This is a genomic window from Paenibacillus sp. 2TAB19 (assembly GCF_052115185.1).
GTDB lineage: Bacteria > Bacillota > Bacilli > Paenibacillales > Paenibacillaceae > Pristimantibacillus.
In genome coordinates, this window is sequence record NZ_JBFRGE010000024.1 from 1 (window position 1) to 88541 (window position 88541).

Below are 88541 nucleotides of genomic sequence, written 5' to 3' on the forward strand. Positions count from 1 at the left end.
CACCGCACACCGCACACCGCACACCGCACACCGCACACCGCACACCGCACACCGCACACCGCACACCGCACACCGCACACCGCAYACCGCACACCAAAACTACTTGCAAGCCCCCCTGTCTCTCAGAGCTTTTCAAAACTACCCACGGTTAATAGCTCCGTTTTCTCCCGTTATTTCAGCACTTATTAGCATTTTATCGCGATTAACGGGAATTTCTCCTGTTAATATTAACCTTTTTAGAGTGCTTGTCAGTTCGCGGCCAAATTAACAGGAGAAATTCCAGTTATTTGTATTGGGCACTCGAAAGTTAAATAAATAACAGGAGAAACTCCAGTTAAATTATAGTAAGTCGCTAACGGCGTCTTTCGTCAGTGAATAACGAACGACTCTTTCTTGCTTGGCACCATAGGTAGGTTGCAACCAACCTTTTTCAGTTAACCTTTGTAACATTAGAATAGCGGTTTTATGATCAATCTCGAAATGTTTTTCAACGTCTTTGGGTCTGATAGAGCGTGCGTTCTGTATGGTGAGAAGTACGAGCTCTTTCTCCGAAAGCATGACTCGGCTTGCGCTGCTGCTGCGCGTTTGGAATCTGCTCAAGCACATTCTAAGCATGGATATACATAGTTCAGGCCGCTGCTCAACATCGTCATAGGCGAAGGAGAGCACATGATAACCCATAGCAAACAGGAACATCTCACGATTGAGCTCGCTGCAGTATTTGTGCCTATCCATGTCTCTAACATGAGTAGCATACCCCTTGATTTCGAATAGAAGTTTTACGTGACCGGGAAGCCAGGCAAAGTCGGCAAAGTAGGAACGGCCGCGCCAATCAGGTACTTCATATTCGGGATGCAGATGATCGAAGCTGCCTTGGAGCGGCCACCAGACGTTGCGAAGGAACAATAGCTCAGCGTGATTATGTCCTCTTTCCAAGCGGCCTTTTCGTTCGCCTCTGCGTTGATTAAGATGATGCATAATAAAATGGTGATGTGCAGCTTCAAAATTCATATCTATCATCCTCTCCATAAAAAAACGCCCCGCTATAGCCGTAATTCGGCTGATAAACGGGACGTTCTTCGTCTCTTGCTTATGATTATAGAGGATATGACAAATGAAGCATAGTCCAGCAACAAAAAAAACCGCCTTCGCGGTTTTTTTGTTACATCCATTCTTCTCCCCATTTTTGAATCGATTCAATAACAGGTTGAAGTTTACGACCTTTATCCGTTAAATCATACTCGATACGAACGGGCATTTCCGGATATACGTTCCGGTTAATGATGTTCTGTGTCTCGAGCTCCTTCATTCGGTCCGTTAGCATCTTGTCGCTCATCTCGGGAATTTGCTCTTTTATTTCTTTGAACCGTTTAGGCCCGCCAAGCAAAACCCGAATAATTCTGCCAGTCCATTTTTTACCTAATATGTCGGCCGCGGCTTCATACTTTGGGCACATTGTCGAATAATCCAACCGTATCACCCCGCTTTTTGTATTTCTATTGTAGCATATGTACGAACAAAAAGTAAGTGCAATTCAAGGTTACAGACAAAAAAACTTTATATAGGTTATATGCTTGACAAAAGTAAGTAACAATAATAATATAAGTGTCATAGCATAACACATGCGATACAAACAAAACAGGATGAAGGGTGAGATTGAAATGTTGGATACGGGGTTATTAATTATTAGGGTTATTATTGGTTTGTTGATGGTAGGTCATGGCGCACAGAAGCTGTTTGGGATGTTCGGAGGTTATGGAATTAAAGGGACGGCAGGTTGGCTCGAATCGATTRGCATGAAACCAGGCGTGTTGATGGCAGTAGGCGCAGGGGCGGCGGAATTAATTGGCGGGTTGTTGTTTGCAACAGGACTTGTTACGTGGCTGGGAGCGGCGCTCCTTATCGGAACGATGCTGGTTGCTATCATCAAAGTACATGCTGCTAACGGTCTGTGGTCGACCAGCAACGGATACGAGTACAACTTGGTATTGATCGCAGTGCTGCTAGGCGTTGCGCTCACAGGGGCTGGGGACTACTCGATCGACGCTTTGATACAATAATAAGATAGCAAGGAAGGAAGGGATTGATATGTTGCACATTCATCGTGCGGAAGATAGACATCAGTCGGATCACGGGTGGCTGCGTACCAGCTTTAGCTTCTCATTCGCAGATTATTATGATCCGAACAATATGCAGTTCGGCCCGATGCGTGTTTTAAATGACGACTGGATCGCTCCTTCCAAAGGGTTCGGGATGCATCCCCATCAAGAGATGGAGATCGTAACGATTGTGTTGAAAGGACATTTGGAGCATAAAGACAGCATCGGCAACACGGCAAAGACGACATGGGGCGGCATACAGCGCATGTCAGCGGGTACAGGCTTGTTTCATTCGGAATATAATCGTTCGGAGAATGAATCACTTGAATTGTTGCAAATGTGGTTTTTGCCGAAAATATCCGGTCTGAAGCCTTCTTATGAAACAACGTCGTTCGATACGGAGGGGCTGAAGGAGGGACTGACTCTTGTCGTGAGCGGGGATGAGACGAAGCAGCAGCTGGGCAGTATTGCCCGGATTCATCAGGACATGTCCATCTACCTCGCTGAGCCGCAGGAAGGCAGCAGTCATACCTATTCGCTTGAGCAAGGGAGAAAAGGATTACTGTTCGTATTAGAAGGTTCCATTCTACTGAATGGGGATACCGTGCTCGGAAGAAGAGATTCAGCGAGGATCACGGATGAGCAGGAGCTTGTCCTGACTGCATCCGAGAACAGCAGAATCATGTTGATTGATCTGCCTTAACCTTATGTCATAAACGAATAACGATTAAACCGAGCAACGTAAGTACGAAGGCTGTCCATTGCATAATGGATAGCCTTTCTTTGTATACGAGAATAGCTCCTGCTGCTACAACAAGGCTATTGGTGGCAAAGATGGGAGCTGCCAGATTAGCTTGCCCCGTCGATAATGCGACTGCATAAAGCTGAAGGCCGCCATAGGAGAAGAGGCCTGCGATTAAACCGAACCATAAACCCGTGCGAACGGATTCGCGTGAAATGTTTTTGCCAACCGGTCGAATGAACCATAGCATCGACAAGATATAAGCAATGAACAGAATGGGAGCGCTTGGCAATCCGAGCTCCTCGGTCACCTTCAGACCGCCGTTGCGTATAGCAAACATGACGATCGCGATGCCGACGAGCCAAAACCAACGCTTTTCCGATATCGTTAACGGTTCTTTGCGCTTATGGGCGATGAAGAAGACTGCGAGCAGCAGCAGCGTTATACCGATGGCTTCGGTTGATGACAGAGGTTCGCTGTACCACCAGGTTCCAAGCGCAACGACCAAAATAATGTTCATATTCGTTAATGGCGATGTAAGGCTGGCCGGTCCGAACTCGAGCGCTTTCATAAATAGAGAGTTGCCAAGTGCTGATCCGATGCCGATTACGATTCCGGGGATCCATACTTTAGGGTTGCCAAGCATCGATATATTGCCTTCGATCGCTGAATGGATGCCGAAGCCGAGGGAGCCTGCTGCATACAAGCCGAGCAACAGCATACCAGTTGAACCGCCGCGCATTTGGGATACCTTCATCCACCAGCCGGCTAGTCCAAACAATATGGCGCTGCTGATGGCCGTGATGAGCCACATGATGTTCCAACTCCCCTAAATTTGTTACACAATTGAAATGGTTCTGTTATGAACGTATTACATTAAGGGGCTATTATAATAAACAAGACCCCCTTTTTTAATATATCTCTTGGGACCTGCGACGTGCAGGTCCACTTTTTTTGTCCAGATTGTTTATAGAGGCACGATAACCTGCTCGCGCTTCCGATAGAACACCCAATGCTTGAAGCCGATTTCCTTCAGCCTGGCACGCACGAGCTCAAGTTCGTCTCCTACCCGGCTGGGGATGTGGGCATCCGATCCGAATGTGACATTAACGCCGAAGTGGAGCGCCCTCTCTAATATCGCATCCGAAGGATACCATCCGCCAACATCTTTGGTGCTACCGGACGTATTGATTTCAATGGATACGCCGCATTCTCCGATCGTACGGAGGGTATCATCGATCGCAGCTGCCGCCGGAATATCCGAGAAGGCCGGATAATAACCCTTCATCGCATCGATATGGCCCAATATATCGAACATGCCGCTAAGCGCAGAGTGCTTAATAAGATCGTAATAGGCTTCCTTCGACTCCACATGCTGCCGTTCGTCCAGTCCCTTCCACCGATTGCGGTTGAAAATGCTGACACCTCCGACCTGATGCACTGACCCGATTAAATAATCGAACGGTACTTTAGCAAATGCTTGCCGATAGACGTCCGCATGTTCGGGATAGAAATCGGATTCCATCCCGAGCAACACTTCGATTTTACCCTCATATTTGCGCTTCAAGCGAAGCACTTCTTCTATGTAGTTGGCAAAATCGCTCCGAGCCATTGCGATTCCCGGCGATGGTTGATCCTGCTCGTGATAAAAGTAAGGGGAGTGATCGGAAATTCCGATCGCCTGAAGCCCAGCTTCCATGCCGGCAATAATGTAGTCTTCGATCGTGCCATTCGCATGGCCGCATCTAACATGATGCGTGTGAAGGTCAAATTTCATCTAGTATCGCTCCTAACTGGCGAGATAAATAAAACTATACATACGAGTGCAATTCGTTCGAATGTTATTCGGAGCTGATGAAATGGTGCTCCGGCATTCCTTTTAAGTCGCTAATGAACTGGCGCATCGCCGTATTCAAGTAACGTCCTGATTTGTAGACGACGCCTACGGGATGGCTTGTTTCGAGCTCAGTAACCTTTATCATCTTTAGTGTGCCCAGTCGAAGCTCATTGGCGATGGAAAGCTTTGACACGACGGCCGCCCCTAGATTGATCTCGACCATTCTTTTGATTTCCTCGCTGCTCGATACTTCCATGACGATATTCGGCTGAATGTTGTATTTGCGGAAAATTTGATCCACGAATCGGCGTCCAAGCGTATCCGGCGCGAGCATAATCATCGGTATGTCCTTTAATTTATCGACAGTTGTATGCGTGAGACTGCTCATGGGATGCGAGGGCGGCACAACAAGCTCGAACGTATCGTAATAAAGAACGGAGGAATGGATGTTCGGATTTTTCTCGAATAAGTACGAAATGCCGATATCGACCGAGCCGTTCTCGACACTGGCCATGACTTGCGTTGAGGACATCGTATGAATAGTCGTCTTAATTAATGGAAACTGGTTTTGAAAATAAGATAATACCCGCGGCAATATTTGAATCGCGATAGATGATGTTGTTCCGAGCACGATATGACCTTGCGGGGTTGCATGCAGATCGGAGAGCTTCTGTTTCAATTCCTCTACAATCGACAAAATTTGCTCGGCATGCTCCAAAAAAACTTGACCGTGGTCAGTCAAGGTAACGGGCTGGTTACGATCGATTAGAACGGTTTTGAATTCATCCTCAAGGGTCTTGATCTGTGCGGATACGGCAGGCTGCGTGAGGTTGAGTAGCTCGCCCGCTTTGCGGAAGCTCATCGTCTTGGAGATGGTGAGGAGCGTTTCAAGCTGGCTAATGTTCACGATAATCCTCCTTAGTCGTTACAGGCTGTTCAATAACGACCTTTCTATTATAAATGAAATATCCTTCAACGGCAAAAAAAGACCGCGTCTTCTACAGGCTGGGGAGCCTGAGTAGCGCGGTCTGAGCAGTAAGCCGTACGGCTTAGTTCAGAGCCATTCTTTTTTGCGGAAAATGTAGAACATGCAAATGCCGAGCAAAAGCATAACACCTAGCAGCACATAGGAACCGAAGCGCAAATGCAGACCAGGAATGAAGTCGAAGTTCATCCCGTAAATGCCCGTGATGAAGGTCAATGGCATGAATATGGTTGTAATCGCCGTAAACACGCGCATAATTTCATTGGCCCTGTTGGCTACGCTGGACTGGTAAGCTTCTCGTAAGTTGCCCATCAAATCGCGGTACGTGTCGAAAGACTCCGCGATCTTCAACGCATTCTCATAAATATCGCTAAAGTACTTTTGGAGCTGGTCGTCGATCAGCTTCAGGTCTTTCTTGTTAAGCGTCGCAATGACATCGCGCTGAGGACCGAGTACTTTGCGAAGCCAGAGAATCTCGCCGCGCAGACCGATAATTTCATTCAAATGCGATTTCTTCGTATGCATCAGAATGTTCTCTTCAAGCAACTCGATCCGATCGTCGATCCGATCACCGACGAGGAAATAGTTGTCGACGACAATATCGACGAGATGATATAGGAAATAGTCCGGGCTGCTGACTTCCTGCTCCCATAGGACGGGCTTCAGCGAACGCAGTTCGTTAATTTTTTGCTTCGTTACGGTAATAATAAAGTGGCGGCCGAGAAAAATGTTCAGCGCGCGCAGAAAAATTTCTTCATCGTCGAAACGGATGCTGTTAATAACGATAAAATAATGGCTTTCATAAATTTCGATCTTCGGACGCTGCTCTTCTTCGCTGAGGCAATCCTCTACAGCCAGATCATGCATGTTGAATAAAGGCTGCAGGACAGCCAAATCCTCAACATCGGCGTCAATCCAATAAAAACCCTCTTTGGGCGGTAAAAGTGTTTGATTAATGTCTTCAATAGGTGCAAATACACCATTGTTCACGAGACGTATTTTCATATGCAGTCACTCCTTCAATAAAGGTAGAGGAACTGCCGGCTCAATAGGCGGATGCGCAGGGTTAAACCCGATGTCCGCGAGCCGTGCGATGATTAGACATCATCGCGAATGAGCAAGCGTCATCGCTATCAACAGGCCTGCGGGTCGCAGAGAACCGGCAGCAACCGTATTCGGTCGATTTCGGGCTTCGGGTCGCCGTCCATGTTCGTATTCACTCCTTCTTTTAGTGGAATTACAGGACATAATTCTTGTCTAGTATACTCCTGCTTTCGCTTTACATACAAGCATAATTACAACGTTCTGCGCCTATAATGTGTTTATACGAAAACGTAAATCTTGACGCCGTCCGCGTAATGCATTAAAGTGAAAATAATTAGTAAATCGCGACAATCGAATAGACAACTTTCTTATCAAGAGCAGGCGGAGGGACTAGCCCGATGAAGCCCGGCAACCGGCGTAAGCACGGTGCTAATTCTTGCGGAAACAGTAATGTTTCTGAGAGATGAGAGAGGCGGACGGCTTCTTTACCGAGCCATAAGGCCTTTTCTCACAGCAGAAAGGGTCTTTTTGCATTTTCCGGTTGAAGAAAGCAACCTACAGAGGAGTTGAGCGACATGCCAATCAAAGTTCCAGATCATTTGCCGGCAAAAGAAATACTAAGCAACGAGAATATTTTCGTGATGGACGAGAGCATCGCTTATCATCAAGACATCCGTCCGCTTCGCATTGCCATATTGAACCTCATGCCTACGAAGGAAACGACGGAGACGCAATTGCTTCGCCTCATCGGCAACACGCCGCTTCAGGTGGAAGTGGTGCTGCTGCATCCGAAGACACATACGTCTAAGAATACATCCTCCGAGCATCTGGAATCGTTTTATAAGACGTTCCACGAAATCGCGCATGAATATTACGATGGACTCATCATAACGGGAGCTCCGGTTGAGCATATGCCGTTCGAGGACGTCAATTATTGGGAAGAGCTTAAGGAAATCATGGACTGGAGCACGAAGCGCGTCACTTCGACCTTCCATATCTGTTGGGCTGCTCAAGCAGGACTCTACCATCATTACGGCGTGCCGAAATACAATCTCGATAATAAAATGTTCGGGGTCTTCCCGCATTCGATTGAGACCGATAAGCGCAACGTTAATCTGCTCCGCGGCTTCGACGAGCTGTTCTACGTACCGCAATCGCGCCATACGGAAGTTCGCCGCGAAGACATAGATGCGATCGAGCGGCTTGATATTTTATCGGAATCGGCTGATTCCGGTGTCTATATCGTCGCCTCCCGCGATGGCAAACAGATTTTCGTAACTGGCCATTCGGAATACGATCCGGCTTCACTGAAGTACGAATACGACAGGGATAAGTCCAGAGGACTAGAAATTGACGTACCGGTCAATTATTTCCCGGGAGATAATCCAAGCAATGTACCATTGTCGACATGGAGAGCGCATGCGAACCTGCTATTCTCCAATTGGCTCAATTATTACGTTTATCAACAAACACCGTACGATTTAGGTGCCGGTATTTAATAATAATAGGGGAGTGCGTATCAAGCATGAAAATCGAAAGTCATTTGGCACAAATCGGCTCAATCAAGGAGCCTGTAACGGGAGCAGTAAGCTTCCCTGTCTATCAATCAACAGCGTTCCGCCATCCGAAGCTCGGACAAAGCACGGGATTTGACTACACCCGTACGAAGAACCCGACAAGAGCGGTATTGGAAGAAGCAGCAGCGCAGCTCGAATCCGGAGATGCTGGATTTGCCTGTAGCTCGGGCATGGCTGCTCTTCAGACGATATTCGCTTTGTTCAGCCAAGGCGATCACCTGATCGTCTCCCTAGATCTATATGGCGGTACATACCGGCTGCTTGAACGGATTATGAGCCGGTTCGGCGTTACTGCTTCTTATGTTGACACAAATGATATCGACGGCATGTCGGCGTTGTGGCAGCCGAATACGAAGGCGGTTATTATCGAGACGCCGACGAATCCGTTGATGATGATTACGGATCTTGAACGCGTATGCGCATGGGCGAATTCCAAAGGCTTGATTACGATTGTCGACAATACGTTATTAACGCCGTACTTCCAGCGTCCGATTGAATTAGGCGCAGATATCGTCATTCATAGCGCGACCAAATATTTGGGCGGTCACAATGACGTGCTTGCCGGTCTGATCGTGACGAAAGGCAAGGAGCTTTCCGAACAAATCGCGTTCCTGCACAATTCGATAGGCGCGGTTCTTGGGCCGCAGGATTCATGGCTGCTTATGCGCGGTATGAAGACGCTAGCGCTTCGTATGGATCGCCATCAGCATAACGCAACAGTAATAGCGAATTACCTGCTAGAGCATGAAGCGGTATCTGATGTGTACTACCCGGCGCTTAAGCATCATCCCGGCCACGATGTTCAAAGCCGCCAATCGTCTGGCAACACGGGTATCTTCTCCTTCCGCGTGAAGGATGCACGTTATATTGAGCCGATTCTGCGTCATATCAAGCTGATTGCATTCGCTGAGAGCCTCGGCGGTGTCGAATCGCTAATGACGTACCCGGCTGTTCAGACGCATGCCGATATTCCGCTTGAGATTCGCCAAGCGATTGGCGTTGACGATCGCCTCCTTCGTTTCTCGGTAGGCATTGAGCATTCGGACGACTTAATTGCTGATCTTGAGCAAGCCTTTGCTGCAGCAAAAATCGAGATCGAGGAGGGGCAGTAACAGCATGAGCGAACAGAATAACAAAAATCGCAAGTTTGCGACGAAGCTGCTTCACTTCGGCGCTGAGATCGATGAACAGACGGGCGCATCCAGCGTTCCGATCTTCCAAGCGTCAACTTTCCATCATCATGATATATTCAATCCGCCGCAATATGATTACAGCAGATCGGGTAATCCGACCCGTCAAGCGCTTGAGGATTATATAGCATTGCTTGAGGGCGGCACGCAWGGTTTCGCATTCGCATCGGGCATGGCAGCGATTTCGACGACATTTCTACTATTGTCTGCAGGCGAGCATGTCATCGTAACCGAAGATGTATACGGCGGCACTTACCGACTGTTGACGACGATACTGAGCCGTCTCGGAATCGAGTCGACCTTCGTCGACATGACGGACTTCGAGGCGGTGAAGTCGGCATTGAAGCCGAATACGAAAGCGGTATTCATGGAGACGCCGTCCAATCCAACGCTTAAGATTACGAATATCGCCGAGACGACGGCTTGGGCGAAGGAGCATGGCTTGCTGACGATGCTCGACAATACGTTCATGACGCCGTATCACCAGCGTCCAATCGAACAGGGCGTCGACATCGTGCTGCATAGCGCGACKAAGTTCTTGAGCGGGCATAGCGACGTGTTGGCTGGCCTTGCGGTTACAGCCGACGAAGGCCTCGGCCGCCGCTTGAAGACGTTGCAGAACGGTATGGGAACCGTACTTAGCGCGCAGGAGTCTTGGCTGCTTATGCGCGGTATGAAGACACTGCAAGCACGTATGGAACATAGCGAACGCAGCACACGTAAGCTGGCTGAATGGCTTTCGAATCATCCGCTTGTCGAAGCCGTGTATTATCCAGGCCTAGCTGACCATCCGGGTCGTGAGATTCACGAAAGCCAATCGCTTGGCTACGGAGCGGTCGTGTCATTCGACGTAGGCAGCGGCGACAAAGCGAAGAAAGTGCTTAACGCCGTGCAGATTCCGCTCGTTGCGGTAAGTCTCGGCGCCGTGGAAAGCATCCTCTCCTACCCGGCGATGATGTCCCATGCGGCGATGCCTCGCGAAGTGCGACTGGAGCGCGGCATTACGGACGGCCTCGTGCGCTATTCGGTAGGCCTCGAAGATATCGATGATCTGATTGCAGATCTAGACGCAGCGCTCCGAGCTTAATTTGCCGGGCTCGTTGGCATCACTAGCACCTAAAACGGCAGCTTACCTCAAAAGGTAAGCTGCTGTTTGTTGTCGCATCATATTTGTGATTGGATTTCATCCAATCACAACGGGGTGAGTAGCTCGTAGTTTGCCGTTTGAGTGGAATAAGTACAGTCTAATAAGCTTGAAGAGATGAAAACGAGCAATATAGGCGGATTAGGGTGGATGTTTTCCACTTAAAAGCTTTAAATCTGTCTACAAGACCATTTTCACTGGATAAAATCCATTCAAATGTAGGTCGCTTCTTACAACCTTGTAGTGTTCAGCACCATACTTCTCAATATTGACAATTTGATGCGTTCGTGATGGGTTACTTTAGCGACGCGTTTATGATAGGATTATTCATTGAAAGACTAATTAGATCGGAATGAAGGAGGTCTACGGAATGAGTACGTTGGACCGTATATTGGATAAATCGCTTCGCGGCGAACGCATTACGCTGGAAGAGGGAATGGAGCTGCTTGCATCGGATCAGATCGAGAAGATGGGGCATGTAGCCAATCAAATTATGTTGAGGAAGCATCCTGAGCCGATAACGACATTCGTCGTAGGCCGCAACGTCAATTACACGAATGTGTGCGACGTATATTGCCGCTTCTGCGCGTTCTATCGCGCACCGGGTTCCAAGGAAGGTTATGTGCTGGACGATGAGCTGATTCTGAGCAAAATTCAAGAAACAGTCGACGTTGGCGGCACTGAAATATTGATGCAGGGCGGAACAAACCCGAACTTGCCGTTCACTTACTATACGGACCTGCTGCGCAAGATTAAGCAGCACTTCCCGAACATAACGATGCATTCGTTCTCGCCGGCGGAGATTCAGAAGATGAAGGTAGTATCGGACGGTTTGACGCTAGATGAAGTTATTAAGCAAATCCATGAAGCGGGGTTGGACTCGCTGCCGGGCGGCGGCGCGGAAATTCTCGATGACAGAACACGTCGCAAGATCAGCCGTCTGAAAGGGTCATGGACGGATTGGATGGACGTTATGAAGTCTGCTCACCGTCATGGCATGAACACAACGGCTACTATGGTATACGGATTAGGTGAGACGGTTGAAGAGAGAGCTCTCCACATGCTTCGCATTCGCGACGCACAGGATGAATGCATCGCGAACAAATATGATTCGAAGGGCTTCCTGGCCTTCATCTCGTGGCCGTTCCAGCCGGACAATACGAATCTGAAGCTGGAGAAAGCAAAACCGGAGGAGTATCTCCGTATTGTTGCGGCTAGCCGGATTATGCTCGACAATATCGACAACTTCCAATCGTCTTGGGTTACGATGGGGCCGGATATGGGCAAGCTTTCGTTGTCTTACGGTTGCAATGACTTCGGCAGCACGATGATTGAGGAGAACGTTGTCTCGGCCGCAGGCACGACGCACAAGGTCAATATTGAACTTATTCTTAAGTTGATCCGCGAAGCCGGTAAGATTCCTGCTCAACGGGATACGAAATACAATATTATTAAGATGTATGAAGAATCCGAGCATGCTGCAACGGACTTTGTCATGCAGAACTAGCACGCGATAAATGAGCATTAACGATAGCGCTTGTCTGATTTTTCCTATTCATAGGATTAACTCAGACAGGCGCTTTATGTTTATTGTCTTGATACCATGAATGCCCAAGCTTATTCCAATCTCTTCATCGTATATCCCCCAAGGGGAGACCATATACTGATAAGGAACGAAAGGGGTGAGCTCATGGAGCTGTTTACTGTATCGTTGTCTGCAAGCGCACCGCCTAGGGCGGGCGAATTAGCCAAATCAATGACAGAACAAGCGGTCGTTGCTTTACATATCGACTCAAACGCGCAAACAGCCGCAGCAGTTGAGTTTCTGATGACTAGCKGGCATGATATTCGTTGCGACGCCGTACTGCCGGCTTTTCAATTGCAGTCGCATGGGCCGAGCGTTTATAGGGCGACCTCGAGCGTTTTGGCCGAATATGTGGTGAATGAGCTGGAGTCTGGCATACTAGCCTCCATCATTCGCAAGAAATATCGGAACAATCCGAACGCCGAACCAGCAGTTATTGAGAAATATTGCCATGAAATGCTGCACGGCAAAGAGTGGGACGGCCTTGGGACGAAGTTTCTGGATGCGGATCGGCAACGGCGCAAAAACAAAGTAGCCGAAGAAATTGAATCGTATTTGCAGACACATACGCATCTGAATTTGGCTGGTTTTGCAACGTTTCGCTTAGAGCTGTATCGCAAGGAGCTTGCCGAGGTGGTCGAGTATGCGCTCGACGAATACGTGCTTGATAAGCAGTATCAAGAGTTCATCTCGCTGCTCAAGTATTTCGTGTTTCTTCAAGAAACGAAAGTGCCGCATGTGCATTTGCTTCACAAAGGCGGACATGAGTTCTCGATCTACAATGAGTTTTTTCAACCGCTTGAACCGAAGCCGCCATCCGATCGAATCGTAGCTGAGATGCTGGAGACGGAGATGAATATTGAAGACATGGTTATAAGCTCGCTAATCTCCGTATCGCCGAAGCATATTACGATCCATACGAGACAGCCGGATATGCAGGTGATACGCACGATTGAGACGATCTTCGACTCGAGAGTAACGGTATGCGTGAAATGCGCTTCCTGCAGCAGCAGCTTCGATGAGCTCGTTCAGCCTTAATTTTCTTGACCGATAGCGCCAACAACGCTATAATGGTTCACATATACGATGTGAACAGCAACGACAAAGACATGTATTGGCTAACGGTGCTCGGCTCAGAGAGAGGAAACGACGGCTGCAATTTCCTTCCGAACATAAGACAATATACCCCTTTGAAGCTGTACAGTTGAACCTGAAGCGTTATCGGATTTGTCCGAATAGCACAAAGCAGTAAGCTGTACCGGTTATCCCCGTTATCGGATATTTACAAGGACTGCGGTGAAGCAATAGCAAGCAGTCGAAGTAGGGTGGAACCACGGGTATGCAAGCACTCGTCCCTTCGCGGGATGCGTGCTTTTTTTGCGTTCAAATAACGCTATGAATGACGCTCTCGCTGCAGCAATAGTCGATGAACACACAGGAGGATGAAGGATAATGGCAATTCAAGTGACTTTCCCGGATGGCGCGGTACGCGAGTACGAAGCCGGAACCACAGTTGAAGAAGTAGCGGGCTCGATTAGCTCCGGACTTAAGAAAAATGCGATTGCAGGTAAAATTAACGGCAAGGTAGTAGACGTCTACACGCCGATCGAATCGGACAGCGCGATAGAGATCGTAACCGTAGAATCGGCTGACGGTCTTGAAGTATATCGCCACAGCACGGCGCATCTAATGGCGCAAGCGATCAAGCGAATCTATGGCGACACAGCCGTAAAGCTTGGTATCGGTCCCGTCATCGAAGACGGCTTCTATTATGATATTGACATGGAGCAGTCGCTTACACCCGAAGATCTTGTGAAGATCGAGAAAGAAATGGAGAAGATCGTCCAGCAAAATCTCGATATTCGCCGCCGCGTTGTAAGCAGAGCGGAAGCGCTGGATATCTTCACGAAGCTTGGCGACAACCTGAAGCTCGAGCTCATTCGCGATCTGCCAGAAGAGTCGGTTATAACCATGTACGATCAAGGCGAGTTCTTCGACTTGTGCCGCGGACCTCATCTGCCGTCTACTGGCCGTATCAAAGCGTTCAAGCTGCTTAGCGTCGCAGGAGCTTACTGGCGCGGGGATTCGAAGAACAAGATGCTGCAGCGTATTTACGGAACGGCATTCCCTAAGAAAGCGCAGCTTGACGAGCACCTTCACTTCCTAGAGGAAGCGAAGAAGCGCGACCACCGCAAGCTCGGCCGCGAGCTGAAGATGTTCACATTCTCCCGTGAAGTCGGTCAAGGTCTGCCGCTATGGCTGCCGAACGGCTCGAAGGTTCGCAGAACGATGGAGCGTTATATCGTTGACCTGGAAGAGCGTCTAGGCTATGAGCATGTGTACACGCCAGTACTGGCTAACGTGGAACTGTACAAAACGTCCGGCCACTGGGAGCACTACAGCGAGGATATGTTCCCTACAATGGTTATGGACAACGAAGAACTTGTCCTTCGTCCGATGAACTGCCCGCATCATATGATGGTATTCAAAAGCGATATGCGCAGCTACCGTGATCTGCCTGTCCGTATTGCGGAGCTCGGCACGATGCACCGTTACGAAATGTCCGGTGCGCTTACAGGTCTTCACCGTGTTCGCGCCATGACGCTGAATGACGCACACATCTTCTGTCGTCCGGATCAAATCAAGGAAGAATTCGCTCGTGTCGTTAACTTAATTCGCAAAGTGTATGAGGATTTCGGTATTAAGGAATACCGTTTCCGCTTGTCGTACCGCGATCCGAAGGATACGGAGAAGTATTTCCAAAACGACGAGATGTGGGAAATGTCGCAACGTATGCTGCGCGAGGTTGTAGAGGAGCTCGATCTTCCATTCTTCGAGGCCGAAGGCGAGGCTGCGTTCTACGGTCCGAAGCTCGACGTACAGATCAAGACGGCCCTTGGCAAGGAAGAGACGCTCTCCACTGCACAGCTCGATTTCCTGCTTCCTGAGCGCTTTGAGCTTGAATATATTGGCGACGACGGCAAGAAGCACCGCCCTGTCGTTATTCACCGCGGCATTATTAGTACGATGGAGCGTATGACGGCGTTCTTGCTTGAGAACTTCGCCGGCGCATTGCCGCTGTGGCTTTCGCCGGTACAAGCGAAGGTCATTCCTGTATCGACAGCGTATGAGGAATATGCGCGCAGCGTTGCCGAACAATTGCAAGCAAGCGGCATTCGCGTAGAGAGTGATCTCCGCAACGAGAAGCTTGGTTACAAGATCCGCGAAGCACAGCTTGAGAAAGCGCCGTACATGCTCGTTGTCGGCGAGAACGAGATGCAAGCGGGTGCGGTTTCGGTCCGCAAACGCGGAGAAGGCGACATCGGCGCTATGCCAGTCGCAGAATTGATCGGTCTGCTTCAGAAGCAGATCGCCGAGAAGCACCAATAAGCCAAATCAAAAGCGATAACGCATAAAGCTTGTGCCGTCTGGGCATTATTCTCTGTGAGGAGGAAGTAGCCCAGATGGTAACAAGCTTTTACTATTGGATCAAAGCAATCCCGTTACTGCTCTACATGGCGATCATTGCTGTAGCTATGAATATGACGGCTGCAGCTAGCGTCTCAGCGGAAGGGGATGCCGCATCGCGGCATATGAGCGCAGAACAAATGGCGAGAGTCCAAGCATATACGAAGCAGAAGGAGCAGCCGGATACGGTCAAGGTCGTAGCGACAGGCTACACGGCCGGAGTAGAATCGACAGGCAAGCGTCCGGGTCATCCGCAATACGGTATTACGTATTCCGGCGTCAAGGTGAGGCGAGATCAAGTGTCTACGATTGCCGCTGACCCCAAGTTTCTGCCGATTGGCACGCTTCTTTATATTCCGGGGTACGGCTATGGCGTTGTAGCCGATACGGGCAAGGCGATCAAGGGTAACAAAATCGATCTATACTTCGAGACGATCAAAGAAGTATACGAGCAATGGGGCAAGCGAACGGTCGACGTTCAGGTGCTTAGACGGGGGTCGGGAAAGCTGTCTCAATCATGGTTAAACCAAATCAATCAAGCGGTTGAAGCCGGCAAGCCGATCCCTCAAACATACCTCGAATCGTGACGAAATGGTCGAATAATAAGGTACAAACTTGCCATACTATTGATGGACGGGGAGGTGAATACAATGGCAAAGAACAAAAACAACAAAGCACAGAACAACCAGTACAATGCCGAATTCGCTGAAGAGTTCAATCAGAACAATTCCAATGCGGCTGGMAAACAATCGAACGCTGTGCAGCAAAAAGCGCAGAAGTAACGTTAGCGACATAAGCGCGTAACTGAAACAACCAATACAAAGCGATAATGCCGCCATAGGTTTTCCTATGGCGGCTTCTTCGTATGATATGAAGGTGCATCTGAAAGCGCTTTACACCTGTCGAATGCTAGTATATAATGTAGGAAATTTTTGTATTATGATGCTGAGAGGGGCGGAAATTTGTCATGAGCGCTGTCACACGTTGGTTTTCACGTAATAACTCGTCTGCAGAAGGTGCTTCTGCCGGGGAACAGCATGAACGGATGACGAAGCTGTTGAACGAATCGGTCGTCATTTCCGACCAATTGAATGCAGCGGTAGACGAGGTAGATCAAACGATCGGCCATCTCACTGATATTGCGGATCAGTCCGCCGTGCAAGAGCAGTCGCTTCGCGCCAAGAGTTCTCTCGCGATGAGCAGAATCGAGGAGACATTCGCCGCCTTGCAAGAAGTATCGTCTGCGGCAGAGGAAATAAATGAAGCGTCAGAACATCTGAACAAGAAGAGTAAAGAAACGAAGGAAGTCGTCATCGAGGTATGCCGCTCCCTCACAAGCACCGATCAGGTTATGAGCGATCTGAACGCACATAATCAGAATATGGAGCAGCACATCCGTCAGTTGATCGACCAGACCTCATACATAAATGAAATTAACCAATTTATTCAAGAAATTGTGTCCCAGACCTCGCTTCTGGCGCTGAACGCTTCGATTGAAGCAGCCCATGCCGGCGAATACGGACGCGGGTTCGCCGTTGTTGCCCAGCAGATCAAGAAACTTGCCGAGCAAAGCGGAGAAGCTGTTAAGCGCTCATCCGAGCTTGTCGAACAGATCGAGAGCGGTGTTAAGCTCGTTGTCGACGCGGTTGAACTGGAGAAAGCGTCCGTTGAGCGAGGCGTTGCCGAAATGTCGGTCAACAAGGAACGGATGGACGTTATTTTCTCGCGCATCATTGAAGTAGATGAGCTTGTGCAGCAGACGAGTGCGGCCAGCAGTCAGCAGACGGCACATATGACAGGTACGACATTGATGCTGAAGGATGTTGTTGGTTCTGTTGATGAGACGCTCCAAAGCGTGGACGGCACGCTTCGGATGACGAAGAAGCAGCGTGAACAGATTGGCAAGCTGAACCGTATCGGCCGTAACCTGCAGCGCTCTTCCGCCGATCTGACGAAAGCGATCGATCAAGTGGGCATTAAACGATTGGACAAGACAGTGAAAGTCAACGTCCAGTCGCTGCTGGAATGGCTAAGAGCCGTGGCGGCCGATCAAGAGCTTGCATCGCTTGACGAAGCGAAGCACGAAGCAAGACTGACCGAGCTGCTTCGCTCGAAGCCGGAGATTGAAGCGATATGGTCCAATCGGGATGACGGATCGTTCCTATTCTCCCTTCCGGAGGCAGGCTTGCTGAATGCAAAGGGACGTGATTGGTGGAAGCGGGCCATTACAGGTCAGACGTTTCAATCGGAGATATACGTATCGGCGATTACAAAGCAGCTATGCTTGACCATATCCGTTCCGATCGTGAAGGATGGAGCTAAGATCATAGGCGTCATAGGAGCCGATATTTCATTATAGGAATATTCAACTTGCACAAAAAATAGCTGACATGGACAACATTCAGACAAAAAAACAGTTTTCAAACCGCCTTTACTTGTTGTATGATTATCAATGTAAGTAATAATCACATGACAAGACAGGTGAACTATCATGGTAGATCCGATTATTCATACGGCCTATAGCCGCACGTCACATCATTATAAAGMGGGCGAAGTATTTCCGTTTATTGACGCTTTCGTAGCGAAGAAGGAACAGGAAATTACGGAAATCGAACAAATGGTCGAGCGTTACGAGAAGCGCCGCTTAATGGAGGATCGCGCCTACCAATCCATGTCTACGCTCAAGAGGCTGCTATCCGGCAAGAAACCGGATCATCACTTGGCAGTCGAATATATTCATTTCGTGAAGAAGCCAATGGAGAAGGTACGTGCCCTAAGGCTGGAGATTGAGAATGCAAGATCGATTCAAAGCCGTGCTTCTGCGAATGACATCGTATCGGTATCGGATGAGCTTGCAGTTGAGATGATCGATTAATTAACATCATATATAGAAGAAGAACCGTCAGATCGTATATGCGATCCGACGGTTCTTTTTTTTAATTGCTTTTCAGTTTATCGACATCAAGGAAGTCATGCTCCTGACTGTAGGCTGGTACGCCGTGAATGCCGACATCGAGACCGACCAATTCTTCGTCCTTCGATACGCGAACGGGAATGATTTTGCGAATAAGCCATAACACGCCCCATGTGATAACGAAGCCCCACACCGACACAATAACGAGTCCAAGCGCTTGTACGCCTAGCAGGCTCCAGCCTCCGCCGTAGAACAGGCCGTAATAGCCTTTGCCGATTCCCGCAGTCAGCTCCGGCATTGCGAACAAGCCGACGGCGATTGTGCCAAGACTGCCGCTAATGCCATGAACCGCGAACGCGCCGACGGGATCGTCGATTTGTTTCTTCTCCAGCCATTCCGTTACGAGCACCATTGCGATGCCGCAGACAGCGCCGATGCCGATTGCCGCGCCATCGGATACGAATGCGCAGCCGGCTGTAATGCCGACAAGCCCTGCAAGCGAGCCGTTAATGACCATCGGCGGGTCAGCCTTCTTGTAGCGGAACATCGTGAACAGGATACAAGTTGYCCCGCCGGCGGCAGCCGACAGCATCGTCGTGACGGCGATATGGCCGATTGCAGTGTTGGTTGCGCTAAGCGTACTGCCTGCATTGAAGCCGAACCAGCCAAACCAAAGAATGAACGCTCCAACCGAGGCGAGCGGCAGATTGGAAGGAGGCACGATATTGACTTTGCCGTCAGCCATGAATTTGCCGATACGCGGGCCGATGAAGATCGCAGCGGCAAGCGCCGAGAAACCTCCGAGCGCGTGAATGACGGCTGAGCCTGCGAAGTCGATCATGCCTAGTTTGCCGATAAATCCGTTGCCTGACCAGACCCAATGTCCCGCAAGCGGGTAGATAAGGCCGGTCATCGCGATAGTCAGCAAAATATAAGCTCTAAAGTTGATTCTCTCTGCGACTGCGCCGGATACGATAGAAATAACTGCGATTACAAAGGCGCACTGGAACAGCCAATACGTTTCATTGGAAATGTTCAATTGGATATGCGATAGATCGCCATTCATTAGAAAGCCTGTCGTACCGATAAGGCCGCCGGCGTCCTTGCCGTACATAAATGCAAAGCCGATAAAGTAAAAGACGAGTGCGCCGAATGCAATATCCACGAATACTTTCATAATAATACTGACAGCGTTCTTCTGCCTTACGAAGCCTGCTTCCAGTAAAGCGAAGCCGCCCTCCATAAGTAAAATCATCGCCGCCGTCAAAACGACCCATATCGTATCCAGTCCCTTTGACAGTTCTATAATGTCCATTGTTGTCATCCCCGATCGTCATGTCATGTATGGTTCGCGAATATGCAGCTATTGCCGTCCAGGATGCATTAACCGATAACGCTTATCTCTTTCTCCTAATCCGTTCATCATTATAAATAGTAGGAGTTAGCTATGTCAACGTCCTTGCGTTATGTTTTGTAACGCAAGTCAGCTATTTTTGGCGTGATAGGTAGAAAAAAGCCGGTTTTGATCGACAAGTCGTAAGTAATCTCAGTCTCTAGACCGATTCACATTTCAATCGGCCGTCCCTTTTTATAATGCCATGTCGTCCGTTATACTAGAGCTATCACATTCAAAGGCGCAGTCTTGAAGGAGTTGGATAGGGATGAACGGAAATTTTTTCGGGCGATTGTTAACCGGGGTCGTCATCATAGCGATAGGCATCATGTTTTTGTTGCGACAGATGGGACATGTAAGCTTTGATTTCGGCGAAGTGTTCTCAACGTATTGGCCGGTTATCATTATTTATACTGGCTTACACGGATTAATCAGAGGGTCTGGCTGGTGGAACGGCATTGTGCTCATCGTCGGATTCGTCTTCTTGGGACGCAACCTCGAATGGTTCGACTGGTCGATTGGAGATATTATTCCTTATTTATGGCCGATTATTATTATCGTAGTAGGCTTTAAGATGCTTTGGAGGCCGAGACGCAATTATGATCCGCCTTCTGACGATTGGGAGCAGTATCCTTTCTCAAGTGATGAAGACGTGCCTCCGGCGCCGCCACTTCATCCGGACCCATTAAAAGGACCGAACCTAAAGAAGGAAGCTAATCCGGAGCTGGTGAAGCCTGACGATCGTTCAGGAAGCTGGACGTTCTCGCCGGGCGCAGATTACGGGGTAGAGGATCCGCCAGTCAAAAAGCATAGTAAGCACTGGACCCATCATCAGCAGCATCGTGCCTACAAAGAATGRAAGCATCACATGAAGCATGGCCACCATATGGAGCATGTGGAATGGTGGAATCATGGCGATAAGGGCGTGCAGAGCAGATCCGGTTTTATCGGCGATATTCATATCGGGCAAGACTACTGGGAGCTTAAGCCGCTTAACGTGTCGCACTTCATCGGAGATACCATTCTCGATCTGACGAAGGCGCAAGTGGCGGTCGGAGAAACGAGAATCCATATTTCATCGTTTATCGGCGATGTGAAGGTGTTCGTGCCGAACGACTACGAGATTGGCGTACAGGTGCTGACAAGCTCGTTCATCGGCGATGTAAAGATATTGGATCGGAAAGAGGGCGGCATGTTCAAGCATATCAACATTCAATCCCCTTCTTACAGCGATTCGGATAAAAAAATCAAGCTGATCGTCAGCACCTTTATCGGCGATGTGCGTGTTACGAAGGTGGGGTAACGGGGATGATGGTACGTTTCCTTCGAAGCGGCAAGTGGGAGCTGATCGCGATGTTCGTGGCAGCTTCGGTCGTTTCGTTCGTACTCGCCGCTGTTACATGGAGCGGATTGAAGAATGAGACACCAATGACGGAAGTTCGCCTCGGGGCGGCCTCCGTCTTCCTGCTTGTCAGCGTCGTCTTCGGCTACTGGGCGGCACAGCGCATTCAGAGACGGATCGATACGCTTCATCTGTCGTTCAAGCAGGCGGCTAACGGCAATTACAGTGTTCGAATTACGGAGTTCGGCCACGTCTCGTTCAATGAGCTGTATCGCGAATTCAATGCGCTTGCGGAACAGATGGAAGAGAAGATGAAATGGATTCAGATGGTAGGCGAGGAGCAGATCATGGAGGGGGCGCTTTCGAATGAGGCCGCTGTTCTCGAAGAGCGGAAGCGGCTTGCGAGAGACTTGCATGATACGGTTAGCCAACAACTGTTCGCTATTCATATGTGCGCCTCGTCGCTGCCTAAGCTGCAGCAGGTTGACCGTGAGCGTGCGGATTCGGTTATGGAGCAGCTTGTCCAAATGTCGAACACGGCACAGAAGCAGATGCGCAACTTCATTGCCCAGCTAAGGCCGATGGAGCTGGAAGGCCAAACGCTGCATGAGGCGCTTAACAAATGGTTTCCCGATTATTGCCGGCAAAACAATTTGCAAGGTGTGCTGGAATGGCGGTTGATGGGCGAGCTGTCCGAAGCGAAGGAGCATCAGCTATTCCTTATTATTCAGGAAGCGATTGCGAATGTAGTGAAGCATGCGAGAGCAAGTCAATGTACGCTAACGCTTGCGGATACGGAACGGCAAGTCGTCATGAGCTTGCAGGATGACGGGGAAGGCTTCAAGGTTAGCGACGTAAAGCGCGGTTCCTACGGCCTAACGACGATGCAGGAGCGGGCGCAGAAGCTTGGCGGCAAAACGGAAATACTGAGTAAACCTGGCAGCGGCACGAGAGTGAAAGTGACAATACCAACGATATGGCGGGGAGAGAACAGGAAATGAGCGTAACGGATACGATTAAGATGATGATCGTTGACGATCACGATATGGTTAGGACAGGGCTGCGGACTTATCTGATGCTTGAGCCGAAGTTTGAAGTCATTGCCGAAGCAGGAAGCGGGCAAGAAGCGCTGAATGTGCTTGGCAACAGATCGCAGGAGACGTTGCCTGACATGATCCTGATGGATTTAATGATGCCGGGAATGGACGGGATCGAGACGACGAGAGCTGTATTGGCTAAATATCCGAATATAAAGATTGTGATGCTCACAAGTTTCCTGGAGGATGACAAAGTCTACGGGGCGATCGAGGCGGGAGCGACCAGCTATGTGCTGAAGACGGTATCGTCCGAAGAGCTGATCTATGCGCTCGGCGCCGCATTCAAAGGAATGCCGGTCATGACCGCGGACGTCTCGCAGGCGCTGACGAGAGGCTTGCGTCAACGGACGGCGCAATCCGGCGACGAAGGCCTTACGGAGCGTGAGAAGGAAGTGCTGCTGCTCATTGCCGACGGTCAATCCAATAAGGAGATTGCCGAGGAGCTTCATATTAGTATCAAAACGGTCAAGACGCATGTCAGCAATCTATTGATGAAATGCGAGCTGGAGGATCGCACGCAGCTTGCGGTGCTTGCGCATCGCAAAGGCTGGGCGAAGCGCACATAATATGGCACGAGGCGGTTATACTATCTTTTAACGTACGTTCAGTAAGCAGCGAATGCGAATACGGGCGTAAGCGCAAGCGAAAAGGAGTAGACTGTCATGAAATTTATTTCATCATCGCTAGAGTCCATCGAACAGAACTTCAATGAAGCCAGAGCGGTGCTTGAGCAGCATCAATTTACTTTGGGAGGCAACTGGGAGTATAGCAACGGCTCCTTCGACCGAGCGCTGGATGAATCCCATAAAGTATGGCTTCGTATTCCGTTTGATGTCGTAACCGGCTATATCGATAGCGAGACAACGGAGAACGATGCAACGATTAGACTTGGCAAGCCATATGTGCTTAAGCATATTTATCAAGAGGGCAATGATCCCGAAGCTTCAATAAGAACCTTCGGCGCAATGTTCGATCAGTTCMAATCGCCTTCTAATCCCGATGCACCGGTCGAAGACCGGTGGATTACGCGCGCGAAGCAGGCAATAACCGAGGTTGAGGGGTTATTGTAACCGTTGAAATGAGATGCAGAACGAAATGACACTGGAATTTCTCCATTTATGAGAAATTCCAGTTATTCGTCAGTCTCGAAATAACTCCGATRGGAGTTTTTTTTATTTCTGTTTAAATTCCTTTTAAGTTTGTTTTAAGGTAGAATGTGCATGATAGAACTAATAAAACGAGCTCGCCTCTCACGGAATACGAGAGTAGAGGCATGAACGATATCCTTCAAGGAGGCTTAACACGATGGACGATCAAAACAACAAAAAAGGCTATGATGAGTTTTTTCGCGATCATAATGAGGAGCAGCAAGACGCAAGCGGAACAAATGAGCAGGAGCAGTATGAAGCGGAGCCGATAGCTTCGGACCTTCCTGAACAGACAGCTAAGCCTTCCTACTATTATTCATATGGACCATTCAAAGCCGGCGCTCAATCCGATTCCTCGCAGCCGAATCGTTATCAATCGGCTGGATCGCAGCCGCAGCCGGAGCAACTACAGGCAAATTCATTGCAGACTACTAATGCTGATGCTAATGATACGACTTACGAAACTTCCGATGCAGACGATAACGTTAATGCACCTCAGCCCGTACAGCAACAAATTCGTCCATTCACGCCGGTTAGCCCTGGGGGCAAAGGTCCTTGGACGGTCAGAGAGCCGAAGCGCACCTCTTTCAAAGCGATGTTCGCCTCGTTCCTTGCTGGTGTCGTTCTCGTAGGCGGACTGATGTGGACGGCAGACACGCGCAACTGGTTCACGGCGGATCAAGTGCAAGCAACCGTGAAAGAATCGACGGGCAGCGGCACACAAGCCGGAGCGGGCAGCACGGCAGGCGGTTCAGCCTCAACGGCAGCTGCTCGGACGGATGATATTGCCGGTCTGTTCGAAACGGCAAGTCCAGCAGTCGTGAAGATCGAGACGTTCACGAACGTATCGACCGGCAACGGCGGCAGCATGCTGGATGATTCCTTCTTCCGCCAGTTCTTCGGCAATGACTTCCCTGACTCGCAGCAGCAGCCAGAGCAAGGCAATGATGATCAAATGCAGCAGACGGGCATCGGAACAGGCTTCTTCTTCGACAAGTCCGGTTATATTCTTACGAACCAGCATGTTGTCGGTGAATCTGACAAAATCGAGGTCATCGTGCAAGGCTATGATAAGCCGTTCACGGCTGAGCTGCTAGGATCAAGTTATGAATTAGACCTTGCTGTGCTTAAAGTGACAGGAGAAAAGGAATTCCCGACCTTGCCGCTGGGCAGCTCAGATAACATTAATATCGGCGACACCGTCGTTGCGATCGGCAATCCGTACGGCTTCGATCATACCGTAACCGTCGGCGTGCTAAGCGCGAAGGAACGTCCGATCGATATTCAAGATACGCAAGGCGAGCGCAACTATGAGCATTTGCTGCAGACTGATGCTTCGATTAACCCAGGTAACTCTGGAGGCCCGCTGCTCAATCTGAACGGCGAAGTCGTAGGTATCAATACAGCTGTTAGTTCGCAAGCACAAGGCATCGGCTTTGCCATTCCGACAAGTACGATCCAAGAGGTGCTTGATAGTCTTAAGAGCAATGTAGAAATTCCGAAGGAAGCTATTCCGTTCATCGGAGCGGAGCTATCCGATGTGACAGAAGAGATCGCGAAGCAACTTGGACTGAGCAAGGCTGAAGGATCAATCGTACGCAACGTGTACTACAAATCGCCTGCACATTTGGGCGGCATCCAACAATATGACGTTATCGTGGGAATCGATGGCAAGAAATACAGCAATACGCAATCGTTAATCGAGGCGATTAAGAAGCACAAAGTTGACGACAAAGTGGAACTGAATATTATCCGCCAAGGCAAAGAGCAAAATGTCGAGGTCGTCATCGGCGACAAAAATAAATTCGTTACAGAGTAAGCGAGCATCGCAAATAAGAGCGCAGAGCCATACACACTCTGCGCTTTTTGCTGCAAGGAGAAAAAGGAGAATACGTATGAGACAACATATTGTAGTCGTAGATGATGATGACAAAATCATTTCGTTATTGCGCAGAAGCTTGGCATTCGAGGGATATGAGGTCACTACCGCGTCCAATGGGGCGGAAGGGTTAAAGGCTTTGCTTGGAGCAGACCCTGATCTGCTTATATTGGATGTCATGATGCCGCAAATCGACGGTTGGGAAGTGTGCAGGAGGGTTCGCGAGGGCGGCAGCACCGTGCCGATTCTCATGCTCACGGCGAAGGACGATATTAATGATCGCGTAAGAGGGCTCGATCTTGGCGCAGACGATTATTTAGTTAAGCCGTTCGCGCTGGAGGAGCTGCTCGCCCGCGTCCGCGCGCTGCTGCGCCGCAAGTCGGACAAGCTAGAGGAACAAACCAGCCAATTGATCTATGAGGATCTTGCGCTTGATATGGACGCTAGAGAAGCCATTCGCGCTAGCCGCCGCATCGAGCTGACGAGCAAGGAGTATGATCTATTGCTATTCTTCATGCAGAATCCGCGCCGAGTGCTGACCCGTGACTCCATCATGGAAAAAATATGGGGCTATGACTTCAGCGGCGAATCGAATGTGCTTGAAGTATATATTGCAATGCTCCGCCAAAAGGTTGAAGAGGGCGGAGGAAGCAGGCTTATACAAACGGTACGCGGTACTGGCTATGTGTTGCGAGGAGAGGCAGGTTAAGCGCTATGTCAATCCGTCTTCGCCTTACGCTTTGGTATTCCGGCTTGCTTGCCGGGACGCTTATCGCCGTAGGGCTAGTCGTTTATTTATTCGTCAACTGGAATACGTACGCAGAGGCCAAGGAACAGCTTAAGGCGCAAAACAGTACGATATTCGTACAGCCAACGGTAAACTTTCTGGATGAAAATGAATGGAACTTCCAAATCGCCCGTATTGGCAGAGGACCAGAACAAAAAAAAATTTATATGCAGATAGTGAGTTATAAAGACGGTGTTGTAAGACAAGAGGATCAGCTAAGACAATATGGTACGATTATTCCTTATCCAGAGGCAGACAAGGATCCAAAGGAAGGTTTTCGCAAAGTTAAAGTCACAATAAATAACGACAAATTCGATATGCTTACCTACCAACGCCCGATTGAGCTTGAGGATGGCACATTAATCGGCATTTTGCAGCTCGCTGTATTTTCCAATAATGAAGAGGATTTTTTGAGGGGACTTCGGACGATCCTTATTTTCTCCTCTCTTTTCGTCATCCTTATAGCCTTCACAGGCGGCTTGTTCATCGCGCGCCAGGCGCTCCGCCCAATTGAACGCGTTATTCGGGCGACGGAGCAAATCGAGAAAGGCTCGGAGCTGAATATGCGGATACCGGCAGCCGAATCCAATGATGAGATTGGAAGGCTCGTTCATACGCTCAATATGATGTTATCCAGAATGGAGCTTGCCTACAATGAGCTCGATGAGTCATATAAGGCGCAGCGCAGGTTCGTATCGGATGCGTCGCATGAGCTTCGTACGCCGCTCACGACCATTCGCGGCAATATCGATCTGCTGGAGCGGATGTGGACTCGCATTAAGGAAACGAACCCTGAGAAGGGAAGCGGAGATTGGCTGCCGTTCGATATGGAGCATTGGGATATGTCGCGGGAAGCGATGAGCGATATATCGGCGGAAGCGAAGCGAATGAGCACGTTGGTCAACGATTTGCTTGCGCTTGCGAGAGCGGATGCCGGTTATGTCATGGAAAAGGAACATCTGGCGCTGCTCCCTATCGCGGAAGAGGTCGCTCGGAGAGCTCAGCTGCTTCCGCGGAAAGCGGAGTGGATAATTGGCGATCTATCCGCTCTGAACGGCGTATATGTCAAGGGTAATCATGATTATTTGCAGCAGCTGTTGTTCATATTTATCGAGAATGCCTTTAAGTATACGGAGCGCGGTCATATCGAGCTTGGCGCATTGCGAGGCAATGGACAAATCGGCATTACGGTTGAGGATTCAGGCATTGGCATGAATCCCGACGAGATCCCGCATATTTTCGATCGGTTCTATCGCGCTGATGAATCACGCGGCGTTACGGTGGGAACGGGGCTTGGATTATCAATCGCCAAGTGGATTATCGACGAGCATCAGKGGTCGGTGGAAGTGACGACGCGCGAGGGCGAAGGGACGAAGTTTACAATATGGCTGCCAGTAGTCTTTTCCGGGAACGCTCCTTCGACTATAATAGAAGGAACGGATCATTTAATCGAGTAGTTATAATAGGGCGTATCCGGTAAGAAAGCAGGTGCAATAGATGGAAATTGTCAAAATATCGCCGCGCGGTTACTGCTACGGTGTTGTCGATGCGATGGTGCTTGCCTTGCAAACGGCGAAGAACCTTGAATTGCCGCGGCCAATCTATATTCTTGGCATGATTGTTCATAACGCTCATGTAACGGAAGCGTTCGAGCAGGAGGGCGTTATTACGCTTGACGGGGCGAATCGTTTGGAAATATTGGATCAGATCGAAGAGGGAACTGTTATTTTCACGGCTCATGGCGTATCTCCTGAGGTGCGCAAGCGAGCCCGTGATAAGGGGTTGTCCGTCGTTGACGCGACCTGTCCTGACGTAACGAAGACGCACGACCTGATCCGCGAGAAGACGGCTGAAGGTTATCATATTATTTATATCGGGAAGAAAGGTCATCCCGAGCCGGAAGGCGCCATCGGCGTTGCGCCGGATATGGTGCATCTGATCGAGAAGGAAGAAGAGATCGATTCTCTTCAAGTGCCTGAAGGGCGTCTCATCATTACGAATCAAACAACGATGTCCCAGTGGGATATTCGGCATATTATTCAGAAGCTATCGGAGAAGTTTCCCACTGCTGAGGTTCATAACGAGATTTGCCTTGCTACCCAAGTGCGGCAAGAAGCCGTTGCAGGTCAAGCGGGCACGGCTCAGCTCTGCATCGTCGTTGGCGACCCCCGTAGCAACAACTCGAACCGCTTAGCGCAGGTATCTGAGGAAATTGCGGGAGTGAAGGCGTACCGGGTAGCTGATGTATCAGAGATTGAGCGAGAGTGGCTGATCGGTATTGAACGAGTAGCCGTCACTTCCGGCGCATCTACGCCGACGCCGTTAACGAAAGAGGTTATTGCTTACTTGGAGCAGTACGACGATAACAATCCCGACACATGGGAGATTAAGCGTACGGTTAATATGAATAAGCTGCTTCCGAACATTAAGATTAAGAGCRCTAGCGCTGCCGAGTAACAGGGCACGTTAACTAAGAGGAAATTAGGTCGATGCTGCGGGCTTCAGATTTGAAGCAAAGCGGTACCGGCCTATTTCTGCTGTAGCCTGCAATTGTTGATTAGGCAACGGCAGTAAACTCAGCCACAGAAAAAACGGGTTGACGGATACGGTTATTTCTTGTATATTTACTTTAGCGATTAAAAGCGTAGAAGCTTCACAGCGTATAAGCTTAAAAGCGTATAAGCGTTGCAGTGTGAATGATGAAGATGTGACCAAGGAAAAATCATATAAAATAATAGGAGTGATTCAAGATGATCGTCATTACTAATCCGCAAATTTCCGAAGAACGCATTAACGAAATCGTAGCCCACATTGAGAAAGCAGGCGTACAAGCGCATGTATCGATTGGGACGGACCGCACAGTAATTGGCATTATCGGCAAGGCAGAGCCAACGCTTGCTGAGCACCTGCGCCAAATGAAAGGTGTAGAGAATGTGATCAAAATTTCAAAGTCATATAAGCTGGCTAGCCGTGACTTCCATCCGGACGATACAGTCATCGACATCAAAGGCGTAAAGATCGGCGGCAGCAACCTCGTTATTATGGGCGGACCGTGCGCTGTGGAATCTCCAGAACAGATCGACGAGATTGCTCGCCTTGTTAAAGCGGCAGGCGGTCAGGTGCTTCGCGGAGGCGCATTCAAGCCTCGTACCGGTCCTTACAGCTTCCAGGGCGTAGGAGTGGAAGGTTTAGTTATGATGGCCGAGGCAGGCAAGAAACACGGCTTGCTGACGATTACAGAGGTAATGACGCCGGAGTACGTCGATGTATGCGCGGAGTACGCTGACATTCTCCAAGTAGGCACAAGGAATATGCAGAACTTCGACCTGCTTCGGAAGCTTGGTACGATCCAGACTCCGGTGCTGCTGAAGAGAGGCTTCAGTTCTACTTATGACGAGTTCCTGAATGCAGCGGAATACATTCTAGCCGGCGGCAATCCGAATGTTATGCTGTGCGAACGAGGAATCCGAACGTTCGAAACTTACACGCGGAACACGCTTGACCTATCTGCCATTCCGGTGCTGCAATCTCTCAGCCACTTGCCTGTTATATCAGATCCAAGTCACGGTACGGGCCGTCGCGAATTGGTAGAGCCGATGTCGAAGGCTTCGGTAGCTGCTGGGGCCAACGGACTTATCGTAGAGATGCATACAGATCCTGATAATTCTATGACTGGCGACGGCGTACAATCCTTATTCCCGGATCAATTCGCCAACTTGCTGAAGCAATTGGAACAGCTCGCTCCTCTAGTAGGCAAACAGTTCGATACGCCGAAAGCGCCTGCTGAAGCATTCAAGGAATGGAAAATTTAACATAGTCTAAATCACCGCGCCGCCCTTACTGCAGTAAGGGTGGCGCGGTTTTTGCTGTGGTGGGTTAAGGAGGAATTGTGAACATCTGTTCAAACTTGTAAGTATACCTAACATCGCGATAAAAAATACCTTACATAGCTATTGACGGAGGTGAAACCGTAGTTTTATAATAACGTCATGGTTTGGAGCAATTATTGAACAATACTTGTTCAACACAACGCTAATGTTCGGAAATGGAGGAAATTATTCATGTCAGTTCAAAATGTTTTGGACAATATTAAAGAAAACAGCATTCAGTTTGTCGATTTCCGCTTCGCAGATCTTCTGGGTCGCGCTCACCACATCACTCTTCCTGCAACTGAGGTAGACGCTGATACTTTCGTTAACGGTGTAGCATTTGACGGTTCTTCGATCCACGGTTTCCGCGGTATTGAAAATTCCGATATGGTAATGATGCCAGATACGGAATCCGTATTTATCGATCCTTTCACAGATCACCCTACATTAAACGTTATGTGTAACATCTATACGCCAGAGGGCGAGCGCTATGACCGCGATCCGCGCAGCATCGCTCAAAAGGCTGAAGAATATCTTCAAACGACTGGCATTGGTACGACTGCATTCTTCGCACCAGAACCTGAATTTTTCATTTTTGACGAAGTTCGCTATGAAAGCACAATGAATTCGTCTTCGTATATGGTTGAATCCGAGGAAGCTGGCTGGAATACGAACCGCAAAGAAGACGGCGGCAACCTTGGCTCGAAAATTCCAGTAAAAGGCGGCTATGTTCCAGTAGCTCCAGTTGACTCCCAACAAGACATCCGTAGCGAAATGGTTCGCTTGTTGCAAGAATCCGGCCTTCGCGTAGAGCGTCATCACCATGAAGTTGCTACAGCTGGTCAAGCGGAAATCAACTTCCGTTTCGACACCCTTACAAAAACAGCTGACAACCTGATGAAATTCAAATACATCATTCACAACACAGCTCGCCAATACGGCAAAACGGTTACTTTCATGCCGAAGCCATTGTTCGGCGACAACGGTAGCGGTATGCACGTTCATACGTCGATCTTCAACGGTGATTCCCCGTTGTTCTACGACAAAGGCGCTTACGCTAACCTGAGTGAACTTGCTATGCACTACATCGGCGGCGTACTTTACCACGCTCCGGCTCTTATCGCAATTACGAACCCAAGCACGAACTCGTTCAAACGTCTTGTGCCTGGTTACGAAGCACCGGTTAACCTTGTATTCTCGAAAGGCAACCGTTCCGCAGCGATCCGTATTCCTATCGCAGCTGTAACGCCTAAAGGTTGTCGCATCGAGTTCCGTACACCGGACAACACAGCTAACCCTTACCTTGCATTCGCTGCTATGCTGCTTGCTGGTCTGGACGGCATTAAGCGTAAGCTTGATCCTGTTGCTCTTGGCTACGGTCCATTCGACAAAAACATCTATGAATTGCCAGAAGAAGAGAAGAAAGAAATCCGCAGTGTTCCTGGAACACTTGACGAAGCGCTTAACGCACTTGAAGCGGATTCCGCATTCTTGACTGAAGGCGGCGTATTCACGCAAGAATTCATCGATAACTACGTTGCAATCAAGCGCGCTGAAGCGAAAGCTGTTGCAATCCGTATTCACCCGCACGAATTCAGCCTTTACTACGATTGCTAATTCCTTAGCATCACCATACGAACGAGTCCCGCAAGGGACTCGTTTTTATATTGTCCAACTGTGGCGATATAAACAAGGGCTCGTCGTAATTCGTATTTAGCATAAAACGCAAAATCCGAATGTTTTCGACAATTTAATGTCAATACGTTCGACTTTTGTAGTGCAAATACGCGGAAAGCACTTGATGCGAACGTTCAAAATTGCTATCATGTCCTTATCATGATAAAGAATCAAAGGTGGGCTATCGGAAATGACAAGAGCATTTAATTTTAACGCAGGACCAGCCGCTATACCTCTTGAAGTGCTTCAACAAGCACAAGAGCAGTTCGTCGATTATCAAGGAGCGGGTATGTCCATTATGGAGATGTCGCACCGAAGCGCGCTTTATGAGCAAGTGAACAACGAGGCGCAATCGCTTCTTCGCGAGCTGTACGGCGTTCCTGACAACTACCGTATTTTATTCGTACAAGGCGGAGCAAGCACGCAGTTCGCTATGATCCCGCTTAATCTCGTTCGTCCTGGACGTCCTGGCGCATATGTGAAGACTGGCGCATGGGCTGACAAAGCGATCAAGGAGGCGAAGCTTGTCGGTGAGACGGTTATCGCCGCATCGACAGAAGCTGATAAATATATGCGTATGCCGACGGCAGATGAAATTATTATTCCGGACAATGCGGCGTATCTTCATGTAACGTCGAATGAAACAATCGGCGGAACGCAGTTCTTCGATTTCCCGTCGACAGGCAATGTGCCTCTTATCGCCGATATGTCCAGTGATATTCTAAGTCGTCCGGTAGACGTCAACAAGTTCGGTCTTATTTATGCCGGTGCTCAAAAAAACCTTGGTCCTTCAGGCGTAACAGTCGTTATCGCGCGCGATGATTTGATTGCGGAAAGTCCTGCAACAATCCCGACGATGTTCCGATACAGCACGCATGCATCGAACAACTCGCTATACAATACACCGCCATCCTTCGCCGTATACATGGTAAGCCTCGTGCTTAACTGGATCAAAGGCAAAGGCGGCATCGCACAGATGGATCAGTTCAACCGCGACAAAACAAAGCTGATCTACGACAAGATCGATCAAAGCGGCGGCTTCTACATCGGCTGTGCACAGCCGCAAAGCCGTTCGCTTATGAATATTACGTTCCGTATTCACAGCGAAGAGCTGGAGAAGCAATTCATCAAGGAATCGGAGAAGGAAGGCTTCGTTGGTCTCAAGGGACATCGCGATGTTGGCGGTCTACGCGCATCGACGTACAACGCCGTTCCGCTTGAGAGCTGCCAAGCGCTTGCTCAGTTCATGGCTGATTTCCAAAAGCGCAACGGTTAAGCATTAGTTAGCCAAGCAGTAAATAACGAAAGCGCCATCCCTTCCCAACAGGAGGAGATGGCGCTTCTTCTTTGCTAAGGCGAAGGCTTAAGCGAATGACGATTCGGGCACAGCGGGCTCTAGCAGCTTGTAGCCGACGTTGCGAACGGTCATAATATATTCCGGCGTCCGGGCATTCTTCTCGATCTTATCGCGCAGATGGCTAATGTGAACATCAACGATACGCGTATCGCCGAGGAAGTGATAATCCCAGACTCCATGCAGCAGCTGCTGGCGGCTAAGCACTTTGCCTTTGTGCTTGCAAAGGAAGAGCAAAAGCTCGAATTCCTTCGGCGTCAGTTCAATTAGTTTGCCTTCAAAGTAAACCTCGCGCTGCTCGGCGCGAACGTTCAACCTGCCTATATCATAGCTCGTATTATCAGAGGTGCCAGGATTCGATTGGATCCGGCGAAATACGGCTTGGATTCGGGAGACGAGCTCTTGCGGACTGAACGGCTTCGTCATATAATCATCAGCACCGTTATCGAGACCCGCTATTTTATCCGTAACATCTTGCAGCGCGGTCAACATAATGACAGGCACAGCGTTGTTCTGCTTGCGAAGCTCTCTGCACACTTGAATGCCGTCCATCTTAGGCAGCATCAAATCAAGGACAATCAGGTCGGGACGGAATGGCCGGAGCATGTCGAATACGGCTTCGCCATCGCTTACGCAACGGACATCGTAGCCCGAGAGCTTTAGATTAAATTCGATTAACATGGCGATAGAAGGTTCGTCATCGACGACCAATATTTTTTTTCGCATCGTTACATTTCTCCTTTGCCTCCTAATAATAAGTTTATTATAAAGGCGGAAATTTCGCGGAAGATTACCTGTACGTAAAATGGATGTAAAAATGGAAAGAAATTTGGTGTATAATTAGCGTTTAGAGAGGTGGGATTTACAGAAATGCCGTTTCATATCGTATTGGTAGAGCCGGAGATTCCGGCAAACACAGGCAATATTTCGCGCACATGCGCGGCCACAGGTACGCATTTGCATCTTGTCAGGCCGCTTGGCTTCGATACGGATGACCGTACGTTGAAGCGGGCAGGGCTTGACTATTGGCATTCCGTCCATATCGAATATCACGATTCGTTCGATGAAGTGCTGGCCCTTTATCCAGAGGGACGGTTCTTCTATGCCAGCACGCGAGCATCGAAGCCTTATTCGGATTTCGAATATCGGGATGGAGATTTCTTCGTGTTCGGCAAAGAAACGAAAGGACTGCCGCAGCAACTTATCGATGCGAATCTCGACACCTGCATACGAATGCCGATGACGGATAAGGTTCGTTCGCTGAATTTGTCCAATTCTGCCGCTATTGTCGTATACGAAGCGCTTAGGCAGACAGGCTTCGAGGGACTGAATTAAGCTGCTAAATGAAAGAAAAAACGCACATTGAAGTGGCTTCCTACTATATTTGTTGCAGAATATTAAGAAATAATGAATATAGGAAGGAAATGCTGAATCACCATCGAAACACTATAATGCATAGGTTTCTCAGGTTAGGACTTGCGAATAAAGACACAGAAGAGGTGAAATGATGAAACCAGCAGGAGTGGTAAGGAAAGTTGATCAGCTTGGCCGTATTGTGCTTCCAAAATCGTTACGTAAACGTTATCTGATGAACGAGGGCGATCCTGTAGAGATTTTCGTACAAGGAGACCATATCATATTGGAACGTTATAGGCCAAAATGCGTATTTTGCGGCTCCATGAATGAGGTTAGAGATTTCAAGGATCGTTATTTATGTGGAGTATGCATAGAGGAAATGGCACAGCTTCGTCGTTAATTGCCAGCTGTCCAATGAAGACAATAACAAAAAAAGCTTCTCGTGTGAGCAATGCTCATCGAGAAGCTTTTTTGCTTTGGCCGTCATAGGACGGCATTAGCTTACAGGCCTTTGGTTTTGTCGTCATTATAGGAGCTTGTCAGCATCGCCGTAATGAACAACGCAAACACGGTCATAACAATAAGAAAGTTCATGTGCATTGCACCTCCAATTGGCTTCTTATATTATAACCAACGAACAGCAAAAAGAAAACTTTAAAAGTTGTGAACACATTGTTAACATAAGAATAGATCGTGTGAAAAAAGTTATATCGATAGGGAGAGGGGCAATTGAAATGGAATATCGTTTCTCGTCACAGGTATCACAGCTTAAATCTTCAGCGGTGCGAGATATTTTGAAGCTTACGCAGGGGACGGACATGATTTCATTTGCCGGGGGGCTTCCTGCTGAAGAACTGTTTCCGGTAGAAGCTGTCAGTGAAGCGGCTCAGCGAGTATTCCGTTCAGGCGCAGGCGCGCTCCAGTACGGCTTGACGGAAGGATATCTGCCGCTTCGCGAGCAGTTATGCCGCAGAATGGCCGATAAAAAGATGTTCGTGAATCCTGATCAAATGTTAGTCACGACGGGCTCGCAGCAAGCGATTGACCTGCTAGTCGAAGTGTTGACCGAACCTGGCGATACCGTATTGGTAGAGAAACCTACCTATCTTGCATGTCTGCAAGTATTCTCGTTGCATGGGCTAAAGGTTGTGTCCGTGGATAGCGATGAGCAGGGCATGATTCCGGAATCGGCAGAGCGGCTTATCAAATTGCATCGTCCGAAGCTGCTGTATGCCGTGCCGACTTTCGGCAATCCGACAGGCAATGTATGGAGTGTGGAGCGCAGGAAGAAGCTGCTCGCTCTCTGTCAATCGAATAACATTCCAATCATTGAAGACGATCCTTATGGCGATATCGCATTCGACAGCAAAGAGCCGATTCCGACACTGTTCGCCTTAGATGGCAAAGTCGAGAAGGGAAATGTCATTTATACGAGCACCTTCTCGAAGACGGTCGCTCCGGCATTACGTACGGGATGGGCGATAGGGGACAGCAAGGTTATTCGGATGATGGCGGTTGCGAAGCAAGCGGCGGACATTCAATCAAGCTCCTTGGATCAGCAAATCTTGAGCCAACTTCTCGGCTTCTTCGACCTTGATGCGCATATTAAGCTTATTTCCGATTCCTACGGAGAGCGGATGCTGGAGATGAATCGGCTGCTGGAGCGTGCGGCGATTCCTGATGTGACATGGGTCAAGCCAAAAGGCGGCATGTTCTTGTGGATGAAGCTGCCCGAAGCACTCGATGCGGAAGCGTTGCTCAAAGCAGCTGTCCGCAAAGGGGTAGCGTTCGTGCCGGGCAGCTCGTTCTATGCGGACAATCCGTTGCGCAATACAGCCCGGCTTAATTTCACCCATAACAAAGGGGCGCGTACCGAGCAAGGCGTGGCGCGTTTAGTTGAAGCGATCGGAGAGTTCACGGCACGCAGCTAGCTAGAACTTGCGGCCATCTGACGAAGCAGCTCCAGCGGCTGCCTTGGACCATTCAGCGATCACTTCGCGGTATTGCTCCAATGCGGCCACGCCCACTGGGCGAAGCTTATATTTGCCGCGTCCGACTCGCTCGAACCAGCCATAATAATTATGCCGCAGCGTGTCGCCGCTGCGGCTATTGCCCGTGATCGCCGCAACCTCGCGCGGCGCCAGCTCTCCCTCCTCGCGCAGCGCCCATGCGCAGCGAAGCGCCTTCTCGCGGTAGGCGGTGACGAGCTTGCGGCCGGTGCTGCCGCCAACGTTGTAGTCGCCGCTGCGCTCGCGGAATTCTTGCAGCAGCTTCGCCTGCTTCCGGCGGCGCATGCCTCGCTGCGGGGGCTCGCCCGGCTCGCATAACAGCTCAATGACGGCCGGCTTCGTCTTATAGAAGGTGACCGTCATAAGCCCGAGGCCAAGCATTCGGCATAGCTCCGTCAAGTCGCCATAACGCTGGTTATGCGCGCCGCTCTTTTTACGGTTGCGTTCAATTGCCAGGACAACCTGTCCGTTTAATCGCAGACGTTCAACGCCTTGCAGCAGCAATGCAAGATTGAACGTTTTTTTCATTTCTACAATAATAGGCTCCTCATGCTCGGGGTGGATCGCTACGAGATCGCAATGAAGCACCTCGCTCTTCACCTCATACCCGAGCCGTTCGTAGTATTGTTTAATAGGCTTGTACAGTTCTTCCTCCCGCTTAACGGCCACGATGCTTTTTCCMCTTCCATATTTCCGCACTAATCTTCCGCTCTAGCCCCATTATAACAAAGGATTACGCGAGCTTGTCGTTTTTTGCTGGATGGAGGACGAAAATAGTGGTCAATTTCCTACACAGATAAGCATAGAAATGTAATACTTCAATTTACAAGTTATCCACGAGGAAAGAGCGTCTAGCAACTAATCCCTGGCGGAGAAGGAATAGTGGAATGCGGAAGCGATGGGAGGAGGCACGGAATGGACATTTTCAAACGAATTGCGGAATATCAGGCTGAGAGTGAGAAGCTGGCATGGATGGGACAATTCAAGGACTACATTGAGCTGCTTAAGAACGATAAGTCCCCGGCCATGACCGCACATTCACGCGTTTATGAAATGATCGAATCTTACGGGGTCGAAGAGGTGAATGGGCGCAAGAAGTATAAGTTTTTTGAACAGGAAATATTTGGATTAGACCGCTCCGTGGAGAAGTTGGTTGAAGAATATTTTCACTCGTCCGCCCGCAGGCTGGACGTTCGTAAACGGATATTACTGCTCATGGGACCGGTCAGCGGCGGCAAGTCGACGATCGTGACCATGCTGAAGAAGGGGCTCGAGAAGTTCTCCCGCACCGACAAGGGAGCAGTCTACGCGATCAAGGGCTGCCCGATGCACGAGGATCCGCTGCATCTCATTCCGCATGAGCTAAGGCCAGAGATCGAGAAAGAGCTTGGCGTTCGCATTGAAGGGAATCTGTGCCCTTCTTGCCAGATGAGACTGCAGACTGAGTATGGGGGCAATATCGAAAGCGTGCTTGTCGAGCGTGTATTCATCTCCGAGGATAATCGCGTTGGTATCGGCACTTTCAGTCCCTCCGATCCCAAGTCGCAGGATATTGCCGACCTGACCGGCAGTATCGACTTCTCGACGATAACCGAATTCGGCTCCGAATCGGATCCGCGCGCCTATCGGTTCGACGGTGAGCTCAATAAGGCGAACCGCGGTCTGATGGAGTTCCAGGAAATGCTTAAATGCGACGAGAAATTTCTGTGGAACCTGCTCTCACTGACGCAGGAGGGTAATTTCAAGGCTGGCAGGTTTGCTCTGATCAGTGCCGATGAGCTCATTATTGCCCATACGAATGAATCCGAGTATAAGTCGTTTATCAGCAATAAGAAGAACGAGGCGCTGCAGTCACGGATGATCGTCATGCCAATCCCTTATAACCTCAAGGTGTCTGATGAAGAGAAAATATATACGAAGCTGATCGCGCAAAGCGATATGAGGCATATTCATATTGCTCCACATGCGCTCCGTGCGGCGGCGATTTTCTCCATACTTACAAGATTGAAGGAAACGAAGAAGCAGGGTATGGATCTCGTCAAGAAAATGCGCATGTACGACGGCGAGGAGGTCGAAGGCTTCAAGGAAGCGGATTTGAAGGAAATGCAAAGCGAGTATGTCGAAGAGGGAATGACGGGCATTGATCCTCGTTATGTCATCAACCGTATCTCCAGCGCGCTCATTAAGCAGGATATGCAGTGCATTAATGCGCTTGATGTGCTGCGGGCGCTCAAGGACGGACTCGACCAGCATCCTTCGATTACGAAGGATGAGCGCGAGCGCTACCTCAATTTCATATCCGTGGCGCGCAAGGAATATGATCTGCTGGCTAAGAAGGAGATCCAGAAGGCGTTTGTCTACTCGTTCGAGGAGTCGGCGCGCACTTTATTCGAGAACTACTTGGATAATATCGAATCGTATTGCAACTGGGCGAAAATCAAGGATCCGCTTACCGGCGAGGAGATGGATCCGGATGAAAGGCTCATGCGTTCGATCGAGGAGCAGATCGGCGTATCGGAAAATGCGAAAAAAGCGTTCCGCGAAGAAATTCTGATTCGTATCTCGTCTTATTCGCGCAAAGGGAAAAAATTCGACTTCACTAGCCATGAACGGCTGCGCGAAGCGGTCGAGAAGAAGCTGTTCACCGATCTGAAGGACATCGTTAAGATTACGACGTCAACGAAGACGCCGGACGAACTGCAATTGAAGCGTATTAATGAAGTGACTAAGCGGCTTATGGATGAACACGGCTATTGCCCGGTATGCTCGAATGAGCTGCTGCGGTACGTAGGAAGCCTGCTTAACCGCTAGTGCCGGCAATTAAGAGGAATGGAGCTTGGGTACTTTGCGTGGAGAAGCTGACGGATGCACGGCCCGTCAGCTTCTTTGTCGGGGTAGGAGTATCCTTCAATAAAAAAGCTAAAATTTTATAATATAGCGTATCTTTTCCGATATAATAGGAGATAGTGAAAGACTATACGCCGAAGGGGTCTTGCCAAGTGATTAAAGTATCAGCAGAGCGTAAGCAGCAACTGGACTATACCGGTATATCGGAACAAGATTTACAGCTATTAGCGGGATATCGGCCCGTCTTTGCCCAAGTTGTGGACGAGGTGGTCGATCGTTTCTACGACAGCGTCGGCAGCCAGCCGGATCTCGTCGAGCTTATTTCCAGAGTAAGCAATATTGAACGGTTGAAGGAAACGCAGCGGGTTTATTGGATGTCTCTCGCCGATGGCGTCATAGACCAGCCGTTTATTGATAATAGAATACGGATCGGAGCGGTTCATTCCCGGATCGGACTTACGACAGATTGGTATTTGGGAACGTATATGACGTATCTGGACATTGCGACGCTTGTATTTAAGCGCGTTCTTCCCGAGCAATGGCAGCATGTCGTCTATTCGCTTACGAAGATGTTCAATCTGGATTCGCAATTCGTACTTGAAGCGTATCATGGCTTCGAGCAGCAGAAAGTACAGGAGCTTGCTGATTCGCGCGCTACGATGCTGAGCACCGTTACGGGAGCTGTGCAGGAGCTGGCTTCGCTTATGGTCGAATTGGACGAGGGTGCGCAATCAATTGCGGCAACGGCCGTTTCGACTTCGCAATCTCAGGATAAGACGCATACACTGTTAGGAGAGCTGCGCGAAGAGCTCGATGGCATTGGCGAGATGGGCACGCTCATCCGCGGCTTGTCGGATCAGACGCATCTGCTCGGGCTGAATGCCGCTATCGAAGCTGCTAGAGCCGGCGAACAAGGAAGAGGGTTCGAGGTTGTCGCGAACGAGGTCAGGAAGCTGGCTGCTTCGTCCCGCAATGCGTTAGAAGGCATTCAAGCGAAGCTGGAAGAAATCGATAAGAAACTCTCCGCCGTTCGTTCCGAGTCGGAGCTAACGTCGGTGGAGGCGCGCAATCAAGCAGCCCGTTCGCAGGAGCTTGCATCCTTCGTTCATATGGTTGATAAAGTTACGAAAGACTTGCAGCAATTGAATTCATAATCAGGAATAAATAACTCGAACTATTACTTATATCCGCAGCCTAGAAAAAGCAGGAATTCTCTCACATGGAGGGTTCCTGCTTTTATGTTAAGTAAGTTGACACAATTTTCGGAATTTAGTATGATTATCCTAACATTTATACATGGCAGTGAGATAAATGTTAAGTTTTTTGACATATATCTAGCTCGTATGGACGAAATGTTCATGCTGCAAGCACCAATTAGGTGCTGCGCTCATCATGGAGGAGGCGGTTGTCATGTCGACGGCCAAACAGTCGCATTCGCATTATTACGATTCGCAAGCATTTTATGATGAAATGTTCGACAAGGACTTTTCGGTACGGCCTCACTATGACAATGTTCATCGCTTATTCGGCAGAATGAAGCAGGCGGAGCTTACGGTCCGTCAGAATGCAATCAACCAGCGGATGCTGGAGGAAGGCATTACCTTCACGCTCTATAGCGGTGGGCAGAACGAGCCGCTTGAACGTACGATTCCGTTCGATTATATCCCTCGCGTTATACCGAAGCATGAATGGGAGGCAGTCGACCGCGGGGTTAAGCAGCGTATACGTGCGCTCAACGCATTTTGCCACGATGTATATCATGGGCAACGGATCGTTGCAGACGGCATCATCCCTCGGCGCATGATCGTATCCAACACGTATTTCCGTCCGGAAATGGCTGGTCTACATGTTCCCGGAGGTGTATATATTACAGCATCGGGCATTGATTTGATTCGAGATGAGAAGGGCCGCTACTTTGTCCTTGAGGACAATTTGCGCTCGCCCTCGGGCTTCTCTTACTTATTCAAGGGCAGGACGTTAATGAGTGAATTATTCCATGATCTGTATTTGTCCTGTTCGGTGCAAAGCATCGACCGAAGCTTGAATTGTTTCTTAAGCTCGCTTCGCGCGCTTTCCCCTAATGGCAAACGCGATCCTCTAATCGTATTGCTCACGCCTGGCGCTTATAACTCCGCTTATTATGAACACACTTTCCTTGCGCAGCAAATGGGTATTCACCTCGTCGAAGGAAGAGACCTCGTATACAAAGATCACAAAATTTATTTGCGCGATCTGCGAGGACTTCGCCAGGTTGACGTGATCTACCGCCGCATCGATGACGACTTCCTAGATCCGCTTGCCTTCCAGCCTGACTCCTTGCTAGGCGTGCCTGGACTTATGAATGCATATCGGGCAGGAAATGTTGCCATTGCCAATGCTCCGGGAACAGGCGTAGCGGACGATAAGGCGGTATACGCCTATGTGCCTGATATGATTCGTTATTACTTGGGCGAGGAGCCGCTCCTCCATAACGTGCCGACTTATATTTTGTCCCGCAAAGAAGAGAGAGAGTATGTGCTGGATCATTTGGATCAGCTCGTTGTGAAGGAAACTTCGCTTTCGGGCGGATATGGCATGCTGATCGGGCCGACCGCGACGCAGAAGGAAATTCAGCAGTTCGCGGAGGCGATCAAGCGAGAGCCGGATCGTTATATCGCTCAGACGACGATGAAGCTGTCGCGTGCTCCCGTCATGCTTGATGGACAGATGACCCCGCGTCATATTGACCTGCGCGCCTTCGCGCTGATGGGCGATGAGACGCATGTCATTCCAGGAGGGCTTACCCGCGTAGCAATGAAGGAAGGCTCTCTCGTCGTCAACTCCTCGCAGGGTGGCGGCGTGAAAGATACATGGGTGCTTAATCGATAATAGAACGGAGGGAAAGCCATGCTGAATCGGAATGCGGAGGCTTTGTTTTGGATCGGGAGATATATGGAGCGGGCGGAGAACCATGCAAGATTAATCGATGTGCATTATCATCTGCAGGTTGAGGATGAGTATGCTGTTGACGCAGAGGAGTCGGGCGGCGGAGCTGCCGAGCCTGTGTCGAAGTGGGCAAGAATCGTTGATGCGTTAGGAAGCCGGGAAGCTTACGAGCAGCAGTATGGCTCCTATAGTGAACGAGATGTTCTCTACTATACGACTCTCGATCGCGATAATGCGAACTCGCTCGTGTCCTGTGTCAGTCATGCACGCGGCAATCTGCGGACGCTTCGCGAGAAAGTACCTAGCGAGATGTGGGATGCAACGAACGGATTCTATCTATGGCTAAGAGAGAAGCAGCCAGATGATTTGCTGCGCGAATCCCCGCATCTGTTCTTCGGCAAGATAAAGGAGTGGACGGCTCTATTCCAAGGCGTAGGACAGTCGGTCATGCCGCGCGAGAACGAATGGCATTTCATCGAATGCGGCCGTTATCTTGAGCGTGCGGAGAATACGCTTCGCATTATTAAGGCAGTCGGAAATGCGGCAAGCGGTGATGGGTGGAATGTGTCAACTGCTTACCCTTATTTGCAGGCAGTGCTCCGTTCGGTGAGCGGCTACCAGGCTTTCCGCCGCTATTATGCGGATGGAATCACAGTAGAATCGATTGTTGAATTCGTCATATTGAACCAAGTATTCCCGCGCTCTGTTCATTTTGCTTTCCATACGCTCGACGATCATATGCGCCGAATCGAGCTGCAGGATAAGCAGCTGCGCAGCGCTCATGAGCGGGTCATCCGTCAGGTTGGCAAGGTGAAAGCTGATCTCGCTTGCCTTGAGCATGACGATATGGCGATTGACCGCGGAGGAATGATCGTGACGCATTTGCTTGACTCCTGCCAGCAGCTGGGCGGCTTGTTTGCCAAAACCTTTTTTCGAATGGGGGAAGCAAGCGCATGAAGCTGAATATCTCACATGTTACGCAATACGAATATGCCGATCCGGTTACGGACAGTGTCAATGAAATTAGGCTGACGCCGAGTACGAATGAACGACAATCCTGCTATCAGCAGCAAATTTCGATCGAGCCGAACGCCTCGTTGTTCACATTCGAGGATTATTTCGGCAATCGCGTTCACGCCTTTTCGGTTAACGGACCGCATAGACGACTGACGATAAGGACCTTGATGACGGTCGTGACGAAGCAAGCGCCGACTGCAGAGGAACGGGCTCTATACCTCAGCAAGCGACCGCCTGGGCAAGCTTGGGAATGGCTGCGAACCGAGGAAGCGGCTAATCGCTTCACCGAGTTTCTGCTGCATACGGAATACACGTCGAACACGGAAGAAGTGGAGCGGTTCGCATCTGCGCTTATCCCATCCGAAGACGGCCAAATCATTAGTGTACTGGACTGGCTTACCGCGTTATCCTCGCAGATTCGGACGGAGTTCATCTATGATCCCGAAGCGACGAACGTTAAGACGAAAACAAGCGATATGTTCGAGCACAAGCGCGGCGTATGCCAAGACTTCGCGCATCTGATGATAGCTTGCAGCAGAGCGCTAGGCGTACCGGCGCGTTATGTCAGCGGCTATCACTTCGTAGGTGATCTGCAGGGYGGAAGCGCGGACTTCGAGCAAGCGTCGCATGCATGGGTCGAGGCGTTCGTGCCGGGCCTTGGCTGGTGCAGCTTCGATCCGACGAATACGGACCCTGTCGGCGAGCGGTATGTGAAGCTTGGCCATGGCCGCGATTACAAGGATATTGTGCCTGTGAAAGGTGTCTACCGGGGGACCGGGGAGCAGTTGCTGCAGGTGACGGTTGACGTGCGCAAGATGGAAGATTGACGAACTTATCTAAATAGCGGATTGGAAGAACAGTTGCGAGGCCGAATGGAGGCTGAGTAGCTGTTTTTTTGTTTTTCCTATGAATAAATAGCCGCCTGCGGCAAATGTTATAAACAGGAAAATAGGAGGTGAACAATAGGATGAAACGTTGGAAAGTGATCTTGATATCTGTGTTCGTGCTGTCGCTTGGTCTTTCGCTTGTTAGCTGCGCCACTGCTAACAAGGTTAAGCAGCAGGCGCAGGAAGGCGCGCATCGCTTGGAAGTGCAGATGACGAACGATGATCATCGCAACTTGCCCGGCAAGAAGATGAATATGAACGATGCGTCTGCAAAAGCTTCCCAGCTGGCGGAACGCGCACAGCTTGTGAATGGCGTGAAGTCGGCGAATGTTCAGCTGTACGGCGATGATGCATTGGTAGGCATCGAGGTCGAGAACGCGGGCAAGCGCGGCATTATTGAGAAGCAGGTGTATTCGGCGCTAAGAATTCAATATCCGGCTTATCGTCTGCACGTCACATCMGATCAAAGCTTGAGAGACCGAATAAAGGTGCAAAAAGCTGGAGCGGCGTCTAACGATAGCGGGATGAGGTCGATGTCGAGCGATATGTCGGCTTTGATTAAAGAGATTGACAAGAGTTTTCACAGTCGAAAATAAAATGAAAAATAACCATGAGCACGGCTCTCGAAGCTGCATTCATGGTTTTTTTCATTTGTCTAGCCTTGCTTGGAAACCCAGCTTTGTACGACGTTTGGCACACCGTCTAGCGCCGTTGGGTAACGATAGGTGAAGCCAAGCTCCTTCAGCTTACGATTCGTAAAGTAGGTGTGAGCTGTTGCGTATTCGGTCAGAACCGGCCCTAATATGAGCTTACATAACCATCGTGGAATGGAGCGAACCTTGCCTGAGAGCTGCAGTTCCTTCTCGATCAGCTTCATGAACGCATTCGAAGTTAGGGGCTCGTTGTCGCAGAGGATGTATCGATCGCCTATCTTGCCGTGCTCGCACAAGAACAAGCAAGCGCGGGCGGTATCTTCGACATGGATAGGCGAGAAATACGGTTCGTAGCCCTTCAAGGAATATACGGGTTTCTTGTTGTAGATCGGTTCGATGAACAGCTGGGGCATCCAGGAATCGGGTCCGTAGATCTGGGCAGGAAAAGCTGTCGTTATAGGCATCCCTTTCTGAATATAGCGATCCAATACGTTAACGGAGTTCGCGATATAAGGGCCCCAGCCTTTCGGCTCGCTAGTAAAGTCGGCATCTCTTGGACGCTCGGCGCCGGTATCTCCGTAATAGCTTGTTCCTGCTATGTATACGATATTTTTGATTGTATGTACATCGATGTGGTCAAGGAGGCGAAGCGTCATGTCGTAGTGGCCTTTGGCGAATTGTTCTGCGATTTTGGTGGTTACCTTCTTCCCCCAGGTTGGGGGCGAGGCTAGATGAATGACATACTCGCATTCGGCGAGCTTCTGCTGCCATGGACCGTCTTCCATCAAATCGCCTACGACAGCTTCGAGGCCTCGAGCTCTTAGCGCATCTGCCTTCTGCGAGGAGCGGGTCAATACGACAGCTTGAAGCTTTGTGTCGATAATTTCTTGGACCAGTGCGGTACCGACATAGCCGGTACCGCCGGTGATGAATATTTTGGACATCACAAYACCTCTTTCGGATGAGTGGGATAAGGGAAATCATTTTCATGAATACGCTGTTATTATATCATTTCATTTATATTTATGGGTATTTCTGGTTGAAATAAATCGTTGCTTGCCTCATCTAGTCGTGACTTTTATTGGATGCTATAATCGGTTTACGTAAGAAGGAGGAATAGTGTGAAAGTATCATTAAGAAGCCAATCAACGAAGATTTTATTAGTAATCATTCTATTGCTTACTTGCACGTTAGGGGTAACCTATTACCAAATGATGGAGATGAAACGAACGATTCATGTGGTAAAGTCGAACTGGATGCCGAGTATTGAACAACTATCGCATTTGAATAGTTCGTTCATGCGTGTCAGGGTGGTTCTTGTGAAAATTCTCCTTGCGGACGATGAGGCGGAAATTCAAAAATATATTGATGTCTATAACGATACGAAAACGAGTTTTGAGAACAGCTTCGACGATTATGAGGCCTTCCTCATATCTGACGAGGAACGAAATATGTATTTGGAAATGAAAAAGATTTCGATTGAATATTTCCTGAACGGTCAGTTTCTGATAGATACCGTACTGATAGGAGATCATTCAACAGGTATTGATATGTTGGAAACAATGACGCCTATCGGCCAACGCGGCGAAGAGGTGTGGGAAAAGTGGATCAAATTCAATCTTGAAGGAACGCAGAGAGATGTAGACCGTTCGGCTATTCAGCAAAAATGGGCTCAAAGGATGGGTTTGATATTCGGTGCGTTGGCTATCCTAATCGGCATTGCTTTGGCGAAGCAGACGAGCTCGGTACGCCGTAAGGGTGAGCAGAAGCTTAGTCTGGAGAAGGCGAAGGCGCGAACTTATCTGGATCTGGTCGATATTATGATCGTTGTACTCGATCGTGAAGGGCGAATCGAGTTGTTAAACCGGAAAGGCAGTCAACTGACCGGTTATGAGGATCTTGAGGTTATCGGTCGGAAGTGGATTGATACCTGTGTTCCCGAAAGATTTTTCGAAGAGCGCACGGAAATTTTCCGAGAAATCGTGGAGGATAGACCGCGTAAGGAATACTACGAGGCGCTTATAGTGACAAAGAGTGGCTCTGAGCGGCTTATCGGTTGGACGTTTAATGTTGTTCGTAACGAGGCTGGCCTCGTGAGCAGCATTATATTGGCGGGCAACGATATTACCGAGCGGAAAAATGCGGAGCAGGCACTGCTCGACTATAAGCAAAGCTTGGAGCATCTCGTTGAGGATCGCACGCGTGAGCTAGAGAACAATAATACGATGCTGGAGGAAGCGACGCGAGTAGCTGAATCGGCAAATCGGGCGAAGAGCGAGTTTCTGGCGAATATGAGTCATGAGATTCGAACGCCAATGAACGCGATTATCGGATTCAACTATTTGTTGCAGAAGACAAGCCTCACAGAGCAGCAGAAAGATTATGTAGATAAGACGGTGCTTTCCGCGAAAAATTTGCTGACCATCATTAGCGATATATTGGATTTCTCGAAAATCGAAGCGAAAAAAATCGTATTAGAGCGAATCGACTTCGACCTGTACGAAATCATGAGCAATATTTCCAATACGATCGGCTTATCGGTATATGAAAAGGGGTTAAAGCTTCATTTCACGATTCATCATGAAGTGCCGCAAATGCTCACCGGAGATCCGTTCCGACTCAATCAGGTGCTGCTCAATCTAGTGAACAACGCGCTTAAGTTCACCGAGCAAGGGGAAATCATGTTCGGGATAGAGGTCGTATCGGCCGACGAGAACGGAGTTGTGCTTCGATTCACGGTTAGAGATACGGGGATCGGTATGACGGAAGAACAGCAGCAGTTGCTATTCCGCGAATTCACACAGGCTGATATGTCTACGACTCGCAAATACGGCGGCACGGGACTTGGTCTAGTTATTAGCAAAAGTTTAGTAGAATTGATGAATGGTGAAATTGGAGTTGAAAGTGAGTTCGGCAAAGGAAGCTGCTTCTCGTTCACTGCACAATTCGGCAAAGGCTCCTTCGATTCGCTGAGCGAGCACGAGCCTGTGGCACCGCACCTGAAGTTTCTGCGCGTGCTGCTCGTATGCGATGATCTCGAGATGAGGCTTATTTTGACGAGCCAGCTTGAGCAATTCCAATTCATCGTAAGCGCAGCAGAATCTGCCGCAGACGCCGAAGCGATCATTCGCAGCAGCGGCCGATATGACTTGGTTATCGTCGACTGGAAGCTGAAGGATGAAGCTGCGGCGCATTTTGCGGAGAAAATTAAGCTTGAATATGGCACGCCAATCCAGGTTATTGTCCTTATAAGCGCCTACCATGAATCTCAGCTGCAGGTAGATTCGAATTCGCCATCGGTGAAGAAAGTGCTGTATTACCCGATCAGCCAGTCCCAGCTTTATAACGAAATCGTCGAGCTGTTCCAGAAGCAGATGATTGGGAAACATGCCGTCGATTCCAGATTCAACGAGACAGAAAAGTTTACGAATCTGCGAAATGCGCGAGTGCTGCTTGTCGAGGACAATGAGATTAATCAACAGGTGGCGCAGGCGATGCTGCAGGAGCTTGGCGTTCTAGTCGATGTCGCAGAGAATGGCTACGAAGCGTTGCAACGAACGAGCGTAAAGCGATATGATGCTATATTAATGGACTTGCAGATGCCGATAATGGATGGCTTCGAAACGGCGAGCAAGTTCAGAGCGCGCGATCAGCATACGCCGATCATTGCGATTACGGCTGATGCGATGCAGGGTGTCAAGGATCAGGTGCTGGCAGCGGGAATGAATGCCTATATTTCCAAGCCGTTCGAGCCCGTACAGTTATTCAGCGTTCTGCAGAGAACGCTTCAAAGTCATAACGGAGAAGTACGCGAAGGGCACTTACAGGCTGCTGCCGCTTCCAGTGTGAACGAATCGGGAGCTGAGAACGGCTTGAACGTGGAAGCTGCCGTGAAGCGTCTTGCGAACAATAAGCAGCTTTATAAGCAAATATTGAACATGTTCATTACAGATCATGCTAATGCGACGGTCGAGATCCGGGAGGCTTTGCAGGTTGGCGACGTCCAAAAAGCAATCTTCTGCGTCCACACCTTGAAGGGGGTTGCCTCTAACATCGGTGCGGTTGCTTTGAGTGAAACGAGCGCAGAACTGCAATACGTTTTGCAGAATAAGTCGGATATGCAGTGGGATKAGCTTCTCCTGCTTATGGAAGAGCAAGTTGAGACGGTGAAGCAGGAGATCGAACGATTCATTCGAAACAATCCGATCTAAATAGCGATAAACAGAAACAACCGACGAGTGATGGAGCTCGTCGGTTGTTTCTTTTTCACATAACGTTCTCAAGGTCGGCAATGGCGATAGTATTATCCGGTTTCTTAAACCGTTTGGCCGCGTAGTAAACGAGTCCAAGAGCGAGCCAGCTAGACCCAAGCAGCAGTGAAGCGGAATCTAGCAAGGTGATGAGATAGAAGACAAAAGCCGCGCCGATTAACGGGAACAGCAGCCGAAGAACGATGTCTCTTGCTCCCCTTTGCTTGCCTCTGACGATGTAGTGGAAGATGACGGACAAGTTAACGAACAGGAATGCGGTTAAAGCGCCGAAGCTGACGAATTTGATCGCAATTTCCAGGCTAATGACTAACGAGCCGAGCGTAATGATGCTGACGAGTATGATGTTGAAAACAGGAGTGCGGTATTTCGAATGAACGGAGCCGAAGCTGACTTTCGGAAGCAAAGACGTTCTGCCCATAACGAAAAGTAAGCGGGATACGGTCGTCATCGAAGACATCCCTTGAGAGAGAATGGAGAAGATGATGACGAAAGTGAAGATAGCTGCGAGCGCGCTGCCACCTATTGCCCCCATAAGCTCGAAGCCAGCCGCGTCTACATTGCTGAACGAGAAGTTCGGGTACATTTGTTGAATCAGGTAGGCGGTTGCGAAATACATGATGCCGGCGGCTATGACGATGATCATAATAGCGCGCGGTATCGTTTTCTTAGGGTCCTTCGTCTCCTCGGCCATCGTCGTAATGGAATCGAATCCGAGGAAGGAGAAGCATACGAGAGAGGCGCCAGCAAGCAAGGTGGAGAGGGAGACGCCATTGTTTGCCGGAAGCGGATTGAAGCCTGCGGTAATGCCGTTCTTCATCGCTTGATAGACGAGCAACGCGCAGAAGCCGGCGATGAACACCGCTTGAAGAGCTACGAACACTTTATTGACATTGGCCGACGTCTTAATGCCGATGATGTTGATAACCATCACGACGAAGGTCAGTAGAATGATCCAAATGAAGGTTGGAACGGAAGGGAATTGTACGTTTAGATTAATGCCGAACATGAGTGCCGCGATAATACAGGAGAATAAATAATCGAGCAAGATGGCCCACCCGACGACAAATCCCAAGAAAGGACTCATCGACTTCGCTACGTACGTGTACGCCGAACCGGATACGGGGAATGCCTTCGCCATTTGGCCGTAACTGGCAGCGGTGAACAGGATAGCGATGAACGCAAGCACGTATGCGCCTAGCAGCATGCCTCCCGAGCCTTCATGCAGGACACCGAAGCTGGTGAAGAAAATCATCGGCGACATCCAGGCTAGTCCCATCGTGACCACGTGGGATAAAGATAAGTTCCGTTTTAACTCTGCGGGTTGTTGCATCGGTTTCATCCTCCTTTAACTACAAGCCAATCCATACTTTTTTGTTTGCGTCATGTTTCCTCACATTGTTGCAGGTAATTTTCAAAAAAACAAGAGGCTAAATTCCGAACATTCCGATGCAGATATTCCGAAAAGTATGTTAAAATCCATATGTATCAACGGTTTTAGCACCATTTTGAGAGGAGTAAAAATATTTTTTTTCAAAAAGCGATTGCCACGCCGAAAAACTCATGTTAGAATACATAACATAAGATTTGAAATTGCATATGGAAAGTTTTCTAGGGTTCCGAATCGCTTCGGCGATTGCCTGGTCCGAGAGAAGACGCATCGATCTTCAGTATCGATGTACACGGCGGGAAAAAAGCCCGGGAGAATGAATCAAAAGAGTTTCTTTTGATATTCTCCTGGGCTTTTTTCCTTTTTTTCATCCAACGATAGGGGGAAATAACATGACAGCAATCTTTACGGCAAATATTGAGGCTGGCGGCAAATGGTCCGCTTATGTAAGCAAGGGCAAGTCCATTTCAATAACGGCAGCGGGTGATAGGGCGAATCTAGCTTGTCTACTGTTCCATGCGCAGCATCCATCCGAACGATATAATATGCCAGATACACTAAAGGCACAACACACGGCGCTATTGACTGCAGGCCATGTGCTCATGAGCGACCAAGGAAAGGTGCTCGCTTCGATAACGGAAGACACGGTCGGATGGCATGATACTTTGTCCGGCTATACGACACGAGAGAGCATAGATGCAAAGTATGGTGTGACGAGTTACCAAAGCGAGAGAAACGATTGGCTGCGGAACGCCGAGCAAAACTTGAAGGTGGAGCTGTTCCGGCATAACCTGACGGCTAGAGATTTCACGACGCCGATTAATTTCTTCTCGAAGATCGTTTGCGAGCTGGACGGCACGATGAGATACGAAGAGCAAGCGACAGCCGGGCGATCAGTGACGCTAAGAACAGAGATGGATCTGCTCGTCGTGTTGTCCAATACGCCGAATCCGATGGACCCTGGCAGCCAGTATCCGGATACAGCGGTGGAGCTAGTCATCACGGATGCGGCGCCGATTGGCGAAAATGATCTTTGCTTGAATCACTGCGGAGAGATCAGACGCGCTTTCGAAAATACTTGGAACGCTTACGCGTTGATGAGAGGGGTTAACTAATATGAGCACAAGCATAAGCACGAGCAATCACTTAATTGGCAGTGGGCTGAACCCGGTTCATGCGATATATGAGACTTCAATTCCTGCAGGCGAAGGCTGGATGTACGATCTCCTTGAAGGTCAAGTGCTCCGTATCGTCGATGTGGAAGGCAACCAAGCAGTCGATACGCTGTTTTATTCGACGGAAGATCCGGCTGACCGCTATAGCGCGATTCGTACCGTGACGAAGCAGCAAAATCTGTACTTGACCACTGGCTCGGTTCTCGTTGCCGAATCGGGTCGCGAGCTGCTCAAGATAACGGCTGATACATGCGGGCGGCATGACACGATCGGGGGGGCTTGCTCGGCGCAAAGCAACACCGTTCGTTACTCGCACGAGACACTTCCAATGCACAACTGCCGCGATACGTTCATGCTCATGCTGTCAGGACGAAGTGAATATTCGAAACAGGATCTTGCGCCGAACGTGAACTTCTTCATGAACGTGCCTGTAACGCCGGAAGGCAAGCTGACTTTCGCTGACGGCGTGTCCGGTCCAGGAAGATATGTTGAGCTTACAGCGCTCGCACCGGTAACCGTATTGATCAGCAACTGCCCGCAGCTCAATAACCCATGCAACGCCTACAATCCAACACCGGCACAAGTCATCATATGGGATGCAGAAGGAGGCGAAGGCCATGTTTAAGAAAGTACTCATTGCCAATCGCGGCGCTATCGCCGTTCGGATTATCCGCACGCTGCGGAGTCTTGGTATCGAATCCGTAGCCGTGTACACAACAGCTGATCGTGACAGCTTGCATGTCGAGCAAGCGGATGAGGCGATATTGATCGGTGAAGGACCAGCGAAGGAAAGCTACGTGAATGCCGAGCTTATCCTAAAGACGGCAATGGAGACCGGAGCGGACGCGATTCATCCCGGTTATGGTTTCTTGAGCGAAAACGCGTCGTTCGCCAGAGCTTGCGCCGAACGCGGCATTACATTCATCGGCCCTGCGCCTGAGCATATTGAGCTGTTCGGACTTAAGCATACGGCCCGTTCCATTGCTCAGAAAGCCGGCGTGCCGATGCTGCCAGGCACGGAGCTCATTTCTACCCTTGAGGAAGCGGTAGAAAGTGCGGCGGTGATCGGCTACCCGGTCATGCTGAAAAGTACGGCGGGCGGCGGCGGTATCGGCATGAGGATATGCGGCGATGAGACATCGCTGCGTGAGGCATTCGACTCGGTTACGCGCCTAGCGCTTGCTAACTTTAATGACGGCGGCGTGTTACTAGAGAAATATATTGCCCGCGCTCGTCACGTCGAGGTGCAAATCTTCGGAAATGGGTATGGCGAGGCGGTTGCGCTGGGCGAACGGGATTGCTCGGTGCAACGCCGCAACCAGAAGATAATAGAAGAGACGCCTGCGCCGCTGCTTCCGGCAACGATTCGCAGCGATATGCAAGCAAGCGCGCAGCAGCTTGCGCTGGCTGCCGGGTATCGCAGTGCCGGCACCGTCGAATATTTGTATGATCCGGAGGAAGAGCGGTATTACTTCCTCGAAGTGAATACCCGCTTGCAGGTTGAGCATGGCGTTACCGAGGAAGTGTTCGGCGTCGACCTTGTGGAGTGGATGGTGAAGGAAGCGGCAGGCAAACTTACGAATCTATCGGGGCTTATCGATCAGCCCAAAGGACATAGCTTGCAGGTTCGACTCTACGCAGAGGATTGTATGCGTGACTTCCGTCCGAGCGACGGGATGATTGATCAAGTGATTTGGCCGCAAGGTGCGCGTATAGAGACGTGGGTTCAGAAAGGTGTTAACGTAACGACGCTGTACGATCCGATGCTTGCGAAGATTATCGTTCACGCCGAAACGCGTGAGGGCGCAATCAACAGCATGCTGGCAGCGCTAAAGGAATTGCGCGTATACGGACTAACGACGAACCAGTCATATATCGAAGCTTTCCTGGATACAGCTCCATTCCGGGATGGGCATGTGTATACGAATATGCTGCGAGCATTCAGCCCAAGCGAGCATGCGATCGAGGTGCTCGACGGCGGCGTGCAGACGACGGTGCAGGATTATCCAGGCCGCGTCRGCTACTGGGACATCGGCGTTCCGCCGTCCGGTCCGATGGATCGACTCTCATTCCGCATCGGCAATCGTCTGCTAGGCAACGAAGAGCAGGCGGCAGGTCTTGAAATGACTCTTCGCGGCGGCTCCTATCAATTCCGCAACGCGATGACATTCTGTCTGACAGGCGCGGATATGGGAGCGACGCTGAACGATGCTGCTGTTCCGTTGTATACGCCGGTGAAGGCGGAAGCGGGATCGATCCTTACGTTAGGCGAAGCGGCGGCGGGCATGCGATCGTACTTGCTCGTTGCAGGCGGCTTCGATATGGCGATGACGCTTGGCAGCGCGGCAACGTTCACGCTTGGCGGCTTTGGCGGCCATTCCGGCAATGCGGTTCGTCCGGGTGCCGTACTTAGAGTGCGCCAAGGGGCAGCAGCTAAGCCGCTTCCGGCACTCGCTGCAAGCTCGCGCCCAGCGTTTGGCAAGGAATGGATGATCGGCGTGATACCGGGTCCGCATTGCACCGAAGAATATTTGCTTCCTGCTTACTTGGAGCAATTAACGGAGACGGCATGGGAGGTCCATTTCAACAGCTCAAGAACGGGCGTCCGCTTAATCGGACCTGCGCCGCTATGGGCTCGCGAAGACGGCGGCGACGCTGGGCTTCATCCGTCGAACATTCATGATAATGCCTACGCGGTAGGAGCACTCGACTTAACTGGCGATATGCCGATACTGCTAGGACCAGACGGTCCTAGTCTTGGCGGCTTCGTCTGTCCGGTAACGACTGCATCCGCAGAGCTATGGAAGATCGGCCAGCTGCACCCAGGCGATACGGTTCGATTCGTGCTTATTACGGTCGAGGAAGCCGAGCAGCTTCGCTTCGAGCAAGAACAATATTTGAATGAGCTTGCCAGCAGCCCCGCATTGCCGGCTTTACCGGCGCAATCGAGCGGCGACTATATGCCGCTTATCGCCTATGAAGAGGAAGGACGCCGTTTCCCGGTAGCTGTTCGCTGCTCCGGCGACGAGAATTTGCTTATCGAATATGGCGACCGTGAATTGGATCTGTTGTATCGTTTCCAAGTGTATGTTCTGATGCAAGCGATAAAGGACAGCGGAGCTATTCCGTTCGTTGAGCTGACGCCAGGTATCCGTTCGTTGCAAATTCACCTCGATCCATCCCGCATGACGGTGAAGGAAGCGGCAGCTATCGTACTGCAGCTTGATCTTAGCCTGCCGGCACTGGATTCGATCGAAGTGCCTTCACGCATCGTGAAGCTGCCGTTATCTTGGGATGATCCGGCGACGCAGCTTGCGATTGAGCGTTATCAGCAAAATGTCCGCCCCGACGCGCCTTGGTGCCCGAGCAACCTCGAATTCATCCGCCGGATGAACGGTCTTGGCTCGCTTGAGGAAGTGGCTGAGGTTGTATTCAACGCCTCGTATCTTGTAATGGGCCTCGGCGATGTTTACTTGGGTGCGCCGGTTGCCGTTCCGCTCGATCCGCGTCATCGACTCGTAACGACGAAGTATAATCCTGCCCGTACATGGACGCCTGAAAATGCGGTCGGCATCGGAGGCGCATACTTGTGCGTCTACGGCATGGAAGGTCCTGGCGGCTATCAGTTCGTCGGACGTACGGTGCAAATGTGGAATAAGCATCGCTCGACCGCCAACTTCGAGCAAGGCAAGCCGTGGCTGCTTCGTTTCTTCGATCAAATTCAGTTCTATCCGGTATCGAAGGAGGAGCTGCTGCAGATGAGGGAAGATTTCCCGCGCGGGGAGTTCGTCGTCCAGGTGGAGGAGTCGACGTTCAAGCTTGGCGATTATCTCGCTTGGCTGGATACGATTCAAGAAGGCTCGACGGAGTTCCGTCATAAGCAGCAATCCGCTTTCCAGCAGGAGCGTGCTTATTGGAAGGAACTCGGAATCGCCGAGCATGTATCCGAACCGGATACCGCCGCTTCGAGCGAGCGAGAAGCTTTGCCTGAGGGCAGCAAAGGCATTAATTGCTTAATGTCCGGCAGCGTATGGAAAGTGATTGTAGAGCCGGGTCAGACGGTACGCAAAGGCGACGTTATTTTAATAGAAGAAAGTATGAAAATGGAGTTCCCGCAATGTGCTCCTTCGGACGGCGTTATCGCATCGATCTTCGTGAAATCGGGTGACCAAGTACGCGCAGGCGATTGCATTGCCGCAATCTATCCGCAAGAGGAGGCTGTTCTCGTATGACGATAGAAGCGGTCCCATTTGAGCTAACGATAGACGCGCTGCAGCAAGGATACAGACGGAACTACTTTACGCCGGAGGAAGTAATCGAAGCGATTATCCGGCGCTGCGAACGAGACAAAGCGATGAATATTTGGATTACGCCGCCATCGATGGAGCTTATTGCGCCATATATCGAGAAGCTTAAGCAGCTTGATCCGGCAACAAGTCCGCTATGGGGAGTGCCGTTCGCGGTGAAGGACAACATCGACGTGGCAGGTTGGCCGACTACGGCAGCTTGCAAGTCATATGCCTATACGCCGAAGGAGCATGCAGCTGTGGTGGAGCGGTTGATCGCCGCGGGAGCGATCCCGGTAGGGAAAGCGAACCTCGACCAGTTCGCGACAGGGCTTGTCGGGACGCGCAGTCCATACGGCGACACGCATAATGCGCTGCGGCCGGAGCTGATCAGCGGCGGCTCGAGCTCCGGCTCGGCCGTATCGGTAGCGCGCGGGCAGGCCGCCTTCGCGCTCGGCACGGACACGGCCGGCTCGGGACGTGTGCCGGCCGCACTTAACAGGCTTGTCGGCTACAAGCCTGCAGTAGGGGCATGGCCGACACACGGTGTCGTGCCGGCATGCCGAAGCATCGATTGCGTGACCGTGTTCACACGCAATCTCGCTGACGCGGAGGCGGTAGACGCCGCCGTCCGCGGCAAGCTTGCGAGCGATCCGTATTCCGCGGATCGCCCGCTTACGCGCTCGTCGCAGCCGAAGACATGGCTGCTGCCGCAAGAGCCGCTTGCTTTCTACGGGCCATACGCTGCTGAGTACGAGCAAGCGTGGCAGCGTGCCAAGCAAGCGATCATGCAATCGGGCGTCGCCGTGCAGCAAGTCGACGTATCGTTGTTGCAAGAGGCAGCCGCGCTGCTCTATGAAGGGCCTCTCGTTGCAGAGCGATGGTCCGACCTGAGCGAATTCGTAGAAGGTCATCCGGGCGAGACGTTGCCGGTGACCGAGAAGATCCTTCGTTCCGGCGCGAAGCAAGGCTTCGATGCAGCTTCGTTATTCCGCGCTCAGCACCGATTGCAAGAAATCAAGGCGCTGACGCGTCAGCAGCTTCGGGAGGCTGTGCTTGTTCTGCCGACTTGCGGCGGCACATGGACGCGTGAACAGGTGAACGCCGATCCAATAAGCACGAATAGCCAAATGGGCTTGTACACGAATCATTGCAATCTGCTTGATCTTAGCGCGATTGCTATACCAGCCGGCGATGCTGCGCAGCAGTTGCCTTTTGGCATCACCTTGTTCAGCTTGCCGGAGGAAGAAGCCAACCTGGCGGCGGCGGCAGCGCGATTCATGCATCATCAAGAGCGGATCACGGTAGCCGTATGCGGACTTCATATGCGCGGGTTCGCGCTTGAACCGCAAATGACCGGGCTCGGCGCCATATTCATGAAGGAGGCGGCAACCGCCGCGAAGTATGAGCTCTACAAGCTGCCGACTATACCGGTTAAGCCGGGACTCGTACGCGTGGAGGAAGGCAGCAGCGGCGCGTCGATAGCGGTTGAGCTATGGTCGATGTCACCGGCTTCGTTCGGCCTATTCACTGCCGCGATCCCATCCCCGCTTGGCATCGGCAAAGTTGAACTGAGCGACGGCTCAGTCGTATCGGGTTTCCTATGCGAAGCATATGCAGCACAAGCGGCAGGAGCAGTGAACGTCACGGCAGCAGGCGGCTGGCGGGCGGCAATGTCGGATAAGGTGTATCAAATGTAATTGCATAAAAACGTAGCTTCATGCAAGGAGAGCCAACAGAGTGGACAACGACTCCGAAGGCTCTTCTTTCTGTTTCAATAAATAGGAAAATGATATAATAGGAAGYAGATTAAGGTTATCCACTTTTATTTGAAGAAGGGGGCGTAACGGAACTTGTGAAAACAAGAGTCGCTATTGTTACAGCAGTAATCTTTTTGGTCGTTGCCTTTTTATTCGGTATCCAATTCATTACGACACCAGAACAGGAATCGTTAGCGCATGAGCAAGTAGCTATCGAGCAGCTGGACCCGCAATTTCAAAGCGCGATCAAGCAGCTAGCAGAACCAAATGTCTATTTCATTGAAAAAGATTCTTCTATTATATTGTTCTCCAACTTAAGCAAGTCCGGCATGTATACGTATCCGCTAGCCGATATTAAGCTATCAGGCGAGAAGCTCATCGTTACGATTACTTCTCACGGCAATCCCGACGAGCATACGAGTAAAGAAGGCTTATTTGTGAAGCTTGCTCTTGAGCAATTGCCGGATGATATCGAAGTAACCTTTTTGGATCAACAAGTATCTGATTATGAGGTCATTAAGCTTTAAAGCTGAAGCCTTAAGCGAACTGGAGATGAAGCGCTTGCGCACTCAAGCGGTTGTGTTTGACTTATTCGAAACGTTGGTTACCGAGTTTGATAACGGCAAGCGGACATCAAAACGCAATTATAATTATACGGAGCTTCTAGGGATCTCTAACGAGCAGTTTAAGAAAGAGTGGGGCAGCAGGCAGCTTCGAAGAATGACRGGCGAGCTCCCTCATTACCATTCGGTAATAGAAGATWTGATGAAGCAATACGAGCTGGAATACGACAAAAAAGTCGTTGATGATTTGTATGAGGAACGGGTCAAGGAGAAGAAGATCCCTTTTGAATATATTCGTCCTGATCTTGTGGAGGTATTGGAGCAGCTGCGGGCTAACGGCATCAAGCTTGGACTGATCAGCAACTGTACGGAAGAGGAGATCCACTACTGGCGTTCGAGCAGATTGGCCGCATACTTCGACGACGTTATTTTCTCCTACGAGGTTGGTCTGGCGAAGCCGGATGAGAGAATCTATCGGTTAAGCAGCGAACGGCTGGAGGTAAAGGCGGAATATACGATTTTCGTCGGCGATGGCGGGTCGAGCGAACTGGAGGGCGCGAGCAAGGCGGGCATGCAGCCGCTTCATGCTTATTGGTTCAACACCTATATTAAGAGCGAGTATGAGAAGCTGCATATGCCAAAAGATTTGTTAACGAGGCTGTGATTTTACGAGCGTACTGGTATTCCATTTTGGAGAGGAGGAAACAGGAATGGAAGAAAGCGCGGTGCTGCATGAGTTGATGACGCGCAAAAGATCGGGAACGCCTATTGTCGTCATGATGTGCGGGGTGGCGGGTTCGGGCAAAACGACCTTTGCTCAGAAGCTTGAGTCGGAAGGGTTCGTTCGTCTATCGATCGATGAAGATATTTGGGCTACGAAGGGACGATACGGAATCGATTATCCGATTGACAGCTATGAGCAGCTTAAGGCGGAATCGGAGCAAAAGCTACGCAATTATATGGTCTCTTTAATAGAAGGAAAGCAGTGCGTCGTCGTAGACTTCAGCTTCTGGCAGAGACAGCGGAGGAACGAGTATAAGCGATCGATTGAGGCTGCTGGCGGCGAGTGGGAGCTTGTCTATTTGAAGGTTTCACCTGATGAATTGCGTGATCGGCTGCGTATCAGAAGCGAGCGGTTCGATGCCAACGCGGCTTTCACCATTACCGAGCAAATCTTAACTTCGTTCTTGAACGGCTTCGAGACCCCTTCCGGCGAAGGGGAAATCGTAATCGAGCAGTTACCGCTGGATGGTCTGCGATACCCGATTGGGAGGTTTGAGTCAATAGATGTGTCTGCCGAAGCAAGGGCTGACTTCATAGCGCAAATCCCCGATATTGTCCCCGCCCTAAGACGATTAACGGATTCGCTTACTCCTGAGCAGCTCGATATGTCCTATCGAGCGGGAGGCTGGAGCATTAAGCAGGTCGTGCATCATATGGCGGATAACGATATGAATGCATATTTGAGGTTCAAGCGGGCGCTAACCGAGGATGAGCCGACAGGAAGCGCATATCGCGAAGATTTATTTGCCGAACTCAGCGACTATAAGGATGTGCCTATAGAGAGCTCGCTCTCCTTACTGGAGGCTCTTCATGCCCGGTTTCACATCCTGCTTCAAGGTTTGAATGAGGAACATTTCCAAAGGAAGCTTAGGACACAAGTGTTAGGGAGCATTACCCTCGACATTGCGCTGCAAAGATTCGTATGGCATAACCGCCATCATAYGGCTCAGATCGAGCTTGCGACGAAGCAAGGAGCAAGGTTGTAACGACTAGCTGACCTAGGTCATGGCAAGTCAACGCGGCTTCACCTTATTGAAAAACCCGTATTTATCGAGCAGCTTGTAATAGAGGTACACGAGTATTAGCGCCACCGCATAGGAGACGAATGTCCAGCCTATATTCCAGCCGTTGCCGTACTCCGCTTTGCCAAACATTAAAGCGATGAATTCGAGCACCGTATTGAACAGACTGATGCAAGCAATCTTGAGCCAAGGCCGGCGTTTATTTCTGACTATCCAATAGATCATGAAGGATGCCATGACCGGATAAAGTCCAAGGTCCAATGGAAGCGCGGAAAGCGTCTCGTCATTATCGATTTTCGGCGTGAAATCCCAAAAGCCGAGATGATAACCGACGTCGTTGATTAAAGCGGATACGGTTGCGGCAACTGGAACTATCAAATAAATGACTATGGGCGCTTTTCTATGTAACATTATTCCGAATATCCAGGGAATTACGAATCCGACAACAATATTAATCCACATGGCTACCCMTTATTTGTTCGTTTTAAGGAAGTATTTCCTTGGATCTAACATTCGATTCAAATCGCCCCTGTGCTCTTACCGGTACAGAGGCGATTTTTGTTATTGGTGTACGACCGTTATCTCGTCAAATCGCTTAGTCCAGGACTATGCTCATTTGGCATATCGGGCATCTGTGGAACCGGAAACCCTGCTGGCGGATCAACGACTGATAATTGTCCGCTATTACGACTTGGACTCTCGCCTTGGAAGATTTCGCCAATTCGCGTCGGATCCAATCGGAAATTAAATTGCATGTTGTGATAGCCCATATCAACATATTTACGACACTCCGGGTATTTGTTAATATCGTAATTCGGGACAGGGAACAGCGAGCCCCAGTTAACACCGAGCGTTTCAAGCGCTTTGGCAAAAACGTTCTGATGGGCATTGTCTCTGACAATAAGGAAGCCGAGCGTTTCACGGAACGTTTTGTTTGAGCTCATTTCATATATTCTCGTTTTTTGCAATACGCCTGTTGATTCGAGGACAACATTGTTCAACATATCGCTAATTAAATTGCCATGGCTGTACACCCAAGAACCGTTCCAAGGATTGCCGCCCGCATCGACTGGCAGTGAGCTTTTGGCGCCCATTATAAAATGATGCGGATTGGCATGCTTGACCGCTTCGTCGATCGGGGCATCATCGGTTCCTGCGTTTCCTGGTGTCGAAAGACCGGCGCCGTTTAGCAGTTGATTGATCGTATTTTGTACCAATTCCACATGTGCGATTTCCTCAAGAAATACCCCTCTAAGCAAATCCCTGAACTGCTTTTCCTTGCCTCGAAAATTCGAAGATTGGAAGAAATATTGCATCATTGTGCGCATCTCGCCAAATTGCCCGCCTAGCGTTTCTTGAAGCACTTTAGCCGCAGCCGGATCAGGCTGATCAGGTTCGATGATGTTGATTAGTTCTTCTTTGTAGTAGTACATATTCTTGTATTCTCCTTATTTTCGAGATACTCTAATTTCTGCATCGAGCACTGGTTTTATCCGCAAGATTTAGAATTATGTGTCCCCCCGGGGGATATAATAAAGCGGACTTCAACCAAATTAAGGAGAAATTGTGCACATGCGAACAAYGATGGACGACCGCAATGAAATTATCAATGATGCCAAATTGTCGATATGCGCCCTCGGAGGCGTCCATGAAATCGGTAAAAACATGTACATCGTTCAGTATGGAGACGATATTGTTGTTATTGATGGGGGCTCTAAGTTTCCAGATGAAAGCCTTCCTGGCATCGACCTCATTATTCCGGATATTACGTATTTGCTGCAAAACAAGGACAAGGTCGTCGGGATGATCGTTACGCATGGTCACGAGGATCATATCGGAGGAATTCCTTACCTTTTGAAGCAATTGAATATGCGTATATACGGCACCGCGCTTACGCTTGGATTAATCAAAGGCAAGTTGAAGGAGAACGGATTGCTGGACCAAAGCGAGTTAATCCCTATTGACGGAGATTCCAAAATTGAACTGGGCTCGATGAGCGCTACCTTTTTCCGCACCAATCATAGCATTCCCGACTGCATAGGCATCGCTTTCGAGACGCCTGAAGGCGTCGTCGTCCATACGGGCGACTTTAAGTTCGACCTGACACCTGTAGGGGGACAATATCCCGATATTCATAAGATGGCTGCGTTAGGTGAGAAAGGCGTGCTTGCGCTGCTCTCGGAGAGTACAAATGCCGAACGGCCGGGCTTCACGCCCTCTGAACGTGTTGTCGGCAAGCATATCGAGGAAGCGATCCTGTCTGCGAAGAACCGCGTGTTCATATCCACCTTCGCCTCGAATGTTCATCGGCTTCAACAAATTATCGATGCCGCCGTAATAACCGAACGTAAGGTTGCCTTACTCGGTAGAAGCATGGTCAATGTGGTTGCTGTAGCTACCGAATTAGGACATTTGACCATTCCGGAAGGGATGCTCATCGATGCTACGGCCATCTCTGAAGTGGAGAGAAGCCGGATAGTCGTACTTTGTACAGGAAGCCAAGGCGAGTCTATGGCGGCGCTTGCCCGCCTGGCAAGCGCCAGCTACCGCGGAGCCGAAGTCTTGCCGGGGGATACCGTTATCCTTGCATCATCTCCGATACCAGGAAATGAGCGGGCTGTTGCCACCGTTGTCGACAACCTGTTTCAGTTGGGGGCGCATGTTATTTACGGATCAGGGTCTACAACTGGACTTCATGTATCCGGTCATGCCAGCCAAGAGGAACTCAAGCTGATGCTGACGCTTATGAAGCCGACCTATTTCATCCCGATTCACGGCGAATATCGGATGCTGTTGCAGCATAAGTATCTTGCCGAGTCGGTAGGCGTTCAATCAGATAACATCTTTATCGTAAACAATGGAGATGTAGTCGATATCGAGCAGGGGGTTGTTGTACAAACCCGTAAAATTCCGGTGGGCAATATGTTGGTTGACGGGTTTGGCATTGGAGATGTCGGGAATATCGTCCTTCGCGACCGCAAGCATCTTTCCGAGGACGGCATTATAGTCATCGTCGTGACGCTTAGTAAATCAGATGGGTCGATCTTGTCAGGTCCGGACGTCATTTCGCGCGGCTTCGTCTATATGCGGGAGTCGGAAGGCTTGATTGATGCAGCCAGCAAGCTCGCGTTAAAGGCAATCGAGAGCCTGCACGAGGATGGCAAGCCTGTGAAGTGGACCATGATGAAACAGAAAGTCAAGGAAGCCGTCGGCAAGTTTCTGTATGCTCAGACAAAAAGAAGGCCTATGATTTTGCCTATCGTAATCGAAGTATAGGTAAAAAAATTTCAAGCAAGAAAAAAACGACTTTGTATGGTGCTTACGGAACAATAAATGTTACCGGGAAGCTCCTGCACAAAGTCGTTTTTCGTTAATTCGTTAATCGAGTATAGCAGATTGCGGTATTGCTTTAGTTGGAGTAGCTTGGGAAGCTATTGCTGTGCATATGCGATTGAGCATTGGTTTGGGAGTAGGCCGGAATGTTGCTTGCGCTGTACGATGCCGTTGTAGAAGCGGAATGTGAAATTTGTTGGCAAATGGCATTGATTTGTTGAAGCTGTTGAATCGCCGTTTGATGCCCTTGAAGAGCAGTTTGAATGATTGAGGCTGCTTGATGCTCTCGTTGTGCGATTTGCTCAAGCTGCATCGCATTGTTTTTCTCTTGATTCAACAATTGCTGGTACTGCATGGAAGCTTGTTGTGTTTGATGTACAAGTTGTTGGATTAGCTGTTCGGCATGGGCTAGTTGTTGTTGTTGGGAAACAACTTGGTTAGGTTGAAATGGGTTCATGTTATTATTCCTCCAGTAGAATTAATTTTTGTGACTTGTCTAATTTGAGAAATGCCACGGTTAAATATGCAATGATAATTTTCTTCTTATTCCCATCTCATGATGCTCTAAGCAGTTCCCTTGCGAGCTTTGTCTTTTTGATCAGGCTTAATCGCCCATAATGCCAGTAATGCGCAAGCTAACCCCACACCGCCGTACATATAGAACATGGAGGATTGATGCTTTAACAACAACGAGGCGACAAGAGGACCGGAAGCTACACCGATAAATCTTGCGCTGCTATATAAGGAGCTTAATGTCCCTCTCTGTTCCTTTTCGATTCCTTCCGTTATCAATGCATCCAAGCTTGGCAGCGTGATCCCGATTCCGATTCCTCCGATAAATAGGAGGGATAGAAGAAATATCTTCCCTGCTAAAGGAGCGAAGCCGCAGACGATCATTGCTGCTGATAGTATCGTTGTTCCTGCTACGGTACACCATCTCATTGTTGATTTATTATCGCTTACCCACTTCCCTGTCAAATACGAAGCCAAGCAAATAGCTATTAATGGAATGGATAGCAGCATGCCTTTCCATATCCCATTCAGATGATAGCGTTCTTCAAGGTGGGTCGACAGGAAATAAAGGAAACCGAACATCACGAACATAGCCATGCCGCCGATCGTAAATACGGCATACAGCCAGCGCCCTTCTCGGGCGATAATCGGCTTAATGATTTGAAATAGTTTCTTAAGTGTTAATGAATTGGACTTACTGGACTTCGGAGCTTTAACAAAGATTAGGATTAATATGACGGATATCAACGAAATAATCGGGATAATCGCAAGTGGCAAATACCAAACAACCAAAGCTAGCGCTGACCCCAGAATAGGGCTGAGCACTTTACCGAAGGTATTAGAGGTTTCGATCATGCCTAATCCCTTGCTGACTTCCTCTTCGTTCTTGAACATGTCACCGACTAACGGAAGCACAATGGGGAAAGCGCCGGCAGCCCCGATTCCTTGTATAATTCGACCAATCAGAATCATTCCATATGCATGAACACCCATTAGCCAAGCGGCTAAGCCTGAAACTACCCCCCCGATACAAGCGAGTAATAATCCAATAAGAATAATCCTTTTTCGCCCGAAACGATCGGAGAGATAGCCGGCTATGGGAATACAAGGAATCGACACGACGGCATAGAGCGTAATGATTAGACTGGATTGAACGGATGAGATTTGAAGTTTCTTCTGCATCAAGGGAAGAACGGGAATCAACATGGAATTGGCAAGCGTCATTATTAATGGAATCGATGCTAGTGCAGCTAAGTCCCTTTTTTTGCCGTCCGGCATAAGAGTCACCAATCGCTTTCTGAGTAGGGATGGCCAGCAAATATCGACTTATCATTTCTAAAGGATTACGATCTTAATCATTGGCTTTAATCCGACTATTTATGTGCGAGAAGTATGAATAAAACGAATATTTTACATMTACGTAGTTTGTGAATATTCAGCGCGTTTCTGACGGAAAATAATCAAGCTTGTATTCTAACTTGAAGAGGGGTAAGAAGATGAAGAAGTGGTTAACAGTCTTTAGCCTAGCAGCATGCTTGATGATTTTCTCCGCGGTTCCAGCCTTTGCCAACAACGCGACACGGATGTATGATACGCCGGCTGACGACGTTCGTCATGGCGTCAACCAAGGAATTAACGCAACAAACCGCGCGCTTGGCACGGACATCAATCGTATTGATAACGGGAATACGGTGCGCACGAATAACTACAGAACGAATGCCGTTGATAACGACGATGGATTTGATTGGGGCTGGCTTGGTCTTCTCGGTTTGATAGGTCTTGCGGGTATGAGAAACCGCGGYCGCGAACGCGATCACGCTTAAAGTACAGTTATTCGTTCATGTTTAGTCGTCATAACCAAAGAACTCCACTCTGATGAGGGAGTTCTTTGGTTTTTTGTACGTTCACCAATCAATAAGATTTGGTTCGAAGCGATAACACGAAACATAACGCTAAAATGACGGAGGCTGCAAAATAGGGGAAATTGATGTTTAGATCGAATAAAACTCCTGCGACGATCGGACCGGAAATGTTGCCTAAGCTCGTAAAAGCGGAGTTAAGGCCTGCTACATAGCCTTGCTGACCGAGTGCCATCTTGGACATCTGCGTGCTGATTGCCGGGCGAAGGATATCCGTGGCCAAAAATACGATGAAGGTCACAACGACAACGAGCCAATATTTATGTACGAATAGGGTCAGCAATACGAATACAGCCGCGATGATCAAACAAATCGAGATCACTTTTTTCTCGCCAAAATGGTCCAATATCCATCCAAAAATCGTTAATTGCACGACTGCGCCGGAAATTGAGCCGAAGGTAATAATAAAGGCAATGTCCTTGGCAGTGAACTGGAACTTATGGTCCACGAACAAGCTGAATACCGTTTCATAATTAGCGAGTCCGAACGAGGTGACGAATACGAGGATCAAGCTCATAAAGTAGGGCTCTTTGTACGAGCGGAAAAGCTGACTCAGCAGCCGTTGTTTGGCGGGATTGGCCTGCTGAGCAGCTTCTGTACGGTTCTGCTTCGAATGAGCAGACTCCGGCAAGACAAGCGCTGTAATGAGGGCGGCGACAAGCCCGGCAACGGCAGCAGCATAGAACGGGACTCGCAGCCCGAATTCGGCCAGATAGCCGCCAATACCCGGTCCGATAATGAACCCGGTTGTAATGGCTGCATTAATATAGCCCATGCCGGCAGCTCTTTCCTCATTGGATGTAACATCCGCCGTATAAGCCATAACGGCAGGCATAATAAGCGCTGCGCCAACGCCTCCGAGCATTCTGGATACAAAAAGAAACAGCGGCCCGTTCGAGATGCCGAACAGCCACTCGGAAACAGCGAATACAATCATGCCGGCAATAATTAGTTTTTTGCGACCGAGTGAATCCGACAGTCTTCCTGCCAGCGGCGAGAACAACAGTTGCGTTAAAGAAAAAGCGGCAACAAGCAAACCAACGATGCTGCCGCTAATATGCAGTTCGTTCATGTACGTCGGCATGATTGGAATGATAAGTCCAATACCGGTGAATACCAAGAAGATGTTAAGCATGAGCAAAAGGATGGTGGCTCTATTTCTAAGCAGTAATGACATGATGTAAGAACCTCCGAGTATTGATACTATAATTTGCTTTAATTACCTTGGATCTATACCATTTGTTGCTTTCACTGGACTATTCCGCTGCGAATTAATCGACTACGATGCGGAACACGACGGGATGAGTGCTTCGGACTGTCGTTGTCTTGATCGTGAGTGCTTCATCTGTCCGTTCCCATACTGGCTTTTCCTCGAAGCCGAGTACCGTAATATCCTTAATCAGCGCCTGGAAATGATGCGAATGGTTCTTGAGCGAGCGAATGTTCACGACTCCGTTCTCCGGATAGACCAGAACGGTCGCATAGAGAATGCTCCCCTTGACGGTGAAGCGGATATCCTCGCTAGTGAATGCTTTCCCTTTACCGTCGGTGAATTGGCCTTCCTCTACTTCGGTCGGGCCTTCTCCAAAAACTCGCCAATAGGTGGAGTCGTAGATTGCCTCACCATTCACTTGAAGCCAGCCGCCGATATCAAGCAGCACTTGGCGGTCTTCTTCCGAGATTGATCCATCGGCTTTCGGTCCGACGTTGAGCAGAAGATTACCGTTTTTGCTTACAATATCGACCAAGTCGCGAATGATCTCGACAGCCGGCTTATATTCATTATTAACGGAATGTGACCAAGAGTTTCTTGCGATGGCTGTATCCGTCTGCCAAAAGTACGGCTTCAGCTCTGCGAACTGTCCGCGCTCAACGTCAGGAACTGCTGTGCCAAGCATGAAGGCATCATGCTTGTAATTAATAGCTGCCGGATAACCGAGTTCTGCCGCTTTGTTGTAGTAATACGCGGCGAACTTCTTTAAATACGGCTTGAAAGCTGCGGTTTGGATCCACCAGTCGAAATAAAAGACGCGGGGCTGGTAATTGTCGACAAGCTCGCAGCAGCGAATGAGCCATTCCTCCAAGTACTGCTCGCTAGGCGGCGAACCTAATAGATCATGATGGTCGGGCTCGGGCATGGCCGGCCAGTAGAAGTCACCGATGGCAAGCGGCTCCTTAATATCGGAATCGAATGTTTTGCCGTGCGACATGAAGAACCAATGCTCCGCACGATGGGAAGAGGCGCAGAATACGAGAGCGTTACGCTCGAAGGACGTTTTCATCTCTCCTAGCAGATCCCGCTTCGGACCCATGTCGTATGCGTTATATGGAGAAACGGCGCTTCGGTACATCTGGAAGCCGTCATGATGCTCGGCAACCGGCATGACGTACCTTGCTCCCGATTGCTTGAACAGCTGCGCCCACTCTTCGGCATTGAAATTAGCCGCCGTGAACATAGGAATGAAGTCTTTGTAGCCGAAATCCTTATGTTCGCCGTAAGTGGCGAGATGATGCTTATACTCGTCGGAGCCTTGAATATACATATTTCTTGAATACCATTCGCTGTAATGCGCTTGAATGGAATAAAGCCCCCAATGAATGAAGATGCCGAACTTTGCGCGGCTGTACCAGTCAGGTACCTCGAACGCCGATAGCGAATCCCAATTATCTTTGAATTTCCCCTTGGAGATCGTAAGGTCAATCGTTTGCAAATATTCGCTTTTGTCTATCGTGTTGTTTACACCCATTTGTCATGCTCCTCCTTAACAACAATTTCATTCCTTTTCATTGTAGTATTAAGGCGAGCTGCGCCCTAGGTAGAACATTAACATTCTCTTGTACAAAACTAACTTCCGATTGGATAATAGATCAGTACGATCCTATCATATATCATTTTAGTTAGCTCTTCGATTTTGTATATTTTAAAGGATAGCTTTAACTATTCCCGAACAATACGATACACGTCAGGAGAGCGAATTAATGGATGCTTATTTATTTGTACATTTTAAGGAGAAGAAGACGCCGGACGGCGAGCAGGTTTATTTTGCGCTGAGCAAGGACGGATTCAACTGGGAGCAGGTGAATGACGGGTTGCCGGTCCTATGGAGCAAGCTAGGGGACGAAGGAGTCAGGGACCATACGATTGTACGGACTAGGTCAGGCAAGTTTTATATTTTAGCAACGGATCTTGGCCTTGCTAATGGCTTCGATACCAAATACAGAGGCAGCTGGGGGAACATAGGGAGAGAGGGGAGCAAATGTCTTGCGATGTGGGAATCGGACGATCTCGTGAACTGGTCTGAGCAGCGGATGATTCCTTTAGGCGATGAAGACTTCGGTTGTTTGTGGGCGCCGGATGTTATCTATGATCATCGGAATGAGGATTATGTCATTCATTGGTCCTCTGCCCACGCCTCCAACAACTACGGGCACAAAGCGATCTATTATACCCGAACGAAAGACTTTGAGAGTTTCACGGAGCCGAAGTTGCTATGCCGTAAGGACGGAAGCGGCATTATTGATTCCGCCATTTACGAGGAGAACGGCTTATTCTATCGTTTTCTTAAGAGCGAAGCGGATCCTGCCAGCATTATTTTGCAAAAAGGAAAAACGCTCACTGGCGAATATACGCGAATTGAAGCGTTCGACGCGGAGATGGCGAAGCTTGAGAGCACAGCGTATGAAGCGCCGACGGCGTTCAAGCTTGCCGATGGGAGATGGTGTTTATTGCTTGATTTCTACGGCGTACAGGGCGAAGGTCAAGGATATGTTCCATTCATTGCTGATGACATCGATAGCGGAGTATTCATTCGTTCCGATGCAAGCTTCAACTTCCCGTACCGTTTCAAACACGGTACTGTTCTAACCATCACCTCGGAAGAATACGATCGCATTCTCAGAATCAAAGCTTAACCGCATCCATGCAGATACCGGCGATGGCGCCTAGAAGGACTACGAGCCAAGGCGGCAGTTTCCAATAAACCAATAACACGAATAAAACTGCCGCCAAAGCAAAGTCGACAGGCCCTATGATTGAGCTTGTCCATATCGGATGATAGAACGCTGCCAGTATTAAGCCTACAACACATGCATTTATTCCCATAAGGGCGCTCTGCACATTCGCTATTCTTCTAAGCGAGTCCCAGAAGGGAAGAGCGCCTGCTATAAGCAGGAAAGCAGGAAGAAAAATGGCAATCGTTGCGATTATTGCGCCGAGCCAGCCGTTCAGCATAGCGCCTAGATAGGAAGCGAACGTGAACAAAGGTCCCGGAACAGCTTGCGCTGCGCCGTATCCGGTAAGAAACTGTTCTTTTCCTATCCCGAGAGCGCCTGCAAGTTCTGTCTCCAGCAGCGGCAATACGACATGACCGCCGCCAAACACAAGAGAGCCCGCGCGATAGAAGCTGTCAAAGAGGGCTATCTCATTCATCGGTACTAGTATTCTTAGGATAGGCAATCCTACTAATAGCGCTGCAAATGCGATTAATAGAAAAGCCCCGCGTTTTCGGCTGACAGGCACGATAGTCTTAGGCAGCTCAGGCAATCGGTCAGTCTTGAACAGGAATACGCCGATTATACCCGCTATGATGATCAGGCTTATTTGACTGTAAGCGCTTTGCCACACCAGGCTGACTGTCGTAGCCAGCACAGCAATCGTAATTCTAGTCTTGCCTTGTGTAAGCTTCTGGCCCATTCCTAGAATCGCTTGGGCAACGATTGCGACCGCCACGATCTTCAATCCGTGAACCCAACCAGCAGCTCCAATATCGACATGCTGAAGCAGCATGGCAAACAAAGTTAATGCAAGTGCAGAGGGCAAAGTGAATCCAATGAAAGCGACAATCCCGCCAATGATGCCTGCTCTTAGGATGCCAATACCGATTCCGACCTGGCTGCTTGCCGGTCCCGGCAGGAATTGGCTTAAAGCAACTAAGTCCGCAAAGCTCCGCTCGTCCAGCCAGTTTCTGCGTTTTACGTACTCTTCATGAAAATAGCCCAAATGAGCAATCGGACCACCGAAAGACGTTAATCCAAGCTTAGTAGAGACCATCAGAACTTCTAGCAGCGCCCTTAACAACAGTTACGACTCCTTCCATTCATAGCATTCTAACTATATTACCATTCAAGCGCATGGCTTTGTTTTAAGATATGATGTTATTTGTTCTCTCACTTATCTGCCGATCCTCGATCRCGATATTGCTTGGGGGTCATATTAGCGTGTTTTCTAAATAGTTTAATGAAATGGGTTTGATCGTAATAATTGAGCTTCGAAGCAATCGTTGACAGAGGCTCGTCGGTCAGCTCCAGCAGCCTCTTCGCCTCCTCCACTCTTTCCTTCTGAATGTATTGGCTAATAGTCATATTTGTTTCTTTGCGGAACAAATGCGACAAATAATTTCTGTTCAAGTGAGTCAGCTCCGAAAGCTTTTGAAGCGGGATATCCTCGTACATGTGGTTGAAAATATATGCCTTGCAGGCCGCAATCGGCCGAGAAGAGCTGTTCATCTTACTGATGCTTACTCGCTCGGTAAAGTCGAGAAATGCATCCATTAGGGCTATATCAACCGTTCGCGCATCCCTTAGCTCCTCGATATGCTGGATATGCAGATCACTTAACGTATATGCGAGTTCAGCTTGCAATCCTCCATCCATCGCCGCGCGAGTAGCAAGGGTAATGCCGCTTATGGCCAAGTTTTTGATATTCCGCAACTGGCTTCGCTTGGAGAGCACGCCTGCTCCTTCAAAGGGAAGGGTAATCATCATGTTAAGAAGAGCAGCTTTGTCTCCGTTGCTGATCGTTCTTAGCATCCTTGTCTCATGTTCCCGATCCGAATGGAATAGGGACAGCTCCCTGCGATTGGAGAGCGTTAGCTCGGCACTGTCTTCATATAGAAATCGCTGCTCATGGCGGAAGTTGTACTCCAGCACATCGGTGATGTCTAATGCCTCGCCGTTCACAAGTAAATAAGACAGCACACTAATGTGGAACAATCGCGAACGGTTCACGACAGGCAGACTACGCAAATATTGAAGCCACATCGCTTGCTGCTTATAGGGAACTTCATTGTCGTTTAGGATATTGCTGACAACCATTTCGGACAATGCCTGAGTAGTAACGGGACCAATGATCATTGTACCGATGCACTCCTGGTTCCGATGAATGGGGAGCAATATATACTGGTCCCAATACGGTGTCGTATGCACAATGGGGAGAGTGAAATCCTGAGCGTTCGGTTGGAGTGAGTAAATAAGCGCAAGCTGCTCACGGTAAAGCGGACGGGTCTGGTCATTGCAGCTGGAGGTCTCGACATATTCCAAATCGCCGTTTTTGCAATGAACCGGCAGTTGGATGCTTTCATGGATAAGCTTGCACAAGTAAGAAAGTTCAATATGGGAGTTTGTAGCATGCATTCGAAATCACCGCCTTACAATCATCTTATTTTTCTAATAAATATACCATAAAGAGTAAGCGTCTTCATTTATAATCTTCTTGCAAGATAAGCGAAATCATAGGAAGAAGGAGGAAATACAAAATGAAACGCGATCTTCAAAAACTAATAGCTCAAATGACGTTGGAGGAAAAGGCGGGGATGTGCTCCGGACTCGACTTTTGGCATCTGAAAGGTGTTGAACGGCTCGGTATTCCTTCTATTATGGTAACAGACGGTCCGCATGGGTTGCGCAAGCAAAAAGGCGACTCCGATCACTTGGGTGTTTTTAATAGCGTTCCCGCCACTTGTTTCCCTTCTGCGGCAGGACTTGCCGGCTCGTGGGATCGGGAGCTGATCAAGCAAGTTGGCGTTGCTCTAGGCGAAGAATGCCAGGCAGAGGATGTTGCCGTGCTGCTCGGACCTGGTGCCAACATAAAACGTTCTCCGCTTAATGGACGCAACTTCGAATATTTTTCGGAGGACCCGTATCTTTCGTCTGAAATGGCGGCCGCTCATATCGGTGGCGTGCAAAGCCAAGGCGTCGGCACCTCTCTGAAGCATTTTGCCGTCAACAACCAGGAGCATCGCCGGATGTCGGTAGATGCGGTCGTAGATGAGCGTACGCTGCGAGAAATTTATTTGGCAAGCTTTGAGGGTGCTGTCAAGAAAGGTCAGCCATGGACCGTGATGAGCTCTTACAACAAAGTGAATGGCACGTACGCATCGGAGAATGAACGTTTGCTTACTCATATATTAAAGGAAGAATGGGGTCATGAAGGGTTCGTCGTATCCGATTGGGGCGCCGTCGACAAACGCGTGAATGCGCTGGCTGCAGGCCTTGAGCTTGAGATGCCGGCAAACAATGGCTATAGCGATAAGGAAGTCGTCGAAGCGGTCAACAGCGGAAAGCTTTCGGTGGAGACGCTTGATCATGCGGTCGAAAGGCTGCTTCGGATTATTTTCATGAGCGTTGACCATAAGAAAGAGAATGCCTCCTATGACCAAGACGAGCATCACCAGCTGGCTCGTCAAGTGGCGCGTGAAAGTATGGTGCTTCTTAAGAATGAGAGCTCGCTGCTTCCGCTAAGCAAAGGGATGAAGATCGCTGTCATTGGCCCGTTTGCCGAGAAAGCGAGATATCAAGGCGGAGGAAGCTCGCACATCGTACCTACAAGGATGGATGTGCCGCTTCAGGAGATCAAGCAGCTCGCCGGCGATTCCTCATCGATCCTGTACGCGAAAGGGTTCACTCTTGAGGGCGATCTAGAGGATGTTGTGCTGACGGAGGAAGCGAAGAGGGCGGCAAGCGAAGCGGAAGTGGCCATTATTTTCGCCGGGCTTCCGGATCGGTACGAGTCTGAGGGTTATGACAGAAGCCATATGCGACTGCCCGACAATCAGAATCGTATCATCGAAGCGGTTGCGAGCGTGCAAAGCCGCATCGTCATTGTTCTGATGAACGGATCTCCCGTCGAAATGCCATGGGAAAACGATGTTACTAGTATTCTTGAAGCGTATTTAGGAGGGCAAGCGGTTGGCGGAGCAATAGCAGACATCCTGTACGGCATCGCCAATCCAAGCGGCAAGCTGGCAGAAACATTTCCGATGAAGGTAAGCGACAATCCTTCGTATTTATTTTTCCCGGGATCGGGTGATCGTGTGGAGTATCGGGAGGGTCTGTACGTCGGTTATCGGTACTATGATGCGAAGCAGACGAAGCCATTGTTCCCGTTCGGACATGGACTGAGCTACACGACATTCGATTATTCGAATCTGACGATTGACCGCAAGGAGATCAACGATACGGAAACGGTAAACGTTCAAGTTACGGTTACGAATACGGGACTTCGCGCAGGCAAAGAAATCGTACAGCTCTATGTCAGGGATGTAGCGAGCACGATAGATCGGCCTGATAAGGAACTGAAGGGTTTCGCCAAGCTAGAGCTTCAGCCAGGGGAACAGAAGACGGTTATGATCGAGCTCGATAAACGCTCATTCGCGTATTACAACGTGGAGTTGAAGGATTGGCATGTGGAAAGCGGACAGTTCGCGGTATTGATTGGCCGTTCGTCGGAAGATATCGTGCTCAGCGATACGCTGAATGTCACATCGACCGTCGAATTACAAGCGACGTACCACCGGAACTCGCTGCTTGGAGACTTGCTGAACAACCCGAGAACAGCGCCGATGATCGGGCCGATGCTTCAGCAGATGCAGAGCATGATGCCGCTAGGCGATGATGCCGAAGAGCATGGTGCCGAGATGATGAAGGCGATGATGAACTATTTGCCGCTGCGCAATTTGGTGTCGTTCAGTCAAGGCGCGTTTACGGACGCGATGCTTTCCGACCTGCTCAATCAATTGAATCAATCATAGTTCGCCTATGTTCATAAAACCGATTCCTGCGGGAGTCGGTTTTATGTTGTGGTATGATTTTATCGTAAGAGATACATAGAACTAGATTCAAATCAGGAGGAAGAAATATGAGGAAATGCGATGTGGATTTGCCGGAGCCTAATTTATTAAAGGAACGTATGCGCAGGCTAGCGGCGCTTGATCTGATATTATGCGAGGAAGATTGGCTATGCGTTCATCAATACATGCCTGATTGGGCAGAGGGCGTAGAGGTTGGGAAAATCGACAATGGGGCCGGCGACGATTTGTTTGTTGTTTTTGCACAGGGAGGTGTCATTGTAAAGGGCTTTGATCATGAATCTCCCTATAGTCCACATGCGCAGGATGAGTATGGAGTATGGCCAGGCATGTATGAGCAAGTTCCTGAAGCTTTGCTTCAATATGTGCAGGATGAAGCGCTAAGCACGGAGGACGTAACGTTTTGTTATTGGCGCATTCAAGGCGACGAGCACTGGTATAGCGGCGAATATGAGCGACCCGAGGGAATGGACGACGGCTCGGAATTTTTACTTGGCTACTTGAACGATACAGCGGATAGCTATGCCGAGTGGGCGAAGAGTTATTTTGAGGTTGAGGTGGACTTACCAGCGGTGCGGCAACTAATCGAGGGTGGAAGGACCTCGGCGGCAAACATAGCGAAACTTAATCCGGAGCGGAATATCGAGGATGTTCTCGGTCAACTGATTGAATTAGGCGTGACCATTGAATAGGAAGGTGCCTAATCGCCTTAATAGCGATTAGGCACCTTTTATGATTTATAGAAACTTTCGGCTCGTCTTCTTCCCATCGCAGCTGAACACGATCTTCTTATCTTCGACAAATGTCTCCAGATGAACGTTCTTTCCCCACAGCTGCACGACATAAGGCAGCGTACGCTCCACATACTTAAGGTCCAGCTCCGTGCCTTCATAGTTGTGGCTCAGATACAGCTYGCCGACGCGGTTGAAGTCGCCATCCTTGACGTAGAGGCTTGGGAAGCCGCCATTTACCTTCGAATATACGAGCTGCTCGCGGATGTTTTCCCACGATTTATCGGTAATTTTCCACTCCGGTCCTTTTTTCTCGAAAATGTACAGGTCGAGGTCGTCGACAAGCTCCTTGGTCAAGTAATTACGCAAGAAGGAGATGTCGGAATCGAACTCTCGCACCTCGAAAATTTTGTCCCGTCCTTTGCCCGGCACGCGGCCGAAGCGCGCCATTTCTTCCTTCGTCGGCTTATCCCAGCGGCGCTCGATATCCTCGAATATTTTCAAGCCTAAGTAATAAGGATTGAGGCTATGACGTGAAGGAACGACGACGGACGAATTAAGCTTGGCAAATTCGATCGTCTCGTCGCTCGTCAAGTCGAGCTCGCGGATAATACGCTGATGCCAATAGGAAGCCCAGCCTTCGTTCATAATCTTAGTCTCGATCTGCGGCCAGAAGTACAGCATCTCGTCACGAAGCATCGTCATGATGTCGCGCTGCCAGTCCTCCAGAATCGGCGAGTATTCTTCGATGAACCAGACGATATCCTTCTCCGGCTCCGGAGGGAAGCGCTTGACATCGGAGGCTTTCGCCGCCGCTTCTCGCTCGGCGATAAGTTCGGGATCTAGATTCCATAGATCGTCATAGGACGATACGTATTCGTTACCGCTCGTACGCTCTTTTTCTTTCTGATTCATCTCGATATACCGCTTCTTATCAAGCTGATAGGGCTTAATAAGCGTCGGATCGACATGCTCCTGAATAGCGAGAATCGCATCGATGAATTTCTCGACCGCTTCCGTGCCGTAATCCATCTCGTATTGGCTAATGCGCTCGGCTGTAGCGGACATGCTCTCGACCATGTTGCGGTTGGACACGCCGAAGCGGGCGTTGTTTTTGAAGAAATCGCAATGCGCGAGAACGTGGGCGACGATCAGCTTATTCTGAATGAGCGAGTTGCCCTCGAGGAGGAAGGCATAACAAGGATTGGAGTTAATGACGAGCTCGTATATTTTGCTGAGGCCGAAGTCGTATTGCATTTTCATCTTATTGAACGTTTTGCCGAAGCTCCAATGCGAGAACCTTGTCGGCATGCCRTAAGCGCCGAACGTATAAATAATGTCCGCCGGACATATTTCGTAACGCATCGGGTAAAAATCGAGTCCAAAGCCTTGCGCGATCTCGGTTATCTCATCGATGGAACGCTCCAATGCGCGTATCTCATCCTGGTTCATCCGTCATCCCTCCGCATTCGAAAATACGATTCATACCATATGTATGTCATTGGGATTTTTAATATGCGGATCTCTTAGCTAAGGGCTGTTTTATTAAGGGATAGGCTCTTACCTATTTTACAACCGTACTGGTAGGCGGCTGCATAGGATAAAGGAATGAAATTACGATGAGGAGAATGATCGTGTATCCTATAAATAATACCAACTGGAATCCTTACAATGAATACATGAGAATAACGGATTATGGACAAAGGCCATTAGTAGTGGATATCGAACAGGCTGCGGAGCAAAACGATACTTACCGAACGGCGCTATGGACAGGGAAGTACTTTCAAGTTACCCTAATGAGCATTAACGTTGGAGATGATATCGGACTTGAAGTTCATCCAACGACGGATCAATTCATTCGGATAGAGGAAGGCCAAGGACTTGTCCAAATGGGTGATCGTAAAGAAATATTGGATTTTCAAGTTATGGCTCGTGACGGCTATGCAATTATGGTGCCGGCTGGCATATGGCACAACGTAACCAATACAGGGAACACGCCGCTTAAAGTATACGTTATCTATGCGCCTCCACACCATCCATTCGGCACGGTACAACAAACAAAGGCAGATGCCCTGTCTGCTGAATAGCGATCCGGTTCGATTTTTCATCCTACTCGCTCATATAATACTGGATTGGCCTCCCGATTTGCGTTATCTTATACGTATACAGGTATAGGACAGATCAGAGGAGCTGATGCAAGTGGCTTATCACTATAATGATGAGATGAAGAAGCGCCTTCGCCGATTGGAAGGACAAGTACGGGGCGTGCTAAGACTGATGGAAGAAGAGAAGAACTGCAAGGATGTCATCACTCAGCTGTCGGCAGTCCGTAACGCGGCAGACAAAGCGATCGCGCAGATCGTTGCTGAGAACCTGCAGCAGTGCATCCTGGAGGAGCAGCAATCCGGCGGGGATACGAACAAAGTAGTGAAGGAAGCAATCGAGCTGCTAGTGAAGAGCCGTTAAAAAAAGTTAGAATCAAAATAAAGAACCTGCAAGAGGAACGACCTTCCGCTGCGATCATCGCAGCCGTCGCTTCCGTCTTACAGGTTCTTTTCGTTTTGTTTGATGCCGTACATCGCTTGGTCAGCGTCGCTGATAAGCTCCTTTAAGCTGGAACCAAGACCGTAGTTCGCGCTGATGCCAATGCTCGCGGATACTTGAATGGTATGGTCGCGAATAAGGAACGGCTCCTTGATCGAGTCTCTGATCTTGCCGGCTACGAATTCGATGTCATTGTTGTCCACAAGATGCTGGAAGCAAATGAGGAATTCGTCGCCTCCGTAACGGACGAGAACATCGCTCTTGCGCACACCCTGCTTTAGCCGGGCAGCAATCTCGAGCAGCAGCAGGTCGCCGAAGTCATGTCCGTAGGTATCGTTCACGTCCTTGAAGTCATCAATGTCGATGAACATTACGCTGAACTGCTTGTCTGCCCCGTTCTGATAGAGATGGCTTAGGTAGCGCCGGTTATACAGTCCTGTCAGACTGTCGGTAACGCTAGCATTCTCTAACTCAATGACATAGCCAAGGATAGCGGCCAAAGACTTCACGAGGGAGAGCTGCTGCTCATTCAGCTCAATCGACTCGCTCCCTAGCAAGCAAATCGCACCAACCGCGTCATTGCTGCTTGTCTTGACGGCAACGCCAACCATAGAGCGCTGAGCAAGCTGTGCCGCTGCGGGGAGTCCAGCCAGTCTTGAATCGTCAGACAAGTCGTTAATCATAAGATGGGGGGCGTTATGGCTATGATCAATGATGAGCTTGCAGAGCGGTGTCAGTAAAGATTGCGGTATCGGATCCGAATCATCGCTGCGATTGAACGCTTTCAGGATGCGATTGGAAGCTATATCGGATGTTGCGATTAGGATCATGTTCACTTGAAGGAAATGCTTTAATGTGTCTAAGATATGTTCGGCTGCATCTTCTAGTGAGCGGTCGTAACTGCTCATGTTCTCAACTCCTGCCGTAGTGTTGAAACAAGGGAATTCCCTTCTTATTCCATAGTAGTCGAAAAGACATATATACTCAAGGCTGAATTCACATTTAATTGGGGATTTTGCACTATGTTTTTTGGTATAAATAGTAAGCGTATCAAGGAGGTTGGAAAAACACAGTACAATACTCATTGGATAAACGAAAACATTAATTCAGTTACCTTTAAAATTAATGCTTGAATTAATTCTTATCTTATTGTTAAATGAATTTATGAAAGGGTTATCATCGCGTAATCTAATTAATTCTTTTATTAACATTAACTAAAATGAGGTGTAAACGGATGGCAAGCAACAAGRCAACGATGATCGTAGACAAGGACTTTATTGTCGGGGAAGTAGATAAGCGTATTTATGGTTCATTCATTGAACATTTGGGACGCGCCGTATATGGCGGCATTTATGAAGCGGATCATCCGACGGCGGATGAGCAAGGCTTCCGTTCGGACGTTATTGAACTCGTGAGAGGCCTTGATGTACCGATCGTTCGTTATCCTGGCGGCAACTTTGTATCCGGATACAACTGGGAAGATGGCGTTGGCCCGCTTGATCAACGTCCAAGAAGGCTTGAGCTGGCATGGAGAACGATTGAACCGAACTGGATCGGCTTTAATGAATTTATGGATTGGTGCAAGAAGGTTGGTACGGATGCAATGATGGCCGTCAACCTCGGTACGCGCGGCATTGACGAAGCACGCAACCTAATCGAATATTCGAACCACAAATCCGGCTCGTATTGGAGCGATCTTCGCATCTCGCACGGCTACAAGGATCCGCATAACGTGAAGACTTGGTGCCTCGGCAATGAAATGGACGGCCCTTGGCAGATCGGCCATAAGACGGCTTATGAATATGGACGGCTGGCGAATGAGACCGGCAAAGCAATGCGCTGGGTAGACCCGACGATTGAGCTCGTTGCTTGCGGCAGTTCTTACAACGGAATGCCGACTTACCCTGAATGGGAAGCAACTGTTCTGGACCTTTCGTATGATACGGTTGACTATATTTCGATTCACCAATATTATGGCAACAGGGATAAAGATTCGCAAAACTTCCTTGCGCTCTCACTGGGCATGGATGAATATATCGATACGGTAATTGCTACTTGTGATTACATCAAATCGAAGAAACGCAGCAAGAAAAAAATTAATCTTTCGTTCGACGAGTGGAATGTATGGTATCATTCCAACGAACAGGACAGCAAGATCGATCCATGGTCGATTGCCCCTCCGCAGCTTGAAGATATCTACAACCACGAGGATGCGCTGCTTGTCGGCTGTATGCTGATCAGCATGCTGAAGCGTGCAGACCGCGTGAAGATGGCGTGTCTTGCCCAATTAGTTAACGTTATTGCTCCGATCATGACGGAGAACGGCGGCGCGGCATGGAAGCAAACGATCTATTATCCATATATGCATGCCAGCATCTTCGGCCGCGGAACGGTACTTGTGCCGCTCGTAAAGTCGCCGAAGCATGATACGAAGCAGTATACGGATGTTCCTTACTTGGAATCCGTTGCCGTGCATAATGAAGAGAAGAACGAAGTAACCATATTCGCGGTTAACCGTCATCTGTCCGAGTCGCTCTCCTTCGAGATCGATCTGCGAAGCTTCGGTGCTTTCCAGCTTATCGAGCATATCGTGCTCGAAAATGATGACCTGAAAGCATCCAATACGGCTGCGAATCCGGACAACGTGAAGCCGCATACGGCGGGCAACGCTACGATTACGGACAACGGCAAGATCGAAGCGCAGCTTGCCAAAGCTTCGTGGAACGTGATCCGCATTAAGTTGTAATCGCAAGCACGATTGGCTTCAAAAGTTGCATGGGGTGTCCCAAGCTGCAATCGCGGCTTATGGGATGCCCCTCTGTTGTCAGAACCGTTAGCTGCGCAAAGWCGCAGCTAACGGTTCGTGCGTAGCGACAGCCGTTTACGCTTGTATAATGGAAGAAGGAGGCGATCCAAACAAATGATTCATGCAAATACCGATTCGGAATGGCTTCCATTATATGAAGCGTTAGCGAGCCAAGTGCGCTTATCTATCATTAATCTGTTGTCGAGTAAACCGATGAACGTGAAAGAGCTTGCCGAATCGCTCGGACTAAGCAGCGCCATCGTAACGATGCATGTGAAGAAGCTGGAGAAGGCGGGGCTAGTCCATACGAAAATGGTCCGAAAGGATGGCGGCACGCACAAAATTTGCTCGCTTGCCGAAAGAACGATTGCGATCGAGCTGCCTCATCCGATCCCCGATGTGAAGAAAATGCATGAGATTAGCGTGCCCGTCGGACATTATACGCAGTTCGAGGTACATCCGACATGCGGTATCGCTACGGTTGACAAGACGATCGGTCAATATGACGATCCGCGCTTCTTCCTCGAGCCGGAGCGCATGAACGCAGGCATTCTTTGGTTCGGCAAAGGTTTCGTCGAGTACAAAGTGCCGAATTATTTGCTGCCGGGTCAGAAGCCGTTGGCGCTTGAGATTGTGCTTGAGATCGGGTCGGAAGCGCCTGGCATTAATGAGAACTATCCTTCCGACATCTACTTTGAATTGAACGGCAAAGACATGGGCACCTGGACAAGCCCCGGCGATTACGGTGACGTAAGAGGGCGATATACGCCATCTTGGTGGCTGGACAGCGTGAATCAATACGGGCTGCTCAAGGTGATTCGCATTCAGGAGGACGGCACGTTAATAGACGGCCAGCATATGTCCGATATGTCGATCGGAGAGATTGGCCTTGACCGTAACTTTTGGACGTTCAGCATAGGAGTGAAGGATGAAGCTGCTCATGTCGGCGGTCTAACCTTGTACGGCAAAGGCTTCGGCAATTACAATCAAGATATTTTGTTCCGTGTATTCTATGAGGACGCCCGCAGCAACTAAGGCGGCATTGTGACGGATAATAGAAGCTCCTATTCGCATCGACGGGTAGGAGTTTTCCTCGTTGCGTGATTTTTATAAATGCCAATTCGCGCATAAATCGATATAATAGGAAGAGCAGCATGAAAGCGGGAGGTGCAGGAATGCGTACAATGTTCTCTTTTTTGCAAAAGTATAAGGCAGCGACAGCTGTGGCGCTCTTGCTTATGTTGACGGAGCTTATGGTCGAGTTAATCCAGCCGTTCATTATATCCAAAATCATAGATAAAGGCATTGGCAACGACAATATGACAGTCGTTCTTCAGTGGGGTGGGGTACTGGTTGGATGCTCGGTCATTGCTTTCGGCGTCGGTATTGTAAGCTCGTTTTATGCGTCCCATGTCAGCCAAAGCTTCGGCTTTGACGTGAGAGAGCGGTTATACGAGAAAGTGCAATCGTTTTCTTTTGCGAATTTCAATCGTTTTCCGGAGTCCTCGCTTATTACGCGGTTAACGAATGATGTGATGCAGCTTCAGAATACGGTGTTCATGGGACTGCGGATCATGCTTCGCGCACCTCTGCTCGTTATCGGCAGTGTAGTGATGGCATTCATCGTGCATCCGAAGCTGGCGTTGTTCCTCGCGGCAGGCATACCGTTTCTAGGTGTATTTCTCGTATGGGTGTTGCAAAGGGGCGAGAAGCTGTTTCGCTCCGTGCAGCAGCAGCTTGACGGGGTGAACGGCGTGATGCAGCAAAATTTAAGCGGCATGCGGCTCATACGCGTGTTCGTTCGAATGAAGCATGAAGCGGCCAGATTCGCCTCCTCGAGCGAGCGGCTAATGGAGAAGACAGTCGCTGCGATGAGGCTGACCGAGACAACGATGCCGATTATATTGCTCGTTATGAATACATGTGTGTTGACTGTACTGTGGTTCGGACGTTTCGAGCTGGACCGAAGCGGAGCGAGCGTCGGCGAGGTTGTCGCAATCGTCAACTATGCGATGCGGACGACGGGCGCGTTGTCGATTCTCTCGATGATTATTGTGAACTTCTCGCGCGCCAGGGCATCGGCTCAGCGCGTGGAAGAGGTGCTGATGACCGACATCGATCTGCTCGATACGGAAGAGAGCGATAAGGAGGCAAGGCTTAGAGCGGGAGACGTTTCGTTCGAAGGGGTTTCCTTCCGCTACCCGGATACGGGCGAGCATGTATTGGAAGCGATTACGTTCGAGGCGAAGGCAGGCGACACAGTAGCGATTATGGGTGCGACCGGTTCCGGCAAAACGTCGCTTATGCAGCTCATTCCGAGGCTGTACGATTTGGATGAAGGTATTATTCGTCTAGATGGTATCGATAATCGGCAGCTGAAGCTAACCCAGCTTCGCGGTCAGATCGGATATGTGCCGCAAGATATTATGCTGTTTACCGGTACTGTTGCCGACAATATTCGCTGGGGTAAGGAAGATGCCACCCAGGAAGAAATTGAACAGGCGGCTAAGCTGGCACAAATTCACGACACCATCATGAAGCTGCCTTTGCAATATGAGACTATCGTCGGCCAGAAGGGCGTTAATTTGTCCGGTGGACAGAAGCAGCGGCTTACGATTGCCCGCGCGCTTGTGCGGCAGCCGGTCATTCTGCTTCTTGACGATAGTACGAGTGCGCTCGATGTTCAGACGGAAGCGAGGCTTCTCGCTGCTCTTAAGCAGATGCATTGCACAACGTTCCTTATCACGCAAAAAATAAGCACAACGATAGGCGCCGATACCGTATTGCTGCTTGATGACGGTAGGCTTCTCGCTCAAGGCACGCATGAGCAATTATTGAATGGTTCTAATCTGTATCGGCGAATCTTTGAATCGCAGTTCGGGAAGGAGGGCGTGTCCAATGCTTAACCAATTGAAGCGGCCATTCCAATACGAACGACCCGAACGAGCGGCTGAGGCTAAGACCGGAACCGGAGACAAGGCGGAAGCGCCGAAGAAGAAGCCGCGTGCCCGTAACGCCTCACTCACGCTGAAGCGAATGGGCGGCTATCTGATGCAATATAAAGGCCGATTATCGGCTGTTGTGGCAATGGTCGTGCTAAGCTCGGCATTATCGCTGCTTGGCCCGTATTTGGCGGGGAAGGCCGTTGACCGATTCCTCATCGATCGCGACAGCGGGTTTATCACTTTCCTCGCACTTATGGCAGTGGTATACGGCATGCATTCCTTAACGATGTGGCTGCAAAGCATATGGATGATTACGATTTCGCAGAAGACCGTCTACCAGATGCGTGTTCTGTTGTTCAATCAACTGCACCGGTTGCCGATTCCTTATTTCGCTAAGCGTCAGCAAGGCGAACTGATGAGCCGCGTGACGAATGACATCGAGAATGTCAGCTCTTCGCTTAACAGCTCGGTTATTCAATTGCTGTCCAGCGTACTGCTGCTCATTGGAACGGTATCCGTCATGCTGTCGCTTAGCCCGCTGCTTACGCTGCTGACTTTCCTTATCGTTCCGCTAATGGTGTACGGAATGAAGTGGATCACGAACCAGACGAGCAAGCTGTTCAAGTCGCAGCAGCGCAATCTTGGCGATCTCAATGGTTATATAGAAGAAACGCTCTCCGGTCAGCGTATCGTCAAGGCGTTCTCACAGGAGCAGAACGTCATATCCTCCTTCCGCATCCGCAATGAACGGATACGGGTGTCTGGTTTCTGGGCTCAGACGATTTCAGGCTTCATTCCGAAGCTGATGAACGCGCTCAACAATCTAAGTTTTGCTATCGTTGCCGGCGTTGGAGCGATTCTCGCTCTGCAAGGCTCGATTTCGGTGGGCGTCATTATTATTTTCGCCGAATATGCGAGGCAGTTCACAAGACCGCTTAACGATTTGGCTAACCAATGGAACACACTGCTGTCGGCCATTGCGGGCGCGGAGCGGGTGTTCGACGTACTCGACGAGGAAGAAGAGTGCAAGGACGAAGGCGAAGCAGCCGTCCTCGACATTGTGAAAGGCGACATCTCTTTCGATCGCGTATCATTCTCCTATGGAGAGGGAGCTCAGACGCTTAGAGAGGTGAGCTTCAAAGCTTCGCCAGGAGAGACGATTGCGTTAGTTGGTCCGACCGGAGCTGGCAAAACAACGTTAATTCAGCTGCTGTGCCGATTCTATGAACCGAGCGGCGGCCGGATTATGATCGACGGCCGCGATACGAACAGCTGTACGCGCGAGAGCCTGCGCTCGCATATGGCGTTCGTACTGCAGGATCCGTTTTTATTCGAGGGAACGGTGCGCGACAATATTCGTTACGGAAGGCTGGACGCAACCGACGAGGAGATTGAACAGGCAGCGAAGCTTGCTAACGCGCATTCTTTTATTACAAGACTTCGCGGCGGCTACGATGCACTGCTTAAGCTCGATGGCAGCGGGATAAGCCAAGGTCAGAAGCAGTTACTCGCCATTGCTAGAGCGATACTGGCCGATCCGTCTATACTCGTGCTTGATGAAGCGACAAGCAGCATCGATACCGTTACGGAAATCAAAATTCAAGAAGCGCTGCAGCGCCTTATGCAAGGACGCACCAGCTTCGTGATTGCCCATCGTTTGAATACGATCCAGCAAGCCGACAAAATCGTCGTGCTGCAGGACGGTGCTTTGACAGAGATCGGATCCCATGATGAACTGCTAGCCAATAAAGGGTTCTATAGCAAACTCTTCAATGGACAACTGGACAGCACCGTATTAAGCGGCGCACATTCCTAGCTTTAACTCGGCCTTCTGTTCTCGCCTATTAAACTCCAAATCAGCATACGTACAATCGATAGAGAAGCGCTTGCCATACTATGGCGTAGCAGCTGAATATTGCAGGACGTGAGCTAGAGTAGGGAGGAATAGGAGAGAGTGGCCGAACGAGACGACCATATCAAGTGGCATAGTTACAATGTTACGAAGGAGCTGTACAATCGCAGATTTGGACATATGAGCGGCGTCATATGGATAACCGGGCTATCAGGTTCTGGCAAGTCTTCGATCGCGAACGAGCTGAATACGATGCTTTATGAGCGCCATATTTATAGCATCGTGCTGGACGGCGACAATTTGAGGACAGGGCTCAACAAAGATTTAGGCTTCAGCGCCAAGGATCGAAGCGAAAATGTGCGCCGTACGGCCGAAGTAGCGAAGCTGCTCGTCCAGGCTGGCGCACTCGTCATTGTTGCGCTCGTATCCCCGATAAAAGCGGATCGTGATATGGCAAAATCGATGTTCGAGGAAGGCGAGTTCGTCGAGGTGTACGCGGATTGCCCGCTTGCTGTATGCGAGCAACGCGACCCGAAGGGTCTATATAGAAAAGCGAGAGCGAATGAGATTGCTCATTTTACGGGTATTTCCTCACCCTATGAGCCTCCTAGCAATCCTGATATCCGTCTCAGCTCTGACTTATTGTCGGTCAAGCAGGCTGCGGGAACTATTATGTATTACTTATTCGAAAATACGAGTGTTTGAACGAGAGCTGGCATTTGTTCATATGCCCGATATACTTGACTTAACCGCCTATATGGCGGTTTTTTGCATGAAAGGACGGCTCTTGCCTTTGACGCTTAAGTATTGTCGATTAAGAATGAAACTTCACGATGATTTCCAAGTATAACAGTGTAAGAAGAAAGAAGTGGTTGGAGAGAGGGTTTCATTAGGAGGCGACGTCATGACAACAATAGAATGTTTGGAATGCGGAAGAAGCAATGAGGTAGATACGGACAAGGTGCTGACTGAAGGATGCGCGTATTGCGGCAGCAAACTGGTTGAAGAAGCGGTTCCTTATGAGGTATCGACGAGCGAGCTCGAAGAGACGCTTCAAGGAGAGGCGACGGGGACGGTTTCGCCTAGTGAGGTTGACGTGAATAAGTGGGTCGGCAAAATCGGCGATCACGATAAGCAGGTCAAATACGTAGAGGAAGGCTTCTGGGCGAAGGTGAAGCGACATGCGGCTAAAGTGCCTTTTGCCAAGGAGGTCGTCACACTGTATTACTGCTCGGTCGATGCGAAGACGCCGTTATCGGCTAAGGTGACTGCGATAGGTGCGCTTGCCTATTGGATCATGCCTATCGATCTTATTCCCGACTTCATTCCTGTTGCGGGTTTCGTAGACGATGCTACCGCAGTATTGATTGCCTATAAGGCGATCAGCGGTCAGATTACCGATGAGCATCGAGAGAAGGCGGAGCAATTTTTTGTCCTTAGCAAAAATGTTAAGCTTATCGACCGTACCGCTAAATGAATAGAAGGCTGCCGACATGCTGGACGTAATCTAGTCCTTGTCGGCAGCCTTCTTCTATTCCATGATGGGTTAGAACAAGCTCCAGTCAAAATGCTGCGACATCTTCTGAAGCAAGTCCACGCCAGCGATGCTGTTTCCTTTGCGATTAAGTGACGGGCCGACGAGCCCGATGCCGTATTTCCCAGGCACGATGGTCAGAATGCCGCCTGACACGCCGCTCTTCGCAGGCAGCCCGACTTGAATCGCGAATTCGCCGGATGCATTGTACATGCCGCATGTCGTCATGAACGTTTTGGCGATTTGAACGTAACGCCGCGGAATCAACTGTTTTCCTGTTCGCGGATTTACGCCGTCACTTGCCAACACGAGAGCCATGCTCGCCAAGTCGGCACAGGTTACGCTGATCGAGCAATGCCGGAAGTAAACGTCAAGCACATCCTCTACTTCGCCATTAAGCACACCGTTATCCTTCAGCAGATACGCCATGGATCGATTCAAGTTAGCCGTCTCCGATTCGGAACGGTATACGTCATAGTCGTAATCGAGCGTTTCGTTACCGGCTAGCATTCGGAAGAAATGAAGCACGCGGGCAGACTTGTCTAGTGAATGTTCTCCTGCAATTAATGACGATATAGCGATTGCTCCTGCATTAATAAGCGGGTTGAATGGGATTCCGGGCTGTACGAGCTCGAGCTTAAGCATCGAGTTGAAGTTGTCTCCGGTAGGCTCCATGCCTACTTTGCTGAACACCGCCTCTTCGCCGTTATCGAGCAGTGCCAAGATGAGCGTGAATATTTTGGAGATGCTCTGCATGGTAAATGATAGACCGCAATCGCCAGCCGATATAGAGCGTCCTTGTCCATCAAGAATATGAATGCCAAGTGCTTCTATAGGAGCCTTGGATAGCTCTGGGATATAGGAGGCCACCTTGCCTTCCGTGCCATGGCGGCGACTTTCCTCTACCCATTGGGGCAGCTTGATGCGAAGCTGATCAAATTCCTCTGATGTCATTGCCCGTGTCCTCCTTATTAACGATACGAATTAGTATATGCGAATCTATTCGACAGCCGTTTATTGTTTTCCTACTATTATAGTTGTTAAAACCAGTATTGACTGACATCGGCCATATCGTATAAAATGCCGTTTGTGGCAAAAAGTTAAAATGTGCTATGGAGAAAGCAATTAGAAGGCCGTTTTAACGAATATCATAATCTTTTTAAAAAAGTTTATAAAAAAGCTTGACCAAGTTATATAGGCCATGGTATATTCTAATTCCGGCCGAGAGAAACACACGCCGGACACGAAAGAAAGATTGTTCTTTGAAAACTGAACAACGAGCGAAACTGCCAGTTAAGAAGCTTCGGCTTCTGACTAAAGCAATACAAAGTAATGAGCAAGTCGAACTACCTTTATGGAGAGTTTGATCCTGGCTCAGGACGAACGCTGGCGGCGTGCCTAATACATGCAAGTCGAGCGGAGTTATTC

Annotated in this window: 75 protein-coding genes, 1 rRNA gene and 2 riboswitches; of the genes, 54 read left to right on the top strand and 22 right to left on the bottom strand. The window is 49.5% G+C overall.

Annotated features, from left to right (window positions below; all coding sequences use genetic code 11):
* Positions 1-339: 339 nt before the first annotated feature.
* Both AB4Z33_RS12955 and AB4Z33_RS12960 read right to left on the bottom strand, forming a co-directional pair.
* On the bottom strand, positions 340-1011 hold the full coding sequence (locus AB4Z33_RS12955; RefSeq protein WP_442050309.1) for a hypothetical protein: 672 nt from the start codon (positions 1009-1011) through the stop codon (positions 340-342).
* Positions 1012-1162: 151 nt separating this feature from the next.
* Positions 1163-1456: a winged helix-turn-helix transcriptional regulator gene (locus tag AB4Z33_RS12960; RefSeq protein ID WP_442050310.1), complete on the bottom strand. Its 294-nt coding sequence runs from the start codon at positions 1454-1456 to the stop codon at positions 1163-1165.
* A gap of 205 nt (positions 1457-1661) precedes the next feature.
* Between AB4Z33_RS12960 and AB4Z33_RS12965 the strand changes: the two genes are divergently transcribed.
* Positions 1662-2060: a DoxX family protein gene (locus tag AB4Z33_RS12965; RefSeq protein ID WP_442050377.1), complete on the top strand. Its 399-nt coding sequence runs from the start codon at positions 1662-1664 to the stop codon at positions 2058-2060.
* A 28-nt stretch (positions 2061-2088) separates the two neighbouring features.
* Positions 2089-2802, top strand: a complete 714-nt coding sequence (locus AB4Z33_RS12970) for a pirin family protein (RefSeq protein WP_442050311.1) — start codon at positions 2089-2091, stop codon at positions 2800-2802.
* Positions 2803-2809: 7 nt separating this feature from the next.
* On the opposite strand, the gene AB4Z33_RS12975 is transcribed toward AB4Z33_RS12970, so the two are convergent.
* The 4 genes from AB4Z33_RS12975 to corA all read right to left on the bottom strand — a co-directional run bounded on the left by AB4Z33_RS12975 (position 2810) and on the right by corA (position 6668).
* Positions 2810-3655, bottom strand: coding sequence for an EamA family transporter (locus AB4Z33_RS12975; protein WP_442050312.1), 846 nt, complete (start codon positions 3653-3655; stop codon positions 2810-2812).
* Between the two features lie 153 nt (positions 3656-3808).
* Positions 3809-4618 carry a histidinol-phosphatase gene (locus tag AB4Z33_RS12980; protein ID WP_442050313.1) on the bottom strand — a complete coding sequence of 270 codons (810 nt, stop codon included), beginning with the start codon at positions 4616-4618 and terminating at the stop codon, positions 3809-3811.
* Positions 4619-4682: 64 nt separating this feature from the next.
* The gene (locus AB4Z33_RS12985) at positions 4683-5585 is read right to left on the bottom strand and encodes a LysR family transcriptional regulator (RefSeq protein ID WP_442050314.1); all 903 of its coding nucleotides are present in this window, start codon (positions 5583-5585) and stop codon (positions 4683-4685) included.
* Between the two features lie 147 nt (positions 5586-5732).
* Entirely contained in the window at positions 5733-6668 is a 936-nt protein-coding gene (corA, locus tag AB4Z33_RS12990; protein WP_337098037.1) for a magnesium/cobalt transporter CorA, read from the bottom strand.
* 404 nt (positions 6669-7072) lie between these two features.
* Positions 7073-7177: riboswitch (SAM riboswitch) on the top strand.
* A 105-nt stretch (positions 7178-7282) separates the two neighbouring features.
* Here corA and metA point away from each other — a divergent pair.
* The 10 genes from metA to AB4Z33_RS13040 all read left to right on the top strand — a co-directional run bounded on the left by metA (position 7283) and on the right by AB4Z33_RS13040 (position 18546).
* The gene (gene metA, locus AB4Z33_RS12995) at positions 7283-8206 is read left to right on the top strand and encodes a homoserine O-acetyltransferase MetA (protein WP_442050315.1); all 924 of its coding nucleotides are present in this window, start codon (positions 7283-7285) and stop codon (positions 8204-8206) included.
* 26 nt (positions 8207-8232) lie between these two features.
* Positions 8233-9396, top strand: coding sequence for an aminotransferase class I/II-fold pyridoxal phosphate-dependent enzyme (locus AB4Z33_RS13000; RefSeq protein ID WP_442050316.1), 1164 nt, complete (start codon positions 8233-8235; stop codon positions 9394-9396).
* Between the two features lie 4 nt (positions 9397-9400).
* On the top strand, positions 9401-10561 hold the full coding sequence (locus AB4Z33_RS13005; protein WP_442050317.1) for an aminotransferase class I/II-fold pyridoxal phosphate-dependent enzyme: 1161 nt from the start codon (positions 9401-9403) through the stop codon (positions 10559-10561).
* A gap of 427 nt (positions 10562-10988) precedes the next feature.
* Positions 10989-12125 (top strand): cyclic dehypoxanthinyl futalosine synthase, encoded by a 1137-nt coding sequence (gene mqnC / locus AB4Z33_RS13010; RefSeq protein WP_442050318.1) that lies wholly within the window; start codon positions 10989-10991, stop codon positions 12123-12125.
* A 183-nt stretch (positions 12126-12308) separates the two neighbouring features.
* Positions 12309-13241, top strand: a complete 933-nt coding sequence (locus tag AB4Z33_RS13015; protein ID WP_442050319.1) for a putative sporulation protein YtxC — start codon at positions 12309-12311, stop codon at positions 13239-13241.
* Between the two features lie 414 nt (positions 13242-13655).
* A complete protein-coding gene (gene thrS / locus AB4Z33_RS13020; protein ID WP_442050320.1) occupies positions 13656-15593 on the top strand; it encodes a threonine--tRNA ligase in 1938 nt (645 codons plus the stop codon).
* Between the two features lie 74 nt (positions 15594-15667).
* Positions 15668-16258 (top strand): 3D domain-containing protein, encoded by a 591-nt coding sequence (locus AB4Z33_RS13025; RefSeq protein ID WP_442050321.1) that lies wholly within the window; start codon positions 15668-15670, stop codon positions 16256-16258.
* A gap of 63 nt (positions 16259-16321) precedes the next feature.
* Positions 16322-16453, top strand: a complete 132-nt coding sequence (locus AB4Z33_RS13030) for a hypothetical protein (RefSeq protein ID WP_442050322.1) — start codon at positions 16322-16324, stop codon at positions 16451-16453.
* Positions 16454-16638: 185 nt separating this feature from the next.
* Positions 16639-18030, top strand: coding sequence for a methyl-accepting chemotaxis protein (locus tag AB4Z33_RS13035; protein ID WP_442050323.1), 1392 nt, complete (start codon positions 16639-16641; stop codon positions 18028-18030).
* Positions 18031-18162: 132 nt separating this feature from the next.
* Entirely contained in the window at positions 18163-18546 is a 384-nt protein-coding gene (locus AB4Z33_RS13040; protein WP_442050324.1) for a hypothetical protein, read from the top strand.
* A gap of 61 nt (positions 18547-18607) precedes the next feature.
* Here AB4Z33_RS13040 and AB4Z33_RS13045 read toward each other — a convergent pair whose 3' ends face one another.
* Entirely contained in the window at positions 18608-19900 is a 1293-nt protein-coding gene (locus AB4Z33_RS13045; protein ID WP_442050325.1) for an ammonium transporter, read from the bottom strand.
* A gap of 346 nt (positions 19901-20246) precedes the next feature.
* On the opposite strand from AB4Z33_RS13045, the gene liaF reads away from it, so the two are divergent.
* The 11 genes from liaF (at position 20247) to serC (ending at position 33053) form a co-directional block, all read left to right on the top strand.
* On the top strand, positions 20247-21281 hold the full coding sequence (gene liaF, locus AB4Z33_RS13050; RefSeq protein WP_442050326.1) for a cell wall-active antibiotics response protein LiaF: 1035 nt from the start codon (positions 20247-20249) through the stop codon (positions 21279-21281).
* Positions 21282-21286: 5 nt separating this feature from the next.
* Positions 21287-22321 carry a histidine kinase gene (locus AB4Z33_RS13055; protein ID WP_442050327.1) on the top strand — a complete coding sequence of 345 codons (1035 nt, stop codon included), beginning with the start codon at positions 21287-21289 and terminating at the stop codon, positions 22319-22321.
* Complete coding sequence (locus AB4Z33_RS13060) at positions 22318-22983, top strand: response regulator (RefSeq protein ID WP_442050328.1); 666 nt, start codon at positions 22318-22320, stop codon at positions 22981-22983. Before AB4Z33_RS13055 ends, AB4Z33_RS13060 begins: the two co-directional genes overlap by 4 nt.
* Before the next feature lie 96 nt (positions 22984-23079).
* Positions 23080-23487: a YugN family protein gene (locus tag AB4Z33_RS13065; protein WP_442050329.1), complete on the top strand. Its 408-nt coding sequence runs from the start codon at positions 23080-23082 to the stop codon at positions 23485-23487.
* Positions 23488-23722: 235 nt separating this feature from the next.
* On the top strand, positions 23723-25384 hold the full coding sequence (locus AB4Z33_RS13070; protein ID WP_442050330.1) for a S1C family serine protease: 1662 nt from the start codon (positions 23723-23725) through the stop codon (positions 25382-25384).
* Between the two features lie 76 nt (positions 25385-25460).
* Positions 25461-26153, top strand: coding sequence for a response regulator transcription factor (locus tag AB4Z33_RS13075; RefSeq protein ID WP_442050331.1), 693 nt, complete (start codon positions 25461-25463; stop codon positions 26151-26153).
* A 5-nt stretch (positions 26154-26158) separates the two neighbouring features.
* On the top strand, positions 26159-27688 hold the full coding sequence (locus AB4Z33_RS13080; RefSeq protein WP_442050332.1) for a sensor histidine kinase: 1530 nt from the start codon (positions 26159-26161) through the stop codon (positions 27686-27688).
* Between the two features lie 40 nt (positions 27689-27728).
* Complete coding sequence (locus tag AB4Z33_RS13085) at positions 27729-28688, top strand: 4-hydroxy-3-methylbut-2-enyl diphosphate reductase (RefSeq protein WP_442050333.1); 960 nt, start codon at positions 27729-27731, stop codon at positions 28686-28688.
* Between the two features lie 293 nt (positions 28689-28981).
* On the top strand, positions 28982-30043 hold the full coding sequence (aroF, locus tag AB4Z33_RS13090) for a 3-deoxy-7-phosphoheptulonate synthase (RefSeq protein ID WP_442050334.1): 1062 nt from the start codon (positions 28982-28984) through the stop codon (positions 30041-30043).
* A 249-nt stretch (positions 30044-30292) separates the two neighbouring features.
* Complete coding sequence (gene glnA, locus AB4Z33_RS13095) at positions 30293-31717, top strand: type I glutamate--ammonia ligase (protein ID WP_442050335.1); 1425 nt, start codon at positions 30293-30295, stop codon at positions 31715-31717.
* Positions 31718-31967: 250 nt separating this feature from the next.
* Positions 31968-33053 (top strand): 3-phosphoserine/phosphohydroxythreonine transaminase, encoded by a 1086-nt coding sequence (serC, locus tag AB4Z33_RS13100; RefSeq protein ID WP_442050336.1) that lies wholly within the window; start codon positions 31968-31970, stop codon positions 33051-33053.
* A gap of 87 nt (positions 33054-33140) precedes the next feature.
* Here serC and AB4Z33_RS13105 read toward each other — a convergent pair whose 3' ends face one another.
* The gene (locus AB4Z33_RS13105; protein WP_337098013.1) at positions 33141-33857 is read right to left on the bottom strand and encodes a response regulator transcription factor; all 717 of its coding nucleotides are present in this window, start codon (positions 33855-33857) and stop codon (positions 33141-33143) included.
* Between the two features lie 144 nt (positions 33858-34001).
* Here AB4Z33_RS13105 and trmL point away from each other — a divergent pair, with 144 nt between their 5' ends.
* The 3 genes from trmL (at position 34002) to AB4Z33_RS13120 (ending at position 36418) form a co-directional block, all read left to right on the top strand.
* The gene (gene trmL / locus AB4Z33_RS13110; RefSeq protein WP_442050337.1) at positions 34002-34466 is read left to right on the top strand and encodes a tRNA (uridine(34)/cytosine(34)/5-carboxymethylaminomethyluridine(34)-2'-O)-methyltransferase TrmL; all 465 of its coding nucleotides are present in this window, start codon (positions 34002-34004) and stop codon (positions 34464-34466) included.
* Positions 34467-34638: 172 nt separating this feature from the next.
* Complete coding sequence (locus tag AB4Z33_RS13115; RefSeq protein ID WP_442050378.1) at positions 34639-34887, top strand: AbrB/MazE/SpoVT family DNA-binding domain-containing protein; 249 nt, start codon at positions 34639-34641, stop codon at positions 34885-34887.
* Positions 34888-35221: 334 nt separating this feature from the next.
* Positions 35222-36418, top strand: a complete 1197-nt coding sequence (locus AB4Z33_RS13120) for an aminotransferase-like domain-containing protein (protein WP_442050338.1) — start codon at positions 35222-35224, stop codon at positions 36416-36418.
* Here AB4Z33_RS13120 and AB4Z33_RS13125 read toward each other — a convergent pair whose 3' ends face one another.
* The gene (locus tag AB4Z33_RS13125) at positions 36419-37165 is read right to left on the bottom strand and encodes a DUF2161 family putative PD-(D/E)XK-type phosphodiesterase (protein ID WP_442050339.1); all 747 of its coding nucleotides are present in this window, start codon (positions 37163-37165) and stop codon (positions 36419-36421) included. It lies immediately after the preceding gene.
* A 246-nt stretch (positions 37166-37411) separates the two neighbouring features.
* On the opposite strand from AB4Z33_RS13125, the gene AB4Z33_RS13130 reads away from it, so the two are divergent.
* The 6 genes from AB4Z33_RS13130 to AB4Z33_RS13155 all read left to right on the top strand — a co-directional run bounded on the left by AB4Z33_RS13130 (position 37412) and on the right by AB4Z33_RS13155 (position 44768).
* A complete protein-coding gene (locus tag AB4Z33_RS13130; RefSeq protein ID WP_442050340.1) occupies positions 37412-39307 on the top strand; it encodes a PrkA family serine protein kinase in 1896 nt (631 codons plus the stop codon).
* 188 nt (positions 39308-39495) lie between these two features.
* Entirely contained in the window at positions 39496-40497 is a 1002-nt protein-coding gene (locus tag AB4Z33_RS13135; RefSeq protein WP_442050341.1) for a protoglobin domain-containing protein, read from the top strand.
* A gap of 256 nt (positions 40498-40753) precedes the next feature.
* Positions 40754-42211 (top strand): circularly permuted type 2 ATP-grasp protein, encoded by a 1458-nt coding sequence (locus AB4Z33_RS13140; RefSeq protein WP_442050342.1) that lies wholly within the window; start codon positions 40754-40756, stop codon positions 42209-42211.
* Between the two features lie 18 nt (positions 42212-42229).
* Positions 42230-43225, top strand: a complete 996-nt coding sequence (locus AB4Z33_RS13145) for an alpha-E domain-containing protein (RefSeq protein WP_442050343.1) — start codon at positions 42230-42232, stop codon at positions 43223-43225.
* Entirely contained in the window at positions 43222-44112 is an 891-nt protein-coding gene (locus AB4Z33_RS13150) for a transglutaminase family protein (RefSeq protein ID WP_442050344.1), read from the top strand. Before AB4Z33_RS13145 ends, AB4Z33_RS13150 begins: the two co-directional genes overlap by 4 nt.
* A 140-nt stretch (positions 44113-44252) precedes the next feature.
* The gene (locus AB4Z33_RS13155) at positions 44253-44768 is read left to right on the top strand and encodes a YhcN/YlaJ family sporulation lipoprotein (RefSeq protein WP_442050345.1); all 516 of its coding nucleotides are present in this window, start codon (positions 44253-44255) and stop codon (positions 44766-44768) included.
* A 59-nt stretch (positions 44769-44827) separates the two neighbouring features.
* Here AB4Z33_RS13155 and AB4Z33_RS13160 read toward each other — a convergent pair whose 3' ends face one another.
* Positions 44828-45769 (bottom strand): NAD-dependent epimerase/dehydratase family protein, encoded by a 942-nt coding sequence (locus AB4Z33_RS13160; RefSeq protein ID WP_442050346.1) that lies wholly within the window; start codon positions 45767-45769, stop codon positions 44828-44830.
* A gap of 177 nt (positions 45770-45946) precedes the next feature.
* Between AB4Z33_RS13160 and AB4Z33_RS13165 the strand changes: the two genes are divergently transcribed.
* Positions 45947-49036, top strand: coding sequence for a response regulator (locus AB4Z33_RS13165; RefSeq protein ID WP_442050347.1), 3090 nt, complete (start codon positions 45947-45949; stop codon positions 49034-49036).
* A gap of 55 nt (positions 49037-49091) precedes the next feature.
* Here AB4Z33_RS13165 and AB4Z33_RS13170 read toward each other — a convergent pair whose 3' ends face one another.
* A complete protein-coding gene (locus tag AB4Z33_RS13170) occupies positions 49092-50426 on the bottom strand; it encodes an APC family permease (RefSeq protein WP_442050348.1) in 1335 nt (444 codons plus the stop codon).
* Between the two features lie 267 nt (positions 50427-50693).
* A riboswitch (guanidine-I (ykkC/yxkD leader) is annotated at positions 50694-50800 on the top strand.
* Positions 50801-50875: 75 nt separating this feature from the next.
* On the opposite strand from AB4Z33_RS13170, the gene AB4Z33_RS13175 reads away from it, so the two are divergent.
* The 7 genes from AB4Z33_RS13175 (at position 50876) to AB4Z33_RS13205 (ending at position 60036) form a co-directional block, all read left to right on the top strand.
* Positions 50876-51598, top strand: a complete 723-nt coding sequence (locus AB4Z33_RS13175) for an urea amidolyase associated protein UAAP1 (protein ID WP_442050349.1) — start codon at positions 50876-50878, stop codon at positions 51596-51598.
* Between the two features lies 1 nt (position 51599).
* Positions 51600-52283 carry an urea amidolyase associated protein UAAP2 gene (locus tag AB4Z33_RS13180; RefSeq protein WP_442050350.1) on the top strand — a complete coding sequence of 228 codons (684 nt, stop codon included), beginning with the start codon at positions 51600-51602 and terminating at the stop codon, positions 52281-52283.
* Positions 52276-55890, top strand: coding sequence for an urea carboxylase (uca, locus tag AB4Z33_RS13185; RefSeq protein WP_442050351.1), 3615 nt, complete (start codon positions 52276-52278; stop codon positions 55888-55890). The genes AB4Z33_RS13180 and uca overlap by 8 nt, the downstream gene beginning before the upstream one ends.
* A complete protein-coding gene (atzF, locus tag AB4Z33_RS13190) occupies positions 55887-57644 on the top strand; it encodes an allophanate hydrolase (RefSeq protein ID WP_442050352.1) in 1758 nt (585 codons plus the stop codon). The genes uca and atzF overlap by 4 nt, the downstream gene beginning before the upstream one ends.
* A 155-nt stretch (positions 57645-57799) precedes the next feature.
* A complete protein-coding gene (locus tag AB4Z33_RS13195) occupies positions 57800-58231 on the top strand; it encodes a hypothetical protein (protein WP_442050353.1) in 432 nt (143 codons plus the stop codon).
* Positions 58212-58931: an HAD family hydrolase gene (locus AB4Z33_RS13200; protein WP_442050354.1), complete on the top strand. Its 720-nt coding sequence runs from the start codon at positions 58212-58214 to the stop codon at positions 58929-58931. The genes AB4Z33_RS13195 and AB4Z33_RS13200 overlap by 20 nt, the downstream gene beginning before the upstream one ends.
* Before the next feature lie 46 nt (positions 58932-58977).
* The gene (locus AB4Z33_RS13205; protein WP_442050355.1) at positions 58978-60036 is read left to right on the top strand and encodes a YfiT family bacillithiol transferase; all 1059 of its coding nucleotides are present in this window, start codon (positions 58978-58980) and stop codon (positions 60034-60036) included.
* A gap of 27 nt (positions 60037-60063) precedes the next feature.
* Here the strand turns inward: AB4Z33_RS13205 and AB4Z33_RS13210 are convergent, their stop codons facing one another.
* Both AB4Z33_RS13210 and AB4Z33_RS13215 read right to left on the bottom strand, forming a co-directional pair.
* Positions 60064-60483: a CBO0543 family protein gene (locus tag AB4Z33_RS13210; RefSeq protein WP_442050356.1), complete on the bottom strand. Its 420-nt coding sequence runs from the start codon at positions 60481-60483 to the stop codon at positions 60064-60066.
* 167 nt (positions 60484-60650) lie between these two features.
* Positions 60651-61505, bottom strand: a complete 855-nt coding sequence (locus tag AB4Z33_RS13215) for a manganese catalase family protein (RefSeq protein WP_442050357.1) — start codon at positions 61503-61505, stop codon at positions 60651-60653.
* A gap of 139 nt (positions 61506-61644) precedes the next feature.
* On the opposite strand from AB4Z33_RS13215, the gene AB4Z33_RS13220 reads away from it, so the two are divergent.
* Complete coding sequence (locus AB4Z33_RS13220) at positions 61645-63348, top strand: ribonuclease J (RefSeq protein WP_442050358.1); 1704 nt, start codon at positions 61645-61647, stop codon at positions 63346-63348.
* A 133-nt stretch (positions 63349-63481) separates the two neighbouring features.
* On the opposite strand, the gene AB4Z33_RS13225 is transcribed toward AB4Z33_RS13220, so the two are convergent.
* Both AB4Z33_RS13225 and AB4Z33_RS13230 read right to left on the bottom strand, forming a co-directional pair.
* A complete protein-coding gene (locus tag AB4Z33_RS13225) occupies positions 63482-63862 on the bottom strand; it encodes an AMP-dependent synthetase and ligase (RefSeq protein ID WP_442050359.1) in 381 nt (126 codons plus the stop codon).
* 107 nt (positions 63863-63969) lie between these two features.
* Positions 63970-65196 (bottom strand): MFS transporter, encoded by a 1227-nt coding sequence (locus AB4Z33_RS13230; RefSeq protein ID WP_442050360.1) that lies wholly within the window; start codon positions 65194-65196, stop codon positions 63970-63972.
* A gap of 218 nt (positions 65197-65414) precedes the next feature.
* On the opposite strand from AB4Z33_RS13230, the gene AB4Z33_RS13235 reads away from it, so the two are divergent.
* The gene (locus AB4Z33_RS13235; protein WP_442050361.1) at positions 65415-65741 is read left to right on the top strand and encodes a WGxxGxxG family protein; all 327 of its coding nucleotides are present in this window, start codon (positions 65415-65417) and stop codon (positions 65739-65741) included.
* A gap of 88 nt (positions 65742-65829) precedes the next feature.
* On the opposite strand, the gene AB4Z33_RS13240 is transcribed toward AB4Z33_RS13235, so the two are convergent.
* Positions 65830-67014, bottom strand: coding sequence for an MFS transporter (locus AB4Z33_RS13240; RefSeq protein ID WP_442050362.1), 1185 nt, complete (start codon positions 67012-67014; stop codon positions 65830-65832).
* 94 nt (positions 67015-67108) lie between these two features.
* Positions 67109-68584, bottom strand: coding sequence for an alpha-L-fucosidase (locus tag AB4Z33_RS13245; protein WP_442050363.1), 1476 nt, complete (start codon positions 68582-68584; stop codon positions 67109-67111).
* Positions 68585-68816: 232 nt separating this feature from the next.
* Between AB4Z33_RS13245 and AB4Z33_RS13250 the strand changes: the two genes are divergently transcribed.
* A complete protein-coding gene (locus AB4Z33_RS13250) occupies positions 68817-69749 on the top strand; it encodes a glycoside hydrolase family 43 protein (RefSeq protein ID WP_442050364.1) in 933 nt (310 codons plus the stop codon).
* Here the strand turns inward: AB4Z33_RS13250 and AB4Z33_RS13255 are convergent.
* Positions 69739-70887, bottom strand: coding sequence for a chromate transporter (locus AB4Z33_RS13255; protein ID WP_442050379.1), 1149 nt, complete (start codon positions 70885-70887; stop codon positions 69739-69741). The two genes, AB4Z33_RS13250 and AB4Z33_RS13255, sit on opposite strands and share 11 nt — an antisense overlap.
* A gap of 116 nt (positions 70888-71003) precedes the next feature.
* Positions 71004-72248 carry a helix-turn-helix domain-containing protein gene (locus AB4Z33_RS13260; protein ID WP_442050365.1) on the bottom strand — a complete coding sequence of 415 codons (1245 nt, stop codon included), beginning with the start codon at positions 72246-72248 and terminating at the stop codon, positions 71004-71006.
* Between the two features lie 122 nt (positions 72249-72370).
* Between AB4Z33_RS13260 and AB4Z33_RS13265 the strand changes: the two genes are divergently transcribed.
* Both AB4Z33_RS13265 and AB4Z33_RS13270 read left to right on the top strand, forming a co-directional pair.
* Complete coding sequence (locus AB4Z33_RS13265) at positions 72371-74644, top strand: beta-glucosidase (protein ID WP_442050366.1); 2274 nt, start codon at positions 72371-72373, stop codon at positions 74642-74644.
* A gap of 107 nt (positions 74645-74751) precedes the next feature.
* Positions 74752-75393, top strand: a complete 642-nt coding sequence (locus AB4Z33_RS13270; protein ID WP_442050367.1) for a hypothetical protein — start codon at positions 74752-74754, stop codon at positions 75391-75393.
* Between the two features lie 45 nt (positions 75394-75438).
* On the opposite strand, the gene AB4Z33_RS13275 is transcribed toward AB4Z33_RS13270, so the two are convergent.
* Complete coding sequence (locus tag AB4Z33_RS13275; protein ID WP_442050368.1) at positions 75439-76884, bottom strand: SpoVR family protein; 1446 nt, start codon at positions 76882-76884, stop codon at positions 75439-75441.
* A gap of 176 nt (positions 76885-77060) precedes the next feature.
* Between AB4Z33_RS13275 and AB4Z33_RS13280 the strand changes: the two genes are divergently transcribed.
* Together AB4Z33_RS13280 and AB4Z33_RS13285 are read left to right on the top strand one after the other, a co-directional pair.
* Complete coding sequence (locus AB4Z33_RS13280; protein ID WP_442050380.1) at positions 77061-77519, top strand: cupin domain-containing protein; 459 nt, start codon at positions 77061-77063, stop codon at positions 77517-77519.
* A gap of 112 nt (positions 77520-77631) precedes the next feature.
* Positions 77632-77898, top strand: a complete 267-nt coding sequence (locus AB4Z33_RS13285; RefSeq protein ID WP_337104131.1) for a metal-sensitive transcriptional regulator — start codon at positions 77632-77634, stop codon at positions 77896-77898.
* 77 nt (positions 77899-77975) lie between these two features.
* Here AB4Z33_RS13285 and AB4Z33_RS13290 read toward each other — a convergent pair whose 3' ends face one another.
* Complete coding sequence (locus tag AB4Z33_RS13290; RefSeq protein ID WP_442050369.1) at positions 77976-78884, bottom strand: sensor domain-containing diguanylate cyclase; 909 nt, start codon at positions 78882-78884, stop codon at positions 77976-77978.
* 326 nt (positions 78885-79210) lie between these two features.
* On the opposite strand from AB4Z33_RS13290, the gene arfA reads away from it, so the two are divergent.
* The 6 genes from arfA (at position 79211) to AB4Z33_RS13320 (ending at position 87056) form a co-directional block, all read left to right on the top strand.
* Positions 79211-80722, top strand: coding sequence for an arabinosylfuranosidase ArfA (arfA, locus tag AB4Z33_RS13295; RefSeq protein WP_442050370.1), 1512 nt, complete (start codon positions 79211-79213; stop codon positions 80720-80722).
* Between the two features lie 174 nt (positions 80723-80896).
* Positions 80897-81817 (top strand): ArsR/SmtB family transcription factor, encoded by a 921-nt coding sequence (locus AB4Z33_RS13300; RefSeq protein WP_442050371.1) that lies wholly within the window; start codon positions 80897-80899, stop codon positions 81815-81817.
* 140 nt (positions 81818-81957) lie between these two features.
* A complete protein-coding gene (locus tag AB4Z33_RS13305; protein WP_442050372.1) occupies positions 81958-83688 on the top strand; it encodes an ABC transporter ATP-binding protein in 1731 nt (576 codons plus the stop codon).
* Positions 83681-85543, top strand: coding sequence for an ABC transporter ATP-binding protein (locus AB4Z33_RS13310; protein WP_442050373.1), 1863 nt, complete (start codon positions 83681-83683; stop codon positions 85541-85543). Before AB4Z33_RS13305 ends, AB4Z33_RS13310 begins: the two co-directional genes overlap by 8 nt.
* A 138-nt stretch (positions 85544-85681) precedes the next feature.
* Positions 85682-86284 (top strand): adenylyl-sulfate kinase, encoded by a 603-nt coding sequence (gene cysC / locus AB4Z33_RS13315; protein ID WP_442050374.1) that lies wholly within the window; start codon positions 85682-85684, stop codon positions 86282-86284.
* Positions 86285-86483: 199 nt separating this feature from the next.
* Positions 86484-87056: a YkvA family protein gene (locus tag AB4Z33_RS13320; RefSeq protein ID WP_442050375.1), complete on the top strand. Its 573-nt coding sequence runs from the start codon at positions 86484-86486 to the stop codon at positions 87054-87056.
* 69 nt (positions 87057-87125) lie between these two features.
* Here the strand turns inward: AB4Z33_RS13320 and glsA are convergent, their stop codons facing one another.
* Positions 87126-88067: a glutaminase A gene (gene glsA / locus AB4Z33_RS13325; protein WP_442050376.1), complete on the bottom strand. Its 942-nt coding sequence runs from the start codon at positions 88065-88067 to the stop codon at positions 87126-87128.
* A 397-nt stretch (positions 88068-88464) separates the two neighbouring features.
* Here glsA and AB4Z33_RS13330 point away from each other — a divergent pair.
* A 16S ribosomal RNA gene (locus AB4Z33_RS13330) occupies positions 88465-88541 on the top strand; the annotation flags it as partial.

Excerpts from the sequence above, each read along its gene's own strand:
- AB4Z33_RS13310 (WP_442050373.1), top strand. The coding sequence starts at position 83,681 with ATGCTTAACCAATTGAAGCGGCCATTCCAATACGAACGACCCGAACGA.
- AB4Z33_RS12970 (WP_442050311.1), top strand. The coding sequence starts at position 2,089 with ATGTTGCACATTCATCGTGCGGAAGATAGACATCAGTCGGATCACGGG.
- AB4Z33_RS13170 (WP_442050348.1), bottom strand. The coding sequence starts at position 50,426 with ATGCAACAACCCGCAGAGTTAAAACGGAACTTATCTTTATCCCACGTG.
- thrS (WP_442050320.1), top strand. The coding sequence starts at position 13,656 with ATGGCAATTCAAGTGACTTTCCCGGATGGCGCGGTACGCGAGTACGAA.
- AB4Z33_RS13070 (WP_442050330.1), top strand. The coding sequence starts at position 23,723 with ATGGACGATCAAAACAACAAAAAAGGCTATGATGAGTTTTTTCGCGAT.
- AB4Z33_RS13210 (WP_442050356.1), bottom strand. The coding sequence starts at position 60,483 with ATGTTACATAGAAAAGCGCCCATAGTCATTTATTTGATAGTTCCAGTT.
- AB4Z33_RS12955 (WP_442050309.1), bottom strand. The coding sequence starts at position 1,011 with ATGAATTTTGAAGCTGCACATCACCATTTTATTATGCATCATCTTAAT.
- AB4Z33_RS13075 (WP_442050331.1), top strand. The coding sequence starts at position 25,461 with ATGAGACAACATATTGTAGTCGTAGATGATGATGACAAAATCATTTCG.
- metA (WP_442050315.1), top strand. The coding sequence starts at position 7,283 with ATGCCAATCAAAGTTCCAGATCATTTGCCGGCAAAAGAAATACTAAGC.
- corA (WP_337098037.1), bottom strand. The coding sequence starts at position 6,668 with ATGAAAATACGTCTCGTGAACAATGGTGTATTTGCACCTATTGAAGAC.
- AB4Z33_RS13035 (WP_442050323.1), top strand. The coding sequence starts at position 16,639 with ATGAGCGCTGTCACACGTTGGTTTTCACGTAATAACTCGTCTGCAGAA.
- AB4Z33_RS13270 (WP_442050367.1), top strand. The coding sequence starts at position 74,752 with ATGAGGAAATGCGATGTGGATTTGCCGGAGCCTAATTTATTAAAGGAA.
- AB4Z33_RS13115 (WP_442050378.1), top strand. The coding sequence starts at position 34,639 with ATGAAACCAGCAGGAGTGGTAAGGAAAGTTGATCAGCTTGGCCGTATT.
- AB4Z33_RS13255 (WP_442050379.1), bottom strand. The coding sequence starts at position 70,887 with ATGGTCTCTACTAAGCTTGGATTAACGTCTTTCGGTGGTCCGATTGCT.
- atzF (WP_442050352.1), top strand. The coding sequence starts at position 55,887 with ATGACGATAGAAGCGGTCCCATTTGAGCTAACGATAGACGCGCTGCAG.
- AB4Z33_RS13120 (WP_442050338.1), top strand. The coding sequence starts at position 35,222 with ATGGAATATCGTTTCTCGTCACAGGTATCACAGCTTAAATCTTCAGCG.
- AB4Z33_RS13240 (WP_442050362.1), bottom strand. The coding sequence starts at position 67,014 with ATGTCATTACTGCTTAGAAATAGAGCCACCATCCTTTTGCTCATGCTT.
- glsA (WP_442050376.1), bottom strand. The coding sequence starts at position 88,067 with ATGACATCAGAGGAATTTGATCAGCTTCGCATCAAGCTGCCCCAATGG.
- AB4Z33_RS13290 (WP_442050369.1), bottom strand. The coding sequence starts at position 78,884 with ATGAGCAGTTACGACCGCTCACTAGAAGATGCAGCCGAACATATCTTA.
- AB4Z33_RS13140 (WP_442050342.1), top strand. The coding sequence starts at position 40,754 with ATGTCGACGGCCAAACAGTCGCATTCGCATTATTACGATTCGCAAGCA.
- AB4Z33_RS13305 (WP_442050372.1), top strand. The coding sequence starts at position 81,958 with ATGCGTACAATGTTCTCTTTTTTGCAAAAGTATAAGGCAGCGACAGCT.
- AB4Z33_RS13060 (WP_442050328.1), top strand. The coding sequence starts at position 22,318 with ATGAGCGTAACGGATACGATTAAGATGATGATCGTTGACGATCACGAT.
- AB4Z33_RS13300 (WP_442050371.1), top strand. The coding sequence starts at position 80,897 with ATGATTCATGCAAATACCGATTCGGAATGGCTTCCATTATATGAAGCG.
- AB4Z33_RS12980 (WP_442050313.1), bottom strand. The coding sequence starts at position 4,618 with ATGAAATTTGACCTTCACACGCATCATGTTAGATGCGGCCATGCGAAT.
- AB4Z33_RS13055 (WP_442050327.1), top strand. The coding sequence starts at position 21,287 with ATGATGGTACGTTTCCTTCGAAGCGGCAAGTGGGAGCTGATCGCGATG.
- AB4Z33_RS13160 (WP_442050346.1), bottom strand. The coding sequence starts at position 45,769 with ATGTCCAAAATATTCATCACCGGCGGTACCGGCTATGTCGGTACCGCA.
- AB4Z33_RS13175 (WP_442050349.1), top strand. The coding sequence starts at position 50,876 with ATGACAGCAATCTTTACGGCAAATATTGAGGCTGGCGGCAAATGGTCC.
- AB4Z33_RS13250 (WP_442050364.1), top strand. The coding sequence starts at position 68,817 with ATGGATGCTTATTTATTTGTACATTTTAAGGAGAAGAAGACGCCGGAC.
- AB4Z33_RS13215 (WP_442050357.1), bottom strand. The coding sequence starts at position 61,505 with ATGTACTACTACAAAGAAGAACTAATCAACATCATCGAACCTGATCAG.
- AB4Z33_RS12975 (WP_442050312.1), bottom strand. The coding sequence starts at position 3,655 with ATGTGGCTCATCACGGCCATCAGCAGCGCCATATTGTTTGGACTAGCC.
- AB4Z33_RS13145 (WP_442050343.1), top strand. The coding sequence starts at position 42,230 with ATGCTGAATCGGAATGCGGAGGCTTTGTTTTGGATCGGGAGATATATG.
- mqnC (WP_442050318.1), top strand. The coding sequence starts at position 10,989 with ATGAGTACGTTGGACCGTATATTGGATAAATCGCTTCGCGGCGAACGC.
- AB4Z33_RS13225 (WP_442050359.1), bottom strand. The coding sequence starts at position 63,862 with ATGAACCCATTTCAACCTAACCAAGTTGTTTCCCAACAACAACAACTA.
- AB4Z33_RS13280 (WP_442050380.1), top strand. The coding sequence starts at position 77,061 with ATGATCGTGTATCCTATAAATAATACCAACTGGAATCCTTACAATGAA.
- trmL (WP_442050337.1), top strand. The coding sequence starts at position 34,002 with ATGCCGTTTCATATCGTATTGGTAGAGCCGGAGATTCCGGCAAACACA.
- AB4Z33_RS12960 (WP_442050310.1), bottom strand. The coding sequence starts at position 1,456 with ATGTGCCCAAAGTATGAAGCCGCGGCCGACATATTAGGTAAAAAATGG.
- AB4Z33_RS13130 (WP_442050340.1), top strand. The coding sequence starts at position 37,412 with ATGGACATTTTCAAACGAATTGCGGAATATCAGGCTGAGAGTGAGAAG.
- glnA (WP_442050335.1), top strand. The coding sequence starts at position 30,293 with ATGTCAGTTCAAAATGTTTTGGACAATATTAAAGAAAACAGCATTCAG.
- AB4Z33_RS13025 (WP_442050321.1), top strand. The coding sequence starts at position 15,668 with ATGGTAACAAGCTTTTACTATTGGATCAAAGCAATCCCGTTACTGCTC.
- AB4Z33_RS13245 (WP_442050363.1), bottom strand. The coding sequence starts at position 68,584 with ATGGGTGTAAACAACACGATAGACAAAAGCGAATATTTGCAAACGATT.
- aroF (WP_442050334.1), top strand. The coding sequence starts at position 28,982 with ATGATCGTCATTACTAATCCGCAAATTTCCGAAGAACGCATTAACGAA.
- AB4Z33_RS13000 (WP_442050316.1), top strand. The coding sequence starts at position 8,233 with ATGAAAATCGAAAGTCATTTGGCACAAATCGGCTCAATCAAGGAGCCT.
- serC (WP_442050336.1), top strand. The coding sequence starts at position 31,968 with ATGACAAGAGCATTTAATTTTAACGCAGGACCAGCCGCTATACCTCTT.
- AB4Z33_RS13105 (WP_337098013.1), bottom strand. The coding sequence starts at position 33,857 with ATGCGAAAAAAAATATTGGTCGTCGATGACGAACCTTCTATCGCCATG.
- AB4Z33_RS13320 (WP_442050375.1), top strand. The coding sequence starts at position 86,484 with ATGACAACAATAGAATGTTTGGAATGCGGAAGAAGCAATGAGGTAGAT.
- AB4Z33_RS13180 (WP_442050350.1), top strand. The coding sequence starts at position 51,600 with ATGAGCACAAGCATAAGCACGAGCAATCACTTAATTGGCAGTGGGCTG.
- AB4Z33_RS13230 (WP_442050360.1), bottom strand. The coding sequence starts at position 65,196 with ATGCCGGACGGCAAAAAAAGGGACTTAGCTGCACTAGCATCGATTCCA.
- AB4Z33_RS13265 (WP_442050366.1), top strand. The coding sequence starts at position 72,371 with ATGAAACGCGATCTTCAAAAACTAATAGCTCAAATGACGTTGGAGGAA.